The organism is Paenibacillus sp. S33 (genome assembly GCF_053615415.1).
The window spans coordinates 3,490,584-3,605,926 of record NZ_JBSIEZ010000001.1 but is presented as its reverse complement, the minus strand read 5'-3'; the positions used below and the strand labels follow the sequence as shown (position 1 = coordinate 3,605,926).

Genomic DNA, 115,343 nt, shown 5'->3' with positions numbered 1-115,343 from the left:
GCCGTCGGCTGACCCAGCCGCTACAGTTAGCTTGTGCAGGAAGCGTGTTCCGTAATCCTCCAGGTGACTATGCTGCTCGTCTTATTGAGAGCGCAGGTCTCAAGGGCTTGAAGGCGGGAGGCGCTGAGGTATCTGTACAGCATGCCAATTTCATTGTAAATACCGGTCAAGCGACAGCAGAGGACGTGCTTACCCTAATGAAGCATATTCAAAGTACAATATCATCTCAAACCGGCATCAAGCTAGTTCCGGAGGTTTTCGTAGTGGGTGAGCGGTAAACTCGGAGGTGATACATTGGACAAATTGGTGATTGAGGGAGGCCGTCCCCTGTCAGGCACCATACGTATCCATGGGGCAAAAAATGCGGCACTACCTATTCTTGCAGCGAGCTTACTTGCACAAGGTAAGGTAGAAATTCGGAATGTGCCCCATCTTTTAGACATTAAGGTCATGCTGCGCATCCTTGAAAGACTCGGCTGTACATGCCGACATGAAGAGGAAACGGTATACGTGGATACGTCGTCCGTCCGAACGTTCCAAATTCCGGAAGATTTGATGAAGCAAATGCGCTCATCTATCTTTCTGATGGGACCGCTGCTCGCCAGATATGGAGAAGTTTCCATTTACCAGCCCGGAGGCTGCGCCATAGGCGAGCGCAAAATTGATCTTCACCTAGAGGGCTTAAAAGCTCTTGGCGCAGAGATAGAGGAAAAAGACGAGCAAATTACGTTTCGAGCCCACAAGCTAATCGGCTCGGACATCCACATGGATTTCCCGAGTGTAGGTGCAACGGAAAATATTATGATGGCCGCTGCGTTGGCTGAAGGACGAACAACGATCACCAATGCAGCGAGGGAACCGGAGATTCAGGATCTGCAAAACTTCTTGAATGCCATGGGAGCCCGTATTATTGGTGCTGGAACCGACACGATTACAATCACGGGGGTCAGCCGCCTCAATCCGTGTACGTATGAGGTCATTCCTGACCGCATAGTAGCTGGAACGGTTATGATTGCAGCTGCAGCTACACGAGGAAGTGTGTCGCTGACCCACTGCAATCCATCCCACTTGTCTGCTCTGATTCACGTCCTCAGGCGGGCTGGTGTTCAAATCGGCATCTTGAATGATATAATGACCGTAAGTTGTATGAGTCGTCCTAAAGCAGTGGAGAGGATCGTTACCTCCCCTTACCCGTCTTTTCCGACAGATTTGCAATCTCAGGTCATGGTTCTGCTTTCTTTGGCGGACGGATTTAGTGTCATGAAAGAGACCGTCTTCGAAAGCCGATTCAAACATGTGGATGAACTAAATGTAATGGGTGCTGATATTACGGTTGATGCAAATGCTGCTTTTATAAGAGGAGTTTCTCGTCTGTACGGGGCTACGGTAGAGGCTACCGATCTGCGGGCAGGGGCAGCGCTGGTCATAGCGGGTCTAGCGGCTCAAGGACGTACTATTGTCGAGCAGGTTCATCATATTGACAGAGGGTATGACCGGATCGAACGTCTTTTCCAGGGACTGGGTGCCCGAATGAGCCGTCAGTCTCCGGTGCCGGAGCACCTGGATTTCGTAAATTAATGCCTGTAATGTCCCTCCGTTAACGGGGGGACAAAAGGCTTTTGTGGAGAGAAGCTATGCCAAATGCTCAAATACCTGTTCTTAAAAAGAACAGAACGAAAAAAAGAACAAGCCGGAAGATTGCTATTCTTCTCATTTTGTTGTTTATCGTACTGCTCGCTGTTCTCTTTTTCCGTTCTTCGTTGAGTCGGGTTTCTGAAATTCGTTTTGATGGTAATGTATTTTCGACCCGAGATCAGCTTCTTAATCGAAGCGGTCTGGCTGTTGGAGACCAGTATTTCGGAGTCAGTTCATCCGACATCTCTGAGAAGCTGCGGGAAATTCAATCGATACAGCAAGTCACAGTGGACAAGCAGTTTCCGGGTATTATTGCTATTCACATTAAAGAGTTTGCTACGGTCGCTTACGAGTTGCAGAGTGATGGGAGCCTTCGTGCTATTCTAGCGAATGGGACAAGCGTGAGCGTGGGAAGTAGCGGAATAGCTGTTGAGAAGCCTATTTTGACTAAATGGAAATCTGATGATCCGTACAAAGCGAAGCTGTGTGATGCTTTATCGCGCATTCCGGGGGAATGGACAGCCGATATTTCGGAAATCATTCCCGCACCGATTCCTTCTTTTCCGGATCGCATCAAAATGTACACACGTTCCCAGTTTGAGGTTATTACAACTGTTTCTCTACTGAATTCTAAAATCAGCTATTTGAACCAGGTGCTAGAAACAGAAGATCCAGGTTTGATCACCATGTTGGAGGCGGATTCCTACGTTCCGTTCAAACCGGATACGAGTGAAGAGGGCCAAGAAAAAGATACTACTCAGTGATGTGAAAAAATGCTAGAATTGATTTTATGGGTAATAGACTTGCCTCCTTCTTTTTTCTTCAAATTTTTATGTGACTGCAACCATAAATTGGCTTCTAAAAAATTTGTAGAAAAAAGAGGGAAAGCATGGAGTTTGTTGAATATGTACAGAGTGTGTTTAAAGAACGAAATTCATTTTGGAGTCAGGAGGTGCCACAGACTTGAGCAACAATGACATCATTGTTAGTTTGGACATCGGTACATCCAAAGTTCGGGCTATTATTGGGGAAATGAATAATGGAACCTTTAATATTATTGGAGTTGGATCTGCCGACTCGGAAGGGATTCGCAAAGGTGCAATTGTAGACATTGATCAAACCGTGCAATCAATCCGTAACGCCGTGGATCACGCAGAACGCATGGTTGGTATTCAAATAACAGAAGTGTATGTGGGGATTTCAGGCAATCATATTGGCCTGCAAAATAGTCATGGCGTAGTAGCCGTGTCCAACGAGGACCGTGAAATCGGTGAGGAGGACATTGAGCGTGTACTGAAGGCAGCTGAGGTTATTGCCGTACCACCGGAGAGAGAAATTATTGACGTGGTAGCCAAGCAGTATGTCGTGGATGGCCTTGAAGGCATTCAGGACCCTCGCGGTATGATTGGAGTTCGTCTCGAAGTAGAGGCTACGATTGTTACTGGAGGCAAGACCCCGATACATAATCTGTTGCGCTGCGTTGAGAAAGCCGGCTTGAGGATTAAAGATCTGGTCTTGCTGCCTCTTGGAGCCGGACAATTGTCTCTTTCGAAGGATGAAAAGGTGATGGGTTCAGTGCTGGTGGATATTGGTGCAGGATCTACGAATGTTGCCATTTTCCAGGAAGGAACGATTGTTGCCACATCAACACTTCCGATTGGTGGAGAATTTGTAACCAATGATATTGCCTACGGACTGAGAACCCTTACCGATCAAGCCGAAAAAGTAAAGCTTAAATACGGCTGCGCATGGTATGATGATGCGGCAGCCGATGTCGTCTTTAAAGTGACGCGTATCGGCAGTAATGTGGATAAGGAATTCAACCAGCAGGATTTGGCTGCTATTATTGAGCCGAGAGTGCAGGAAATTTTTCAACTCATTCAGGCGGAAGTTAAGCGCTTGGGTTACACAGAGCTTCCGGGAGGTTATATACTTACCGGAGGCACCGTCTCCATGCCTGGTGTACTTCAGGTGGCACAAAGCGAACTGGCCGCTTCCGTAAGGATCGCCGTACCTGATTTTATCGGTGTAAGGGATCCGGGCTACACGAGCGGAGTTGGAATCTTGCATAATGCTATTCGTTACTATCGCGGAAGATCGACTAGCGTTAGCAACAGTGGCGGAAGTACCAAGAAGCCGACTAACCGAACCAAAAGCAGTAGTCCCGCCACGGAAGGCGAGCAAAAGCAGGGGTTGATTGAACGCTTGAAAAATATGTTCAGTGAATTTATATAACGTTCATTGCTAATTATGCCAATCATGGACGGGCCATCCATGCACATTGAGGGGGAGATGGAATAGTATGTTGGAATTTGATTTTGAAATGGAGAGCTTGGCTCAAATTAAAGTGATCGGCGTCGGAGGCGGCGGCAGCAATGCGGTTAACCGAATGATCGAAAATGGTGTTCAGGGTGTGGAGTTCATTACAGTCAATACAGATGCCCAGGCACTTCATTTAGCAAAGTCTGAGCATAAGCTTCAAATTGGGGATAAGCTGACCCGCGGTCTGGGTGCCGGCGCTAACCCCGATGTGGGTAAAAAAGCGGCTGAAGAGTCGCGTGAGCTCATTATGAATACGCTCAAAGGTGCGGATATGGTATTCGTAACGGCGGGAATGGGTGGCGGTACTGGAACCGGAGCGGCTCCTGTCATTGCTGAAATTGCCAAGGAATGCGGCGCGCTGACTGTAGGCGTGGTAACCCGACCATTCACGTTTGAAGGTCGTAAGCGTTCCAATCAAGCTGAACTTGGTATTGAAGGATTAAAAGAAAAAGTAGACACTTTGATTGTAATCCCGAATGACCGTTTGCTTGAAATTGTGGACAAGAAAACCCCAATGTTGGAAGCATTCCGTGAAGCAGACAATGTTCTGCGTCAGGCGGTTCAAGGTATTTCAGATTTGATCGCTGTACCGGGTCTAATCAACCTCGACTTTGCTGACGTTAAGACGATCATGACGGAGCGTGGCTCCGCTTTGATGGGGATTGGCGAAGCAACTGGTGAAAATCGTGCGGCTGAAGCAGCACGCAAGGCTATCATGAGCCCGTTGTTGGAGACATCCATTGAAGGTGCTCGTGGTGTGATTATGAACATCACTGGCGGCAACAACCTGTCTTTGTATGAGGTTAATGAGGCAGCTGAAATTGTAACATCGGCTTCCGATCCGGAAGTAAACATGATTTTCGGTGCTATCATTGACGAAGAGTTGAAAGAAGAGATCAAGGTTACCGTCATTGCCACTGGCTTTGAAGGCAAGCCAAGTCAACCGGCACCGGGACGTAAACCGGCAGCCAACCCGGCTACTTCCGAATCGGCGGAGAAAGGCTCTCCTAACTTGCGTCCATTTGGTAACACTCAAAGCAGTGACCAATTAGACATTCCTACATTCTTACGTAACCGTTCGCGCAATAATAATAACGATAACTAGTTTCAATTCGGATTGCCCGCATTCTCCCTGGAGATGCGGGCTTCTTTCTGTTTTCCGTGTCCTGCAGTTCAGGCGCTTCTCCTCTTTCCGACAAAATTAGTCGGTCACCGTCCCCACCGTTAGACAGACTTTGAACAGCATGACTACTATACTTAATCCTATCCTGCAAACGCTGGGCGGGTGAAGCCTTGGTTGTTTATATCGACTTGATTTTTTTGGCCAATTTGTTCATTGATGCTGTGTTGCTGATGGTCACCGCCTGGATGAGAAAAATCCGTCCAGTGTGGTGGAGGTTGATGACTTCAGCTGGAATCGGCGCAATGTATGTGGTCATGATGTTTGTGCCGGAATTGTCCTTTTTATTTACGTTCCTGATCAAACTGGCATTATCGGTCATAATGCTGCTGGTGGCTTTTGGATTTGGCAGCATGCAAAAGTATCTTCGTACAATGGGTGCTTTTTACATGATCAATTTTGTAGCTGCAGGTGGCATTTTGGGGATGCATTATTTTCTCCAAAATACGGGGGAATTGTTTAACGGCATCTGGTACACCGCTTCGGGTGGAATGTCCTTTGAACTCAAAATCGCATTCTGGTTTATTTTATGCGCATTTGGCGGAGTGATGCTTTTCTTTCGTATTGTGCAGTCCTCAAAGCAGCGCACAGAAAGGATGAGTGGGTTTTTGGGACAAGTGCAGGTATGGATTGGGCAGGATCATATTGAGTGTACAGGCTTGTTGGATACAGGTAATCAGCTCTATGATCCTTTGACCCGAACCCCCGTGATGGTCATGGAGGCGGCCTTGTGGGAATCGCATTTGCCCGCCTCCTGGCTCCGAAAATGTTCTGAGGGTAATGCTGACCAACTGGTGATGGAACTGGGGGACGAATCGTTTAGCTGGCAGGATCGTGTTCGCCTCGTCCCCTATCGTGGAATTAACCGCAATCATTCCTTTATGCTGGCCCTTAAACCAGACCGGGTAGAGGTGGTGATGAATGGGGTTCATTTTGTACATCATCGAGTGTTGATTGGCTTGGATGGGGGAACATTGTCGGCAGAGGGTAAGTATCGCGCCATCATCCACCCGGATGTGACGGCACAAGAAGAGGGCAGTGCTGATACCAACCAGAAACAAGATGCACATATTGGTGAGCATTTTACAGAATCAGGATGACGGAGCATAAACACAAAATGATGTCTGAAGGCGACGAGAAATATCCAATGGTGAAATGGGCGGAGCACAGCTGGAATTGCACTATTTTCAAAAGGGGGAGAATGATATGCGGGAACAGATGAAATTGAAGATGAAAATTAGGTTAGCATTGCAATTGCAATATTATCGTATTTTATTTTTATTTGGGCTAAAAAGTGAAGAAATTTATTATATTGGCGGCAGCGAGGCGCTCCCCCCGCCGCTGACGAGAGACGAAGAAGAATATTTGCTGGGAAAACTTTCTTCTGGAGATGCAGCAGTACGGTCGATGCTAATCGAAAGAAATTTGCGATTAGTCGTATATATTGCCCGTAAATTTGAGAATACGGGCATCAACATTGAGGATCTCGTATCCATCGGTGCTATTGGACTAATCAAAGCGGTTAACACTTTTGATCCGGAGAAGAAAATCAAACTTGCCACATACGCCTCTCGATGCATTGAGAATGAGATTTTGATGTATTTGCGTCGCAATAGTAAAACGAGAACGGAAGTTTCTTTTGATGAGCCTCTGAATATTGACTGGGATGGTAACGAGTTGTTGCTTTCTGATGTGATGGGCACAGAAAATGATACCATTTACCGTAATATTGAGGAGCAGGTGGACCGTAAATTATTGCATAAGGCACTGGATAAATTGACGGATCGAGAGCGTTTGATTATGGAGCTGCGCTTCGGCTTACAAGACGGAGAGGAGAAGACACAGAAGGATGTTGCTGACCTGTTGGGTATCTCGCAATCGTATATTTCGCGTCTGGAAAAGCGAATTATAAAGCGCTTACGAAAAGAATTTAATAAAATGGTATAATGCATGGGTATATCCGGAAGCGATGGAAACGGCGAATAAAAAAATGCCCTCAGGAGATAATGTACATTAATGTTGCTCCTTGGGAGGTAAGACACGATGACCCGAAACAAAGTGGAAATTTGCGGTGTGGATACCGCCAAACTGCCGGTATTAACCAATGCAGAAATGCGCGAGTTGTTCACATCACTTCAGCAAAATAATGAACGATCAGCCAGAGAAAAATTGGTCAACGGCAATCTCCGGCTCGTCCTGAGTGTGATTCAACGATTTAACAATCGGGGAGAGTTTGTGGACGATTTGTTTCAGGTAGGATGTATCGGCCTAATGAAGGCGATTGATAATTTTGACCTTTCGCAAAACGTAAAGTTCTCCACTTATGCGGTGCCGATGATTATCGGAGAGATCCGCCGTTATTTGCGGGATAACAATCCGATCCGTGTGTCTCGTTCGTTACGGGATATTGCATATAAGGCGCTTCAGGTGCGGGACAGTCTGACGAATCTGAACTCGCGAGAACCAACGATTTTTGAAATTTCAGAGGCACTGAATGTGCCTAAAGAAGACGTTGTGTTCGCGTTGGATGCGATTCAGGATCCGGTTTCGCTGTTCGAGCCGATATATCACGACGGGGGCGACCCAATCTATGTGATGGATCAGATCAGTGATGACAGAAATAAAGACGTCTCATGGATTGAGGAAATCGCTCTGCGGGAAGCGATGCATCGCCTGGGCCAGCGTGAAAAGATGATATTGTCTATGCGTTTTTATGAAGGAAAGACGCAAATGGAGGTTGCCGACGAAATCGGTATCTCTCAAGCCCAGGTTTCAAGATTAGAGAAGTCGGCTATACAGCAAATGCAAAAACATGTAAAGTCCTAATGAAATGAATGCTTGAATGATCCAACGATAAAAACGATCCTACTTGGATCGTTTTTGCGTTTACAGGACATTTTTTGGGCTCTTCCGCTCATATAGTGAAATAAAGGATGTGATGCGTGTGAGTGCACCGGAAACGTCAGTAAGAGCAATGAAAATTTCCGAGTTTCAAACCAAGGATGTCATTAACATTGTAGATGGACGACGCCTGGGACAAATCAGTGATTTGGAGATTGACGTGCGGCAGGGGAAAATTGAAGCCATTGTGGTTCCAGGCAGCAGTCGTTTTATGGGCTGGTTTGGAGGCGGAAGCGAGTTGGTCATTCCGTGGCGCAACATTGTGAAAATTGGTTCGGATGTTGTGCTTGTACGACTGGAAGGATTGCAAGAGCCGCCGGGTGAAGGGGAAGAAAAGTTGTATATCGAACGTCAAGAGCGGAGTGACCGAAGGGGCTTCTGAACTTGCAGATCTACGTATTTTAGTGTGTTGTGAAGACACGGCGGCGGCTTTTTGATACACTGGGCAGTAGAGGTGAGAATGAATGGAACCATTTGTAGTGAATACCGAGGCTACGGGGGCAAAGCCAATGCAAGATGGCGGGCGTCCCGTACCAGAGTTGTTATATATTCAATCTTGGGAGCGACAGGTTCAGGGATTAACAGCGGGTTTTACAGGTCGTCATGGCGGTGTCAGTGAGGTGCCCTACGCTAGTCTGAACTGTGCGTTTCATGTAGGGGATGACCCCGAGAAAGTCATTCGTAATCGGCAGCTCATTGCTGAGCAGCTTGGTTTTTCTGCTGAAGCATGGACGTGCGGTGAGCAGGTTCATGGTCATCATGTTGCTGTCGTCAAGGCTGCTGATCGCGGGCGGGGCTTTAGGGATCGTGCATCCGCTTTTCAGGACACAGATGGACTTTTGACGAATGTACCTGGCATTTTGCTGACGTCCTTTTATGCAGACTGTGTACCATTATATTTTTGTGATCCAGTGCGCCGTGTGATTGGGTTGGCGCATGCAGGCTGGAAGGGAACCGTTGCGGAAATTGCATTGAAAATGGTACAGACCATGCAGAACGAATATGGATCTCAGCCGTCTGATATACTAGCAGCTATCGGTCCTTCTATTGGTTCTGAATCCTATGAGGTGGATGAGTACGTGATGAGCCAAATTCAGGTTTTGGAGCATGATTGCCCGGGTAATGATAAATGGGAAGGTTCTGTTTACTTCCCCTTAACCGACGGAAAAACACTACTTGACTTGAAACAATGCAATCGACACATTATGATGAAAGCAGGAATATTGCCGAGCCATATCGAATGTACTACCTTATGCACGAGTAGCCGTAGCGATTTGTTTTTTTCATATCGCAAAGAAGGCGGCGTCACAGGAAGAATGGCGAGTTGGATTGGTCTGGAAGAGAGGTGAGTCCTCCCGTGTCTTTGGAGGAACGAATTAAAGAAGTGAATGCCCGTGTAGAAGCGGCATGTGCCCGAAGCGGGCGTTCGCGTGATGAAGTTAATGTGATCGCTGTCACGAAATATGTTTCGGCAGTGGCAATGACATCAGTATTGGATAGCAACTTGGAGCATGTGGGCGAAAATCGCTGGCAGGATGCTGCTGATAAATGGAGCAAGTTGGGTGACCGGGGAACGTGGCATTTTATTGGTCATCTCCAAACGAATAAGGTTAAAGATGTGATTGGAAAATTTAAATTTATACATTCGCTTGACCGCTTATCGCTCGCTCAGGAATTGGACAAGAAAGCAGCCGCTCTGGGACTGCGAGTTAAAGCTTTTGTGCAAGTCAATATTTCTGGAGAAATGTCCAAATATGGCTTGTCCTCTGAGGCGGTTTCCCCCTTCTTGGAACAAATTCGCGAGTTGGAGCATGTGGACGTGATTGGCTTGATGACGATGGCTCCTCATGAAGAAGACCCGGAAAAAACTCGGCCTGTGTTTCGGGGATTGCGTGAATTACGGGATACGTTAAATGGACAAGCCTTGACCAGAGAACCCATCGTTCACTTGTCAATGGGGATGTCCAATGATTTTGAAGTGGCAGTTGAAGAGGGAGCGACCTGGCTGCGGCTTGGTTCCGTACTGGTCGGACGAGAGGAGGATTTCCATTGGGCGTAATGAATAAGTTCATGAACTTTCTGGGGCTTCAGGAAGAAGAGGAAGTTATAGAGCGAGAGGTTATGAATACGCCGGAAGATCAAGAAATTGAAACCCCAAGCTTTGATAAACGTAAGAACCAGAAGGGCACTAATGTTGTCAGCATCCATTCACAGAAAAATGTGAAAGTTGTCCTGTATGAGCCGCGTTCTTATGATGAAGCACAGGAAATTGCCGACCATATCCGTTCCCATCGTACCGTCGTAGTTAATTTGCAACGAATTCGCAAGGATCAGGCGCTGCGTATTATTGATTTTTTGAGTGGTACTGTGTATGCACTGGGTGGTGGTATTTCCAAGGTCGGGAATAATATTTTTCTGTGTACACCAGATACGGTTGAGATTCAAGGCTCTATTACGGAAATACTGGCTGACACTGAACAAGAACTTAACAGAATGAGGTGAACTTTTCTTGATCGAGGTAATTTACTGGCTATTTCAGATTTATTCGTACATGATCATTGCATATGTTCTGCTATCTTGGCTTCCTAATGCCAGAGAGAGTGTAATTGGTGATTTACTTGCCAAGTTTGTGGAGCCGTATTTGTCTCCTTTTCGCAGATTTATACCGCCAATCTTCGGGATGATTGATATTTCGCCCATCGTTGCGCTGATTGCTCTGCGTTTTGCGTCATACGGCTTGATTTCTTTAATTGGTAATTTCGTCTAGGAGGAGTTATGCGAACTGAGATTTATGAGCATTTTCACCCGGATGAACGGGACTATGTGGATCGCGCTTCCGAATGGATCAGTCATGCGGGAGCTTATCATGAGCAGAAGCTGACTGATTTTTTGGACCCGCGCCAACAGTACATATTGGAGACACTTGCTTCGAAGGAAGACAAGGTCACGATTAGGGTAGATGGCGGATACATGGCTTCGGAACGAAAGCGGGCGCTGATTGCGCCCGATTATTCGTATTTGGACGGTGAGGAGATGGGGATTCAGGTCCTTTCCATCACATCTGACGATCATAAAATAGGTACCCTTGAGCACGGTGATTATCTAGGTGCCCTACTGGGGCTTGGAATCAAACGTGGGAAAATCGGGGACATTCATGTACTGGATGATGGGTGCCATGTATTGGTAGCTTCAGAGATTGGTGATTTTATGACGATGCATTTACAGCAGGTACATCGTGTTCATGTATGGACAGAACTGTTGCCTGTAGCGAGTCTGCGAACGAAGGGAGTTGCATTAGATGCGCTAGATCTGACGGTCGCTTCCTTGCGCCTAGACGGTATTGCCAGCGACGTGTACAAGCTAAGCCGAAGTAAAATATTAACACCGATTCGGGCGGGGCGGTGCCGGGTAAATTGGAAGGTGGAGGAGAATCCATCCACTCCACTTAAAGCGGGGGACGTTATTTCCATGCAGGGTTTTGGGCGTTTCAAAGTGCTTGAAACAGACGGGATGACAAAAAAGGGAAGATTCCGTGTCAAAATTGGTAAGTTTGTATAGCTGTAGGCAGGAATTACGAGCTTTCTGTCGAAAGAATTAAGCTATAGCGAAGAACTGGAACGATTTTGCTCTGTACAGTATTCACAAAACGGGGTATGATGACCGATAGATGATAGTGAGCGTCGTGACGCGGAAAATGTATTTTTTGTCAATCTTATAGGAGGTGGACGGCATGCCATTAACGCCATTGGATATACATAACAAGGAATTTGCCCGCCGGCTTCGCGGTTATGATGAGGATCAGGTTAATGAATTTTTGGATCAGGTGATCAAAGATTACGAGGGCGTTATTCGTGAAAATAAAGAACTGAGCACCGAGTTGTTGAACGTACAGGAGAAGCTCGATCATTTCGCGACGATTGAGGATACGCTGAGTAAGACGATTATCGTAGCGCAGGAAGCGGCTGATGAAGTTCGTAACAACGCCAAGAAAGAATCCCAACTGATCGTGAAGGAAGCGGAAAAAAATGCGGACCGTATTGTGAATGAAGCATTGTCCAAATCCCGCAAGATTGCGTTGGAGGTTGAAGAACTGAAGAAGCAGGCATCGATTTACCGAGCACGGTTTCGTACACTGGTGGAAGCACAGCTTGACTTGTTAAGCCAAGACGGCTGGGAAGCACTTGAAAACCGGGAACGCGAAGTACTGGAGCGCGAGCGTGAGATGAAAGAAATTTACTAATTTCATTTCTGACAAGCTTTTATCAGGCTTAGTTAGGGTTGACTTTTATCTTTAAACAGGCTATAACTGTAAATACTATACTGAATTCAATGATTATCCGTCTGTCGGCTGATGATTGTTATTCAAGGCAACGATGTTGCTGATTTCGATGAATTTAACATGTTTAATTCGTTGATGGGAACGAGTACGTCATGATTTGTCCCTCAGAGAGTTGGCCTTCCGGTGCAAGCCAACGTTCAGAACATGACCGAAGATCCTCCCGGAGAAGTGAGCTGAAGCGCTTAAGATTTATGGCGTGTGTAAGCAATCACCGTTTGCCATGCGTTATAATGGCGCCCTGCTGTAGTTGAGTGGGGCTCAGAGAGCCGTGATGAGACTGTATTTTTAATGGTCTGTTTTTACGGAATCAGGGTGGTAACGCGAGCACAGTCTCGTCCCTTTACAGGGATGGGGCTTTTTTTGTTGCTTTTTTTAGGAATGCTAGAGAAATCAATGATGAGCAGAGAGGGAGTATGACGGTATGAACAGAGTGGATGTTAAAGAAAAAGCACGGTCTCGTGACCTACGCATCCTGAGCAAATGGAAGCAGGAGGACACATTCCGTAAATCCATCACAAATCGTGAAGGAAAGCCAAATTTTGTGTTTTATGAAGGCCCACCAACAGCTAACGGTAAACCGCATATCGGTCACGTGCTGGGCCGTGTAATTAAGGATTTCGTCGGTCGCTATCAGACAATGAAGGGATACCGCGTCGTACGTAAGGCAGGCTGGGACACGCATGGCTTGCCGGTAGAATTGGGTGTACAAAAGCAGCTGGGAATCTCCCACAAACCTGAAATTGAAGAATACGGTGTTGAAAAGTTTATTAAAAAATGTAAGGCGAGCGTGTTTGAGTACGAGCAACAATGGCGTGATCTAACCGAAGCGATCGGATATTGGACAGACCTCGATAACCCGTACATTACATTGGATAATAACTATATCGAGAGTGTATGGAACATTTTGGCGACGATTCATGAAAAAGATCTGCTGTATCGTGGTCATCGTGTGAGTCCGTATTGCCCGGATTGTCAAACGACGCTAAGTTCTCATGAAGTAGCGCAGGGCTACAAAGATGTGAAGGATCTGAGCGCTACGGCTAAATTCAAGCTGCATAGCAGTGGTGAATATGTACTGGCTTGGACGACAACGCCTTGGACCTTGCCGAGTCACGTGGCGCTCGCCGTCAACCCTGAACTGGAATATGCACGTGTGAAGCAGGAAGACGGTGTATACATCGTTGCTAAAAATCTGGTTGAGGACGTAATTAAAGGCGAACATGAAGTGATTGGCACGCTATCCGGTTCAGAACTGGTTGGCCAAACGTATACCCCGCCATTTACGTATTTTCAGGTTGAAAAGGGTAATCAGATTCTGGGTGCGAAGTTCGTAACAGACTCCAGCGGTACAGGTATCGTTCATATGGCTCCGGCGCATGGTGAGGATGATTACCGGGTATGCCGTGAAAATGGTGTTGAATTTATCAACGTGGTGGATCTTCAAGGTAACTATGTAGAGGAAATCACTGATTTTGCAGGCCGTTTTGTGAAAGACTGTGATGTAGATATTGTTAAAATGCTGTCCGAAAAAGGCTTGCTGTACAGCAAGGAAAAATACGAGCATAGCTATCCGTTCTGCTGGCGCTGCGACACTCCATTATTGTACTATGCTATGGACAGCTGGTTTATCAAAACAACTGCGATCAAGGATCAATTGATTGCCAACAACAGCGAAGTCGAATGGTACCCGGGGCATATACGTGAAGGACGTTTTGGCAAGTTTTTGGAGGAACTGGTGGATTGGAACATCAGTCGCGATCGCTATTGGGGTACACCACTAAACATCTGGGTTTGTGAGGAAACTGGAGAACAGTTCGCTCCACATAGTATTGCTGAATTGAGGGAACGTGCGATTGGCGATGTACCAGCGGACATTGAGCTGCACAAACCATATGTAGATGATATTAAGGTTCGTAGTCAATGCGGTAAATACGAAATGACTCGTACACCGGAAGTAATCGACGTATGGTTCGATAGTGGCTCCATGCCGTTTGCACAGCATCATTATCCTTTTGAAAATAATGAAACGTTCGAGCAGCAATTTCCGGCAGATATGATCTGTGAAGGAATTGACCAGACTCGTGGCTGGTTCTATAGCTTGCTTGCGGTTTCGACTATGCTGACTGGCAAAGCTCCTTATAAAGCTGTCATGGCGACAGGCCATGTACTGGATGAGCAAGGGCAGAAAATGTCTAAATCCAAGGGCAATGTTATTGATCCGTGGGAAGTGATTGACGAGTACGGTACAGATGCTTTCCGTTGGGCATTGCTGTCCGATAGTGCACCATGGAATAGCAAACGTTTCTCCAAAGGCATTGTAGGCGAGGCTAAATCGAAGCTGGTCGATACGCTTGTCAATACACACGCTTTTCTGACCTTGTATGCGGATATCGACGGATTTGATCCGGCACAGCATCCGTTCAAACCATCGGCTCATAAGTTGGATCGTTGGATTTTGTCCCGTCTGAACAGCCTCATTTTGGTAGTGGACAAAGCGCTGGCTGTAAATGACTTCCTGAACTCATCTAAAGCAATTGAATCGTTTGTGGATGAGCTGAGCAACTGGTATATCCGTCGTTCACGCGACCGATTCTGGGGCAATGGTCTTACAGAAGATAAGCTGGATGCATACCGTACACTGACCGAAGTGCTGTTAACGACTGCCAAACTGCTTGCGCCGTTTACACCACTGCTTGCAGAGGATATTTACCTCAACCTAAGCAACGGGGAAAGTGTTCATCTGGATGATTATCCGACTGCCAATGAATCCTTGATCGATCCGGAACTGGAACGAGATATGGAAACGGCACGCCGTGTCGTCGAATTGGCGCGTAACGTCCGCAACGAAACGGGTTTGAAAACGCGTCAACCGTTGTCCGAGTTGATTCTGTCCATGGATCAGGATTTTGAACTGAGTGGCTATGAGGAAATCATCAAAGATGAGATTAACGTGAAGCATATTCATGTGGAGACGGACGATAGCGGCTTTGTAGATTTTACACTGAAACTGAATTTGAAAGTAGCAGGCAAGAAATACGGCAAAAATGTCGGTTTCCTACAAAACTTTTTCAAAGGAATGTCTGCTGAGGATACCCGTTCTGTTGTAGAAAAAGGAGTGTTAAACGTCGCTTCTCCAGAAGGTGAAGAACTGCAAGTTACGGCCGAAGAATTGCTGGTGGAGAAAAAAGCGAAAGAAGGCTTCGCTTCTGCTTCCGGTTATGGCTTAACGGTAGCGTTGAACACAGACATTACACCGGAGCTGGAGCAAGAGGGCTGGGTACGTGAAGTGGTTCGTGCGGTACAGGATTATCGTAAAAAACTGGATCTGCCGATTGAAAAGTATGTGGCGTTGACGTTGGATGTAGATAATGAGCTGCGTCTGGCCATCGAAAGCTTCGACTCTGTGTTGCGTGAGAACGTATTGGTTACTACTGTGACATTTGGTCAAGCCGAACCGGCAGAACATGTGGAAGTGAACGGTAAAACCATCGGCGTTCATATTGGGGAATAATTACAAGCCCCCTGTCCCATAATACAATAACAGGCAGCATATAAAAACGAGCCTAAGCATCGGAAACGGGTTTTCTCCGTTACGTGCTTCGGCTCGTTTGCTGCGTTCAGGGCAGCCATGGAAAAGGGGGATTGTGCATATGACGGCACGATCAAGGCGTAGACAGGGGAGGAGTCTCCGAGGGATGAACGGAGAAGGGGCTGCCATAGCCGCAGATAAAAGCAAAACAGGTAATCAGGCTGAACGATTAAGTCGTGTTGAAAAGCTGATACGTGCTGTGTCAGAGCAGATGGAACGGACACGTATTGCAGATTACGCTTTGCTGCTGAACAAGCCTTGGCGATTACTCTGGCTAAATCTAATATCAGGCGTTTCCCGGGGAATCGGCATCGCGCTAGGTTTTACTTTTTTTGCTGCTACCATTATTTATGTGCTGCAAGTGCTCGGAGCGTTGAATTTGCCGATTATCGGTGATTATATCGCTGATATTGTACGGATCGTACAGCGACAATTGGAGCTTACCACCTATTAGGCAGCGATCTCCACTTTGAAGTTCACGATTCGTCTTCGTGCGTATCCGGCTCCAGTAGACCTTCGCCCTCGCCATCTTCGATATAACGCTGATAAATGGAGCTGCGAATAACAGATACATTTTGTCCATAAATGTCAGTAGCAATAAAGCTTTCGTATGGCTCTACGAAGCCCATATTATCATCGCCTGCTTCAATTTCCATATCATCATAACTGTGGATTTCTCCACTTTCGGCCATGGCTGGTGTGTTAGAGGTACCCCAATTTTCGACGATCTGCCAAGCATCTTCACCGTCGAAGCCGTTTTGATCATCACGCTCATCCAGACTCGTTCTGCCGAACGAGGGAGCGAGAAATTCTTCCTCTACTGGGCGGCGGTTAGACACTTCTGTTTCGGGACTGTACTCTTTACAGTAAATGGTATAGGGAACAGCCAGTAGGCGCTCATAGGGAATGGGTTTACCGCTGGCGGCACAAATGCCATACGTCCCCTTTTCCATGGCCATCAGAGCTGATTCGATGCGTTCTAATTGGAATTCGTCGTGTTCTAGTAAGGAAATATCCTTGGCTCGCTCGTAGGTTTCGGTAGCCAGGTCTCCTGGGTGGTTATCAATAGGAGAAAGCTCGCCGGTTTGGTCGCGTTGGGAATCGCCGAGTCCGTAATGGTCGTTGTTTTGCAAACGATGCTCAATTTCTTTTTTGCGTTCCAGCAGTTCGTTACGCAAGCCCTGCAATTGTTGCTCCGTCAATGGGGACATGGAATCCTCTCCTTGTTCTAGGTTTACATGCGCATGCGTTGTGTCGAGTATGCTCCATGTAGTTTGCACCGGGAAGACCTCTTTTACATAGGAAATTCTAATCAAATGCGAAGGAGTTCATTTTATGAATGATCTGTACTTGAAGCTTGCGGGATTCGTGGACGATCTGAGAATGCTTATGCTACAATAAATGGGTTCAACAACGGATATAAGCGGATCGGAGTGACGAAGGACTGTGATTTATTTTGGTATTGCGCTAATTATTTTTTTGATTGATCAGGGAGTCAAATATTTGGTGGCTACGCGGATGGAATTGTACGAACAAATACCAGTCATCGGCAATTTCTTTTTAATCACCTCCCATCGAAATCGTGGAGCCGCTTTTGGGATTTTGGAAGGTCAACGTTGGCTTTTTATCGTGATTACAATTGTAGTGGTGATTGGTATCGTCTGGTACCTGCGAAAAACAGTCAAGGCTGGACAGAAGCTACTTCCTGTTGCGCTAAGTTTGGTGCTGGGGGGAGCAGTCGGTAACTTTTTGGATCGAGCTATTTCAGGGGAAGTAGTTGATTTTGCACAATTTAATTTTGGAAGCTATACGTTCCCCATTTTTAATGTGGCAGATTCGGCAATTGTCATCGGTGTAGCACTGATTATTTTGGATACATTGCTGGAATCGCGTCGGGAAAAAGGAAATGGCAATGATAGCATTGAAGGGAAGTCATAGCATGAGCGAAGTGAATGAAAACGGCGAAGCCGCAGGTCTGTCTTATGAGGACGAACTGGAGGGTGAATCTCTGGAATGGACGGCCGATTCCGGGGATGCCAAAACGCGTATAGACAAATATATCGCCGAAGAAATGAAGGAAGTGTCTCGTTCTCAGATACAGCTGTGGATCGGAAACGGTCGCGTGCTGGTGAACGGTACGGCGATCAAGGCGAACTACAAGCTGGCTGAAGGAGATCGTATTGTATTATCGGTACCGGAGCCAGAAAGTGTAGATATTGTACCGGAAAATATTCCGTTGGATGTCGTTTACGAGGACTCGGACGTTATTGTTATTAACAAGCAACGTGGTCTGGTCGTGCATCCTGCACCGGGACACTCTTCGGGAACATTGGTTAACGCACTGATGTACCACTGTCACGATCTTTCCGGCATCAACGGGGAATTACGTCCTGGTATTGTTCACCGTATTGATAAGGATACATCAGGACTGCTGATGGCGGCTAAAAATGATCAGGCTCACGCATCACTTGCAGCACAGCTTAAGGACCATAGTGTGACTCGGAAATATATCGCCTTAGTTCACGGTCATTTGAGCCACGATCAGGGAACGGTAGATGCTCCGATTGGCCGCGATTCCGGTGATCGTAAATTGTTCACAGTGACGGAACGTAACAGCAAGCATGCAGTCACCCATTTTCTCGTCATTGAACGGTTGGGGGATTATACCCTGCTTGAACTTCAATTGGAAACAGGACGCACACACCAAATTCGTGTTCACATGAAATTTATTGGACACCCATTGGTTGGCGACCCTATGTATGGGCGCAGCAAAGGGGTTCGTATGGATGGTCAGGCGCTGCATGCGGCGGTACTGGGCTTTAAGCATCCATCCACTGGAGAGTACATGGAATTCAACAGACCGATCCCTCCTGATATGGAGGATGTGTTAGCGTCCCTGCGTAGTCGCTAAAACAATGACAATTTGCATTCCTATTCACAAACCTGAATAAATTATTAAGTTAAACCGCCTAAATGGCGGTTTTTTTATTGTGGGATAAGGTATGGGTAAAAACAACTATGGATAATTATACAATGAAGTTGTATAATTATTAGAGTGCTTCCGGTGGTTCCGGTTGAACGGGTGTTGACACACGATTTTCAATCTGTCATACTTCTTGTAGTTGCGATGAACTTTGTCCAAGAGATGGCTAACCATCTCACACTATGAGAAGCAGGACAAAGGAAATCCTGAATAGCACCTTTAAATCAGTCCCGTGAGGCTGGCAAGGTAACGTGAATGGATCACTGATCAGTGCATCCGCTGCGGCGGTATGTCTTCAGTGTGTCCGAGAGATCGGAGAACAGTAGAAGACTGTTCACACGAGACTCCTTGCCAAACTTGGGCAAGGAGTCTTTTTTGTATCCGAACACGGGACCAGGTCTGAAGGGAACATCACCTGAGGAGGCTGGAAGCATGAGTCATGAAACACATGTACTGATGGATGAAATTGCGATTCGTCGGGCATTGACACGGATTGCACATGAAATTTTGGAGAAAAACAAAGGTATTGACGATTGTGTGCTAGTAGGTATTCGAACACGCGGAGTTCATCTGGCGCAACGCCTGGCTGAAAAAATTGCTGAGATTGAAGGCGCACCAATTCCATGGGGAGAGCTGGATGTCACAGCCTACCGGGATGACCGGAGCAGCGTAGCTGAAGCTAAAGGAAATGGAAAAGAGCTTTTGATGAATCCTGCTGACGTATCGGTTCATGATAAGAAAGTCATTCTCTTTGACGATGTGCTGTACACAGGCCGCACCATCCGCGCGGCGATGGATGCATTGATGCACTGCGGACGACCGCAAATGATTCAGCTGGCAGTGCTAGCAGATCGCGGACACCGTGAGCTTCCGATTCGTCCGGATTACATCGGCAAGAACATCCCGACCTCCAAATCTGAGGAAATCGTAGTAGCCCTTCAAGAGACGGACGGTAAGGACGAAGTGACAATCATTCAGAACCGGGGGGAACAGCTATGATCACAACAGCCAGTCAACTTAAAGAACGTAGCCTGCTCGGGTTAAAGGAACTTAGCCGAAATGAAATCGAGTCCATTCTGGATCGTGCTCATTATTGGGAATATCAACCAGAAAAACTGGTTCCAGTACTGCAATCACGCTTTGCGGCCAACATGTTTTTTGAAAACAGCACTCGCACCCGCTTTTCTTTTGAGATGGCAGAGAAGCGGCTGGGCGCTCAGGTTTTGAACTTTTCCGCTGCGGCTTCCAGTGTGGAAAAAGGGGAGTCCATTTACGATACAGTACGTACGCTCGAATCCATGGGCATTGATGCAGGAGTCATCCGGTTAAAGCCAGCCGGGGTGCTGCAAGAGCTTGCTGAGAAGGTCAGTGTTCCACTGGTTAATGCAGGGGACGGCAACAATGAGCATCCGACACAGGCTCTGCTGGACCTGTACACCATGCGCAAAACTTTCGGTGAGCTTAAAGGCTTGAGAGTATCCATCATAGGAGACATTCTGCACAGCCGTGTCGCTCGCTCGAATCTGTGGGCCTTGCAAAAATTCGGAGCCAAGGTTAGCTTCTGCGCTCCTGATAATATGCAAGCACCTGATCTTGCGGCGTACGCGCCTTATGTTCCGATGCAAGAGGCACTACAGGCGGACGTGGTCATGATGCTTCGGGTACAGCTGGAACGGCATGCCGAAGGGATGTTGCGCTCAGCGGATGAGTACCGAGAGCAGTACGGTTTGACAGAGAAAAGAGCAGCGAACCTGAAGCCCGGAACAATTATCATGCATCCAGCTCCAGTGAATCGGAACGTGGAAATTGATAGTGCGGTTGTGGAAAGCGAACAATCACGAATTTTTCCACAAATGGCAAACGGGGTTCCGATCCGCATGGCGGTTATGGAACGGGCAATGAAGCTGTAGAAACTGTCAGTAGGATCGTAGGAAAAGTTGCAGAAAACTGAGCGGAGGAATATTTCAGATGAAACAATTAATTATGAATGCAAGCGTATTGAACGAGCAGGGCGAGGCTGAATTGAAATCCATCCTAATCGCCGACGGAAAGATTTTGGCTATCGCAAATGCGGATGCTGGAGTTAGCCTACTTGTAGAAGAAGGGGCATCTGGACAGGAGCGCGAAGTCGAAAAAATCGACGCCCAGGGCAAGCTGGTCATCCCCGGTTTAATCGACATGCATGTGCATCTGAGAGAACCTGGCTTTGAATATAAAGAAACAATTGAAACGGGCAGCCGTGCGGCGGTGAAAGGCGGATTTACGACGATTGCCTGCATGCCAAACACACGTCCAGTGACGGACAATGTTGACACAGTCCAGCTGGTATTGAAAAAGGGACAGGAAGCCGGGTTTGCCAAGGTTCTTCCTTACGCAGCCATTACGAAAAACGAACTGGGTCGTGAGCTGACAGATTTTGAAGCGCTCAAAGCAGCAGGTGCAATCGGCTTTACTGACGATGGTGTCGGGGTGCAAAGCGCGCAAATGATGAAGGACGCCATGGCGTGGGCCAAGGCACTAGATATGCCGGTTATTGCACACTGTGAAGATAACACGCTTGTTGAAGGAGCGGCTGTGACGGACGGCGAATTTGCCAAGCGCCACGGACTTAAAGGCATTCCGAACGAATCCGAAGCCATTCACGTCGGACGTGACATTTTGTTATCCGAGGCAACCGGGGCACACTATCATGTATGCCATGTCAGCACAGAGCAGTCAGTGCGGTTAATCCGCCACGCGAAATCTTTTGGTATCAAGGTAACGGCTGAGGTATGCCCACACCACTTGGTATTGTCAGATGAGGACATTCCTGGGCTGGATGCGAACTGGAAAATGAATCCTCCGCTACGCTCCCCACGTGATGTGCAGGCATGCATCGAGGGACTGGAAGACGGTACGATTGACATCGTCGTAACCGACCATGCAGCGCACAGTGAGGAAGAGAAGGCAAGAGGGATGGAGCTGGCGCCATTCGGGATCGTTGGATTTGAGACGGCCTTCCCGCTGTTGTACACGAAATTCGTAGCTACCGGACAGTGGACGCTGGACTTTCTGGTGCGTCGTATGACTGCTGATCCAGCGCGTGTCTTCCGCCTTGATACGGGACGCCTGGAAGAAGGAGCTCCAGCTGACCTGACCATGATTGATCTGGAGCAGGAGCAGGCAGTTGATCCGCAAACGTTTGCCAGCAAAGGACGCAACACTCCTTTTACAGGCTGGAAGCTCAAAGGCTGGCCTGTGAAAACTTGGGTAGACGGCAAACTGGTATGGTCTGCTGACGAAGCAAAATAAATAGAAACCACTAAAAAAATAGAACCTTATAGCAGGAAACAATATAGAGGAGTGAGACGGGATGCAGGCAAGATTGTTACTTCAGGACGGCACGCTGTTTACAGGCACATCATTTGGTGCGGAAGGTGATAAAACAGGCGAGGTCGTTTTCAACACAGGGATTACAGGCTATCAAGAGGTGCTGACTGATCCCTCTTACTGCGGACAAATCGTAACGATGACTTACCCGCTGATTGGCAACTATGGAATTACTCGTGATGACTTTGAATCGGTACGGCCTTATGTCCATGGCTTTGCTGTTAGACATTACGAGCCAGCGCCAAGTAACTGGCGTGCTCAATACAGCGTGGGCGATTTGCTGAAGGAATATGGCATCATTGGCATTAGCGACATCGACACCCGCATGCTTACCCGGATTATTCGCCATCACGGCACGATGAAGGGCATTTTGACGACTGGTTCCCAGCCGCTGGAAGAACTGAAAGAAATGATGTCTGACTTGACCATTGAAGAACTGCGCAATCAGGTTCCTATGACTTCCACACCTCATCCGTACAGCAGTCCTGGCAACGGAGAGCGGATCGTATTGATTGACTACGGTGCCAAAAGCGGCATTTTGCGCGAACTGAATAAACGGGACTGCGATGTAGTTGTCGTTCCACATGATACGACGGCTGAGGAAATTCGTCGCTTGGACCCAGACGGTATCCAGCTGTCTAACGGCCCTGGAGATCCAAAAGACGTACCCCATGCCGTTCGTACGGTAGCTGAACTGTTAGGGGAATATCCGATTTTCGGAATTTGCTTGGGACACCAGTTGTTCGCTTTAGCTTCGGGAGCGGATACGGAAAAGCTGAAATTCGGACATCGCGGTGGTAACCATCCGGTGAAAGAACTGGAGAGCGGACGCTGCTTTATCACATCACAAAATCACGGCTACACGGTGAATGAGGATTCGATCCAAGGTACTGAGCTTGAAGTGACGCATATTAATAACAACGATAAAACGATTGAAGGTCTTAAACATACCAAGTATCCCGCGTTTTCGGTGCAATATCATCCAGAGGCTGCACCAGGACCTTACGATAATGGCTACCTGTTTGACCGCTTTCTGGACATGATCCGTGAGCACAAAAGAAATCATCCAAAGCAACCGCGTCAGGCTGCTATCGCCGCCGCAGTGAGAGGAGAGCGCTAATATGCCGAAAAATACAGAACTTAAAAAAATACTTGTGATCGGTTCCGGTCCTATCGTCATTGGTCAGGCAGCAGAATTTGATTACGCTGGTACACAAGCTTGTCAAGCGCTCAAAGAAGAAGGCGTCGAGGTAGTACTGATCAACAGTAATCCGGCAACCATCATGACAGACACCAACATGGCAGACAAAGTATACATCGAGCCGATTACACTTGATTTTGTAACACAGATTATCCGTCAAGAGCGTCCAGATGGGCTGCTTCCTACGCTGGGAGGACAGACAGGTCTGAATATGGCAGTGGAACTGGCTCGCGCCGGAGTGCTGGAGCGTGAAAACGTCAAGCTACTGGGAACTCAACTGAATTCGATAGAAAAAGCCGAAGATCGTGATCTGTTCCGTGATTTGATGCGCGAGTTGGAACAACCTGTACCGGAGAGTGTAATTGTAACAACCTTGGAAGAATCGTTAGAATTTGCCAACGAAATCGGTTATCCAATTATCGTTCGCCCGGCTTATACGCTAGGGGGAACAGGCGGTGGTATCTGTTCCACAGAAGAAGAACTGCGTGAAACCGTCAGCTCTGGCTTAAGATACAGTCCAATCGGACAATGTTTGGTGGAAAAGAGTATCGCAGGTATGAAGGAAGTCGAATATGAGGTCATGCGTGACGGCAATGATAACTGCATCGTTGTCTGTAATATGGAGAACTTTGATCCAGTCGGCGTGCATACTGGCGACAGTATCGTCGTAGCTCCGAGTCAGACGCTGTCAGATCGCGAATACCAGATGCTGCGCTCCGCTTCTCTGAAAATTATCCGCGCCCTCAATATCGAAGGCGGCTGTAATGTACAGTTTGCGCTTGATCCGCACAGCTATCAATACTATGTAATTGAAGTAAACCCGCGCGTAAGTCGCTCCTCGGCACTGGCTTCCAAGGCAACCGGATATCCGATTGCTAAAATGGCTGCCAAAATCGCACTGGGCTACACGTTGGATGAAATTGTGAATCCGGTAACGGGACAAACGTATGCTTGCTTTGAGCCAACACTGGATTACATCGTGAGCAAAATACCACGCTGGCCATTTGACAAATTCATTTCTGCCAACCGCAAGCTGGGCACGCAAATGAAAGCAACGGGTGAAGTCATGGCCATCGGACGCACATTCGAAGAATCCATCCATAAAGCGGTACGGTCGTTGGAAATCGGTGTACACCGTCTGCATCTTAAGGGAGCCGAACAGCTGTCTGATGACGTGCTCCAGGATCGTCTGATTAAAGCAGATGATGAGCGGTTGTTCTTGGTAGCCGAGGCGTTCCGTCGCGGCTGGCAGCAGCAGGAGATTCAAGATTTGACGAAAATTGACTGGTGGTTCCTCGATAAGGTAGAGGGAATCGTCAAGTTCGAAGCCATCATCGCTGGAGAGTCTGAGCTGACCTACGAAACACTCTATCAGGCCAAACGTAAAGGTTTTACCGACCGCTCGATCGCCGAGATTCGCAGTATGGGCCAAAACGAAAGTATGATAACCGAGCGTGAGGTACGTGAATTCCGTCTAGCTCAAAACCTGCGTCCGGTCTACAAAATGGTAGATACGTGCGCAGCCGAGTTTGAAGCCACAACTCCGTACTACTACTCCTCTTACGAGGTGGAAAATGAAGTGATTCCATCTAGCAAAGAGAAAGTTATCGTACTCGGCTCTGGACCGATTCGGATCGGGCAAGGGATTGAATTTGATTACTCCACCGTACACGCGGTATGGGCTATTCAAAAAGCGGGCTACGAAGCAGTGATTATCAATAACAACCCGGAGACGGTATCTACGGACTTTAACACATCTGACCGCCTCTACTTTGAACCGCTCTTCTTCGAAGATGTCATGAATGTCATCGAGCAGGAAAAACCGATTGGGGTTATCGTCCAGTTCGGTGGTCAAACGGCCATTAATCTCGCAGCTCCGCTGAGTGCGGCAGGCGTGAATATTTTGGGTACGAGTCTGGAAAGTATCGATGAAGCGGAAGACCGGAAAAAGTTCGAGCAACTTTTGTCTCGTCTGGCTATCGCACAGCCTAAAGGCAACACGGTCACATCGGTAGATGAAGCAGTAGGAACCGCACAGGCGCTAGGCTATCCGGTCCTGGTACGACCATCCTACGTTTTGGGCGGGCGCGCTATGGAAATCGTGTACTCAGATACGGAATTGCTGCGGTACATGGAAGAAGCGGTTAAAATCAATCCAGAGCATCCGGTGCTCATCGACCGTTATATGCTGGGTAAAGAAGTTGAGGTCGACGCCATCTGCGACGGCGAGACAGTATTGGTACCAGGCATTATGGAGCATGTAGAACGGGCCGGGGTTCACTCAGGTGACTCTATCGCGGTGTATCCACCACAGCACTTGTCTGCCGAGTTGAAACAAAAAATTGTGGAAATTACAATCAGCATCGCTAAGGAATTGAAAACGATCGGTCTGGTAAATATCCAGTTTGTTATTCATCAAGACGAGGTGTACGTGATCGAGGTTAATCCTCGCTCCTCGCGGACAGTTCCTTTCTTGAGTAAAGTAACAAATATCCCAATGGCGAATCTGGCTACACAGGCTATTTTGGGCGGTAAGCTTAAAGATGCAGGTTATTCAGAAGGTCTATGGCCTGAAAGTAATTATGTCTCGGTTAAGGTTCCGGTATTCTCCTTTGCCAAACTGCGCCGTGTAGAGCCGACGCTGGGCCCGGAAATGAAATCGACAGGTGAAGTTATGGGACGCGACATTCAGTATGCCAAAGCCCTGTACAAAGGACTTGTGGGGGCTGGTATGAAAATTCCATCCACTGGGGCGATCATCATTACAGTGGCGGATAAGGACAAGGAAGAAGCTGTCGAGTTGATGCAGGGCTTTTACAGACTGGGCTATAAAATTATTGCAACAGGTGGAACAGCGGCTGCTATGGAGCAAGCCAACATTCCAGTGAACACGATCAATAAGCTGAGCGAAGGGAACCCTAACATCCTGGATATGATCCGTACGGGTGAAGCCAACTTTGTCTTCAATACGCTGACCAAAGGCAAAACGCCAGAGCGTGATGGATTCCGTATCCGCCGCGAAGCAGTTGAGAATGGCATTGTCTGCATGACCTCACTGGATACAGTACGCGCTTTGCTAAGAATGCTGGAAACGATCAATTTCACATCCGAATCCATGCCAGTCCTGAGCAACTAATGCGTTACGAATAGATGTGAGGAAATAAGTAGCACAGGGAAGGACATTCATCAGCTTCGGCTGACGGATGTCCTTTATCACGGGCAAATGTACCCGAATTGACGTGAAAAGGGGATGTAGAACGGTGAATGGAGCATTTCAGCAGATGGCAGGAAGGCTGATGGTTGCGTTAGATTATCCCGATGCACAACAGGCTGAGCAGTTAATTCGGCAGCTAGAGGGGATTCCCTGTTATATAAAAGTAGGCATGCAACTGTTTTATAGTGCAGGACCAGCTTTTGTAGAACAGCTAAAGTCCAGAGGATACTCCGTATTTCTGGATTTGAAAATGCATGATATCCCTAACACGGTGCGGGGAGGGGCAGAGAGCATTACCCGCCTAGGTGTGGATATGTTCAACGTACATGCTGCTGGGGGCGTTAATATGATGTCAGCTGCTAAAGCTGGTGCAGAAGCAGCTATTTCGGCAGACAGCTCGCTTTCCATGCCGCTCATTATTGCAGTCACACAGCTGACCAGCACGGATCAGACGACCATGAATAAGGAGTTAGGTATTCCTGGTACGGTACAGGATGCAGTGGTTCGTTACGCTCAACTGACCCGTGAGGCGGGACTGGATGGTGTGGTAGCTTCCCCTTTAGAAGTGCCTGCCATTCGTGCTGTATGTGGATCAGAATTTAAGACGATAACCCCTGGCATACGCCCGGCAGGTAGTGCTGCAGGCGATCAATCGCGTGTGCTTACACCTGGACAAGCCATTGATCAAGGCAGCAGCTACATTGTCGTTGGACGTCCTATCACCGCAGCAGCAGACCCACGCGCCGCAGCGGAACACATTATTGAGGAGATGATACAAGTATGACTACATTGAATAGTATACCCGAGCAAATTGCATCCCATCTGTTACGTATCCAGGCGGTGGCATTGCGCCCGCAGCAGCCTTTTACATGGACATCCGGCATTAAATCGCCAATTTACTGCGACAATCGCCTGACTATGTCCTACCCGGAGGTGCGCGAGCTGATCGCAGACTCATTTGCTGCCCTCATTCGTGAGCAATATCCCGAAACCGAAGTCATTGCAGGGACAGCTACAGCAGGGATTCCTCATGCGGCCTGGGTGGCGCAAAAGCTAAATCTGCCAATGGCCTATGTAAGGGACAAAGCCAAAGGACATGGGAAAGAGAACCAAATTGAAGGCCGCATCAGCGCAGGACAAAAGGTTATGGTCATCGAGGATCTCATTTCTACAGGAGGCAGCTCCATTAAAGCAGCGCAGGCTGTAGCACAAGCAGGCGCTCAGCCGTTAGCGGTACTAGCTATTTTCAGCTACCAGCTAGACAAAGCGACTCAAGCTTTTGAAGAAGCAGGTGTGGAGCTGCAAAGCTTGTCCAATTATACAGCTCTGATGAATGTTGCCTTGCGTGAAGGAACCATTCAGGAAGAAGAGATGGAACTGCTGCGTTCTTGGCGTCAGGACCCGGCTTCCTTTGGCAAATAAGATGAGCTATAGGGGACAACAGAGCTAATGATTAGAACGATTCGTACTCATTGCTAACTATTGTAGATTGTTATGGCTCAGGCCGTGTAAATCGAATTCGATCCGGTTACACTACTCCTACCATCATGTGAAAAGAGGGAGCTCGGATGTATTGGATTTACTATGGCAGACTGTACACGACTAAATTCCAGGCAGGATGTCTGGCAAAAAGGTTGGAGCACGACGGCTGGATGTATGGCTACAATGATCCCCGCGCAGTGGAGGTGTACCGCTCGCGCAAAGGTCGTTATGGTGTCCGATTTATTCCGTAAGTCCATAAAAATAATTTTATAAAAGAAAATTTTCGAAAGACTATTGACGAAACACAAGAAAATGTTGTATATTAATTAACGTTGCTGTTATGAATGTGTAACGTGAATATACAAATTTTTTTGAGGGCCCTTAGCTCAGTTGGTTAGAGCGGTCGGCTCATAACCGATTGGTCGGGGGTTCGAGTCCCTCAGGGCCCATTTCCTCAAAAACCCTTGCGTAGCAAGGGTTTTTTTGTTGTTTATAGAGGGTGAGAAAATGGAGGGAAATAGCCCCTTTATTAGGGAGCGATTATAATTTGCAGCGAACCTTCTCTTTCTTCACTTTTTCTAAATGTGATTTAATTTTTTTAATCTTTCATTGCCATGAAGAATGCCCCCTTAGAATATATTAAACTACCCAGTGGGGATCAATATCTATTCTAGGGGATGCAATCTATAGGCTAGGAGAAGCTCCCAAAAGACTATTTTTTTGAGATTTTAAACTTGAACGGATTATATTCAATGGAAAAATCCTTCGCAGACCCCTTTGCAATTAAGGTTAAGTCCGTAGAAGAGTCAACTTTTGAGAATGTCAGAATTCCTTCTGTCTTCATACCAGGTAGTATTTCAGACTGTAACGCAGGATAAGTATAACTTACACTATCAGTCGTTGGTTCGTATTGTTTGTTTCCTTGAACCAATTTAGTATAAAAGTCATAATAATTTATCGTGTTTTTAGATTTATTTTCGATTGCCATATAAATCCGTGTTTCCTCTTCAGCAAACTCGACTTTTTGAAGAGTCATGATATAGCCCTTTTGTTTTATTGACTTATTTACTTCTATAGTGCTCAATGTAGGATCAATAAACATAGATTTTTCTATTTTATTTGCCGAGATGGCAGGAGCTGAGGTGTAGGTGCCGTAGGTCGTTCTATAGCGATATTTATCAATGACAGTACCGGTTACGTGGATAAAATCATTCTCTTTTGCATTAGAGAAGCTGGAGAAACTATTGCCGTAGACAAAAGTGTTTTTTTTATTATTTTTCGGATCAGCATTCACTTGAACATAAATCCCATTTCCATTCTCCTTAGGCCCATTAGTGATTTGTCCATAAAAATCAATAGAGCGGTCTTCAAACTGATCAGCATTGACGTACATTTGTTCAAATTCTTCTTTAGATAATAATGAATGATCTTTACTTGATGATACTCCACATGCTGTTAAGCCCATTATAAAAATAATAAAAGCACACAAAAGAGAGAAAAAAGCTTTATTTTTCATGAACCCAATATCCTCCAGCATAAAAATATAGTAGCAATAGTCTATCAGAACTAGATCTATTTTTCTATAAATATTTACAAATAACTAATTTAACTATTTTTTCTCACGTTTTTGCCGAAATTTATTATGCCTGGCTACAATCAAGCCTTCATTTTTTACTTTATGCAGCTGTTTCCATTGTTTGGTTTGCCACAATCATATTATTGTTGAGTTATGTAAGGAAATGGTTAATATCTCCGAGAGTACAAAATGTTATTGATAAAGCTACGGGCCTCGTTTTAATCGGATTCGGTTTAAACATGATCTTTAGAGTTCAAAGAACAGGACATTGAATAGCTATGAGAATGGGTTGACATCAGCCCGTCCATAAAAATAGCACTGCCCCAATAAACGGACAGTGCTATTTTTACCGTTTTTATCTTAAGATACCTTAACAGTGTATACCATTCTCAATTTACCGCACCGCCGTAAATCTCAACTCTTGCATTCGTTGCAGTAGTGGTGGTTACCACCCCGGAAGCGGAGACGGTGACATTTCCGCTCGCCACTTTATAAGTATCCCCTGGGTAATTTGACAACGCATAGGAATAATTACGTGGCAACGTAGCCGTTCTGTAGTATACTCCGTTAACTTCTACGACAGGCGTAATACCGGAGAAGGGCCTACAGATGCGGACGCGCTAGGGACGATAATACTCCCAATAAGTCTTTACTGTACTTTTGAACTATTCTCCTAGCTGTATAGTCTTTGATCCACACGGAATAAAAAACGGACGTCAGAGTGATTAGCTCCAAGTCCGTTTTGTGTTTGTATCTATTTAGTTCTTGATATCAGTTTACAAGTTGGTGTGCAAGCCTCTCATCGCTGTATAAATTCCTTTCTACGATGCGCTGTTTTAATGCAGACAGTTCCGCACACTGTCGAATGGCTTCCGCTACAAGCTGGGCGACCTGTTTGGCTCCTTCGTCAGAAAAATGGGTATTATCTGTTACACCAGCGGGGTAATTAGGATGCGCTTTTTCAGGCAAATGCATAAATAGCTGCTGTGACTCTTTTTCACCCATTGAACGATACAGCTGTTGAGAAGCTTCAAAAATATCGAGCAGGGGTGTCTTGGTTTCCGCGGCTACTTGTCTCATGGCAGCAGGATAGGCTCCTACAGCCAACGGATCAGGTTCACCGTCTGCGGTGAATCGTCGGCGGCTTACAGAGGTCAATAAGACTGGAATTCCACCACGCTCCCGAGCGGACTGAATGTATTGAATTAAGTTTTGACGATACTCTCCATCAGAATCGGTGTAGCGAGTGGGGTCTTCTTGTTTCTCATCGTTGTGTCCAAATTGAATAAACAGATAGTCTCCAGCTTGAATATCTTTTTCAATATCAGCTAATCGGCCTTCTGCTATAAAAGATTTGGTGCTTCGCCCATTGACAGCACGATTGTCCACATGAACAGACGGTGCCAAATAGCTTTGCAAGTGTTCACCCCAGCCTGTCATCGGTTTTTCGGTAGCCCCTTTTTGAGCTGCAGTGGAGTCCCCGGCGATAAACAGTCGAGTTGTCATCTGTTGCCTTGCCTGAGCATATCCATGTTTTTGAAGCCAAGTTTCCGCCAGATTAAGCCATTGATGGCATTCATGGTTGTCCTCTGACAGTCCCAATCCGTGTCTTCCTTCCTCAAATACATGCAGTTCAAACGGAATATGTTCTCTGGATAATGAAAAAGCGAACAACAGACTATTTTCTACGGGTACAGCGCCATCATTAGCTGTAGTCCACATCAAAGTTGGAGGTGTCTGTGAAGTTACTTGCTGATCGGATGAAAAGGCTTGCAGCTGCTCCGGCGTCGGCTGTTCCCCTAAAAAATGTGTACGGCTTCCGATATGTGTATAAGGCTCATGAAATGAAATTACAGGGTATCCCAACAACAGAAGATCTGGCTTTACTGTCCCTATAGTGGAGACAATGGAGGCCAAGTGACCGCCTGCTGAAAAACCGATGAGCCCCACTTGATCAGGAATGACTAGCCAGTCATGCGGTGTTTGGCGAATCCATTGCAGAGCATGTTCTACATCCTCCAACAAAGAGGTAATCTCGAAATCGCCGACTTGATACTCCAGCACACCCGCATGAATACCTAGATCATTCAACCACCGAGCTATAGGCTCTCCTTCATGTGAGGCCAAATGCTCGTAGCCACCGCCAGGTAATACCAATATAAAAGGACGAGCTTCACGAACTGCTACGGGATAGAGGGAGAGAAAGGAAGTGTCTGACGGAAATTCTTCTTTTATAATCGGTTCTTTAGGACTAACCACATGTAACATAAGTAACTCCTCCAAATTTCTTTTTAACTGCCGCAAACCAAACAAAATCGACTTAAATTGGAATGATACGGATGTAAAAAATAATGCACACGTGAAAAAAATGATTTAAACCTTGTTATGAAAGCGCTATAATTTTGATGTGAAGCAAAGAGCCAGAGGGGGAGCGCAATGAAAAAAGGAAGAATGTTCTACACTATTTTTATTACGATTCTGGTTTTGGGAGTAGGATTGGTGGCCAGTTTTGGCAGCTACATCTATTTTACAACAATTAGCTCCGTTGTGGAGAGAGTTTCCAATACCAAGCAAAGCTACATGGCACAGATCAGAAATAGCCTGGAGCAGAAAATCCAAACGATTGAATATGCTTTTAATACGTATAGCACGACCAGTTCCTTTAATGATGTTGTGAAAAATCCCATTACAGAAAAAGATTTTATAGCGTATCGGAATGTGAATACTCAGCTCAATTATATTGCTACGATGGGATTAGAAGGAACGGAATATTCACTAATCAGTCTGGATCAGAATTGGAGAATCTCCAATGGTAGCCTGTCCTATTTGACGAAAACGGAACGAGAAAAGCTGATTAGTACCTATATCGACCACCAAGAGAAGGGGCTATTCTGGGTTAAAACAGATAAAGGAATTCGTTTTGTGAATACCTTGCCTGTATTCTCTAAGAAGAAGCAAGCCATTGCTTTGTCGGATATTTCGCTGCAAACGTTAAATCATACAATTCAAATCGAGGATCATATGGCTGTTTTTATTTTGAATAAACAAGGCGATTTAATGTATGAAACCCAGCCTGCTGAACAATTATTGTCCACTCAGCAGCTTCAGCACATTTCAGAAGCTACAGTGAAGCCGAACAACACAGGTATGTTAACTTTGGAGAAAACGGATCAGCAGCCTGCACGACAAGTCATTTACGCCAAATCTGCCTATAACAATTGGACTTACTTAACGGTATTGGATAAGAAAGAAATTGCGGATGCCTTTCAAACGACCAAATTTGGAATCATCATGATGGGACTTGTATTAACGCTCTTAATGGTGGTAGTGGCGTACTTCATTGCCATTTACTTTACCAAGCCATTTCAGCAAATAAAACGAAGCTTGCCTAAAAATCCTAATTTCGCTTTCAAAAATGAACCTTCTAAAAATGAAATTGAATGGATTATTAATTCCATCGACAACATTGTAACCGAGAAGGAAAGCTTGGAAAGTCTCATTCAGTCCGAAATGCCACAGTTGGAAACCCAATTGATTCTCAACCTGTTCCGCAAACGTATTTCTGCAGAGGAATTGGCACGAAAAATGCCACGCTTGGGTTATCCACAGATCGAGAATCAAATGTATATTACCTTGTTAGTCCAACTGGATAATCTGGGAGATCGAGATCCCTCGGATAAAGACGTTTTGCTGCTGGCTATTAACAAAATCGTAGAAGAAACGATTCCAGAGCAGCAGCGAATGCTTCCCATCATTTTGAACGATAACACTCAGGCCACCATATTAATTTTGACGGGTAAGAGTGAACAGGAAATGAGAAAGCAAGTCCTGGATGATGCGACCCTTTTAGTTCGAAACGTAAAAGAGTATTTGAATGTATCCATCAGCATCGGCATTAGTACGGTGTATGATAACTTATTAGAAAGTAAAGAAGCCTGTGAGATGAGCAAGCAAGCTTTGCATCACCGTTTAAATTTAGGCAAAGAGTCGATTATTTTTTATGAAGATATATCTATGGTCATTTCAGGTCCGGTGCTGCTTCATTATCCTACGGAATTGGAATCAAAACTGTTTGATGCCATCCGAATAGGGGACGAAGAGCAGGTATATCATACCGTGCACTCTTTATTGGAGGAAATGATGATAAAAAATAATCATTCCGTGAACTTTGAAGTGCTGTTGGTACGGTTTGTGAATAACCTCATCCAATTGGAGCAGCTATTAGGGATTGAAGTGCTGCTGACGCAAGACAATCATGCCTTGTATCATCGTTTGCTGGACATCCGTAACCCGGAAGAGATAGAACGTATGCTGATAGAGCAAGTTATTTTCCCCATGGTAAAAAGCATGAAGGAGAAGACCAACCAGCAATTCCGTTGTCTCTCGGAGAAAATTGCTGCTATTATCCGTGCTGAATATGACCAGGAATTATCATTAGAACTCATTGGAGACCGACTTCATTACAATCCGAATTATTTAAGCAGTATTTTCAAAAAAGAATACGGAACGACGTTTAGTGAATATCTGATGGGCTACCGTTTACAAATGGGCAAAAAGTGGCTCGTTGAGACAGATATGACGATTAAAGAAATCGCCGAGCGACTGCAATATCATAATTCACAAAACTTTATCCGCTCTTTTCGGAAAAAGGAACAGGTTACACCGGGAGCTTACCGAAAGATGAAGCAAGCCAATTAGCCTTTTACCGCTCCTAATAAAGCTCCTTTGACAAAGTGCTTTTGTACAAATGGATACACGATTAACATCGGAACGGTCGCAATGACAATGACTGCCATCTTAATGGTCTGGGCAGGCGGGATGACATCTACAGCAGTTCCTTCTGCCTGCATACCACTGGAAACGATTACAATTTGACGTAGCAAGACTTGAATCGGCCATTTGGCAGAATCATTAATATAGAGAATGGCGTGCATATACGTATTCCAGTAGGCAACAGCGTAGAATAGAGAGATGGTTGCAATAGAAGGCAGGGCTAATGGCAACATAATTTTAAAGAAGATACCAAAATCGTTGCACCCGTCCATCTTGGCTGATTCCTCCAGATCATCTGGCAGCGCCTGAAAAAAGTTACGCATGATAATCAGGTTAAACGCATTAATGGCCACGGGAAGAATCAAGGACCAATACGAATTGATAAGCCCCATGCTTTTTACAACCAGGAATGTTGGAATCATCCCCCCACTAAACAACATAGAAAACACGACAATGAAGTTAATCGTATTGCGGCCTAGTAGATATCTTCGGGATAATCCATAAGCCATAAAAGCAGTAAATATCATGCTTACAACTGTACCGACGATCGTTACTCCGACCGAAACCCCGAGACCTCTAAAAATGGTGGGAGTCGACAGAATATAGCGGTAGGCATCCAAGGAAAAAGTAACTGGGAATAAAATGAACTTCTTGGCTATCACTTCTTCGGTTGAGGCAAAAGAGCTGGCGATGATATTCAAAAAAGGTAAGAGACAAGTGAGGGCAATGAGAATCAATAGTGTACTGTTTACAATGTTGAAAATACGGCTGCCCAGCGATTCTTTTTTTCGTAATTTTTGTTTTCGTAATGGTTGTGTCAATGTGGTTGACCTCCTCGTAATCGTTTACATGTCAACTTTATCAAGAGGAAAGAATTCCGTATATAATCAAATCTTGAGGTGTTCTCTAATCATGGAAATAAGCGGATGCTCATTAGGTTGTGTAGTAATCATTAGCTAAGGTGATAAGGTTGAAAAGTAGGCTGCACACCCAGTTTTGTAAACGCTATCATTTGATGATTATATGCGGAATGCCGAAAATCGCATACTCTTGAAAACGTATACAGGAACGTTTGAAGGAGGTCGAACTAATGAAAGTTTCAAGTGTCCCCGCACCAAACATGAAAATGAAAAAGAACAAAAGAACGACGGAAAGCCTTTTACGAATGCAGAAACACAAGTTGCTCTATTTAATGGTTTTACCCGGACTGGTGTACTTCATTATTTTTAAGTACTTTCCTATGGGAGGATTGGTGATTGCATTTCAGGATTATCAAGCTTTTCAGGGAATCACAGGTAGTCCATGGGTAGGAATGAAGCATTTTATTCGTTTATTTACCGAGCCCACGTTTTTTATGCTGCTTCGCAATACGCTGGTTTTGTTTGCGCTGAACATTGTAATCTTTTTTCCATTGCCCATCATTTTGGCACTCATGCTGAACGAGGTTAGGAAGATGTTTTTTAAAAACATTATTCAAACCATTATCTACATCCCGCACTTTATGTCATGGGTTATCATTGTTTCGATTTCTTATGTATTCCTAACCGTAGATGGTGGGGTGCTGAATGAAATGATTGCCGCGCTAGGCGGTGAGAAGATCAGCTTCTTAACTTCTCCCCAATGGCTGCGAACCGTCTACATCGGGCAAGTGATTTGGAAGGAACTCGGCTGGTCTACCATCATTTATTTATCTGCGATTACAGTGGTAGATACGCAATTGTATGAGGCAGCAGAGATGGACGGAGCTGGACGCCTGAGAAAGACATGGCACGTTACCTTGCCTGCGATACGCCCGGTCATTATTACATTGTTAATTTTGAAAATCGGTAGCACGTTGGATTTGGGCTTTGAGCATATGTATCTGTTATTGAACTCATTAAATCGCGAGGTTGCCGAAATCTTTGACACCTACATTTATACTGCGGGTTTAAAGAATGGACAATTAAGTTTCAGTACGACGGTAGGACTTTTTAAAGGTGTGGTAGGTTTAATCCTGATTATGGGCTCCAATCGACTGGCCAAGAAATTTGGTGAAGACGGCGTTTATTAATGACGACGGGAAGGATGCAAAATGGTACGGTTTGTAGAAAACATGAACAAATGGTGCATGCGCCTGCTGCGCCTGGTCTACCTTAATTTGCTTTGGACGGTTGCGACGATTCTAGGCTTGGGTTTTATAGGTGTCGGACCTGCGACCGTTGCTATGCTTAGTATTTTAAGGCAGTGGATTCGGGGCAATGAGGAAGTTGCCATTTTCTCGACGTTTGTACGTTACTTTAGAGAAAGCTTTAAAGAAGCAGCGATCATTGGTGGGCTTTACAGCCTTGTGGGTTACGTGCTCTACGTGGATATAGTCAATGTCTCGTCCTGGTATGTTCGTGTGGTGACGCTTATTGGAGCCTTTTTGTATCTCATCTCATTGGCCTACATTTTCCCGCTACTGGCTCACTATGATTGGAAAGGTATCAGACTGAAGGTCAAAATGTCGATAGTGATTGGATTTTCGTATTTACAATATACGCTTGTTCTTTTTGTAGCCATTGTCGTGCTTTTTGCATTGATTCTAGGCTTGTATCCAGGAATTCTAACTTTTGCCGGAGCAAGTATTATGGGTTATCTCGTGATGTGGATGACGCATCAGGTGTTCAGCAAAATAGAGCGAGAGGTTCTGGTGAAAGAGGAAGATATGGCATAAATATATAAACAGAAAAGGAGCAAACACGATGAAAAAGGGAATCACGACGAAAAAGGGAGTATCGGGCCTTCTTGCTGTACTAATGGTCATGAGTGTTTTTTTAGCTGCTTGTGGTGACAAGGGAGCTGAGGATCAAAGCGGCCAAACCTATGATCCGAAGTCCAAACTGGAATTTACCTGGTTAAACGTATTGCATACCGCTTCTCCGCCTACAGAAACGATCAAAAGCAAAATTGAAGAATACACCAATTCTAAAATCACGTTCAATTGGGTGCCTGACGCTTCCAAAGAAGAGAGAATCACTACCGCGCTTGCGTCCGGCGAATTGGCCGATATGGTGACACTGACGATGATGACAAATTCTTCAGTACGAAGCTCTTTGAAATCAGGGCTATTCTGGGATGTAGGAAAGTATTTGGATGATTATGAAAATTTGAAGAAGATCCCGCCTGAAGTTCGGGAAGCCGCATCCATTGAAGGGGTACTGTATGGCGTTCCGTTCCAGAAGAATCTGGCTCGGGCGGGTCTGGTCATTCGTCAGGATTGGCTGGATCGCTTAGGACTGAAGGTGCCGACGACACTGGATGAGTTGTATGAAGTTGCGAGAGCGTTTACAGAAGATGATCCGGATGGAAATGGAAAAAATGATACGACTGGGTTTGTTGACAGATCGGATCTACGCTACAGCAGCTTCAAAACTTTAAGTTCCTACTTTGGCACACCTAATGGCTGGAAAGTAGATGAAAGCGGAAAGTTTACGCCAGAATTTGATACTCCTCAATATTTGGAGACCTTAAAGTATTCCAATAAATTATACAAAAATGGATATCTCTCTAAAGACTTTGCTGTAACCGCTAAAACGGATCAGCAGCAACAATTTGCACAAGGTAAAGCAGGTATTTATACGGGTATGATCGATATCTCTAACCTCAGAACCTTATCCCAAGGCCTACAAAAGGGACTGAAGCTGGTACCGGTTAACAAGATTTCGAATGGAGATGGCAAATACCACGTATGGTCTGAAGGAAGCGGGGTAGGAGGTTTGCTGGCATTTCCAAAATCCGAAGTGAAAACGGAAGCTGAGTTGAAGAGACTGCTGCAATTTGTAGATGATTTAATTGACAAAGATGTATATATGTATATGACCGGTGGTATTGAAGGCACTCATTATAAAATCGAAAAAGATGGAGCCTTCAAAATTACGAATACAGATTTGTGGCAAGCAGATGTTCAGCCGTTTTCAAGCTCTAGACCAAGTGAAGTGACCTATAACTTAAAAGATGCCAATCCAGAAAAGGAACTGGCTAATGAATTAGTCCGTGAAAATAATGAATTTGCTGTTCTGGACCCGACCGTGCCACTGGATTCAGTCACTGCTAATGAGCAAGGAACAGAACTGGAGAAAATCATTACCGACGCCTCCTTCAAATTTATTATGGGCGAGCTTGACGAAGCCGGATTTAAAGCAGCCGTAGAAAACTGGAAAAACTCCGGTGGATCACGGATTACTGCTGAGTATGAGGAAGCGTATAAAAAAACGAAAAAATAATAGCTGAGCATGGCTGTTGCCCCCAGACTCCTTGAATGATTTCTTGGATGTTGAAACCCGGGGGCAGCTTATGCTTTCCAAATACAAAATGGATCTAACATCCACAAAATATAAAGACAGGAGAGAACGAAATGCAATTGTATAACATTGTAGATTATGGAGCAGTTCAGGATGGTACGACGTTGGCTACGGAAGCGATTGCGGCTGCCATTGAAGCGGCCAGCAATGATGGAGGAGGAACCGTTTATGTTCCGTCTGGGACGTATCTGACAGGAGCTATCTTTCTGAAAAGTAACATTGAGCTGCATGTAAGCCCTGGCGCAACTCTGTCCTTCAGTACGGAACTGGCTGATTACCCTGTAGTAGAATCCAGATGGGAAGGCGTTCAGCGGGAAGTGCATGCGTCATGCATTTATGGACAGAACCTTGAGAATATTTCAGTTACAGGTAACGGAACGCTGGACGGAAATGGCCAACCGTGGTGGGAAAAGCACCGGAATCATCCAGAGGAGTTACAATATCCGAGACCCAAATTAATCAGCTTTGACCGTTGTCAGCGGGTTACCATTAAAGATGTTATGTTAAAAAATTCCCCCAGTTGGACTGTAAACCCCATCGCTTGCTATAACGTTACGATTGATAATTTGTCCATTCTTAACCCCGCGGACTCCCCCAATACGGATGGCATTAATCCTGAATCCTGTTCCAATGTTCGTATTAGCAACTGCAATATAGATGTGGGCGATGATTGTATTGCGATCAAAGCAGGAACCGAAGATACACAAGAGCGAATTCCATGTGAAAATATTACGATTACCAACTGTACGATGGTGCATGGACATGGCGCAGTCGTACTGGGAAGCGAAATGAGTGGTGATATTCGTAATGTTACGATCAGTAATTGCGTGTTCAAGCAAACGGATCGGGGTATACGTCTGAAATCCAGACGAGGACGTGGCGGAACCATCGAGGATATTCGCGTCAGCAACATTGTGATGGAAGATGTAATTTGTCCATTTATTCTGAACCTTTATTATTTCTGCGGCCCTCGGGGCAAAGACAAATATGTGTGGGATAAAAATCCCTATCCGGTTACCAATGAAACCCCGTGCTTTAGACGAATCCATTTTTCCGATATTACGGCACGACAGGTTCATGCGGCTGCTGGATTCTTATACGGACTTGCAGAGCAATATATTGCTGAAATTACATTTTCCAATATTGATATTTCTATGGCTAAAAATGCAATTCCCGGTCGTCCGGCCATGATGACAGGGATTGAAGATATGAACAACCGTGGTTTTTATCTAGGTAATGTGAAGGATATTCGTTTTCAACATGTGACGATTGAGAATCATGAAGGTCCTGCCTTTTATATTGAAAATGGGGAAGACGTTGAAATCAATCGTTGCCATTCGAAGAATACAGCTCAGCCCGAAAAGCTGATAGAACAAGTAACGATACAACCTTCTGAACGAAATAAGATGAATTAGGAGGGGATGAAAGGAGGTACAACGTGGATAAGTTGCAAGCATTGTTGGGCGACCTTCCGGCAGATCGCCCTGTAACGGCAACACTGCTGAATCAAGAAGAGCGCGAGGGATACCGACTGGAGTGTCTCCTGCTCGACTTGAACGGGATCGAGTCTGTACCCGCTTATGTAGCTACACCCTTACAAGGGAACGGTCCGTTCCCATTGGTCGTTTTTAACCATTCGCATGGAGGCAATTATACGAACGGGCGCAAAGAACTGATCCATAGCAGCACTTATTTGCAGCAGCCCTCGTTTGCTACTACCCTGACAGACATGGGGTACTGTGTATGCTGCATTGACATGTGGGGTTTCAATGAACGTGGGGGCAAAACCGAGAGCGAGCTGGTAAAGGAAATGCTCTGGCAGGGCCAAGTGCTGTGGGGCATGATGCTGTATGATAACCGTCGCTTGGTGGATTATATGTGCCAGCGTGAAGATATTGATGCTTCCCGTATCGCAACAATCGGTATGTCGATGGGCGGACTCATGGCATGGTGGATGGCTGCGTTAGATGAACGGATACAGGTGACGGTTGATATTTGTGGACAGGTAGATGCCCATACGCTAATCGCCAAAAGGGGGTTGGATCATCATGGTTTCTATTCCTATGTCCCTGGCTTGTTGAAGCATTTTACCACCTTGGATATTCAAAAGCGGATCGTACCTCGTCCACGGATGAGTATAACAGGTCAAAATGATCGGATGTGTCCTATTGAAGGAGTCGAGCATTTGGCAAAAGGTCTGCTGGAAGCTTACCAGGAAGCAGGTCACCCTGAGCATTGGCAGCCTGTGATTGCGGGCGGTGGACATATGGAGACGTTGGAAATGCGAATGGCGTGGCAGTTATTTTTAGCTGAACACCTGTAAATCAAATGAAAGGATCGGGGTAACCATGCTAGTTGGAAAAGAATCCTTTTGTGATTTCCATACGATTCAGGAGGCGATTGCTGTATTGGAGCAGTCGGATTCCAACGAAATGGAAACGTTAACTATTTTATCAGGTACTTATGAGGAAGAGATACGAATTTACCGTTCATATCTTCATATTATAGGCATCGGACAGGTAGAGATTCGAATGGATCGGTATGCCAAGGAACGGGATGAAGCGGGTGAGGAAATAGGGACCTTTGCGACACCTACTTTATTTTTAGGCGGTAGCCATCTGATCTTGGAAAATCTCACGATTTCCAACACGGCAGGACAGGGAGAAGCCATTGGGCAGGCCGTTGCGGTATACGCACATTGTGATGAAACGGTCTTTAGAAACTGTACCTTTAAAGGGCACCAGGATACTTTATTTACAGGCCCTCTACCTCCTGCACCGAAAGAACGACTCCAGTTTGGTGGAATCCATTTGAAGGAGCATCATAGGCACTATCGGCAGCTCTACCAGCATTGTTATATAGAGGGGACGGTGGACTTTATTTTTGGTGGGGCTACCGCGTATTTTGAAGATTGCGAGATTCGCAGTTTACGCCATCATGACAACCAAACGAGCTACGTCACAGCCGCCTCTACGCCGCAAGGACAAGCGTATGGTTATGTATTCAACCATTGCTACTTAACCGCAGAAGCTGATATTACCCCGGTTTTTTTGGGGCGTCCGTGGCGGGAGTATGCCAAGACCGTATTTGTCGATTGTAAAATGGGTGATCATATTGACCCACGTGGCTGGGACAATTGGAACAATGTCGCGAACGAGAAAACGGTCTGTTATCAGGAATATAACGGACCCGATGAAATTGCTACGTTACGTAAGCAGCGTGTTCCGTGGGCGGATTGTTTTGAAACGGGAACAGAAGTATGGAGCAAGGAACAGGTTTTTGCTGAAGTCACATTTTGGAAGTAAGGAGAAGTGAGGTCTCATGATGATCCAAAATCCCATATTAAAAGGCTTTAATCCCGATCCGTGTATTACACGAGTCGAGGATACTTACTATATTGTGGTGTCATCGTTTGAGTGGCTGCCTGGAGTACGGGTGTACCAGTCCAAAGATTTGGCCAACTGGGAGCATTGCACAGATATTTTGACCGATCAGGTTGATTTAAGAGGAAACCCGAAAAATTGCAGCATTTGGGCACCGCAGCTTAGCTATGCAGATGACCTTTTTTATCTGCTCTATACGGATGTGAAAAGCACCAAGCGTCCGTTCAAGGACGTCCATAATTTTGTAATGACGGCGCCTACGATCCAAGGACCTTGGTCGGAACCCGTCTATCTTAACAGTAGTGGATTTGATCCGTCTTTATTTCACGATGAGGACGGACGCAAATGGCTGTTGAACGCATTGTGGGATTACCGTATGTTGGAAAGCAATAAATCTTCCGGCATAGTCATGCAGGAGTATGACAGCAAGCAACAACAACTCATTGGCGAGCCTGTCAAAATCTTTGATTGTACTCCTTTGAAGAAAACAGAAGCGCCTCACATCTACAAGCAAAACGGTTATTACTATCTTGTTACAGCGGAAGGCGGAACGGGTACGGGGCATGCCGTTACCGTAGCACGGTCGAAGCAGATATCCGGGCCATATGAAGTAGACCCGCACAACCCCATGCTTACGTCACGTGATCGACTGGATTTCCCGTTACAATGCGCAGGACATGGCAGTCTTGTACAAACACCGGACGGCGAATGGTACATGGCTCATTTATGCACACGTCCAGTAGAGGGGAAATATGCCATTTTAGGACGGGAAACAGCCTTGCAGCAAGTGTACTGGAATGATGAAGGCTGGCTGCGATTAACCGCCGGGGGCCATACACCTCAATTGGAGGTGCCCGCACCTCAAGGGAAGTTCTCGGTTAAGCAAGAGCAGCAGGGTTATATTTTCGAGGATTTTTTCGAGGGACCCACATTAGATAAAACGTGGAACACATTGCGTATCCTGGCGGATGATAGCTGGTGTTCATTAAGCCAGCGCCCCGGTTATCTTCGGATTCTAGCTGGAGAATCCATTCAAAGTCTGTTCCAGCATCATGTGCTTGCCATTCGGCAAACGGATCATCATTTCCGGGTGGAAACAGCATTGGAGTATCAGCCAACAAGCTATTTGCAAATGGCGGGGCTTCTACTGTACCTTAATGAAGAAGATTATTTGTACGCCTATATTAGCTATGAGGAGGGACAAGGGAAGGTGCTGCGCATGATGCGATGTGAAGCCAACACATTTACCTTAGTTCCCCAAGCGATTACGCTTCAGGACGATCTTCCTATACATTTAGCTGTGGAAGTCCATGCATCCCACGGGCAATTTTATTATGGAGTCGGAGACAAACCTGCTTGGAAGCGGCTTTTTGAAATGCAGGATATCAGCTTTTTATCCGGTGGTTTTACAGGGAATTTTGTAGGTATTGCTGCTCATGATATGCAACAATTCCAAGGAAGCTACGCTGATTTTTCTCATTTCTTATATCATGGTAAGGATCATCTTTCCTCATAAAAAACATGATAATGAATATGTTGAAAGCACCTTAATGGGTGCTTTTTTTCGTTGTTTCTGCACTTTACCTTTTCACATTATAACTTCGCAAAATCTCCAAAAAGGCGGTGCTTGCTTTCGTTTCAAATGTCGAAGAAGGAGTTAGGAAGGAGAATTTTCGAATGACCGGAAGATTATGAATATCCAGTACTTTTAATGTGCCCAGAGCAAGTTCCTTCTGAATGACCCATTGGGACAGCAAAGAAATCCCCAAGCCTGCTTCTACAGACTCTTTGATGATCTGTGTACTGCCAAAATTCATCATATGAGAAGGGGAGAATCGGAACCGTGCAAACATATTTTCAGCCGCTTCCCGGGTTCCAGAACCTTCTTCCCTCAGAATCCAGATGTCCTCTTGCAGCTCACTTAAATCCACTTGAGATTTACCAGCCAAACGATGATTTTGCGGAACGACGATATACATTCGATCATCAGCAAATGATTCAATGTGTAAATGGTCATGCTGAAATTCTCCTTCGATAATGCCTACATCCAGTTGATTATGGATCATGAGTTTTTCAATTTCCTGAGTGTTGCCGATGGTAATCGAGGGCTGAATGAGTGGATACTGGATTCTCATTTGCGCAATCACATGCGGCAACACATATTCGCCATATGTGTAGCTTGCGCCAATCGACAGGTTTCCTTTTGCCGTATGTATCAGCTCGTCCACCAAATATTGCATCCGTGTATGGAGACGGATAATCTCCTGAGCATGATGATACACAATTTCACCTGCTTTGGTTAAGCGCACATATTTATTACTACGCTCCAGGAGGCGGGTCCCTACGCTACGTTCCAGCGTTTGAATATATTGACTTACCGCAGGTTGGGTCATGTGTAACTCCTCGGCAGCTCGTGTGAAGTTTTGTTTCTCCGCGACCATAACAAATACGATTAAAGATTGGTCCAAAGCCCATTCCTCCAAATTCATCATATCTATTTACTTATTATCATTATTATAATGATTTATTTTTCTTATGACAAAAAACATATTAAGCTGGATGCATGTAGAATTGGAGGGGTTCACCATGAACAGTCATACACAACACACCAAATTATTTTCGAACAGAGGGCGATTATTCCAGCGTATATTTGGCATTATCCTCACGATGTTATTTGCTTTGACAGGCTACGGCCTGAATGAATTGCCAGGTTTTCATTATGTAGGTCCATTGGCCTGTGCTATGTTTCTCGCTATTCTGTACCGACAGTTGTGGGGATACCCTGAAGCTGTGCGCTCGGGGGTTGAGTTTTCAGCAAAGAAAATACTACGTGGAGCGATTGTGTTATTTGGGCTGAAGCTGAACATGGATGTTGTCATTCATCATGGGTTGGGTTTACTTTTGCGTGATGTGGGCACCGTTGTATTTTCCATCTTTTTTACGGTTTGGCTGGCAAAACGTTTCAAGGCAGATGCTTCGCTTTCGCTTCTTCTTGGTATTGGAACAGGAGTTTGCGGTGCAGCAGCGATTGCAGCGGTTTCTCCCTTGTTAAAATCCAAAGATGAGGATACAGCCATAGGAGTAGGACTCATTGCCTTGGTTGGAACGGTATTTGCCATTTTGTTTACTGTGCTTCGGCCCTGGCTTCCTTTGACGGATATGCAATATGGAATCTGGTCGGGCATCAGTTTACATGAAATTGCACATGTGGCCTTAGCTGCAGCGCCTGCCGGACAGGATGCTCTTGCAATGGGCTTATTAGCTAAACTGGGGCGTGTTTTCTTACTCATACCGCTCAGCTTTGTTTTAATAGTTTGGATGAAACGAACTGGAAAAATTCGTACAGACGCTAAAGTGGAGTTTCCCTGGTTCCTCATCGGCTTTATGGCCACAAGTATTGTGGGCAGCTATGTTTTTGGGAAATATATTGTAGTTCCATCTAGTCTGACGAACGGAATTTCTAAAGTTACCACCTTTATGCTAACAATGGCTATGGTAGGCATGGGGCTGAATGTGAGCTTTAAGGCTTTGCGGGAGAAAGCAATGCTTCCCTTACTGGTACTATCTGTTACCTCGATCATTCTTATAGGGTTAACATTTTTAACAGTGTGAACATGAAGTATTCGTTTGGTGATAAGATTGCTAGTAAACTAGATTAATAAAACTGAAAAAAGCTCTGCTTGCTGTATAGCTGGCAGAGCTTTTTAGTACTTTTGTATGATAAGACTGAAATATGTACTGAATCAATCGTAACTTTTACCATATGATTCGCGTCTATCAAAATAGAGGTCCTGAGAATCATAGAGTGCAAGAATTTCATAAGCGAAAATATAGAGATTGGTAGGGTACATAATGAAGAAAATTTGTTTTTTTGTTTTTTTGTTTCTGTTTCTACTAGCATTTCCAAGAGAAAGTCATGCTGCATCTTCGAGTTCACATCTTCAGTTGGATGGTAAAGATATAAGTGTTGGCAAAGGTGTTCAGATTCAAGAAGTAAAGGGGAATGTACTGGTTCCACTCCGTCTCATTGTAGAGGAATTGGGTTATAGCGTGAATTGGGAGTCCAAGACAGGGACCATAACTATACATAAGCAAAATCTTAACCTCAGTCTTCAGGTCAACAATCCCATAGCCTCTGTCAATGATCATCAAATGGGATTGGCTGTAGCTCCTTTGCTTAAAGAGGGGACGACTTATGTTCCGCTTCGCTTTGTATCGGAACAGACAGGAATGAATGTGACCTGGAACAACGAGCTTAAAACCGTGTTCCTGACGACTCCTCCTACTTCAAGCGGCAATAGCGAGTCCAATCATGATCATCCTGCTACTCCAGCTGTAAGTAATCCTAAAGAGAGTGCGCGCACGGCTATAAACCAAATTAGCTTCGATAATCACCAATTAACTATAACTGTTAATGGAAAAGTAACCCCAAAAGTAACCACGTTGACTCATGCAGACCGTATTGTTGTAGACATACCGGATACAAAGTTTGCTGAGGAATTTCCAGCATCGCAATCATTTAACAATGGTGGACAAGGAAGTTTTCCAGTCACAGAAGATCCAGATGTTTCTCAAGTAAGATACTCCATGGCTAGTACAAACCCAGCCTCGGTACGCATCGTGGTCGATCTTAATCAGAGTACATCCTTTCATGTACTCAATGCGGATGATGGTAAGGTGGTTATAGCGTTGGATCAGGAAACAGAGGAGCCATCAACTACCGAGAACGTTATACCTACCATACCTGTAGTACCTGAGATTTCTTCTGATGGACACGCGCAAGGGATTGACGTCTCACACTATAATGGCAATATTGATTGGCAGCAAGTGGCGGCGGCAGGCAAGACATTTGCTTTTATTAAAGCTACAGAGGGCACAAAATATCAAGATAATCAATTTTTAGTAAATGTGCAGGGTGCCAGAGATGCTAACATCCTGGTTGGCGCTTACCACTTTTTGAACGCTACTACTGCGGATGGAGCTCGTCAGGAAGCAGCTAATTTTGCCAGGGCTATAGATTCAGCAGGAGGCAGGCTGGATCTACCCCCTGTGATGGACTATGAAAATAACCCCAAAGGTCTTACTCCTGCACAGATTAGTGAAGTGGCGCATGCTTTTTTGGATGAAATGGAGAGGCTTACCGGGCGTCAGCCGATCGTATATACGGGCAATGTCTTTGCTTCCAAGTTTGATCCTACATTTTCTATGTATAAGCTGTGGGTAGCCCGATACAGCACTACGCAAAAGCCGACCGCAGTCCCAGCTTGGAATAGCTGGTGGGCTTGGCAGTACAGTAGCACAGGCAGTGTTCCGGGTATTCAAGGCCAAGTCGATTTGGATGAATACAACGGAACGATAGATGAACTCCGGGCTTCACTGGCAGGAGAGCTTAATTAGCATAATCAACGTTATAATCTATCCTCGCGAATCCGGAATAGGATCTGCGAGGATTTTTAATGTCTAATTTGTTTAGTTGGGCATGATCCATACGATTTCGCTGATTCGAACAAAGAATTTTTTTCCGTATACATCTAAAATGACATGATCAGGCTTACAATCCACTACACATCCATCAATTCTGCCACGTGTTGTCTCAAGTACAACGTACTTGCCGATCACCGATTTTAATGTTTCTACGACGTACGGATCTACAGGGTGCACCACGACGTGGTGAGAGGTAGGATGATGGGGGAAAGGTTGATTAACGTTGTAATTGAGCATTTGATTTGAATTCAATTGCTTCACTCCTTCAAGATTAGTTGTGTTATCCTATGCTCCTGCCTAGGAAAGGTGTAGACTAATGCCCATCAGCAAAAACATTCATAACATTGCCGAAAAGCCCGGTCCGTAGGAAAGCTCAATACATAAGCTATGTTGTACCTTGAATTGAAGGAGGCAATGACCATGAGTGAATGTGAAAGAGGTTGTGGTGGCGGTTCAGTAGGGGGCTACCCAGGAGTATGGACATCGACAGGAGCTATTCTGGTACTGTTCATTCTGCTCGTTATCATTACGAAGTCTTTATGGGTTTAAAATGAACTGAGTAGCTTAACCCCCCATTGGTATATAATCGATGGGGGGTTAAGTGTTTTAGAGGATGGAACGTATGTAAAACACCTCAAATAACAGCGTACAAGCCCTACACAAACTGTGCCGGGCTGGGCAGCTGTCATTTGAGTTACATTGGCATCTATAGACAGGAACGGACAATGGATCAGGATTAAATTAACGCAATCGCCAGCAGGGTGAATAGGCTCAAAGTTAAGATTTGATTCCCATACCCGTAGCCAGGATAAAAGGCAGACGTTTGTACACGTCCGTTCCGTTCTGTTTTTAAGTACACATTATTACGATCCACATCCATAATGGTTCCTTCGTACTGTTTTCCGTCAATGGTGAGAATACGCACCTTTTTATTCATGCAGTTCAAACAGTTGTAGTAAGCGTCCATTCCATCACCCCCTCTTATACATTGGCATTTTATGAGAGGGACGGTCTTATGGTAACGGCGAACATACAGGGAAAAGGTATTCTCTCCAACTTAAGACCTGACTAAAGTTAGCCTATTCTTGATAGGGATTAAAAGAGAAGCCGGGATATCCGTTAGTATAGGCGTAATCTCTTTGGGGGACGGCTTGATGGTGTGATGAAGCATCAGCAAGCCTTACATGTATCCCTGGTTTTCGGGGGGGCTGCTGCTTGCAGTCATTGGGAGGACCGATGATGACAGGTTTTTTAATAGGGGCGAGCGCTTCCTGAACCTTATTCTCATCCAGGCAGTAAGTATGAGCCAGAATGTTATTTGGCGTTAGGCGCAAAATGTCAGATCCCAGTATAAATTCAGGGGTCGGGGCATCAAACATCGTCAACAAATGAGTGTTATCCATCGTGGCGACCAGATAATGCCACCATCCTTGAGGGACGTTAGCCACTTGGCCAGGTGTGATCGGAAAATGTCGTAATTCGCGGTTAAAGGGGTTAATCAGTGACACGGTTACTGCTCCAGAGATGCAGTAGACCAGTTCTGTGGCATTTTGGTGATAGTGAGGCTCCACAACATTAGCAGTGCTGAGGCGAATATCCAGCAGCGATACATTTGCCAATGTATTCAGCTGCTGGATCGACAGCTCGTTGATCGAATTTTGAGCATCCTTCTGAAACAAAACATTGTCGCTTAAATCATAGGTGAATTGTACAGTAGGAGAGGTGTAATCCATATATGAATTCACGCGTCGTTTCCAGCCTTTCTGTTAATCAAGATTTGATGATCGTACGCTACTCTATGCATACGCCCATATATGTGTGCGCGCAAATGTGATTTGAATTAGTAGAAATCAGGCTCCGATCCCGGGCAAGTTGAAGCGAAAAATAGCGAAAAAAGTCACGTATTCAAGTGTGGTCAGAACATGATCCATTGCTTTTAATACACGTCATCCCTTTAGGGATGGCGTTTTATTTGCTTGGGTAGTCTTAGGACCAGAGCCGGATGATACGTAAATGCGGCTTGTGGTATACTGCAACGGACGTGTGAAAGCATGATTGTCCCATTCCGTATGTAGCCACGCGTCACTTCTGCAGCTAGGCATAAGTTATGTCATAAGAACATCATCGGATAAACGTCCCTGAGTTGTACAGGCCGGAATGGTTGCACCGGACAGAACATGAAAGAGGAGGTTGTCTGGAATATGAAAAAATTATCTATTTTAATCCTGTCCTGCGCATGTATGTTAGGTACTGTATTGTCAGTCGCACCAGGACAAGCACAAGCACAAACACAAACGTCAGCTTTGAAGAAAGGGATTCAAAGCGAACGGGTGCTGGAGCTTCAACAGCAGCTTCATTCGCTCGGTTATTTCAAGGCTGGGTTTACTGGGTACTATGGTTCTCTGACCAGTAAAGCGGTGGCTCGTTTTCAACGAGATAACGGTCTGACACCTGATGGAGTAGCCGGAGCGGCAACACAAGCCAAGCTGAAATCCTTCGGAAAGGTACGCGTAACCGCGCTGGATCAACTGGCTCGTATCATTTATTCTGAGGCGCGCGGAGAATCGTTCGAAGGTCAAGTGGCTGTTGGCGCTGTCGTATTAAACCGTGTGCAGTCCGGCGAGTTTCCAAGCTCGATCCCGGACGTTATTTTGCAGCCTGGCCAATTCACCGCTGTACAGGATGGTCAATACCGCCTGAAACCAAACAAGACGGCATACCGTGCAGCCAGGCAGGCACTTAATGGTGCTGATCCGACTAATGGGTCCTTGTTTTATTACAACCCGGCCATTGCCACAGCCAAATGGAGTAAAAGTCGCCCGGCTGTCATCTCACTCGGTCGCCATACGTTTACGAATTAATTGCACATGAGAATACGCAAATTTCCAGCCGTCAGTTGCTTCTTCTAGGAGCAGTGACGGTTTTTTATATTCATAAATTTGTAATATTTTAGTGGTGATTTATCTGATTTAATATTAAAAATTCTACCTATTATTCCGATACTCTTAATAGACAAAAAAATGAAATCAAAGGAGTTTTTCTAAATGAGTCAACATCCTTATACTATAAAAGTAGATCAAGCCATGAAAACGGTACATATGGCGGTGAATGGAGTTTTTAGCCAGGAGGAGTATGATAGCTTTGTAAAAGATTATGTAGCCAAAACTTCATCCATTCAGGCGTCCAGCTTTACACTCAAGGTAGATTGTACCCAGATGGCACTTTTGGGTCCGGGAGAAGTGGAAAAATTGAAGGGCTCATTTGTACGTTATAAAGAAACTGGATTTGCCAAAGTAATCTTTGGCATCAGCCTTCAACAAACCATTATTAAAATGCAGCTTGGTCGAGTAGCACGCGAAGCAGGATTAAACAACGTAGATATTGTTGTACAATAATGCGCTGACGTATGTGTAAGGGGGAAGCCTGATGAGCCATATCAAAATAAAAGCACTGGGTGTGTACCATCCGCCCCATTCGTTGGATAACGAATACTATGTTCGCCATTTTGACGAGCGGGGCAAAGATATTCGACGCTTCATGGAGCATATGGGTAGAAAACAGCGTTATATCATTGATGATCCGAACGAAAACGGCCTAACCATGGGGATTGCAGCTGCGCAAAAAACTCTGGAACAGGCCGGTATGACAGGCCGTGATGTAGATATGATCGTGTTCTCCACTCAAGTTCCTGAGTCACTGTTTCCGATGAATGCTTTGTTTGTTCACCAGGCGATTGGGGCGAGACATGATGTGGCCGTGATGGATTCCAACGCGAATTGTGCAGGGATGACAGTCGCTGTCGATCAAGCCAGTCGGTCGATGCTATCTAATCCTGACGTGCGGACAGCGCTTATTATCGGTTCAGATTATAATTCACTCATTTCCGGTCCGGAGGATGAGATTACTTATGCGAACTATGGAGATGCTGCATGTGCGGCTATTTTGGAGCGTACAGAAGAAGACACCGGTTTTATAGATTCAATGTATTTTACGGACCCAGTCAATATAGATAAAATTTTGTACCCGGCTCAGGGGTTAGCGGCAACACTCCAAAGGAATGCTCCCGGAAAATATATTCAGTGGCTTCCGTTCGATGCCAATATGGCCTTGCCTCCTACATTTGATCTGCTTGAACGCATTTTAAAAAAGAATGGGCTGACGCCTCAGGATGTACGGGCTTATTGTCTGTCTCAGTTCTCGTTAGCAAATGTATTGAAGATTCAGGATCACTTGGAGCTAGAGGATGCCCAAATGATTTATGTGGGTGATCGATATGGTTACACAGGTACCAGTAGCCCGTTCATTGCGCTATATGAAGGTATTGAATCGGGTCGTATCCGGCGCGGTGATTATGTGCTGTTCTGGACGATTGGAGCTGGATATCAGCTGGTTGCTATGTTGTTTAAATATTAGTTATGCGAAGACCTTGCAGCTGTAAGGTCTTTTTTGTGTGTCACACAATGACAATTGTAATGATTTGGTTGTGCTATGTTTGATTATTTTGTAAAATTTAAACATTGAATTAAAAGGGAGAGCTTATATTGCGGACATCGGATAGCATGACAATTATGACGGAAAACATGGCACACAATTCATAATAGGAGCTGAAGAGTCATTAAGATCGAAAATTTATTTTATGGGGAACGAATAAAATTGGCCGCAGTCAGGGAAGAAGATGCCGAAGTGATGTTCAAATGGGGTGAGGATGCGAAGTATCTGCGAAATGTAGATACGGATTTGGCGCTCCCCTACACGTTGAAACAGATGGAGTCAGAAGGATCTCCCCGCTCTAACGAGGTCTATTTTCGATTAAGAACATTGGCAGATGATGCCTTGATCGGATTTGTTGCTATCCACGGGATTGAGTGGAATAATCGCAGCGGACAGCTGGCAATAGGTATAGGTAATACGGACTACCGCGGCAAGGGCTTTGGGGCAGAAGCGGTACGGCTCATTCTTCGTTATGCGTTTTATGAGCTCAATTTGAATCGGGTCGGCTTGGATGTGATTGAGTACAATACACAAGCGATCCGAACTTATGAGAAGGCGGGGTTCCAGCTTGAGGGTAGAGTTCGTTCCGCTGTTCTTCGTGATGGTAACAGTTATGATCGTATCATGATGGGTATCCTGTATTCTGAATGGAACTCGACTGTTCAAATATAATAGATACACAATTTGTTCATAAAATATTCCATAATAAGCCTTTTAATAATGTGAAAAGAGGTTTATAGTTAAGGGGTCACATGCCCAAATCATTATTAATTTGAGTATGAGTCAAAGCTGAGGAGGAATTTACATGGCAAACGTTGTAAGGTCCGTTACTTCACCCAAGAAATTTATTTCTGGACAAAATCTACTCTCGTCGTTAAATGACTATATTAAGGATTATGGCGATAAAGCCTTTGTCATTTGTGATGAGTTCATACTTGAAAGGGCCCAAAAGGAGGCAGGTGCTTCGATTGAAGCAGCTGGTAACCAGGTGGTCTTCGAGAAATTTCAATATGAATGTACAAAAGAAGAGATTGATCGTAACCGCGAATTGGTGCGTAAACATGGTTCGAACATTATCATAGGGATTGGCGGGGGAAAAACATTGGATACCGCCAAGGCAACGGCTTATTATGAAAAGCTGCCTGTTGTTATTTTCCCAACGATTGCTTCTACAGATGCTCCTTGTACCGCGCTTGCGGTTATATACAAAAAAGATGGCTCTTTTGATGAATATCTGTTCCTGCCTACTAATCCAGACGTTGTACTGGCGGATACAGGCATCCTGGCAGCAGCGCCTGCACGTTTCTTTGCAGCTGGAATCGGTGATGCACTGGCCACTTATTTTGAAGCTCGTGCCTGCTATCAGGCCAATGGGGATAACCTGGTTCTGAACAAGCCTTCCACTACAGGACTGGGACTTGCTCGTCTTTGTTATGATACATTGCTGGAAAATGCTGCGAAGGCCAAACGTGCTGTGGATCGTAAAGTATATACTCGTGCGGTTGAGGATACGATTGAAGCTACTATTTATCTGAGCGGTGTTGGTGCAGAATCAGGTGGATTGGCAGCAGCACATGCCATTCATAATGGCATGACGGCTGTTCCTTCGCTCCATAAAGCACAGCATGGTGAGAAAGTTACATTCGGCTTGTTAACCCAGCTAGTGCTGGAAAATGCACCGAAAGAGGAACTGGAAACCGTGATTAAACTGGTGAAGGATGTAGGCCTTCCGTTGACGCTTCGTGACTTGGGTGTAGAGGAATTTGTTGAGGCTGAATGGCGCCAAGTGGCTGAAGCTGCTTGTGCATCGAATGATACAATGGTCAACATGCCGTTCCCGGTTAGTCCTGCTGACGTGTACAATGCAATCATTGCAGCGAATGCAATAGCAGAATCCTATCAAGAATAGTTTCTTCCTAAATCACGAAAATGGGTTTACAAAAACGGGTCTGTCACATCACTGGCAGACCCGTTTCGTTTACGTGCACTAACATGTGAAACGAAAGAAGGGTACCAGGGACTTATATCCTATCTTGTTCTGACCGATATACATGTAACAGGGAAATTAGGTTGGTTACACAGCAGGAGGAGATTTGATGTTGGTGCATGGTAAAACACGTAGGGGTAACTTGTACATCCATATGTCCAGCGGTTTTCACAAAATTGGAGATTATCGGGAAGAATATTCTGTAGCACCGGGTGATCGGCTGATGTCTAGACTGTCCAAGCGGATCTACACCATTGTATCCGTACATCTTGGTGAAGAGGCGTATGCCGATATTGATCTAGAAGAGGTTATCAGAAATAGTTAGAGAGCTTTATTTGGATTTAGTATAAAAAAGCTTCCACTTTGCTCTTAGAGCGAAGTGAAAGCTTTTTTCTTTCAGCGGAGGGACTCATGAAGAAGGTCTCGTGTGATGATATTATTTTGGTTCATAAAATGTCTGATTGCTGCTTGTGAATTGGTTGCAGACAGCTCCTTTCCCCATGTCATGGCATAGGCCCAGGCTGGCTGGTTTTGCAGCACCTTCGCACTCGGCAGAATATCACTTTCTCCGATTCCCATAGGCTTGCCCTGCGCAAGCTTTAGCAATTCAGTGTAATAGGAGGATTTATAATCATTATTATAGATATCAGCTGCAAGAATATCTACCCGGTTAATACCTGGGAAGGACAGATTATAGGGAGTGCTATATGCGTTTGGGGCATTGGGACTCCATACCCACAATAGGTTATCCAGATGATGGACATGAGTGAACCGATCATACATTAGATTCCACAACTTAGCGTAATTTTGCTTGTTCCCCCACCAAAACCAGTTGCCGTTCATCTCATGATAGGGTCTCCATAAAACAGGTACATCCGCGTCTCGTAAAGTCTTAAGGGACAGAGCCACCTCATCCAGATCGGCGATCAGTTGTTTATATTGCGGGGTACCCGGCGTGATGTAACGATTAAATTCAGCTTGAGTTATTTTTGCTTGTACATTTTTCCACGTTTTGGGTGTGCCCGGTAGCGCCTGATGGAAGGTAATAGCTACGATTCCGCCGTCCTGACTCCATTGGATAGCACTATTCACAACATGCTGACGTTGCTCTTGTAGGGCCGTACGGGACTGATTAGCTAATCCTCCAAACTCATAGCCGTGAAGTCCTGCGTATTGTCCGCTGATTTGTTGTAGCTTGTTATTTTGTTCATCCGGTGCCTCTAAGTAATCATGCTGCCCGGAGATTAGCATATCATCCGGTACATTAGATAGGTAGGCAAGTAATTGCTTGGCTTTGGCAGAGGCCTGAACATTAATTGGCGGGGCGGCATCGGCAACAATGAATGATTGCTGAGAGCCGCTGAAGAGTAAAACAAGCATTAGCAGTAGCACCCTCTGTAACCAAAAGCGTGTTGAGTGAGATTTCATGGCGCTCCTCCTTTGATGCATGGTAATGGGATTAGTATTTTTCTTTTTGCTTTCTAAGCTGTATATAGGCGCTAATAATAATCACCAGCAGACTAATCGTGGCCCATCCATTGAATTCCTGTGAGTGTATCCAGTTGTCCCATACAAGGAAGCCTAAAATTACAACGAGCAAACCCATTGCAAGATACATTTTGGTTTGTGCTGGACGTTGGGTGCGTTTTGAAATCCAATGTATAATGCCGAAAACGATGGCTGCCTGAAATAAAAATATGCCCATTATCATTAAACTTGCTATAAAGATTGGGGACATCGGTATCCTCCTCCTGGGTTTACAAACAGAATATGCAGGTTGTAACCGGGATGTGGATTATTGGATGTAAATTTAATTGCAATTGGAATAAACAGTTGAGCGCTGGTTACGATCTTGAACAAGTTGACTAAATTATACCATAACTACCGTCCTGCAATGAAAGACGTCTAAATACCCACTCTACCTTAATTCGACATCATACTTTATATTCAGCGAAATATTGACATATGGATATGCACTTCACATATATGAAGATGCAATCAGAAATATGTGGTAAGTATATGCATAAAAGCACCGCGAAATCGACGGAAAAGTTTGGTAAGATTAAAGTGGATTGAAAAGGAGGTACTCTTATGAATGAAGAAAACAGACCATTCTCTAGATCAGCAGATGCTGAAGGAGCCAAAGCGAACTTTGATGCCAATCAGCGGAAGCTTCACTCCGAGGGAGTGCCTAGCTTATGGCGTCAGGTCAGCAACCTGCTGATTCTAGTTGGCGTGATTGCATTGATTATCATTTTAGCTCGAGTGCACTAATTGAGATATCCAAAAAAACGAAAAGAATTTGAAAAATTAGGGATGTTAAATGGTGTTAAAGACAGCTTTACTTTTTATATTGGCTGGCATCGCTGAAATTGGAGGAGGATATTTGATTTGGCAGTGGCTGCGTGAAGGGAAGACATGGTATGTCGGACTTTGCGGCGGAGTAATTTTGGCTGTGTATGGAATCATCGCTACCTTTCAGGTTTTTTCCTCCTTTGGACGTGTATATGCAGCATACGGAGGTGTCTTTATCGTTCTTTCCATCGCATGGGGCTGGTGGATTGATAAAAAGACACCCGACTTGTACGATTTCATTGGTGGATTGATTTGTTTGGTCGGTATAGCTGTAATCCTGTTTCCGCGATCAGGGTGATAGGACGAAAAACCCTTTTTTATTTTCGAAAACATGACTATAGGTCTAAAAAAATAAGCTTCATATTCCGAAATAGAACTTAAGGAGGGGGTTCTATGAACTGGAATCAAATGAAGCTTAGATTGAAATTTGGCAGTACTATGCCGAAGAATGAAGGTAATTTCTCTTTTGGTATCATGTGTGGACTCTTAATCAGCATCGTGCTGTGGATATCGATCATTGGCTGGATTATGCTGATCTTTAAGTGATTTTACGAAATCACTGTACATATCAAAATAAATAAAATTAAGGGCTGCTCACAAACCTGTGTCCTATTACCCATGCTTTATTTTGTGAAATCGTTACGTAACTTATCTATCCCGCGACCTATGGCTTCATCAATCATATCGGTAGCAGCAGGTGTATCTGCATCGGTGTCAGGAATGCGATTAAATCCTGGCTCGCGCTTGTCGAGGGATTGTTTATGTTCGATTTGATCGTCAGTACGATTTTTTTCAGAGTTATTATCTCTCATAGCACATCACAGCTCCTTTTATTAGGTACATTCAGCTTCTATACTTTACATAAACGCTTGTGCTCCAGACTAAACGTTGATAAAAATAAAACCGGGAGGAAGTAAATCCCGCCCGGCACTTCCCAAACAACTAGCGATGCTCAATCAGATCAATCGCTCCCAGAACAACATGAGCCAGTCCGAAACCGAGAATGCCTGTAGCTGCAAGTTTGTACTTACTGCTCAGCAACACAGCGCCTGAAGCCGATACTACCGTTCCAAGAACAGCTGGAATCATACCTTCACGCATTCGTAACACCCCTTCTGGTAGTTTGGAAAGACGTTTATTAGTGTGATTCAAATGTGCACAAGTTATACAAAACAGAGAATTTTATTATTTTTTTTAAAAAAACACTTTACAATTCGATAAAATTATCGTATTATATGTTGGTGCCCAATTGAACGACATTTACATAACGAGAACACTTCTTAATCAGATGCATGTTTCTCAGATACTTGTAAGACAAGTAAGTGTAAAGATTAGCGTTCCTAAATTTATGCCGGGGTGGCGGAATTGGCAGACGCACAGGACTTAAAATCCTGCGGTAGGTGACTACCGTACCGGTTCGATCCCGGTCCTCGGCATTCTTGAATTACCATGGACACATCAAAGTTAAATGAACGAAAATAATGAGAGATCTTGTAGCTGCAGTGGAGCATTCAGCAGGTACGCAGGATCAACAAAAAACGTCTCACCGTTAACATACGGAGAGGCGTTTTTTATTTTGGCAAGATTAAGCGATCTTGTAACAGAGAGTCGGAGCCTTTCTATTGCATCAATGGTTATAATCGTAGGTATCACGAAATGGGGGCTTTATAATTGAGTGTAAATTATCTCCAAAAATGAAGAGGTATAAATCCTTCAAACAGAATTTTGTTGTTTTTAATTAATCATTGGGAAGGTGGTTCAGTGAAGCTGATATGAATCTGACTTATCATATGGAACAGTTAAGAGTTTGTTTTATGAATTTCATTAACTATGTATATTTTGTAATGGATGAGAAAACAAGAGACATAGCTATTGTTGACCCATCATGGGATTTATTGAAAGTAGAATCCTATCTTCAACAATTGAATGGCGATCTCAAAGCGATACTATTAACTCACTCACATTGGGATCATATTAATTTGGTAAATCCACTCCTAGAAAAATATAACCCGCAAGTATTCATGTCAATAAACGAAATCGATTTTTATAATTTTAGATGTAGAAATTTACATTCAATTAAAGACAAGGATTCAATCAAGGTTGGTGAAACGGAAATCAAAAGTCTTTTGACCCCCGGACATACCGTGGGAAGTGTATGCTATCTGTTGTCAGATCGCTTATTTACTGGGGATACAATATTCATTGAAGGTTGTGGTTTTTGTGACCCAAATGGAGGAGATCCGGTAGAATTATATAATAGCGTTCAAAAAATAAAGCGAGAAATTGATGACTCTATTCAAATTTATCCTGCTCATTCATTTGGTAAAGCGCCTGGTTTTACACTCAATCACCTCATGGATGAAAATATTTATTTTCAATTTACGAGTAAGGAATCTTTTATTAAATTTAGAATGCGTCCGAACCAAAAGGGCCTGTTCGATTTCAAATGAGTCTGTAATGTGGCCCAGTACTAATGGTGAAAGAAAATATTGAATATATAAAATAGTACATAATGATTTATCGCTTGTATATGCCCCAGGTGCTCAAGTTCACTAGTATAAAACACACGGTTCAGTTCTTTTATGAGCCGCCAGAAACATAAAAGCTGTACTCGAAAGATAATAATGACTTCAAATTGAGCATTTTCAGAAAGGTCTGTGAATCCAATGATGAACTTGGCCGTTCCCAATCAACTGTGAATTGACAGGGTTTGAGTAGAGGATTATAATGGAAAAACATTATTCCAATTATATGATTATATGAAAAATAAAGGAACTTGTCTGTGGTTAATCGCTGGCGGGTCACGTTAACCATTAATGAGGGATATATCGTGAGAGATTGTAGCTTATCAAGTAGGATAAGTGAAAGGGCGAAGCTATGTATATGGGTAGTAGACATTATAGAAGATGATTTGGCAGTACGTTTTTATAGGAGATGAGTTTAGTGAGCTGGTACGTGTTTTTTGTGCGAACGGGTAGGGAAGAACAGGTCAAGCAGCTTATTAATGAGTGGATGGATTCTGAAGTCTACAAACCCTTTATACCTCTCCAAGAGAGACTTTTTAAAGTAGCAGGAATAGTAAAGAAAGAATGGGCTCCTTTGTTCCCAAGCTATGTATTTATTGAATCGAATTTACCTGACTTGCAGTTCGTAACCAGTACAAATTCAATGATTTGCACTTCTAGTGATATCATTCGTTTATTGAGATACTCGAAGTTTGAAGCTTCAATGAGAGATTCGGAGAAACAAATGTTAGAGAGTCTATGCAATGATAGCTATTGTATAGAATCATCAACTGGAATTATTGAAGGAGACAATATACGTATCCTAGATGGCCCACTCAAAGGAAGGGGGAGTATAGTCAAGAAAATAGATAGACATAAACGACAAGCGGTCATTCAGTTGGAATTTATGGGTGATATTAGGTTAGTAAGAGTAGCGTTGGAAATTATAAGTAAGATTTAAAATGGAGAACTTATGACGAGTTCATACTCCATGAGGAAGCTTTCAGAACCCATAAGGGATTTGAAGGCCTTTTTTGATTTGGACTGCTAAGGTAGTAGTTTACTAGGGGGGATATGCGTAGCCTCGTATGCAGAACAACTAATATTGAAGCGGGAAGATGCCGTGATGAAGGCGGCCGTCAGTTTTGTCCATGCAGATTATAACGCAGACGCTCCCCTTGATCGGGAAGTTTTCCATTCGGATGAGTGTAGTTACTTCGAGAGTTTGGTATTCCATCGGCGGAAATCCAACTTTGTGCTTGGCAGGCTAAGTGCGAAACAAGCGGTTTCGGTGCTGTTAAGCGAGCCAAACCTGCGCAACGTAAGTGTGGAGACAGGTGTCTTTGGCCAGCCCATGCTTCGAATCAATGGTGTCCACAGTTACCAGGTGAGCATTGCCCATTGCGACTATATCGGAGCGGCTGTTGTTTTTCCCGAAGCGCATCCCATGGGCATTGATATTGAGAGGATTGATTCTAAGCGAAACAAGACAATTGAAAGCCAACTGACGACGGAAGAAAAGGAAAGAATCTCTGTCGTGCGGGGAGTAGGGGAGTACTCAGCTTTATTGACGGTTTTTTGGACAGTGAAGGAGGCCTTGTCGAAAATATTGCGCACAGGTTTTACAACATCGCTGCATGTACTTGAAATGAATGAGACCAGATTGGTGGATGGATACTTCCAAAGTACATTTTCACATTTTCCACAATATGCTGCCCAGTCTTACCGGTTAGGTGACTATATCTGCACGATTGTAGCACCAAGGAAGACGGAATGGAGTATGAATACTTCTCGGATTTATGAGAAATTCAATACAATTTTTCATCGAAATCCGTTTGTAGGTCATGCTTATTGAATACCGGGTTGTTGAGTTTTAAAACATTTATCTTTTAGGAGGATACCCATGCATAAGGAAGAAGTATTCGATATTGTTAAACGTTGTATTCGTGAAGTGCTTCCTGAATTACAAGATCACACGTTCGAGTATGGCGATCGATTGGTGGATTTGGGTGCAGATTCAGTAGATCGGGCCGAAATTGTAAACAAGACGATGGAAACATTATCTCTTCATATTCCGCGTGTCGAATTGTCTGGCGTGAAAAATATAGGGGAATTGACAGATGCACTTTATGCGAAATTATGAAAAATTATGAAAAGTCTGAATTAGTCGTTACGGGGATTGGCGTGACTTCGGCGATTGGGCAGGGGAAGGCTGCTTTTGCCTCGGCGTTGTTCAAAGGGCAGCATGCATTTGGCGTCATGCAGCGCCCTGGCAGAAGAGGCGAAGCTTCATTTATAGGTGCGGAGCTGCCACCCTTGTCTTATCCGAAGGCATTATCCAAACGAATGTTACGTACAGCATCATTTTCGGGGCAGGTAGCCATGGTAACCCTTCAAGAAGCCTGGGATGATGCCCAATTGGATAACGTTGATCCTAGCCGTATTGGACTGGTGGTTGGAGGCTCCAATTTACAGCAACGGGAGCTATTTCAGACCTATGAGGCCTATCGGGAAAAAATGTGCTTTGTACCGCCGACCTATGGGGTTTCCTTTATGGATACTGATTTGTGCGGACTATGTACCGAACAGTTCGGCATTCAGGGGTTAGCTTATACCGTCGGTGGTGCATCCGCGAGTGGACAAGTCGCAATCATTCAAGCAATTGAGGCCATTCAAGCAGATCGTGTTGATGTTTGTATTGCAATGGGGGCATTGATGGATATTTCGTATATGGAATGCCAGGCATTGCGGTCTTTGGGAGCGATGGGGAGCGACCGATATGCCGATGAACCTGCAATGGCGTGTCGACCATTTGATCAGTCGCGGGACGGGTTCATCTATGGGGAATCTTGCGGGGTTGTAGTCATAGAACGAGCCGATTCTGCCGTGAGGCGTCGGGAGGAACCTTATGCCAAACTTGCAGGATGGGATATGGGGATGGATCGAAACCGGAATCCCAATCCCTCCTACGAAGGCGAAGCCCGAGTGATTAGAAGAGCTTTGGAGAAAGCAAAGCTGCTACCGGAAGAGATTGATTATATTAATCCCCATGGGACAGGCTCGGTCGTTGGAGACGAGATAGAAATAAAGGCATTACAGGATTGTAAATTGTCACATGCCTATATCAATGCAACCAAATCTATTATCGGTCATGGCTTGAGCGCGGCAGGAACGGTTGAAATTGTGGCTACTCTTTTACAAATGAAAGAGTCGAGACTTCACCCTACCCGTAATTTGGAGGAGCCTATCCATTTGGACTGCAATTGGGTGAAGAATGAGTCTGTACCAGCAATTATTCACAATACCATGAATCTGAGCATGGGGTTTGGTGGAATCAATACTGCTATTTGTATGCAAAAATGTGAGTCGCGTATTTGAGAGAGGGGGACGATTATGGTTGTCGTGGGAATTGAGGCAATGAACGTTTTTGGTGGCTCTGCCTATCTGGATGTTATGCAATTAGCCCAACACAGGCAATTGGATCCTGCAAGGTTCGAAAATTTATTAATGAAAGAAAAGGCGGTTGCCCTGCCTTATGAAGATCCAGTTACCTTTGGAGTAAATGCGGCAAAACCGCTGGTGGACGCTCTTTCAGAAGCGGAAAAAAACCGAATCGAAATGCTTATCACCTGTACAGAATCAGGTATTGATTTTGGGAAATCAATCAGTACATATATTCACCACTATTTGGGGTTGAATCGGAATTGCAGATTATTTGAGCTCAAGCAAGCCTGCTATTCCGGTACTGCAGGACTCCAAATGGCGGTGAATTTTATTCTTTCTCAGGTCTCGCCAGGAGCAAAAGCGCTTGTAATTGCCAGTGATATTTCACGATTTATTGCTGCTGAAGGCGGGGATGTCTTGAGTGAGGATTGGTCTTATGCTGAGCCCAGTGGAGGCGCAGGGGCCGTGGCAATGCTCATTAGTGAAAATCCTCATGTTTTTCAAATCGATGCAGGCGCTAATGGATATTATGGCTATGAGGTGATGGATACTTGCCGGCCGATTCCAGATAGCGAGGCTGGGGATGCAGATTTGTCTTTAATGTCCTATCTGGATTGTTGCGAGCAAGCGTTTTTGGAATATCAAAAACGGGTGAAAGGAGTGGATTATAAAGATACCTTTCAGTATCTTGCCTTTCATACTCCTTTTGGCGGAATGGTAAAAGGGGCGCATCGCACGATGATGCGAAGGTTGACTCAATCCAAACCAAATGAGATTGAGGCAGATTATTTACAACGTGTTAAGCCTGGATTAGCGTATTGCCAACGTGTCGGAAATATTATGGGGGCGACTTTGTACCTCTCCTTGGCAGGTACGATTGATCAGGGTACATTCGATGCTCCAAAGCGAATCGGCTGTTTTTCCTACGGGTCAGGCTGCTGCTCTGAATTTTATAGCGGGGTTGTTATGCCGCAAAGCCAGGAACATCTGCGGCGTTTTGAAATCGAGCGTAATTTGAATGATCGCTATCAGTTATCTATGGATGAATATGAATCCCTGCTAAAAGGCAGTGGCGCCGTACGATTTGGAACCCGCAACGCCAAGCTGGATGTTCAATTGATTCCGGGGGTCATAGCTTCCGGGAAAGGGAGACAGCGGTTGTATTTGGAAGAAATCTATGAATTCCACCGTAAATACAGGTGGGAATCATGAGTTATCAAACGATTCAGGTTCGCTTTCAAGAATCGATTTGTTATATTCGGTTTTACCGACCTGAGGCAAACAATACGATTAATAATACCCTCATCGAGGAGTGCTTGCATGTGCTGGCACTGTGTGAAGAGTCGGTTACGATCGTAGTTTTGGAGGGTCTGCCAGAGGTGTTCTGTTTTGGGGCGGATTTTGAGGGAATGCGTGAAAAAGTGGAAAGTGGACAAGAACATGCAATGAGTCCAGAGCCTATGTATGATCTGTGGTTAAAACTAGCAACTGGGCCTTATATCACGATTTCTCATGTGCGAGGAAAAGCAAACGCTGGTGGCGTCGGATTTATTGCTGCCAGCGATATTGTGATAGCTGACGAGACGGCACAGTTCAGCTTGTCAGAATTGCTATTCGGACTTTTCCCTGCTTGCGTTCTACCATTTTTAGTCCGCAGGATTGGATTCCAAAAAGCGCATTATTTAACACTAATGACGCAGCCCGTTTCGGTTCAACAGGCCCATGTATGGGGATTGGTTGATGCGTACGATGTTCAGAGCGAGATGGTGCTACGCAAACATTTATTACGTCTCAGACGATTGACCAAGAAGGGGATCTTACGCTACAAGCGCTTTATGGATGAACTCAACGATTTGCGTCAATGTAAACCACTAGCGTTGGCGTCCAATCAAGAGGTGTTTTCAGATTCTCAAAATCTTAACGGGATTTTCCGGTACGTTGAAACGGGGCAATTTCCGTGGATGGACTGATGGCGTGCGCCACAAGATGGGGATGAAGGGGGGAAGAAGATCATAATGTCACAATCCGTGGTTGAATTACTTGAAATCGAACGAGGCATTATTCAAGTGAAAATGCAAGATAGAGTTCATAAAAATACATTTACGCTTGAAATGACCCATGGACTAAGACAAGCGTTCAAGACGATCCAAGAAGATTCAACCTGCAAAGTCGTAATTCTAACAGGATACGATAATTATTTTGCCACGGGTGGGACGCAAGAGGGACTGTTGGCTTTACATGAAGGAATCTCGAAGTTTACCGATGAAAATATATACTCACTTGCATTGGGCTGCAAAGTTCCAGTGATAGCTGCCATGCAGGGACATGCGGTGGGCGGAGGCTTTGTAATGGGGCTATTCTCTGATTTTGTAGTCCTAAGCAGGGAAAGTGTGTACACGACTAATTTTATGAGATACGGATTCACACCGGGAATGGGTGCCACGTATATTATTCCTAAAAAACTAGGGTTCAGCTTGGGAGAAGAACTATTGTTAAATGGGGGCAATTATCGAGGCGTTGAACTGGAGAAACGGGGAGTTCCGTTTCCGACCCTGCCCCGCAAAGAAGTGATGGGCTATGTAATGGATCTTGCCCGGCAGCTAGCCGAGAAACCCAGATTTTCTTTAATCACGCTAAAGGATCATTTGGTTGCTCCACTCCGGGAACAGCTTCCCAAAATCGTAGAACAAGAGCTTATCATGCATGAGAAGACCTTTCATCAAGCGGAGGTTAAAGAACGAATTATCAACTTGTTTGGAAAATAACCAAATAGAGATTCCTTGAATGCCTTTGCGGTTGTTCATGCGAACCAGCAACGAGTATGAAAGAAGCATAAAGCCTTCCTCATCACTCGTTTTTTCTTTGATATATTTTAGCAGGCAACTCCTGGCAATGCTTCAAACGTGAATAATAGCTCAAAATGGACAGGGTGATAAGCCTTTAGCTCATGTTATATAAACTTTGTGTTCTGAGGAGTTGGTGGAGAATGATGCGAAAACATGACCAAACATGGAACCTTGATATTCCGATCGCTTCTTTTATTGAAACTTGCCGGAAATTTCCTGAAAAAGAGTTATTTACGTTTGAGAAAGAAGGCCAGAGTCCTCAAATTCTTTCCGGAAATACGCTTCTACATCAAATACAGTCTTTGGGCAGTATCCTTTTGAAAGAACTGGCTGAGCAGGAACGGGCACTTCTTGTATTTCCTCAGGGCCTGGAATATATCAGCAGCATGCTGGCATGTTTTTATGCAAATATCGTGGCCATACCTACACCTATTACAGATTCGGAGCCGGATGAAAAAATCTTTGAGAAGATGATGCCTATTTATAAGGATTCCCAAGCCGTATGTATCATAACTAATACGGACTTCAAAGCATTTCTCCAAACACGGGAGGAGTTTAATTCAATCCGTATCCTGAATATTGATGAAATCTTTCAAGAAAACGCCGTTAACGTTGACATAGAAATGAGAATGCCAGTGCCGCAGGATACTGCTCTTTTGATGTATACATCGGGCTCAACATCCTTACCAAAAGGTGTAATCCTTAGTCACAGCTGCTTGATGAATCAGGCCAAGGCTGAGCAATGGAGAATTGACCGGAATAGCCGTGTTGTTTCCTGGACGCCGCAATTTCATGCTTTTGGACTGCATAACAATATTTTAGTCCCACTTTTAAACGGGGCATCGAGCATTATTCTCCCGCCAGAAAGCTTCGCTAAAAATCCGGAAAATTGGATTCATATGATGGACAAGTATCAGGCTACCCATACGGCAGCGCCAAATTTTGCGTTCGATTATTGCTGCTCCACACTGGACATCGCTTCAATTAAGCAATATTCACTTCGCCATCTCCAAGCGATTATATGTGCAGGTGAGCCCATTCGGAAGGAAACTTACGAGAACTTCATCCATAAATTCCGGGCATTAGGGCTACGAGAGGATATATTTTGTCCCCTCCTTGGCTTATCGGAGCTGTGCCCCGTCGCCAGTATAAAACCAGGTCAGTCGATGAGATTCCTTAATTTAGATATCCCTAGCTTGGAGCAACGAAGAGTCCAATACACGGATGAGAAGAACAAATCGAAGTCCGTAGTGAGCTGTGGGGAGATTGAAGATCCGACGCAAATACGAATTGTTCATCCTGAAAGACATACACAATGCTTACCGGAGGAAGTCGGCGAGATTTGGATTAAATCCGCACGGATGGCAGAGGGATATTTAAACAGGAAGGAAGAAACGAATAGCACTTTTGAGGTAGCCCTTTCCGATACAAAAGAAGGCGGCTTTTTTCGTTCCGGGGACCTTGGCTTCATTGCGGATAATCATATCTATGTCATCGGCAGAGAGAAGGAAGTCATCATTATTCGCGGCAAAAATCATCATCCCGTCGATATTGAATGGACCATCCAAAAGAATATGCCAGAGTTGACCTTGCCCATCGCTGTATTTTCCTCTGAAATCAATGGTCAGGAAAAAGTAATCGTCGTACAGGAAATTGAAGCGTCCCTTCATGAGCAGGAATATAAACGGTTGGTCGAAAACATACTGAATGCCGTATCCGATACGCATCAACTTGAAATTTACGATATCTATTTGCTGCTTAAGGGAAGTATACCCAAAACGGGAAGTGGGAAAATCCAAAGAAAGATCTGCCGCAATGCTTATATCAAACAAGAGCTTCAAGCACTTTATCAATATCGGAGTGGGTTTTCACCATCACATTCGAATATGGAAGAAACCGCTGCAGAAAACCATGACGCTACCAAAAATGTCATTTCGTTGGTTCAGTCGAAGATTCAGGAGTATATAGTGCAATTTTTGTGTTGGGAACTGAATCTCAAGCACGAGGAAATGAATTTGAATACAAATCTTCATGGTTATGGCATCGATTCTATTCTTGTCATGAAGCTTATACGCGGCCTTGAGAAGTCCTATCCGATCAAGGTTAAAGCAAGAGAAATTTTAGAGAACCCGACGATTCAACTATTATCGGCATATTTAGCCCAAAAGGTTGAAGAAGATAAATCCACTGTACAGGTCAATACTGAGAAAAATTCGCTCAGTTTCCGAAGGAATCCGCTTTCTGAAGTTCAGAAAGGGTTGTGGCTATTACATAAAATGTCCCCTGAGATGAATGCTTACAATATACCAATATGCCTCCGGTTTAATACGAAGATTGAGATTGAGAGCATTAAACGGGCTTTTCACATCGTTTTAGAACAGTATCCTATTTTAAAAAGTGTGATTGAAGAGGAAAATGGGATACCTTATCAAAAGCTGCAGCCCACGCAGCCGCTTCATGTGCAAGTGGAGGATATTTCAGCCTTGGAAGTAGATAAGATTATTCCATTTATTAGCAATAAAGCAAAGCAACCATTCATGCTGGAACAGGATCCTTTGATGCGTATTTATGTTATGTCCAGATCTGAACAGGAACATTTCATACTGGTTGTCATCCACCATATTATTTTTGATGGAAGTTCTTTCGGCATGTTTATACAAAGCTTTTTAGATGCCTATAAGAACGTGGTACAGGGAAAGACATCGACAGTGTTGCCACCCGCAGCGAGCTACGGCGATTTTGTTAAATGGGAGCAAACGATGTTAGCGAGTGCAGAAGGGGAGAAGTATCGTTCCTACTGGACACAACAGCTGTCAGGTGCTTTACCGACCCTGGAGCTGCCATATGACCGCTCTGGTTTTCCGGCTCAAAGCATGGAAGCACAAACATATTCCAAGCCGCTTCCGCTTAAATGGGTCAAACGAGTAAAGTCTTTTGCCCAAGCGCAATATACGAGCTTGTCTACAGTCTTGTTAGGTATGTATACGGTATTGCTTAACCAGTATTCGGGACAGGAAGATATCATTGTTGGAATGCCAGTTATGGTGCGCCCGGAGCAGCGTTTTGATAATTTAATCGGCTATTTTGTCAATATGCTTCCAATACGGAGTCGGGTATCGGAAACAGAGACATTCCTGGATTTCATGAAAAAATTGCAGCTGACAGTAGTCGATGGAATGGATCATGCCTCGTATCCTTTTCCGGCTCTGGTCCGAGAATTGAATGTGCCGCGGATACAGACGAGCTCACCTGTTTTCCAAGCAGCCTTTTCTTATCAAAACTTCCTTCCAACTTCAAGCTTTCGGCAACTTTGCAAGCCATATAAAGATATCTTTTTCGTCGAATTGGTTGAAGAAATTCACCAGGAAGGCGAATACGAGTTGGTATTGGAAATGCAAGAGCAGGAAGAGGAAATGATATTAAATATCAAATATCGCTCCAATTTGTTCGATCATTCAACCATCATACAGATGGCAGAGCGTTATATAGAATTAGCGGAAGCACTTATGGAGAATCCCACTTGGCCCTTGGAGGAGCATTCATTACTTTTACCAGAGGAAAAGGACATCATCCTTAATGACTGGAATGCTACCGGAACAAGTTATCCTGATAAATGCTTTCCTGAATTATTCACAAAACAGGCAAGAAAAACACCTGAAGCTATTGCAGTTGTATATGAAAAGGAATCGCTTACCTATGGGGAACTAAAAGAAAAGAGCACTTTGCTGGCCTTATATTTGCAGAAACATGGGGTAACTCCTGATACTCTTGTGGGGATTTGCATGGAACGTTCTTTAGATATGGTGATTGGGCTGTTGGGAATCCTGATGGCCGGTGGAGCCTACGTGCCGCTCGATCCGGAATATCCGGAGGACCGATTGGAGTATATGCTACAGGATTCCAAAGTTTCACTGGTCATTACGCAATCGGGGTTGTTGGAGAAAGTGTCACGTTTGGAAGGGAACAACGTTAGCTGTATTGTCCTTGATAAAGATTGGGATCATCTGAAAAGTGATGTGAAGGGTAGAAAGACAATCAAACGGGAAGTACAACCTAACCATTTGGCATATGTGATATATACCTCTGGAAGTACAGGGAAACCCAAGGGGGTCATGATTCCACATAAAGCGTTGACCAACTTCCTTATTTCCATGGGAGAGCAGCCCGGTTTAACAGAGCAGGACAAACTACTTGCAGTGACAACCTATTGCTTTGATATAGCGGGACTGGAATTATATCTGCCTTTGATTAAGGGGGCTCAATGCTATATTTGCAGCTCCAAAAACATAAAGGATACCGAAAGACTTAAGCGGGAAATTCAAAGAATAAAACCGACAATTATGCAAGCCACTCCTGTGACTTGGACCCTGCTCTTTCAAGCCGGCTGGAAGAACGAAGAGAACATGAAAGTTCTCTGCGGAGGGGAAGCCCTTTCGGAAACGTTGAAATCTTATTTTGTTCATAACAGCTGTGACGCATGGAATATGTTCGGTCCGACTGAAACCACAATTTGGTCTACAATTCAAAAGATCGACGCAGATAAGCCTATTTCGATCGGTAAGCCTATCGCAAACACCCAGATTTACATTTTGGACAAACATCTTAGACCTGTGCCTGTCGGTCTTCCGGGAGAGCTTTTTATTTCGGGCAGCGGATTGGCCAGAGGTTATTGGAACCAGCCAGAGCTTACGGCTGAAAAGTTCATAGACAACCCATTCAATCCGGAAACCAAGCTCTACAGAACTGGAGATTTATGCAGGTGGCTTTCGGACGGCTCTATTGAGTATGTGGGGCGGATGGATTATCAAGTGAAAATTCGCGGGTTTCGGATCGAGCTGAGTGAAGTTGAAGGTCAGGTCAGAACATATCCAGGAATCGATGATTGTGTCGTGATTGCCAAGGAACAGGGGGGGAATAAGCAGCTTGTTGCCTACTGTTTGCTGAACAATTCCGAGTCCGGTAAGCCTTCTCTCGATCCGAAGGAAGTGCGAAACTATTTAAAAACTTTCTTGCCCTATTATATGATACCCGCATTTTTTATAGAGCTAGATAAGCTGCCTTTGACCCCTAATGGGAAAATAGATCGAAAAGAATTAATGAATCGCAGGATCGAGTTAGCAACAACAAGAAAGATCCACTTACCACAATCGGATGTTGAACATCAAGTTCTAACGGTATGGAAAAAACTTCTGAATGTTGATGATCTAAGTACAGATGATGCTTTCTTTGACGTAGGTGGGAATTCTTTTTCAGCAGCAGAGATGATCGGAAGGGTCAAGGAATTGTTGGAATGCGATATTTCGGTGACAGCATTGTTCAAGTATCCGACAGTTAAGGAACTCAGTGCCTACATTACAGAAACAAGAAGCGAGAATGTTGATTCTCAAACGGAACAATCACATACACCGGAACAAACAGATACAGCTGAGAATACAGCCTTACCGAAAATGGATTCAGGCGAAGACGACCTCAAGCCACCCTACCCAGATTATTTTGAGGATAGTCTCGCAATTATAGGGATTTCATGTCATTTTCCAGGGGCCAAAAACCATGCCGAGTTTTGGAGCAATTTGAGGGCAGGGGTAGAGAGTGTTCGCTTCTTTTCCGAGGAAGAATTGGTTGGATTAGGGCTGGAAAAAGAAATCGTCGGGAATCGAGGCTATGTTCCCGGACGATGCACAATTGAAGGAAAAGAGTATTTCGACCCTGAGTTTTTCAGCTTATCACAGAAAAATGCAGAGTTTATGGATCCTCAAATGAAATTGCTGTTGCAGCATTCATGGAAAGCGGTTGAGGATGCTGGCTATATTAGCAAAGAAATTCCTGAAACCAGTGTGTATATGTCGGCAAGCAGCAGTTTCTATCAAGCATTTATCCCAAATTTGGCGTCGCAATCACCTAATGTCCTGAAGAACGCGGATGAATATGTAACCTGGATTTTAGCACAGGGTGGGACAATTCCTACCATGATCTCTCACAAATTGGGATTTAAAGGTCCGAGTCTGTTTGTGCACTCGAACTGCTCTTCCTCATTAGTCGGATTGCGTCTGGCTTCGCAAAGCCTGTTATCCGGTGAAGCCAAATACGCTTTAGTCGGAGCATCCACGATCTTTCCTTTTACCAGTTTAGGCTATGTGCATCAACCCGGCTTGAATTTTTCCAGTGACGGACATATTAAAGCCTTTGACGAGTCGGCAGATGGAATGATTGGCGGAGAAGGGGTTGGGGTTGTTCTACTGAAGAAAGCGCCAGATGCCGTTAGAGATGGTGACCATATTTATGCGCTTTTACGGGGAGTAGGTGTGAACAACGATGGAACCGACAAATTAGGGTTTTATGCCCCAAGTGTCAAAGGTCAGGCTGAAGTTATTCAGAAGACGATAGAATCAACCCGAATTCATCCCGAATCTATCAGTTATATCGAGACGCATGGAACCGGAACAAAATTGGGCGATCCTGTTGAATTTGCTGCCTTAAATGAAACGTACAGGCAGTATACGACCAAAAAACAATTTTGCGGTATTGGATCGGTCAAAACCAATATCGGGCATCTGGATACTGCAGCAGGTTTGGCGGGGTGCATTAAAGTTGCTTTAAGCCTATACCATAATGAGATTCCTCCTTCGCTTAATTACGAAAAACCAAACTCTGATATCCATTTGCCCGATTCACCCTTTTATGTTGTTGATCGTCTCCAAAAATGGGAGAAGGCGTCGTCTCCTCACCGGGCGGCGTTAAGCTCCTTTGGAATAGGTGGAACTAACGCTCATGCCATATTTGAACAATTTGTAGCCAATGCTGAATCAGAACGATTTAAAGATCATTCTGTGAAAGAAGATACTATCTATCTAATTCCATTATCTGCAAGGCATCATCATCGGCTTAAAGTGTATGCACAAGAGCTTTCAGATTTTTTGATAGCTTCTGAAGACATTAATTTGTCGGATGTATCCTTTACGCTTCAGACAGGACGAATGGCAATGAAAAACCGGGTAGCTTTTATCGTAAAGAATACGAGCGAGCTGGTACAAAAGCTCCAATCGTTCACGAATGAACAAGAACCTATCGAGAACTGCTGGAGGGGAGAAAACAATCAGTCAAAAGATTCAGTGCAATTATTTGAACAGGAAGAAGTTTTCAAGGAATTAATGAGCAAATGGATTGCAAATCGTGAAATGAACAAGCTGGCAGAGTTGTGGGCTAAAGGCTTCTATATAGATTGGCGATTGCTATATTCCAATGTCATACCGAAAAGAATAAGTCTACCTACGTATCCTTTTGCACAGGAGCGTTGTTGGGCTCCAGAGGTTGAGGCCAGAGCAGTAAGAACAGAAACAGCGAAAGCGCCAGCGGTTACGAGTAGCTGTACACTGCTATTTGAGCCTGTCTGGAAGAAGCAGGACATACCGCTGGAAGTCGAAATCCCTGCCTATGATCGGCGAATGGTCTTACTTTGTGAGCCGGAAGAAGTTTTGCACGAGAAACTCGAAGCGAGCTTGAATGGAGCTACGCAGGTGCTTGCCTTTCAATCCGGAAAAGGCCGGGTCGATGAGCGGTTCCAGGGCTATGCTGTTCAGGCCTTTGAGAGCATCCAAAGTATGCTCAAAGACAAGCCGAAGGGAAGAGTACTGGTCCAGATTGTGGTGCGGAACTCTGGGGAAGGGCGGCTCTTTTCGGGGCTTTCGGGACTGCTGAAGACAGCCCGGCTGGAAAATCCAAAATTCATCGGGCAGCTGATTGAAGTGGAACAGGGAGAACAGGCGGAAGGCATCCTGGCGAAGCTGGAGGATAACAGCCGTAGCCCGATGGATGGCTGGATTCGCTATGAGGAAGGTCAACGGAAAACCGCTTGCTGGAGCAGGCTTGTAACATCTGGGCAAAAAGAGGAGCTTCCATGGAGAGATAGTGGGGTCTATCTGATCACCGGCGGCTCCGGCAGTCTGGGACTGCTGGTTGCAGAAGAGATTACGCGGCAGACGCAAGCAGCGACCTTCATTTTGACGGGGCGGTCGCCGCTGGACCGAGACAAGCAGACGAAGCTGCAGGAGCTGGAAGCTTCAGGGGCCAGCGTGGTGTACAGGCAAGGCGATATCACCGACAGGAAGACGGTTATCGATTTACTGGACAGCATCGAGCAGGAATATGGACGTGTCCATGGGATTATCCACTGTGCAGGGGTGATTCAAGATAACTTCATCATCAAGAAAACAAGGGAAGAATTTATAGAGGTGCTGGGACCGAAGGTGAGCGGACTAGCCCATCTGGATGAGGCGAGCAGCGGTCAGGACCTGGACTTCTTCGTGCTCTTTTCTTCCATATCGGGCAGCCTGGGCAATCCGGGACAGGCTGATTATGCGACTGCCAATGCCTTTATGGACGCATACGCCGGATATCGGAATGCCCTGGTAGGGGCCAAGCAACGGCGGGGGCAGACGTTATCCATCCACTGGCCGCTATGGAAAGAGGGCGGAATGCGGATCGATGCGGATTCGGAACAGATCATGACGCAAAACATGGGCATTACAGCCATGCAGACTCGGTCGGGAATGAGGGCGTTGTACCAAAGCTTGGCCTCCGGCAAGGAGCAGGTAATGGTCTTGGAGGGGGAACCTGAGAATATTGAGGCCTACCTGGCGAAAGCCGTTTCACAAGCCGGTGTCCGTGCCATTCAGGCAGTACCTAACCAAGCAAGCGTACCTATGCTGGATGCAGGCTTGCTCTACGACAAAACCTTGCATAGTCTCAAGGTGCTGTTTGGAGAGGTGACCCGGCTGAGCGTCGGCAGCATTGAAACCAATGAACCGCTGGAAACCTATGGAATCGACTCGATCATGATTACCCAGCTGAATGCCAAGCTGGCGGGCTTCTTTGGTGAACTGTCCCAGACGCTGTTTTATGAGTACCAGACCTTGCGTGCTTTGACGGAATATTTTGTGGCAGAATACCCGCAGGAGTGTATGCAGTGGACCGGGATGAGCCGTGACATGCAGCCTGTAGAGGAAATACTTGCGGCACCGCTGTATGCCGAGGAAGAAGCCATGCCGGCTGAGGCAAAGGCGGAAGCGAAGCCTGTCCGAAGCTTGGCCGGATCTGTCCCTGCGGAAATGCGTGAACCGATAGCGATCATTGGGATGGCTGGAAAGTATCCCTGGTCCAGGGACATGAACGAATATTGGGAAAATCTAAAAGCAGGGAAGGACTGTGTCACCGAAATCCCGCGTGAGCGCTGGACGCTGGAAGGGTTCTTCCATCCTGATCCACAGGAAGCGGTGGTGAATGCAAAAAGCTACAGCAAATGGGGGAGCTTTATCGAAGGATTTGCAGAATTCGATCCGCTGTTTTTCAATATTTCGCCACGGGAAGCACTCGGTATGGACCCGCAGGAAAGGCTGTTCATTGAAGCCTGTTGGGAAGCGTTGGAGGACGCGGGCTACACCCGGGAACAGCTTGCGGTGCGGCATAACCGCCGGATAGGCGTATTTGCCGGAATTACTAAGACGGGCTACGAACTCTATGGGCCGGAATTATGGAAAAAGGGAGCGCAAATATTTCCCCAAATATCCTTTAGTTCGGTAGCGAATAGGATTTCGTACCTCTTTAATTTGCAAGGACCAAGCATGCCGATCGATACGATGTGTTCGTCCTCGTTGACCGCGATTCATGAAGCCTGTGAGCATCTGTACCGCGGAGAATGCGAAATGGCTATTGCAGGCGGAGTAAATCTGTATCTCCATCCGCTCAGTTATGTGGGACTTTGCGCCAACCACATGCTGTCAGCAGACGGGCAGTGCAAGAGCTTCGGCAAAGGAGGCAATGGGTTTGTCCCTGGAGAAGGCGCGGGGGTCGTCCTATTAAAGCCGCTGTCCAAGGCGATCGCTGATGGGGACCTCATCCATGCGGTGATCCGGGGGACAAGCATTAACCATGGAGGCAAGACCAACGGCTATACAGTGCCGAACCCGACAGCCCAAGGGGAACTGATCCGGGCGGCCCTAGAGCGAGCGGGGGTACATGCGCGGACGGTCAGCTATATTGAAGCCCACGGAACAGGCACGGAGCTGGGAGACCCGATTGAAGTGACGGGTCTGACTCAGGCATTCAGGAAGGATACGCCGGATACGGGATTCTGCGCCATAGGCTCTGTGAAGTCCAACATCGGACATCTGGAGGCGGCAGCGGGCATCGCCGGGGTGGGGAAAATCATCTTGCAGATGAAAAACCAGACGCTGGTTCCCAGTCTGCATGCCCAAGAATTGAATCCGAACATCCATTTCGGTCAGACGCCGTTCGTCGTCCAGCAGGAGCTGGGGGAATGGAGACGGCCGGTGGTTGAGATCGATGGAGATACGCGGGAATATCCGAGGATTGCTGGGATTTCATCGTTTGGAGCGGGAGGCTCCAATGCACATGTCATCATCGAAGAGTACATTGCGGAAGAGAAGGTGCCCATGAGCGTTACGGCTCAAAAGCCTGCGATCATCGTATTGTCAGCCAAAAATGAAGAACGACTGAAAAAGCAGGCCGAGAGATTGCTAGCCGTTATGCGGGAAGGACAGCTCAGCGAAAGCAGTCTGGCCGATGTGGCCTACACGCTGCAGGTGGGACGCGAAGCCATGGAAGAACGACTGGCAGTGATTGCAGGGTCTATGCAGGAGCTGGTGGATAAGCTGGAAGGATTCCTGGAAGGACGAGACGGAATCCCTGAGTTGTACCGGGGTCAGGTCAAACGGAATAAGGAGGCGCTGACGGCGCTGGTAGAAGATGAAGACATGGACAAAACGATCGCTGCCTGGATAGGGAAAAGGAAATATTCAAAGGTTGTTGATCTCTGGGTCAAGGGACTGGCAATGGATTGGAACATGCTTTATGGGGATGCCAAGCCGCGGCGAATTAGCCTGCCGGCCTATCCTTTTGCGAGAGAGCGGTACTGGATCACGGATATTAAAACTAAATCGGCTTCCATTGAATCTGCAGATGCTGTAAAGCCAACAGATTCGTTCATTGCCCAAAAGGCACTTGCCAAAACGGCAAATGTTTCGGAAATGAATAAGGAAGACATCGATGCTTCAAATCCCGAAGCTATTCCTTCGTATATCCAAAACATCCAGAGTCATATTTCTGCCAGTGTAAAAATAAAGAAGATGCCGGATCTTTCTTATCTAGCGGCTGCATACGAGACAATGTCCTCGACTACAGTCGACAGCAAAGCTTACTCGGAACAGGATGGAGCGACACGAGGGACTGAACGGGAATGGAGGCTTACAGATGAAGGAAATGAATGATATCTTATGCAGGCTGTTATGGAGTCATTTGCGCTTGATGGGTTTATGTCCATATGCGCAAATGGAAAAGAAAGCTATGATCGCGGATTTTAAAACAAAAAACGGCTTACTGAATTTATACGATCGTTGGCTTGAAGAAAGCATAGAGATTTTGGTACGGAATCAGTATTTGTACTGCAATGGAGAGTCATATAGCGTAGCGGGTACTGCTTCGGTCGATCTGCAGGCTGTATGGAAGGAGTGGGAATGGAAGAAAGGGGCATGGCTGAAAAATCCGAATCTCTCAGCCTGGGTATTTTTGGTAGGATCGACCTTGCGCAAGCTGCCGGAAATTTTAACCGGGAAGATACCAGCCACCGACATCATTTTTCCTAATTCCTCCATGAAACTGGTAGAAGGTATATATAAGAATAGTCCTGCAGCGGATTACTTTAATGAAGTGCTGGGAGATATCGTAGTTTCCTATCTAAATGAGCGGATCAAGCATAACCCGTCGGTACCGATTCGAATCATTGAAGTTGGTGCAGGCACTGGAGGTACTAGCGCTTTGGTCTTCCAGAAGCTCGAACCTTATCGGGAGCATATTCAAGAATATTGCTATACCGACAAATCCAGAGCATTTTTATTACATGCACAAAAAGAGTACGGTCTGCAAAATCCTTACCTGACTTATCAGATTTTTAATGTGGAAGAGTCGGCTCAGGGACAAGATATTGATACAGGTGGATATGATATTGCGATTGCCACCAATGTATTGCACGCCACACGGAACATTCGCCAAACGTTACGCAATGTCAAAGCGGCGCTGCGAGAAAACGGTCTGATTCTTATAAATGAAATCAGCGGTAACTCTCTGTTAAACCATCTATCCTTTGGCCTTTTAGAGGGATGGTGGCTTTATAATGACCCGGAGCTGCGCATTCCAGGCTCTCCCGGGTTATATCCCGAAAGTTGGCAAAAGGTATTGGAAATGGAGGGTTTCCGGTCCGTTTTCTTCCCTGCTCAGGAAGCGCATGATATAGGTCAACAAATTATTGTGGCGGAAAGCGATGGTATGATTCTTAACAAACAGGAGCCTGAACACGACAAATCTCAAATGAAACAGCGTGACGAAGGAATTCGATCAGATATTGATGTAACAAGCGAGATGGCTGAAGAGTATGTCAAGGAGCTTATCGTAGGGAAGCTGGTAGAGGCTTTGAATGTGGACTTTACTATGATTGATATTCATGAGTCATTCGCAGATTATGGGCTGGACTCCATTCTTGGCGTCAACTTTGTGCAGGCTGTCAATCAGGGGCTGGGGATTCATTTGCAAACTACCGACATCTTCGATTACAGTTCGGTAAAACAACTGACGCTATACATTTTAAGCCAATATGGCGATAAAGTTTCACAAGTCTTGGACCAGAGCGCTAATCCAATAGACAACATGGAAGATGCAAGTCGCGACATCCAAAAACTTAAAGACACAGATTATACTCTTCCTCCTGTGGAAACAGCAAGTGTATCCTTTGAGCCGGAGAGACTCAATAAGAAGGATAAAGAGAACGTTTTAACACCTAAGGAGTCCATTGCGATTATTGGAATGAGCGGGCGGTTTGCTGGATCTGATAATGTACATGAGCTTTGGAATCACCTTAAGAACGGTGACGATTTAGTGGAAGAGGTAACCCGGTGGGATCTTTCGAAATATCAGGAAAAACATGCAAGCTACTGCAATCACGGCAGTTTTTTGGGGGATATTGATAAGTTTGATCCACTTTTTTTCAATATCTCAGGATTGGAAGCGACCTATATGGATCCGCAGCAGCGATTGTTCCTGGAGGAAGCGTGGCATGCTCTGGAAGATGCTGGCTATGCGGGGACAGGGATGGAGGGTCGTCGTTGTGGAGTGTATGTGGGCTGTGCCGAGGGAGATTACCAACAATTGCTGGGTGAAGACCTGCCTCCACAAGCGCTTTGGGGTCATATGGGTTCCGTGATACCCGCTAGAATCTCCTACTACTTGAATCTTCACGGACCAGCAATAGCTGTAGATACAGCTTGTTCCAGTTCGTTAGTTGCAGTTCATCTGGCCTGCCAAAGCTTATGGACCGGAGAAACGGATATGGCTTTAGCTGGTGGTGTCTATATTCATACGACTCCTCGCTGCTATTTATATGGTGACCGGGCAGGAATGCTGTCTCGCTCGGGACGCTGCTATACCTTTGATGATAGGGCAGATGGAATGGTTCCGGGAGAAGCGCTGGGCGCGATTGTGCTCAAGCGACTTCATGAAGCTGTTGCTGATGGAGACCACATCTATGGAGTGATTTTAGGCTCAGCAATCAACCAGGACGGCACCACGAATGGACTTACTGCGCCAAGTCAGAAATCTCAGGAGCGACTCGAGCAAAATGTATACGATACATTTCATATCCACCCAGAGCAAATCCAGATGGTGGAAGCACATGGAACTGGCACCAAATTGGGAGATCCCATTGAATATCAGGCACTGACTCGAACCTTTAGAAAGTATACCGACAAGAAGGAATATTGCGCCATAGGGTCCATTAAGACGAATATTGGCCATACGCAAATTGCGGCAGGAATTACGGGAATGATCAAACTATTATTGTCATTAAAGAATAAGCAAATTCCTCCTACACTTCATTTCCGGTCGGGCAATTCAAACATTCAGTTTGCGGATAGTCCTTTTTATGTCAATACGTATCTGCAGGACTGGGAGGTTGAGCCTGGAGTCAGACGCTGTGCAGCGGTCAGCTCCTTTGGTGCCAGCGGTACGAATGCTCATATGGTCATAGAAGAGGCTCCACAGACGGAACGGAGACATTCAGAAAAGCCAGCTTATTTCATTCCGTTATCGGCACGGACTTCAAAACAATTACGCCAGCAGGTAGAGCAACTGCTTGCTTATTGTGAACAGGAGCCTAAGGCGGATTGCGGTAATATGAGCTATACATTATTGCTTGGGAGAAAGCACTGTAATCATCGGCTTGCATGTGTTGCTCGTAATCAAGGCGAGCTTGTCATGTCCCTTAAAAAGTGGCTGGAAAAAGGCAGTGCTTCTCAAGTTTATCATTCTGAACTGCACGAAAAGGATCAACGCATACAAACATCTTTGAAAAGATACGGGGATGAATGTATTTACAATTGTCAAAACGCAAGCGATACCCGCGAGTATTTGGAGCTTTTGACTACGATTGCAGATCTGTATGTTCAGGGATATTCGTTAGACTTTGAGTGCTTGTTTTCAAATGAACAGTACTCTAGGATTCCGTTGCCAACTTATCCTTTTGCAAAAGAGCAGTATTGGGCGCCTAGGAGTGAGGACGAAATTACAGGCGGCAGAGCGGCAGAGCGTGAACCAAAATTTACGGTCGCCAGAGCTGCGGAAGAGCCTGCCGTTACGAGTAGTCGTACACTGCTATTTGAGCCTACATGGAAAAATCAGGATGTACCGCTGGAAGCCGAAGTCCCTGCCTATGATCGGCGAATGGTCTTGCTTTGTGAGCCAGACGAAGCTTTGCACGAGCGACTCGAAGCGAGTTTGAACGGAGCTGTGCAGGTGCTTGCCTTTCGATCCGGGAAGAGCTGGATTGATGAACGGTTCCAGGCCTATGCTATTCAGGCCTTTGAGAGCATCCAAAGCATACTCAAAGACAAGCCTGAGGGGAGGGTGCTGGTCCAAATTGTGGTGCGGAACGCCGGGGAAGGACGGCTCTTTTCGGGACTTTCGGGACTGTTGAAGACAGCCCGGCTGGAAAATCCAAAATTCATCGGGCAGCTGATTGAAGTGGATCAGGGAGAACAGGCGGAAGGCATCCTGGCGAAGCTGGAGGATAACAGCCGTAGCCCGATGGATGGCTGGATTCGTTATGAGAACGGACAACGGACAATCGCTTGCTGGAGCAGGCTTGAAACATCTGGGCAAGAAGAGGGGCTTCCATGGAGAGACGGTGGGGTCTATCTGATTACCGGCGGCTCCGGCAGTCTGGGACTGCTGGTTGCAGAAGAGATTGCCCGGCAGACGCAAGCAGCGACCTTCATTTTGACGGGGCGGTCGCCGCTGGACCGAGACAAGCAGACGAAGCTGCAGGAACTGGAGTCTTCAGGCGCCAGCGTGGTGTACAGACAAGCGGATATCACCCATAGAAACACCGTTATCGGTTTATTGGACAGCATGCAGCAGGAATTTGGACGTGTCCATGGGATCATCCACTGCGCAGGGGTGATTCAAGATAATTTCATCATTAAAAAAACTAGTGAAGAATTTTTGGAGGTGCTGGGACCGAAGGTGAGCGGACTGGTCCATCTGGATGAGGCAAGCAGCGGCCAGAATCTAGACTTCTTTGTGCTCTTTTCTTCCATATCGGGCAGCCTGGGCAATCCTGGACAGGCTGACTATTCGACGGCCAATGCCTTTATGGACGCATACGCCGAATACCGGAATGCCCTGGTAGGGGCCAAGCAACGGCGGGGGCAGACGTTATCCATCCGCTGGCCGCTATGGAAAGAGGGCGGAATGCGGATCGATGCGGACACGGAACAGATCATGACGCAAAACATGGGTATTACAACCATGCAGACCCGGTCGGGAATGAGGGCGTTGTATCAAAGCTTGGCCTCCGGCAAGGAGCAGGTGATGGTCATGGAAGGGGAGTCTGAGAAAATCGAGGCCTACTTGGCGAAAGCCGTCTCACAAGCCGGCGTCCGTGCCATCCAAGTAGCTGTTTCTAATCAGGCAACCCCTAAGCTGGATGCAGGCCAGCTCTACGATAAAACCTTATATCGACTCAAGGTGCTTTTGGGAGAGGTGACTCGGCTGAGCGTCAGCAGCATCGAAGCCCATGAGCCGCTAGAGAGGTATGGAATCGACTCGATCATGATTACCCAGCTGAATGCCAAGCTGGCGGGCTTCTTTGGAGAGCTGTCCCAGACGTTGTTTTATGAGTACCAGACCTTGCACGCCTTGACGGAATATTTTGTGGCGGAATACCCGCAGGAGTGCATGCAGTGGACCGGAATAAGCCATGACATGCAGCCTGTAGAGGAAATACTTGCGGCACCGTTGTGCGCCGAGGAAGAAGCCGTGCCGGCTGTGGCAAAGGAGGAAGCGAAGCCTGTCCGAAGCTTGGCTGGGTCTGCTCCTGCGGAAATGCGAGAACCGATAGCGATCATTGGGATGGCTGGAAAGTATCCCTGGTCCAGGGACATGAACGAATATTGGGAAAATCTAAAAGCAGGGAAGGACTGTGTCACCGAAATCCCAAGTGAGCGTTGGACGCTGGAGGGGTTCTTCCATCCTGATTCACAGGAAGCGGTGGCGAATGGAAAAAGCTACAGCAAGTGGGGTGGCTTTATCGAAGAATTTGCGGATTTCGATCCGCGCTTTTTCAATATTGCGCCACGAGAAGCACTCGGTATGGACCCGCAGGAAAGGCTGTTCATTGAAGCCTGCTGGGAAGCACTGGAGGACGCGGGTTACACCCGAGAACAGCTTGCGATGCGGCATAACCGCCGGGTAGGCGTATTTGCTGGGATTACCAAAACGGGTTTTGATCTATACGGACTGGATTTATGGAGAAAAGGAACGCAAATATACCCTCATACATCCTTTAGTTCAGTGGCCAACAGGATTTCGTATCTCTTTAATTTGCAAGGGCCAAGCATGCCGATCGATACGATGTGTTCGTCCTCGTTGACCGCGATTCATGAAGCCTGTGAGCATCTGTACCGCGGAGAATGCGAAATGGCTATTGCAGGCGGAGTAAATCTGTATCTCCATCCGCTCAGCTATGTGGGACTTTGCGCCAACCACATGCTGTCAGCAGACGGGCAGTGCAAGAGCTTCGGCAAAGGAGGCAATGGGTTTGTCCCTGGAGAAGGCGCGGGGGTCGTCCTATTAAAGCCGCTGTCCAAGGCGATCGCTGATGGGGACCTTATTCATGCGGTGATCCGGGGGACAAGCATTAACCATGGAGGCAAGACCAACGGCTATACGGTGCCGAACCCGACAGCCCAAGGGGAACTGATCCGGGCGGCCCTGGAGCGAGCGGGGGTCCATGCGCGGACGGTCAGCTATATTGAAGCTCACGGGACAGGCACGGAGCTGGGAGACCCGATTGAAGTGACGGGTCTGACCCAGGCATTCAGGAAGGATACGCCGGATACGGGATTCTGCGCCATAGGCTCTGTGAAGTCCAACATCGGACATCTGGAGGCGGCAGCGGGCATCGCTGGGGTGGGGAAAATCATCTTGCAGATGAAAAACCGGACGCTGGTTCCCAGTCTGCATGCCCAAGAATTGAATCCGAACATCCATTTCGGTCAGACGCCGTTCGTCGTCCAGCAGGAGCTGGGGGAATGGAGACGGCCGGTGGTTGAGATCGATGGAGAGACGCGGGAATATCCGAGAATAGCCGGGATTTCATCGTTTGGAGCGGGAGGCTCCAATGCACATGTCATCATCGAAGAGTACATTGCGGAAGAGAAGGTGCCCATGAGCGTTACGGCTCAAAAGCCTGCGATCATCGTATTGTCAGCCAAAAATGAAGAACGACTGAAAAAGCAGGCCGAGAGAATGCTAGCCGTTATGCGGGAAGGACAGCTCAGCGAAAGCAGTCTGGCCGATGTGGCCTACACGCTGCAGGTGGGACGCGAAGCCATGGAAGAGCGCTTGGCAGTGATAGCAGGGTCCATGCAGGAGCTGGTGGACAAACTGGAAGGATTCCTGGAAGGACGGGACAGTATCCCTGAGTTGTACCGGGATCAGGTCAAACGGAATAAGGAGGCGCTGACGGCGCTGGTAGAAGATGAAGACATGGACAAAACGATCGCTGCCTGGATAGGGAAAGGGAAATATTCGAAGGTTGTTGATCTATGGGTCAAGGGACTGGCGATGGATTGGAACCTGCTTTATGGGGATGCCAAGCCGCGGCGAATTAGCCTGCCTGCCTATCCTTTTGCGAGGGAGCGGTACTGGATTACGGATATTATGAGCCCCTCTGTAGAAAGAGTCTCTTCTGTAGAAAGAGCCGTTACGGAAGCTCAGAAAAAGGCAGTTCCCGTCCAGACTCATGCGATGCAGCCAACAGCCCTAATACAATCCGGTTTTTTGAATAGTTCTGAAAAACCAAGCGCCATATCCTTACCGAATTTGTTGGACCGTCAGCCGCATCTAAGCAAGTCTGCCAACCAGGAGGGGACAACGATCATGTTAACTTCACTGGAGGAGACATCGCACACATTAGAGGATGAGAAGAAGACGGAAGCGCTGTCGTCTATTCCTTCTGCAATATCAGCGGAAATATTGCAGGAGGAGCTGACAACAAGCCTGGCGCAGGCTTTATATATAGATCGGAGCGATATCGATTCGGATAAGAACTTTGTTGATCTTGGATTGGATTCCATTATAGGCGTAGAGTGGGTTCGTAGCATTAATAAGCATTACAATACATCCATAACAGCGACAAAAGTCTACGATTATCCAACCATCCGGGATTTTAGCAAATTTGTAGTGAAGGAATTGTTGAGCAAATCAATTGCGCCATTCTCTGCCCAGTCTATTTCGGATCATTCTCCAGCAGAGTATTCACCGTCATCCGTTGCATTAGAGCCGGAGAAATCGGCAGAGGCTTCCATTCAGGTGAATTTGATGCCGATTTCGTTTGAAAAGCAGGCGCAGGCCAGCATGGCTGAGTGCAGCGCCTCTGCAGAGCTGTTGCAGGAAGAACTGATGGTAAGCCTGGCAGAGGCTTTGTACATGGAACGGAGCGAGATCGAGGCGGATAAAAACTTTATAGATACCGGACTAGATTCCATTATAGGCGTAGAGTGGGTTCGAAACATAAATAAACGATTTGGCACATCCATAGCAGCGACCAAGGTCTACGATTATCCGACCATTCGCCAATTCGCTACATTTTTGGCACAAGAAATCAATAAGCGTGGAGGAAGCTCCAATCAACAGTCCTTGAACACAGTCCCGGACACGGACAAGCCTATTGCGAAAGTCCATTCGAAGGAACCTGACACGATGCAATGCTCTCCAAGGCTCTCGCCTAAGGAGGAGCCCGAGCCATTCCACCTGGTAAAGGTAGCAGAGGATTCATCGCCTTTGCCTTCGGAAAATAAAGACGTAATTGCAATTGTCGGGATTTCGGGAAGATATCCTGGTGCGGAAGATGTGCAGCAATATTGGGATAATCTCGCTCTAGGCAAAAATTCCATTATTGAAATCCCGAAGGAGCGTTGGGATGTAAGCCAATATTATGATCCTCGTCCAGCGCAAGAGGGGAAAATCAATTGCAAGTGGCTGGGTGCTTTAGAGGATATGGAATATTTTGATCCGTTATTTTTCAATATTTCTCCTACCGAGGCGGAAGGGATGGATCCCCAGCAGCGCATCTTTATGCAGGAAGCATATAAGGCAATTGAGGATGCAGGCTATAGTGGCTCACAGTTGGGAAATAAAAAATGTGGGGTTTACCTTGGAATTTTAAATAATGAATATAGTATGCTGCGGTACAAGCATCAAGCGCAGTTCACCAATACTACTGGAAACAGTAACGCTATTGCAGCGGCTCGCATCTCTTATTTCCTCAATCTGAAAGGTCCGGCCATATCCGTAGATACGGCATGCTCCTCATCGCTGGTGGCAACCCATCTGGCATGCCAGGCGTTATCTAACGGAGAGATAGAAATGGCGTTGGTTGGCGGGGTGTCGTTATATCTGACTCCTGAATCGTATGTAGGCATGTCTGCATCCGGAATGTTGTCGCCAGATGGTCGGTGTAAAGCGTTTGACAATAGCGCCAACGGCTTTGTTCCAGGGGAAGGAGTAGGGGCGCTGGTTCTGAAGCGGCTGAAGGATGCTGAAGCTGATCGGGATCATATATACGGAGTTATTATCGGGTCCGGAATCAATCAAGATGGGAAAACCAACGGGATTACCGCTCCAAGCACTAACAGCCAAATTGAGCTGGAGCGGGAAATATACAACAAATATCAGATTGAGCCTGAAAGCATTAGCTATGTTGAAATGCATGGGACAGGAACCAAGCTGGGCGACCCTATTGAATTGGAAGCTTTATCAACCGCTTTTAAAGAAAAAACCGATCAGAAGAACTACTGTGCCATAGGTTCGGTAAAAAGCAATATCGGGCATACTTCTGCAGCAGCGGGCATAGCAAGCGTGCAAAAGGTGTTGCTATGCATGAAGCATAGAAAACTAGTGCCGACACTGAATTTCAAGAACCCGAATGAGCATTTTGATTTTGATAATTCTCCTTTTTATGTCAATACAGAATTGAACGCCTGGGAACCTTCCCACGGGGATAAAAGGCGCGCCGCTGTGAGCTCTTTCGGATTTAGCGGTACGAACGCCCATCTTATTATTGAAGAATATCGTCCCGGGACGGGAACATCTACGACATCACCAACAGCCGCCGATATCCATAATCCCGTTCTCTTCGTTTTGTCTGCCAAAGGTGAAAAGCAACTAAAAACGTATGCCGAAAGAATGAGGAGCTTTATTGCATCCCAGGAAAATCTTAACCTCTCGGATATGGGATATACGCTGCAAGTGAGCCGCGAGCCGATGGATTACCGGCTGGCTTTTGTGGCAGATTCAAAAGAGGCAATGCTAAAAGCGTTGGAAGGATTTGTGAATCATGATCCGCTTGCTGGCGTCCTAACGGCTCAGGTGAAAAAGAGCAAAGACGGGATTGTGATGTTTGAGGCGGATGAAGATGCCAAATCGTTGCTTGAAACCTGGATCAAGAAGAGAAAACTAAAAAAAATAGCGGAGTTGTGGGTAAAGGGGCTAACTATTGACTGGAACAAGCTGTACGGGGACATCAAACCTTACCGGATCAGTCTACCGACCTATCCTTTTGCGAGAGAACGCTGTTGGGCGCCTGAGCTTGACAGCAAGGCAGGCAAAGGCATGACTTCTGTCACTGCTGCTTCGCTCCATCCTTTACTGCATCAAAACACCTCCGATTTCTCGGAACAGCGGTTCAGTTCGACTTTTACAGGCCAGGAGTTTTTCTTGAAGGATCATGTGGTGAATGGACGCAAGGTTCTATCCGGGGCTGCTTGCCTTGAAATGATCCGGGCGGCCGTGGATCAGGCAACAGGATCTGATGAGAGCGGGCCAACCGGAATTTGCCTTAAAAACGTGGTTTGGGCACGGCCTATTATCGTAGAGGATGGGCCACTGCAGTTACACATCGGACTTTTCCTGGATGATCATCAAGAGATTTCGTATGAAATATATGGGGAGAGCGAAGAAGCTGATGCAGGGATTGTGATATATAGCTACGGCAGTGCTGCACGAAGATCAGCTGCGGAGGTCCCAGCACTGAATATTAAAGACTTGCAGAATGTATGCAGTCGGAACTTCGATCCCACACAATTGTATAGAGTTTTCAGGGATATGGGAATGGATTATGGCCCTGGACATCAAGGGATTGAGATGGTGTATGCGGGAGAGGGTCAAGTGCTGGCTAAGTTATGCTTGCCGTCTTCCGTTTCTGACAACCAAAGCCAATTTGTCCTGCATCCAACTATGATAGATTCGGCCTTGCAGGCAACCATAGGCTTGACGCTGGGGTCTGGCGAGATCAAACCTTCTCTGCCTTACGCCATTCAAGAAGTTGAAATTATAAAAAATTGCAGCTCCATCATGTGGGCGTTGATTCGTTATAATGCAGACGGCATAGCTGAGGAAAAGGCACAGAAGCTGGATATTGACCTGAGCGACGAAACCGGAGCCATCTGTGTCAGGATAAAAGGATATTCATCAAGAATTCTGAATAGGGACTCGATTTCCTCGGATGTTCAGTCTAATTCTAGTAACTTGATGCTTGAACCCGTATGGAAAGAGCAAGGGATTGCTCTAGAGGCCGAAATGCCTGCATATGATCGCCATGTCGTGTTACTCTGCCAGCCGTCCGGGATTTCCCGTGAACAAGTTGAAGCTCGGATGGACGGCGTGCAATGCATTATACTGCAACCCGACCGAAACGGAATCGCGGAACAGTTCCAGCGTTACGCCGTCCAGGTGGTTGAAGAGATTCAAAGCATTTTCAGGGAAAAAACCAATGGTAAGGTGCTGATCCAGATTGCCATAAGCGGACAGGAGGAGCAGCAGCTTTTCTCGGGACTTTCCGGTCTTTTAAAAACGGCCCGGCTTGAGCATTCAAAACTGGTAGGTCAGTTAATAGAACTGGGACAGGATGAGGACTGGGGAGCAATCATAGGTATCTTAGAAGAAAACAGCCGTAGCCTCGAGAATATCCAGATTCGGTACGAGAAAGGCACACGGTGGGTTTCCAGCTGGAACGAAGTTCACATCTCTCAGGAAGCGGCGGGTAACCCGTGGAAGGATGGCGGAGTGTACCTGATTACCGGCGGTGCCGGTGGATTGGGACTCATTTTTGCCAGAGAGATTACGGATAAAGTCGATAAAGCTGTCTTGATTTTAACGGGGCGTTCCGCGCTGGATGAGAGCAAACGGGCTGAGATAAAGAAATTGGAGGCATTAGGGGCACGAATCATATACAGACAGGTCGATGTGACTCAGGAGCAGGCGGTGACCGATTTAATCCAGGAAATTCAGGAGGAATTCGGAAACATCAATGGCATCATTCACAGTGCAGGTGTCATTCGCGACAACCGCATACTCCAAAAAAATAGCGAGGAGATGCTGGAGGTTCTCGCTCCCAAAGTATTAGGGACAGTGAATCTGGATCAGGCGAGCAAGAACTTGCCGCTTGACTTCTTTATTCTATTTTCGTCTGTAGCCGGAGGATTAGGTAATCAGGGACAGGCAGACTATTCTGCAGCTAATGCGTTTATGGATGCTTATGCCGGATACCGGAACACTCTGATAGCATCTAAGCAGCGACAGGGTCAAACGCTATCCATCAATTGGCCGCTATGGAAAGAGGGTGGGATGCGTATTGATGAGGAGACGGAGAAGCTGGTAAGGCAGCGTACAGGCATGAGCGGCATGTCAACCTCTTCCGGCATTCAGGCCTTGTATCGTGGCATGATCGCGGGCGTTGATCAGGTTATGGTGATGGAAGGCAATCTCGCAAAAATGAAGAAAACCATGGGGTTAATCACGACTCCAGAGACTAGGCAGCCTGAAAAGGTGACAGGAATTTCAGAAGCTTCCTCTGAAAGCAATGTCGTACCAGATCTGCTGGACAAGGTGCAGGCCGCTATGATACAGGCTGTGTCAAGATTGCTGAAAGTCAAACTTGAAGATATTGATGCACATGTAGAAATGAGTGAGTATGGCTTCGATTCCATCCTGCTCACACAATTTACCAACAACATCAATCACTCATACCGGCTTGAGCTGACGCCGGACATATTTTTTGAATACACAACGATTCATGACTTCACCAGATATTTGGTGGACGAATATGATGCCGTGCTTGGCGAGCAGTTTGCCGTGCATGCCCGGACTGAGCCTGCTGTGCAGGCCGTGGAGGATGGTAGGGAAGACAGTACCCGCGGTAGACGGCAGCGTTTCCGGTTTGCAGGCGGGAATGTGTTGTCCAATCCGCAACTGACTCAGGCTGCTCCTGAACCCATTGCCATCGTGGGAATGAGCGGTGTATTTCCCATGGCCCGGGATGTGGATGAGTTTTGGAAAAATCTTGAGGAAGGCAGGGACTGTATCACTGAAATCCCTGAAGATCGCTGGGATTGGAAGACGTATTACGGTGACCCTGAGCAGGAGGCCAATAAAACAAACATCAAGTGGGGCGGGTTTATTGACGGGATCTATGAGTTTGACCCGCTATTCTTTGGAATTTCACCGCGGGAAGCCGCACTCATGGACCCGCAGCAGCGGCTGTTGATGACCTATATCTGGAAGGCGATTGAAGATGCAGGCATTCAGGCTGGGAGTCTGTCGGGAACCCGCACAGGAATCTTTGTAGGTACCGCGAACAGTGGCTACAGCGGTATGATCTATCAGGGAAATGTGGGTGTCGAGGCGTATTCCTCCAGCGGTATGGCACCGTCTGTTGGGCCCAATCGAATGAGCTATTTCCTTAATATTCATGGTCCGAGCGAGCCTGTCGAAACGGCTTGCTCCAGTTCACTGGTGGCCATTCACCGAGCCGTAAGGGCCATAGAGGATGGAAGCTGCGAGATGGCGATTGCGGGCGGTGTTAATGTGATTATTACACCTGAACTCCATATCAGCTTTAACAAAGCAGGGATGCTGTGTGAGGACGGTCGATGCAAAACCTTCTCCAATAAGGCCAATGGCTACGTGCGTGGTGAAGGGGCCGGCATGCTTTTCCTGAAAAAGCTGAAGGATGCAGAGAAGGATGGAGACCATATTTACGGTGTGATTCGGGGTACTGCCGTCAATCACGGAGGCCGGGCCAATTCCCTGACAGCTCCTAATCCGAGGGCTCAGGCGGATGTGTTGGTAAATGCATATATAAAGGCCGGAATCGATCCAAGGACTGTCTCTTACATTGAGGCTCACGGGACAGGCACCGAGCTGGGCGATCCGATTGAAATTAACGGACTGAAAGCAGCTTTCAAAGAGCTTTATGAGAATACAGAAGGGCCCGGGATTACAGAATCCCATTGCGGATTGGGCTCGGTGAAGACCAATATCGGACATCTGGAACTGGCTTCTGGAATCGCGGGCGTCATAAAAGTGCTGCTCCAGTTAAAGCATAAAAAGCTGGTCAAAAGCCTTCATTGCGATGCAATTAATCCTTATATAAAACTTGAAGGCAGTCCGTTCTATATCGTTCAGGAGGCGCAGGAGTGGAAGCCACAGCGGGATACTCGAGGGGAAAATATTCCTCGGAGAGCAGGTGTTAGCTCCTTTGGATTCGGGGGTGCCAATGCCCATTTGGTAATCGAAGAATATATTCCTGGAAAGCAGGAGCAGAATTCTATTACCCTTACCACCCCAAAATCGGCTATTGTGGTGCTGTCAGCCAAGAGTGAAGGACAACTGAAAGAGCAGGCGCAGCTATTACTAGCTGCAATCGGGGAGCATCCGTTCACAGACAGCGGTCTGGTAGATATAGCGTATACCCTTCAGGTAGGGCGCGAAGCGATGGAAGAACGTTTGGCTTTCGTTGCAGGCTCTCTCCGGGAGCTTGAAGAGAAATTGAAAGGATTTGTGGAAGGCCGGGATGGTATCCACGGCTTACACGTGGGACACGCCAAACGCCATAGAGAAGAAAATAGAGCTCGTGAAGACGGAGAGGGTGCGGGCACGGCGATTGATGTGTTAGTTAGCGAAGGCAACTATGGCAAAATCGCTGACCTTTGGGTAAAAGGAGTCGTTATTGACTGGGCCCTGTTGAACGGAGAGGCTAAACCAAACCGTATCAGTCTGCCAACCTATCCCTTTGCCAAAGAACGATATTGCATAACCGATATCAATAAACGGACGGGAGCAAGCGGTGTTGTGCTGGAAAGGGAGACAGCAGTCGGTATTCATCCCCTACTTCAGCGCAATACGTCCAATATTTATGGACTGCAGTTCAGCTCTATTTTTACGGGGAAGGAATTTTTCCTGTCTGACCATGTGATAAGGGGGCAGAAGCTCTTGCCTGGAGTGGCCTACCTTGAAATGGCGCGGGCGGCAGTAGAGCAGGTTGCAGGATCTTCAGAAGACAAGTGGACGTCCATTTGGTTAAAAGATGTGGATTGGATCCGGCCTGTTGTGGTTGGGGAGAAGTCGGTGGATGTCGGTATTGGGCTCTATCCTCAAGATGGCGGGGAGATCGCCTATGAAATTTACAGCAGGTCTGGAGCAACGGACACGGAGCTGGTGGTGCATAGTGAAGGCAGGGCAGTAATTGTTCCGGTGGCAGAGATCCCCGCTATAGATATTGAAACCTTGCTGGAGCAGTGCAATCTGGGCTCCTTCTCATCCCGTCAGTGCTATGAGGCGTTTGCGACGATGCAGGTATCCTATGGGCCGGGACACCAGGGAATTGAAAAAATATATATCGGGGTGGGTCAAGCGCTTGCCAAGTTGTCCTTGCCTTCTTCCGTTTACCATACGATGGAACATTTTGTAATGCACCCCAGTTTGATGGATTCCGCTCTTCAGGCGACGATAGGCTTGATTATGAGTGCGGGTGATCGCAAAGCTTCCATTAAGCCAGCCTTACCATTTGCATTGGAAGAGTTGGTGGTGTTTAACAAATGTACATCAGAGATGTGGGCCTGGATCCGTGATAGTGAAGACAGCATACAAAATGGCTCGCTGCAAAAGTTAGATATCGATTTGTGTGACGAGCAGGGGAATGTTTGTGTGAGAATGAAGGGATTCTCATCACGAGTTGCTGAAGGAGGAACAGGCGGCCCAGATGAATGGACTGCACCTGAGACTTTGATGCTTGAGCCTGTGTGGGAAGAACAAGCGATTGCTCTGGAAGGAACAGCACCTGACTATCAACAGCATCTGGTAATTTTATGCGAACCGGGATATATTTCCGGGGAAATTATTGAATCGCAAATGAACGGGGTGCAGTGCCTCATTCTCCAATCCGAAGAGAAGAGCATTGATGCACGGTTTAGGACTTATGCGACACAGGTGTTTGAGGCAATTCAACATATTCTTAAAACGCAATCCAAAGGCAAAACATTGGTTCAGCTTGTCGTTCCGGTGCAGGAACACCAACAGGTATTCTCGGGACTTTCCGGACTCTTAAAAACAGCATGGCTGGAGAATCCAGTACTGGTTGGCCAGCTGATAGAAATAGATGTGGAGCAGGATTCAGCAGGTATGATAAATATCCTTCAGGAAAACAGTCGCAGTTCGATAGAACCACATATTCGCTATCAACAAGGTAGACGGCATGTTGCCGTATGGACGGAAATTAAAGCCTCCGGGGAAGCAATCAGCATTCCGTGGAAAGACAGGGGAGTATATTTGATTACCGGCGGAACCGGAAGTCTCGGTTTGATTTTTGCCGAAGAAATTACACGACAGGCCAGAGATACTGCTTTAATTCTTGTCGGACGCTCCCCGCTTCGTGGTGACACCAAAGCAAGGATTGAGGAGATAGAAGCTTTAGGTGCAAGAGTAGTATTCCGGCAAGTCGATGTCGCCGATAAAAGGGCGGTTGAAGATTTGATTCGGGATATTCAGGAAGAGTTTGGGAAGCTGGATGGAATTGTGCACAGCGCAGGAATGGTTAGCGATAATTTCATTATTAAAAAAACACGGGAGGAATTGCAAAACGTTTTGGCACCAAAGGTTACGGGATTGGTGAATCTGGATCAGGCTTGTAAGGAAATTCCGCTGGACTTCTTCATCCTTTTTTCATCCGTTGCAGGGAGCCTTGGGAATATAGGACAGGCTGACTATGCTGCTGCCAATGCCTTTATGGACGCCTATGCCAAGTACCGCAGTACGCTGGTAGAGCGAGCACAACGCCATGGGCGGACGATTTCAGTCAATTGGCCGCTCTGGAAAGAGGGCGGAATGCGTATTGATGAGGAAACAGAAAAGATCATGGAAGGGATGGGGATGTTTGCAATGGAGACGGGTGCAGGAATTCGGGCTTTGTATCAGAGCCTGGCTTCCGAAAAGAATCAAGTCATGGTGTTGGAAGGGCATGCCAGTCAGCTAAGAGAAACGCTCCTACAGCAACCGTCCCTGAATCAGACTGGAGATGCCTCCTCTATGATAAGGGAAAGCGAGATGGGTTCGGTCATCGGACAAGACCTGCTTGCCGAAAAAGCGGCAAATTATTTAAAGCAATTGCTCGCTACATCCATCAGGCTACCGGTAAGGCAGATTGAAACCGATGCCCCTATGGAGAAATATGGCATTGATTCCATTATGATTAAACAGCTAACCCGTGAGTTGGAGAAAACGTTTGGAACACTGCCCAAAACTTTATTTTTTGAATACCAGAATATCCGGGAATTGACCCAATATTTCCTCAAAGTCCACCAGAAGCAGCTGATTAAATTACTTGGAATCGAGACAGAGGACGCTACGAAAGATTTCAAGCCTTCGTCGGTGGAAAACGACCCGGTAAGGTCACTTTCTGATAGTCGGAAGCAATCGCGTTTCATGCCAGTTCAGGCAAGTTTCCAACCGCAACCGGAAAGAGCAGGCGGATCGGAGGAAATTGCCATTATCGGTTTGTCGGGCATGTATCCCGATGCAGAAAATATCCGGGAATTCTGGAACAATCTGCGCGATGGGAAGGATTGCATTACGGAAATCCCCAAAGATCGCTGGGATCACAGTATGCACTTTGACGAGGACAGGGACCAGTTCGGAAAAACTTACAGCAAGTGGGGAGGCTTTATTAAAGGTGTGGATCAGTTTGACCCCATGTTTTTCAATATCTCACCTAGAGAAGCACAGATCATCGATCCTCAGGAGCGCCTATTCCTAAAATGCGTCTATGAAACGATAGAGGATGCAGGCTATACCCGGGAAGCACTTGGATTGGAGCGGGGCCTTGGGCAGGATAGGAATGTAGGTGTTTTTGTCGGGGTCATGTATGAAGAATACCAACTTTATGGAGCACAGGAACAAGCTAGGGGCAGAATGATTGCCGTTCCTGGCAATCCGGCTTCCATCGCAAACCGGGTATCTTATTTCTGTAACTTCCACGGTCCGAGCATAGCTGTGGACACCATGTGCTCTTCTTCATTGACGACCATTCATCTGGCCTGCCAAAGCTTGCAACAAGGCGAGTGTGAGCTTGCCGTTGCTGGCGGCGTCAATGTATCCATTCATCCGAACAAATACCTGATGCTTGGGCAAGGCAGGTTTGTATCGAGTAAAGGACGGTGCGAAAGCTTTGGACAAGGCGGAGATGGATATGTGCCGGGAGAAGGCGTAGGAGCTGTATTGCTCAAACCACTGGCCAAAGCTATTGCAGATGGCGACCATATATATGGGGTCGTAAAGGGGACCTCGGTGAATCATGGAGGGAAGACAAACGGATTCTCAGTTCCGAATCCCCATGCGCAGGCCAGTGTCATTGGAAGGGCATTAAAGAAAGCAGGAATTAACCCCAGAACCATCAGTTACATCGAAGCGCATGGCACTGGGACATCCTTAGGTGACCCCATTGAAATCGCCGGATTGCAAAAAGTGTTCCAGGAATATACGGAGGATAAGCAATTTTGCGCAATCGGATCAGCAAAATCAAATATTGGGCATTGTGAGAGCGCGGCAGGGATTGCCGGAGTTACAAAGGTGCTCCTTCAGCTCAAATACGGACAAATCGTGCCTTCATTGCATTCAAAAACACTAAACCCGAATATCGATTTTAGCGATAGTCCTTTTATAGTTCAGCAGGAGCTGGGAGAGTGGAAAAGACCCGTCGTCACAATGAATGGGAAGACGGTTGAATACCCAAGAATCGCAGGTATTTCCTCCTTTGGCGCCGGAGGCTCCAACGCACATGTGCTTATTGAGGAATATATCCCTGAGAAGCAGGAGACTAGACAGGCTACCACTTCACTGCAAAATCCGGTAATGATCGTGCTGTCGGCGAGGAATAAAGAGCGACTGGAAGAACAGGTGCAAAGGTTGCTGGCTGAACTCAAAGAGCCGGAATACTCGCAAATCAGCCTGGAAGATATAGCATTTACTCTGCAGGTGGGACGGGAAGCCATGGAAGAACGGTTAGCAGTTATAGTTAAGTCTACCCGTGAACTTACAGGAAAGCTGGAGAGCTTTTTAGCGGGGGATGAGAATATTGACGGGCTATATTGGGGTCAGGCAAAGAAGAATAAAGACATCCTAGCTGTTCTTGAGGCGGACGAAGATATGGCAAAAATGGTGGATAGTTGGATAAGCAAGGGTAAGTATACAAAGCTGGCGGAGCTTTGGGTTAAGGGGCTGCTCTTCGATTGGACTAGACTTTATGAGAATAGCAGCCCTCGTCGGATTAGTCTGCCAACTTATCCATTTGCCAAGGAGAGCTATTGGATCTTCGCGCGTGGGGGCGAATTCCGGGACGTCGAGGCGGAATCTCCTGTAGCCGATGTGTCGGTACAAGAACTCGTTTCCAACCCTCCTGCAGTTAACCATAGCAACGATAATGTGCAGAGACAGACTTTGGCGAAAGTACCTGAAAAACCGCAGGGCATTTTGCTAAGCTCCGTTTCCAACATCCAGATGGTAGCAGATAAGCCGGAGAAGTCAGCCGCGCTGGCAGAATCCAAGCCTGCCCCGCCGCAACCTGAGGCCAAGCCTTCTTCGTCGCCGCCCGCTGCCAGGGATGAGGCAAAGCGGTCGACATATGCGCCAACGGCTGTACAGATAGAAGCATTGGAGAAGGAACTGGTAGAAAGTCTTGCGAAATCCCTGAGTATGAATGAAAAGGATATTGGCCGGGACGATCAATTTATTGATATGGGGCTGGACTCTATTATAGGTGTAGAGTGGGTGCAGGCTGTGAATAAACGCTTTGGAACAGCTATTCCAGCAACCAGAGTGTACGATTATCCTAACATTAAAGAATTCTCCAAATTTTTGGCAAAGGAATTGAACAAGTCGGCGGGAGATACAAATCAGGCTTCTACAGAGCCGAAGCCTAAGCAGCCCATGCAAGCCTTGATACAGAAAGTACTGCAGGGTGAGTTGGATTTTGAACAGGCAGACCAGTTATTCAACCAATTACACTCGTAGACAGCCAACACGGTATTTGTCCTATTTCATACAGCTAGGAGGACATGTTTATGGATTCAAAAGATATTTTTCGTGCGGTGCAAGCAGGGGAAATAAATTATGAAGATGCTGAAAAACAATTGCTTCAATTTATTGGCGAGCTCCCGGATGAATCATTGGAAGCCAGTCCACAGGAATTATCAGAAGGAGTGGCTTTCACGTTGCAACCATTGGACAGCTTCCACACGCCGGAGGATGGGCAGGAGATAAGCGCCCCCCAAATAAAGGTACAGTCTGTGGTTGAATTGCAGGAATTTAAGCACGGGATTGTCTTGTTGAAAATGAAGGACACGGCGCACAAAAATACATTTTCCGATGAACTGATTATTGGCCTGAATCAGGCGTTTGAGACAGTGCAGGCTAACGAAAATTATAAAGTTGTGATTCTGACGGGATATGACACCTACTTTGCCACAGGAGGCACCCAAGAGGGATTGCTGGCTATCCATGAGGGAAAGGCAAAATATAGCGATACCAATGTTTACAAGATTGCTTTGGATTGCAAGCTGCCCGTCATCGCTGCTATGCAGGGACATGGGATTGGTGCTGGCTGGTGCATGGGGATGTTTTGCGATTTTATCGTGATGAGTCGGGAAAGCATCTATACTACTAACTTTATGAAGTACGGCTTTACCCCCGGAGCGGGTTCAACCCTGATTTTCCCTGAGAAATTCGGGGTTAGTATGGCACAGGAAATTTTATTTACAGGTACTAGATATAGCGGTTCGGAACTGGAAACCAAAGGGGTTCCTTTTCCTGTTGTGCCGAGGAATGAAGTGGTGCCGTACGCCATGCAGCTGGCAAGAAAACTGTCCGAGTCTCCCAGGGAGTCATTAATTGAGCTGAAAAACCATATGGCTCAATCGATAAGAGAAAAGCTGGCGGCTACCATTGAAAAAGAAATAAAAATGCAGGATAAAACGTTTGTAAATCAGCAAGAGGTTAAAGAACGGATTCAATTTGCCTATGGACAGCTGCCGAATAGCAATGATTCCCACAAAACGGTCAAGCATATTGATTCTAAAAAAGCTATGCCAGATGTGCCGCGCGGTCAGGAACATAAGGAGTCTATCGCGATTATTGGTATGGCAGGGCAATTCCCCGAATCCAGGACTTTGGCTGAATTTTGGGACAACCTGGCTCAGGGAAGGGATTGTATATCGGAAATCCCTTCAACGCGATGGTCAATCGATGAATATTACGATACCGATCCCAAGGCTCAGGGAAAAACCTATAGCAAATGGATGGGTGTTTTAGAGGATGTAGATAAATTTGACCCGTTGTTCTTTAATATATCCCCTGCAGAAGCAGAGATGATGGACCCTCAACAGCGCCTGTTTCTTGAAAGCAGCTGGAAATGCATTGAAGATGCCGGATTAAATCCAGCCTCACTGTCGGAGAGCCGCTGCGGTGTTTTTGTAGGTTGTGCAGCCAGTGATTATGGGAGGTCCATGAGTGGGCAGGGGTTAAATGCGCAGGTTCTCATGGGAGGGTCTCCTTCAATTCTATCCGCTCGGATTTCGTATCTGCTAAATTTGAAAGGTCCTTCTTTGGCTATTGATACCGCGTGCTCTTCCTCTCTGGTGGCCATTGCTGAAGCCTGCAACAGTCTCCTTTTAGAAACAAGTGACCTTGCTTTGGCAGGCGGAGTCATGATTATGGCTGGTCCGGGAATGCATGTTATGACTAGCAAGGCAGGAATGCTGTCCAAGGATGGACGGTGCTTTACCTTTGATGCCCGTGCAAACGGGTTTGTCCCCGGAGAAGGAGTTGGGGTCATTTTATTAAAGCGGCTCTCTGATGCAGTCAGAGACAAGGACTCCATATATGGAGTTATTCGGGGATGGGGAATGAATCAGGATGGAAAAACCAACGGAATAACTGCCCCAAGTGTAAATTCACAAATCTCGCTGGAAAAAGACGTATATCGACGGTTTAACATTCATCCCGAAACCATCTCCATGGTCGAGGCTCACGGGACAGGAACAAAGCTGGGTGATCCTATCGAGGTGGAGGGACTTACGGAATCATTCCGATCCTATACAAGCAAGAAGGGCTATTGCGCATTGGGGTCACTGAAAAGCAATATGGGTCATATGATGACTGCGGCCGGGGTGGCCAGTGTGATGAAAGTGCTGCTGGCCATGAAGCACCGCCAATTGCCGCCTACCATCCATTTCGAATCCTTAAATGAGCATATTTCTCTGGAGAATAGCCCGTTCTACATTAACACCGGTCTACAAAGCTGGGAGCCCGAACCGGGAGTACCGCGGCGTGCGGGCGTAAGTTCCTTCGGATTTAGCGGCACTAACGCTCATATGGTTATTGAAGAATATGTTCCTGTAGTCTCTGCGGTGAATCTACCCCCAGTGGGTAAAGACAACCCGGGACTATTTGTGCTGTCCGCTAAAAGTGAACAATCCTTGAAAACCTATGTAGCAGATATGATGAATTTTGTTAAGTTGCACGAAAGCGTTAATCTGACGGACCTGACCTATACCTTGCAAGTGGGAAGAGAGGCTATGGACTGGCGTCTCGCGTTTTTGACGGATTCAAGAGAAAATCTGATAGATGAACTTGAACTTTTTATTAACGGAAGCTCGTCGGAAAAAGTGCTGATCGGCCGTGTGAACTATGCAGGGGACAGAATCGAACTCTTGGATTCGGACGAAGACACCGGAACCCTAGTACGGGCCTGGACTGAGAAGAAAAGACTTGATAAGGTAGCCAAATTGTGGGCCAATGGTGCAAGCATTGAATGGGACGCACTTTATGGAGATATCAAGCCCAGACGAATCAGTCTGCCGACCTATCCTTTTGAAAGGACACGCTATTGGTTATCCGAAACAGACACTGGACAAGGCAGTGTAAATCTGGCTATGACTGCCCAAATTCATCCTTTATTGCATCAGAATATTTCCGACCTCTCCGGACAACGTTATAGCTCTACTTTTACGGGCCGGGAATTTTTCCTGTCAGACCACAGAATCAAGGGTCAACAAACATTACCCGGGGTGGCTTACCTCGAAATGGTGCGAGCAGCTGTAGAAGAGGCAGTGGGGGCTGTAGTAGAAGGCGAGACCCATATTCGGCTAAAAAATATCGTATGGGCCCGGCCTGTGGTTGTAGCAGACGGACCGGTGAGGGTACTCATCAGTCTATATCCCCAGGACAATGGAGAGATTGCGTTTGAAATATGCAGCGGGATGGAAGGAGCCGACGCTGAGGGCATTATACACAGTCAGGGAATCGCTGTGTTGGAGAGGGCGGGCGAGCTACAGTATCTGGACCTGAATGTCTTACGGGCAGAATGTACCCGTACACCACTTTCTTCAAGCCAATGCTATGCAGCTTTCAGAGCCATGGGCATAGACTATGGACCGGCACACCGTGGTATTGAGGCAATCTTCCGAGGAAAGGATTACGTGCTGGCCAAGCTGTCCTTACCATCCTCTGTACTCTATACTCAAACTGAATTTGTTCTGCATCCGTCTTTGATGGATTCAACTTTGCAGGCCACAATCGGCTTGGTAATGGGTTCGGAAGAAAATTTGCCTGTAGGCAAGCCTGCGTTACCCTTTGCTTTGGAGGAACTGAAGATATTCGAAAAATGCACTCCAGTGATGTGGGCCCGGATCTCGCAACATGGGAGTGAAGAGACGTCGAATGGATTAAGCAATGTGGATATTGATCTGTGCGATGAGACCGGAAAGATTTGCGTGCAGTTCAAGGGACTTTTATCCAGAGCGTTGGAAGGAGATGTGGGCCAAGCCAGCATCACTGAGGATATGGGTACACTGATGCTTGAGCCTGTCTGGCAGGAGACGCCTGTCGCCACAGGGGTGAACGCTAACGACGATATCCGGCATGTTGTGATCCTGTGTGAAGTGGATGGTATCACCGGAGAGGATATTGAAGCCCGCATGGATGGTACTCGCTGCCTTGTTTTACAGTCCTCCAGCATGGATATGGACAGTCGGTTTGAAGATTATACCATTCAGATATTTGAAGAATTGCAAAGTATCCTGCTAGACATACCCAAACAGAAAGTTTTGATACAGCTTGCAACCCACGCTCGGAAGGACCAACAGGTTTATTCCGGGCTTTTTGCAATGCTGAAAACCGCTCAAAAAGAAAATCCGAATGTCATGGGTCAGTTGCTTGAGCTTGATGTGGAGGATGATGTCAAAGGAATCATTGAGAAACTACAAGGGAACCGGAGTGGCCGGCATAACGAACGGATACGGTACCAAGGGGACAAACGACAGGCTTTAATATGGCAAGAAATTGAAGCCTTACGTGAAGATGCAGACCTGCCGTGGAGAGATGGTGGGATCTATCTCATTACTGGTGGCTTAGGCGGCCTGGGGCTTATTTTTGCCAGAGACATTGTGCGCAATGTGAAAAACTCCACCGTCGTATTGGTGGGTCGGTCATCACTTTCTGCGGACCAAAAGGCTCTGTTAAACGAACTGAGAGCGCTGGGTGGTCATATAGAGTACCAACAGGCGGATGTGGGCCACAACGAATCGGTTACCGGGCTAATTCATGGCATCGTCGAGCAATTTGGCGGCCTTAACGGTATTTTGCACACAGCCGGAGTGATTCGAGACAACTTCATCATCAAGAAGACTAAAGAAGAGGTTAGAGAAGTGCTGACTCCGAAGGTCTCAGGGGTGATGAATCTGGACCAGGCCAGCAGAGACCTGCCCCTGGATTTCTTTATCTTATTTTCTTCGGGCGCAGGAAGCCTTGGCAATGTAGGACAGGTTGACTACTCCGCTGCTAATGGCTTTATGGATGCTTATGCCTCCTATCGAAATGCTTTGGTGACAGCAAAGCAGCGCCAGGGGCAAACGCTGTCGATAAACTGGCCTCTGTGGAAGGATGGAGGTATGCATGTCGACCTGGAAACGGAAAGGGCGATGCAGGGCCTAGGCATGATTGCCATGCAAACGGAGAGTGGAATCAAAGCTTTGTATCAAAGTCTGTCTTCCGGCAGAAGTCAGGTTATGGTGATCGAAGGATATCCCCAAAGGATTAAAGCGGAAATTTTAGGTCAGCTCTCGGAAACTGATGTCTCAGGCCGATCTGTAATGGAAAGCGGGGGAGCATCGCTTATCGGAGAAGAATGGCTAAGGGAAAAAGCGGAGGGGTATTTGAAAACGGTACTTTCAACCGTGATCAAGCTGCCCGCTGAAAGTATAGATGTAAATGCACCAATGGACAGGTATGGGATTGACTCCATACTGGTTATGCAGCTTACCAATGAATTGGAAAAGACTTTCGGCTCACTACCGAAAACATTATTTTTTGAATACCAGAATCTCCGGTCATTGACGGGTTATTTCCTTGAATCGTATCGCGGTCGGCTGATTGATGCTGTAGAAGCGACAGAGAAGAATACGGCTCCTGATGCAGGCCCGAAAGCACCTATAAAAGCAACCATAGAGCCTTTGACCTCGATATCGGCTAATCGTAGGCGTCCATGGCTTCTCCCGACAGGTATACAGCCACATCAGGAGAAGAAGGCATTAGACATTGCAATTATCGGCGTGTCAGGAAGATATCCGGGAGCACTAGGTATCCGAGAGTTCTGGGAAAACCTAAGGGATGGAAAGGATTGCATTACAGAGATTCCCAAGGGGCGCTGGGATCACAGTCTGTACTTTAATGAAAACAGAGGCAAGCCTGGGAAAACCTACAGCAAGTGGGGAGGGTTCATCGATGGAGTGGACTGGTTTGACCCGTTGTTTTTCAATATTTCTCCAAGGGAAGCGGAAACGATGGACCCGCAGGAGCGCTTATTCCTGGAATGCGTTTATGAAACGATAGAGGATGCAGGTTATACGAGAGAAAGCCTTTGTGCAGAGCGGGAGCTTGGCGGCATAGAAGGCAATGTCGGGGTTTACGTTGGAGTGATGTACCATGAGTATCAACTCTATGGAGCCCAGGAACAAGCCAAGGGAAGGATGATTGGACTTTTCGGTAATGCCTCGGCGGTTGCCAACCGGGTATCGTATTTTTGTAATTTTCAAGGGCCAAGTATCGCTGTAGATACTATGTGCTCCTCGTCACTGACATCCATTCATATGGCCTGTCATGGAGTACAGCATGGAGAATGCGAACTGGCAGTAGCAGGAGGGGTCAACGTCTCCATCCATCCTAACAAATACCTATTGTTGGGACAGGGAAGTTTTGCATCAAGCAATGGGAGATGTGAAAGCTTCGGACAGGGAGACGGATATGTACCGGGAGAAGGAGTCGGAGCTTTGCTGCTCAAGCCATTAGCCAAAGCCATAGCAGACGGAGACCGCATATATGGAGTTATCAAAGGAACTGCAGTGAACCACGGGGGGAAAACCAACGGCTATACCGTACCTAACCCCAACGCACAGGCCAGTGTGATTGGTCAGGCAATTAAGGAGGCAGGAATCAACCCCAGAACCATCAGCTATATAGAAGCCCATGGAACAGGAACTCCACTGGGAGATCCGATTGAAATTGCAGGCTTACAAAAGGCTTTCCGTAAATATACCGGGGATAAGCAGTTCTGTTCAATCGGGTCGGCGAAGTCTAATATCGGGCATTGTGAGAGTGCAGCTGGTATCGCCGCGGTGACAAAGGTGCTTTTGCAGTTGAAATATAAACAAATCGTGCCTTCGCTACATGCAAGTACCTTAAATCCCAATATCGACTTCAGCGATAGTCCCTTTAAAGTTCAGCAGGGATTAGAAGAGTGGAAAAGACCTGTAGTTGCCATCAACGGTGAAACCAGAGAATACCCAAGGGCAGCAGGAGTGTCGGCCTTTGGTGCTGGGGGCTCTAACGCTCATGTGGTCATCGAAGAATATATTCCAGAAGAAGCTAGTCAGCAGCAAGCTGCTCCTACATCCCTGAATCCTGTCATGGTCGTGTTGTCGGCCAAAAATAAGGAAAGGCTGGACGAGCAGGTGCAAAGATTGCTGTCTGCAATCAGAGAACTGAATGACCCGCATACAAGTCTCTCAGATATCGCCTATACGCTGCAAATTGGGCGGGAAGCGATGGACGAACGTCTGGCGATCATTGCAAAATCCATCCAAGAGCTTGATTGGAAATTGGAAGGCTTCCTACAAAAAAAGGAAGGCGTAGAGGAACTGTATAGAGGACAGGTGAAGCGTAATAGAGGAGGGCTTGTCACTCAGGAAGTCGATGAAGATATGGCTAAAATGATTGATGCATGGGTGGACAAAGGGAAGTATGGAAAGCTCGCTGAACTTTGGGTTACGGGACTGATTTTAGATTGGAACAAGCTTTATGAGGATGTGAAGCCTCGCAGGATGAGTCTGCCAACCTATCCTTTTGCCAGGGAGAGCTATTGGATACCCGTACATGAGGGAAAGAGCGCCGCAATAACAGAAGCCGCTTCGTCCCAATCTTCCTTTTTGACACCTTTACTGCATCAGAACACTTCAGACTTTCTGGAGCAGCGGTTCAGTTCAACGTTTACAGGCGAGGAATTTTTCCTCAAGGATCATGTTGTAAAAGGCCAAAAGGTTCTGCCTGGCGTAGCCTATCTTGAGATGGTACGGGCGGCTGTAGAACGTTCCACAGGCGATATGGACAACAGCACAACAGGAATCCGTTTGAAAAATGTAAACTGGATTCGGCCCATTGTGGTGGACAACCAGCCAGTTCCTGTACACACCAGGCTATCCCTGGAAGACACCGGAAAAATAAGCTTTGAAGTGTATAGCGGGCAAGTAGGAAGCGAAAGAGGGCATACCGTGCATAGCCAAGGTGATGCGGTGCAGGTTTGCGTAGAGCAAAAACCGAGACTAAACCTTAAGGCGTTACAGGCAGATTTTGGTCAACACAGGTTTAACGGATCGCAATGTTACGAAATCTTCGAGGAAATGGGAATGGATTATGGCCCGGCATACAGATGTGTGGAGAAGGTATATACACATCCGGGCAGGGTGCTAGCCGAGCTGGCATTGCCTTCCTTCATTTCTAATATGGCGGACAGCTTGGTCCTTCACCCCAGCTTGCTGGATTCGGCCTTGCATGCATCCATCGGGTTAATCATGGGCCAAGAGAACGGAGGGCTACCGGGTAGCGCTGTAGCAGCAACGCCTCATATGCCGTTTGCCCTCCAAGAGATTGAGATTTATGGGGCATGTACCCCGACCATGTGGTCGTTGATTCAATACAGCGAGGGCAGCAAGAAAGAAGACAAGGTACAGAAGCTTAATATTGACTTGTGTGATGAGGAAGGAACTATTTGCGTCAGAATAACAGGATTATCCACCCGGGCGCTGGACGGAGAAGTCGTCATTGAAAATGCACAAGGCGCAGCGGCAGGAGAAAGTGCCGGCGATCCGCTTGAGGGATCTGTAATGCTCATCCCGAAATGGGACCCGGCTGCTATAAAAAAAGATGTCGTTTCCCCCTCACCGACAGACCGATTGGTCATTGTGGGTGGTACTGACAAAGACAGACAGGCCATCCGGGAGTATTATCCTAGGGCGCATTTCTTGGAGCTTCAAGCGCACGATTCCATTGAAACAGTTGCCTCAAAGGTAGAAGAATATGGAGCCGTTGACCATATTCTGTGGATTGCACCCTGTGCTCCCGTCGAATCGGTGATTGCCGAATCCTTGATCAAGGAACAGGAGCAGGGAGTCCTACTCTTCTTTAGAATGGTCAAAGCGATGCTTTTATTGGGATACGGGACGAAAAAGCTAGGCTGGACAACGATAACCAATCAAGCTCAGCCGATGGATCAGAACGATACAGTCAATCCGACTCACGCAAGTCTTCATGGGCTGGTAGGCACCATGGCCAAAGAATATCCGAACTGGAAAATCCGTATCCTTGACCTGCAATCCGATGATGACTGGCCGCTATCCGATATATTTACGCTGCCTTCAGACCGGCAAGGACGGATGTGGGTTTTCAGAAATGGGCAGTGGTATCGGCAGCAATTGATTCCATTCAAACAGACTTCAGGTTTAAAAGGACAGACGCTATACAAAGCCAGAGGCGTCTATGTGGTCATCGGGGGCGCCGGCACTATCGGAGAGGCTTGGAGCAAGTATATGGCCTGTACCTACCAGGCCCAGACGGTGTGGCTAGGCAGAAGGCAAAAGGATGCCTCTATCCAGGCCAAACTGGACGGATTTGAAGGCCTGGGACCTGTTCCATGCTATATCACGGCGGATGTAGCAGACGAAAGGGAGCTGCAGCGGGCATATGAGGAAATAAAACAGCGGTACTCCAACATAAACGGAGTGGTCCACTCAGCCATTTCATTTTTGGAGAAGGGCTTGGAAGATTTGACGGAGGAAGAGCTCCGGTCAGGGCTTTCAGCAAAGGTTGATGTCAGTGTACGCATGGCTCAGGTCTTCCAAAATGAGCCGTTGGATTTCGTATTGTTCTTCTCTTCTATTATTACCTATGTAAAGAATCCGGGACAAAGTAGCTATGCTGCCGGAAGTAGCTTTAAAGACGCGTTTGCGCATCGTCTTTCACAGGAATGGCGTTGTCCGGTGAAGGTCATGAACTGGGGATACTGGGGGAGCGGCGAAAACAATGCCTCCGAAAATGGACGGCAGGAGGTAGAAAACTACTCCAGACTGGCGCAAATAGGTGTTGGGCTCATTGACCCGCAGGAGGGGATGGAGGCGCTTGAGACGCTTCTTGCCTCACCGATCGACCAAATGGGGCTTATGAAAACAACAAGACATCTGGAGATGGAAGGGACTAATCCGACAGAAGAGATTGATCTCTACCCGCCTAATTCGGATCCGAACCTCAGGGATATACAGGAAAATATTGCTACAGCAATACAATCAAGAAGCCATTTTATCGAAAATTATGCCGGGGACGATATGGGCGATCTCCAGGAAAGGGAGATGGAACATCTCCTACGCAGGTTGTTGCGGGAGCAGCTCTTGTCCATGGGGTTATCAGGGACAGATCGTCAGTCTGTCGACGAGTTCAAAAATAAACTCGGACTTCCTGAGCTATATGGCAAATGGCTGAAAGAGAGCATGGAGATTTTGGCACAGATGGATAACGACCTATCAGGTAGAAACTCCAGCTTGACGGATCGAGATGATGTCTGGCAGGAATGGGAAGAGCGCAAGCGTACTTGGCTGCAATATCCGCAGATGAGAGCAAGGGTCAATTTGGTTGAGACAACGCTACGAGCTTTACCGGAAGTGCTTACCGGAAAATCGCCTGCGACCGAAATCATCTTCCCCAATTCCTCAATGGAACTAGTGGAAGGAATTTATAAGAACAATCTGGTTGTGGACTACTTTAATGAGGTACTTGCCGATACTACTGCCGCTTATATCCAGGAGAGGATTATGGCCGACGCCGCTGCGGAAATCAGAATTCTGGAAATCGGCGCGGGCACCGGAGGGACCAGTGCTACGCTATTCCTGAAATTACGCCCATATCGCAAACACATTCAGGAATATTGCTATACCGATATTTCCAAGGCCTTTTTGATGCACGCGGAAAAAGAGTATGGGCCGCATAATCCGTATCTCAGCTATCAGATTTTTAACATTGAAGAACCTATTGCCGGGCAAGGTATTGAGATGGGGAAATATGATATTGTCATTGCCGCTAATGTGCTTCATACCGCAAAAGACATCCGTCAGGCATTACGTAATGCAAAAGCGGTTTTGAAAAGCAACGGCTTGCTCCTGCTCAATGAAATCACAGGTAGTAGCGTGTTTACCCACCTTACCTTCGGATTGCTAGATGGTTGGTGGGCGTATGAGGATCCGGAATGGCGTATTCCTGGATGCCCAGGGCTTCACCCTCAAATATGGGAAACCGTATTGGACAAAGAAGGTTTCCATGCAGTGTTCTTCCCGGCGCAAGAGGCGCATGATTGGGGCCAGCAGATTGTTGTAGCCCAAAGCGATGGCTTGGTTCGGCAAAAGCGACAGCACAAACGAAGATCAATATTGATAGAGAAAAGAACCGTAGAAACGGTATCAGTGAAACAACGAACTCAACCCAAAATAGAGGTAGCACAAGCAGAGGTAGAACATGTGCTGCGTGAAAAAAGTACGGCGTACTTTAAACATTTGCTTGGTGAGACGCTAAAAATGGAACCGGGAAGTATCGACTCAACGGTTGCCCTGGAAGAGTATGGAATTGACTCGATATTGGTAGTGCAAATCACAAATGTTTTGCGTGAAGTCATCGAGGATTTTGCCAGCACGCTGTTTTTTGAGTACAACACCATAGATGATCTAGTAGCATACCTTCTTCAAACGCAAAAGGACTCGTTGAAGAAGCTGGTAGGAATGAAGGAACAGGAGTTGACCGAAGAGACTTCCAGAGTTGAAGAGGGCCCTGCTTCGCAATTACTCGCTACTGTCCCAATGAGGTTTGACCGGGGAGGGCGTTTCCTTAAGCCTTCTGACAGCACAATGGAAAAGCCAACGACACGATCCTCCACTATCAGGGATGTTGCGATTGTTGGGATGTCAGGACGCTATCCGGGAGCTCGTAATATAGAGGAATATTGGAACAATCTAAGAGAAGGTAAAAATTGCATAACTGAAATTCCGAAAGACCGTTGGGATTGGAAGACCTACTTTGAGCAAGAAAAAGGGAAAAGGGGCACAATCTATACGAAATCGGGTGGTTTTATCGAAGGCATTGATTTATTCGATCCGCTATTTTTCAAAATTTCTCCCGCAGAAGCCGAAACAATGGACCCGCAGGAAAGACTGTTCCTGGAAGCAGCATATGCAAGCATAGAGGATGCTGGGTATACCCCTGCTAATCTTTGTGAGAGTAGAAGAGTCGGTGTATTTGCAGGTGTTATGAACGGAAATTACGGTTTGGGACCTCAATATAATTCCATCTCGAACCGGGTTTCCTATCATTTGGATTTCCAAGGTCCGAGTATGTCCTTAGATACCGCTTGCTCTTCCTCATTGACGGCGATCCATTTGGCTTTGGAAAGTCTGTATAGTGGTACAAGTGAGTGTGCCATTGCCGGGGGAGTCAACTTAATTGTAGATCCTATCCACTATATCAAGCTGTCGGCTATGACGATGCTTTCTAAAACAGGTGAATGTAAGTCATTCGGAGACCAGGCAGATGGATTTGTCGACGGAGAGGGTGTCGGCGCGATTGTGTTGAAGCCGCTGGAGAAGGCCATTGCAGATGGCGACCATATTTATGGAGTTATCAAAGGGAGCATGCTTAATGCTTCAGGTAAAACCAGCGGTTATACAGTACCTAGCCCTCAAGCTCAATCCTGGTTGATTGAAGAGGCGCTCCAGCGTGCGGATGTTGATGCAAGGACAGTTAGTTATATTGAAGCCCACGGAACCGGTACAGCTCTGGGAGATCCTATTGAAATTGCAGGATTGACAAGGGCTTTCGAAAAATTCACAAAGGATAAGCAGTTCTGCGCCATAGGGGCGGTCAAATCGAATATAGGCCATTGTGAGAGTGCAGCAGGCATTGCAGGAGTGACTAAAATATTGTTGCAGCTTAAGCACAGCCAGCTAGTACCATCCTTACATTCCGGGAAGTTGAACCCTGAAATTAATTTCAACAATACTCCATTTATCGTTCAGCAAAGCCTGGAGGAATGGAAGAGACCGGTAATTACAAGCGATGGAATCACAAAAGAATATCCAAGACGGGCTGGAATATCGTCTTTTGGTGCAGGCGGGGCAAACGCCCATATCGTGATTGAAGAGTATACTCCCGAGTATCAGGAACAGTCTGGAACAGAATCTGACTCTCAGGGACCTGCTATGATCGTATTGTCAGCCAAGAGCGAGGAGCAGCTTAAGGAAAAGGGACGGCAGCTGCTGAATGCTCTTCAGGGTCAGCTATCCTCCGCAAGCCTATCGGATATTGCTTACACGCTTCAGGTGGGACGCGAGGCGATGGAGGAGCGTTTAGCCGTACTTGTGGAATCTACCGCAGAGCTTGAGGGAAAATTAAAGAGTTTTGTGGATGGACGTCATAACATGCTCAACCTATATAGGGGACAGGCTAAACGCAACAGAGAATCATTGTCTATTTTTTCGGGGGACGAAGACTTGCAACAAATGATCGATCTTTGGATTTCCAAAAAGAAATATACCAAGCTTTTGGAGCTGTGGGCCAAAGGGATAAATTTGGATTGGAAAAAACTTTACACAGGGAAGATGCCTCACCGTATCAGCCTGCCTACCTACCCTTTTGCTAAAGAGCATTACTGGACTTCTGAAAGCAAGGATCAAGTAAAAGCCTATGCATTATTTTCGCAAGGTGAGAGCGATGTAGACTTTGATGATATATTGTGCGGCAGACTCTTGGATGAAATGATAAACGATACCCTGTCTGTTGATGAGGCTGCCAGTGAAATCCTCAATATATGTATACGTAAATGAGAAGTTTCTACGTGCTGGGAGGCAATAGAAGATGAAGGACTTTTTTCAATATATTCTAGGCGAGGTAAAAAGCGGACGGATACAGAAAGAGGATGCCATTGTAAAAATACGCCAATTTCAAGCTCAAATGGCTTCGCATGAGACCCCGCAAAGCGGAACAAGGACTGCGGGGTCCTTGGCGGATACGGGAGTCCTTATGCTTGAGCCTTTCTGGAAAGAGCAAGTTGTTGCTCTTCAGAAAGTGGCACGCCCTGATTTTAGCCAGCATCTAGTGGTGCTTTGCGAACTGGATCATTTCGCAGAGCGCAGCATTGAATCGTTCATGAAAGGAACCCGTTGCATCAAGCTGCATGCCAGCAAAAGCAGCATAGATGAACGCTTTCAGGCGTATGCCCTCCAGCTGCTCACGGAAGTGCAAATGGTTCTCAAAGAGGACTCCAAAGGTAGCGTACTGATACAGATTGCAGTTTCCGCACACAGCGCGCAGCAACCTTTCGCAGGACTATTGGGATTACTGCAGACAGCTGAGAAAGAAAACCCGAAAATCGTAGGGCAGTTCGTAGAATTGGAATCTGTAGGTCTGGAAGAGGTGATTGAGAAATTAAAAGAGAACAGTCAATATCCAAAGGATAAAAGGATACGGTATGAGGATGGCAAACGTCTGGTTCTCGGCTGGAACGAGATGAAACCCACCGAGCCAACGGGAAGAGTGCCCTGGAAGGATCGGGGGACTTATTTGATTACAGGCGGTGCAGGAGGTTTAGGACTTATTTTTGCGGAGGATATCGCCCAGCGAGTCAGGGAAGCCACGCTAGTTCTTGTAGGCCGCTCAAATCTGGACGAAGGCAAGCAGGCCATATTGGAGAAATTGAAGGCGCTGGGGGCCCGCGTTGAGTACAGACAGGTAGATGTAGCACGGAAGGAAGAGGTCTCCAAATTGATCCTTGAGATCAGGGAAGAGTATGGAGGCCTTGATGGTATTCTTCATAGTGCTGGAGTAATACAGGATCATTTTATCATGAATAAATCACAGGAAGAGTTCGCGGGAGTAATCGCACCAAAGGTTGCCGGACTGGTGAACTTAGATCAGGCGACCAAGGGGCTACATCTTGATTTCTTTATTCTCTTCTCCTCAATAGCTGGGATTATGGGCAACCCCGGTCAAGCCGACTATTCTGCCGCAAATGCCTTTATGGATGCCTATGCCGCGTATCGAAACAGCCTTGTATCCTCAAAGGAGCGCAAAGGGCAGACGCTATCTGTCAATTGGCCTCTCTGGAAGGACGGAGGGATGCATGTGGACAATGACACGGAGAGGGCTTGGCAAAGTATTGGCATGGTAGCTATGCAAGCTTCAAACGGTATCCAGGCTCTATATAACGGTCTGGCCGCTGGTCTAAATCAGTTATTGGTCATAGAAGGTGAGCAATCCAGATTGCAAAAGTATTTCTTGGAGTCCCAACCGCAGGAGAAAGAATATGTTGAAGAGTCAGCTTCTTCAGAGGTGAATCTTGAACTGCTTCTGGAAAAAACCTTACATCAGCTAAAACTGTTGTTTGGAGAAGTTACCAAGCTGAGCATTGACAAGATTGATGTCAGCGAGCCTTTAGAGAGCTATGGCATAGACTCCATCATGATTACAAGGCTTAATCAAAAGCTGCAGGGAATTTTTGGAGAAATATCAATGACCTTGTTTTATGAATATCAGACGTTGGAAGCAGTGGCCGAATATTTTATTGCTGATTATCACAAGGAATGCGTACGGTGGACAGGACTCGGAAGCCCGATAAAGACGGAAGAGAAATCCGTCTCCATTTCCGCAACTTTGCATGCTGCCAGCGAGATTTCTTTGTCACCCCTGCCAAAGGAAGAAAACAATCGTATCTGCAACACGGCTAATAACAGAGACCGTGTGAAACACGAGCAAATAGCGATTATTGGTGTAAGCGGACGATATCCGCAGGCCAAAAATATGGAAGAGTACTGGAGTAATCTGGAACAGGGCAAAGACTGTATAACAGAAATTCCTGCGGAACGCTGGAAGAGGGAAGGTTTCTACTGTTCCGACATCAAAGAAGCGGTTGAGAAGGGCAAAAGCTATAGTAAATATGGAGGATTTGTGGAGGATTTTGCAGATTTTGATCCTCTCTTCTTTAATATATCTCCCCGGGAAGCAATGAGTATGGATCCTCAGGAGCGAATATTCCTGGAAGAATGCTGGAAGGTTTTCGAGGATGCAGGATATAGCAGAGAACAGCTCGCTGAACAGTATAATGGCCGGATTGGCGTCTTTGCAGGAATTACCGGAACGGGGTTCAATTTATACGGGCCAAAGCTGTGGGAACAAGGACAACCCGTCTTTCCGCGAACCTCCTTTAGCTCGGTAGCCAACAGAATATCCTATTTCTTGAACTTAAAGGGGCCCAGTATCCCGGTAGATACCATGTGCTCTTCCTCATTAACTGCAATCCACGAGGCCTGTGAGCATATCTTTAACGGTGAATGCGAAATGGCTGTTGCTGGAGGAGTCAACTTATATCTTCATCCTTCAAGCTATATCTTTCTCAGTACGATGAGAATGCTATCGCCTGAGGGACGGTGTAAAAGCTTTGGGGAAGGCGGGAATGGATTTGTCCCTGGCGAAGGTGCAGGGGTCGTGCTGCTCAAACCTTTATCACGAGCCATTGCAGACAAGGACCATATCTATGCGGTTATTCGGGGAACCCGTATCAACCATGGAGGAAAAACAAACGGGTATACCGTGCCTAACCCGGTAGCACAGGGTGAACTGATTAGAGAGGCTTTTGATAAAGCAGGCGTAAATGCCCGGGCAGTCAGTTATATTGAGGCCCACGGTACTGGAACGGAGCTCGGCGATCCTATTGAAATCACCGGGCTTACCCAGGCATTTAAGAAAGATACGCAGGACACGGGGTTTTGCGCTATTGGCTCGGTAAAATCAAACATAGGTCATTTAGAGGCGGCCGCAGGGATTGCAGGCATCGCTAAAATCATCTTGCAAATGAAAAACCGGAAAATTGCCCCTAGCCTGCATTCCCAAAAAGTGAACCCTAATATAAACTTTTCCAAAACGCCATTTGTAGTCCAACAGGGGCTTTCTGAATGGGAGCGTCCGATAGTGGAGGAGGACGGCGAGCAACGGGAATACCCGAGAATCGCCGGGATATCTTCCTTTGGAGCCGGTGGGGCTAATGCCCATATCGTCCTTGAGGAATACCTCCCTGCGGAACAGGATGACTTTCAAAATGCCTTTACTCCTCCAAGACCAGTCCTCGTAGTTCTGTCGGCAAAAAGTGATGGAGCATTGAAGGAGCAGGTAAGCCAATTGGTTGCTGCAATGGATCGGAATGAGTTTTCCGATCACGATCTGGTGAATGTGGCTTATACCTTGCAGACAGGACGTGAGGCGATGGAAGAACGCCTCGCTGTGGTCGTTGATTCAGTGGAGGAACTTAGAAGCAAGTTGCGGGGCTTTATTGGAGGAAGACAGAGTATTGCACAGCTTTACCGGGGACAGGCCAAGCGAGACAAGGAGAGCTTGAACATGGCCTCAGAGGAGAAAACGCTCGATAAAACGATTGATTTACAGATTCTAGCAGAAAAGTATGGCAGAATCTCAGACTTGTGGGTCAAGGGTGTCCGTATTGACTGGAGCAGACTTTACGGTAATGTCCAGCCCCGCCGTATCCCTTTACCCACATATCCTTTTGCCAGAGAACGCTATTGGATACATTTAGATGAAGAAAAGCCTGTCGTCAATGCGGTTGCACATCTACATCCATTACTGCATCAAAACACCTCCGTACTTTCTGAGCAAAGATTTAGTTCAACCTTTAGCGGCCAGGAGTTTTATCTGAAAAACTCCGTAATTGACGGAAAGCTTGTCCTGTCAGAAGCGGCATGCCTTGAAATGGTGCGGGCAGCGGTTGAGCAGTCGTTAACAGTACAGGAGAAGGGACAGGCAAACATCATTATTAAAGATATTGTATGGACACATGCTCCCGCTATAGGAGATCAGCCGTTAGAAATACATATAGGGCTCTTTCCGGGAGATCAAGGAACGATTGGCTTCAAAATCTACAGCAGATTAACAGAAGCCGGGGACCCTGTCTTACACAGCCAGGGTAGTGCCGAATTGGAGATGTTAAATGAAGCGGAAACGTGGGATATGCAAGCTTTGCAGAAGGAATGCTTTCAGCATGTTTCGCCTGGGATAGACGACGAAGCAGTGTGGGACATGGGAGCCGGCGACAGTCTGGGACATCAGGCCAATGAACAAGTGCATATAGGACAGGGGTTAGTGCTGGCCAAGCTATCGTTGCCTTCCGGTATTAGGAATACTGAGGGCTTATTTGTTTTGCATCCCTTTATAATAAACGCTGCTTTGCAAATGCCGCCGGCATACTTGTTTTCGAATGATGAAAATATCATGCGGCCTTCAGGCATTGATCCTCTACAGAAAATACGGCCGACTGCCATTGAGGGACTCGAAATATTTCGGGAATGTCCCTGTGAAATGTGGGCGTTGATCCGGTATAGCAGAGGAAGCGGGGCTGGTCATAATACGCAGAAGTTTGACATTGATTTGTGTGATGAGGCAGGCCAGGTCTGCGTCCGCATAAAAGGATGCTCCTACAAGGTAGTGGGCGCATGTGAGAAAACACCTGGTGCAATGATGCTCCAACCCTTCTGGAAAGAACAGGCGGTTGTTGCGGAGGACACGATGGTTCCCATTTACGAACGACATGTGGTAATGCTTTGCGAAACAGATACCATTGCTGCAGGAGATATCGAGTTCTCCTTGGCAGGAGTGGAATGTATCACTCTGCAATCCGGTATGGAAGAGATCGATCGCCGCTTCGAAATGTATGCTGTCCAGGTTTTTGAAAAAATAAAAAGTATCCTGAATGATAAACCCAAAGGCAAGGTGCTGGTGCAGATTGTAACGATGCCTCAACATGAAAAGCTGCTCTTCGCTGGGCTGTGCGGCATACTCAAAACTGCGCAAAAGGAAAATCCAAAGATCCATGGTCAGTTAATTGAAGTTGAGGGTACAGAAAAAATGGCAGGGCTCATCGAAATACTAAAGACAAGCAGCCGACATCCTGCGGATAGCCGCATCCGGTTTGCAGAAGGCAAACGTTGGGTTCCTGTCTGGAGTAAAGCAGAAATGCCGTCAGAGACACCGGATATTCCATGGAAAGACCGCGGGGTTTATTTGATTACTGGAGGAGCAAAGGGTTTAGGTCTTATTTTTGCTAAAGAGATTGCGCGTCAGGCCAAGGAAGCGATTTTGATTCTTAGTGGACGTTCCCTACTGGACCAGGACAAGCAGACCTCATTGGAGGAATTGAAGGTATTGGGCGCCCGGGTGGAATACAGACAGGTGGATGTCACGCGGAAGGAAGCTGTGGTTGGCTTAATTGAAGATATCAAACAGACATACGGCGGAATCAACGGCATCCTACACAGTGCTGGAATAATCCAGGATAACTACATTATTAAAAAGACTAGCCTGGAATTCAGGA

The 115,343-nt window shown here is 46.3% G+C and carries 72 protein-coding genes, 2 tRNA genes and 1 other annotated feature (2 of these 75 cut by a window edge); of the genes, 62 read left to right on the top strand and 12 right to left on the bottom strand.

From position 1 onward, the window contains the following. From murB to ACWGXJ_RS16330, 17 genes are all read left to right on the top strand, one after another. Positions 1-278 carry the 3' portion of a UDP-N-acetylmuramate dehydrogenase gene (gene murB / locus ACWGXJ_RS16410; RefSeq protein ID WP_061828511.1) on the top strand. Its footprint begins 628 nt before the window's first position, so 278 of the gene's 906 nt are visible here — the last part of the coding sequence; its start codon lies beyond the left edge, outside the window; its stop codon occupies positions 276-278. Beyond that, positions 268-1,578, top strand: a complete 1,311-nt coding sequence (gene murA, locus ACWGXJ_RS16405) for a UDP-N-acetylglucosamine 1-carboxyvinyltransferase (RefSeq protein ID WP_196765425.1) — start codon at positions 268-270, stop codon at positions 1,576-1,578. Before murB ends, murA begins: the two co-directional genes overlap by 11 nt. A gap of 56 nt (positions 1,579-1,634) precedes the next feature. Beyond that, entirely contained in the window at positions 1,635-2,399 is a 765-nt protein-coding gene (locus tag ACWGXJ_RS16400; protein WP_061828510.1) for a cell division protein FtsQ/DivIB, read from the top strand. A gap of 199 nt (positions 2,400-2,598) precedes the next feature. Further along, complete coding sequence (gene ftsA, locus ACWGXJ_RS16395) at positions 2,599-3,870, top strand: cell division protein FtsA (RefSeq protein WP_250268825.1); 1,272 nt, start codon at positions 2,599-2,601, stop codon at positions 3,868-3,870. 67 nt (positions 3,871-3,937) lie between these two features. Beyond that, positions 3,938-5,062, top strand: coding sequence for a cell division protein FtsZ (gene ftsZ / locus ACWGXJ_RS16390; RefSeq protein WP_013311084.1), 1,125 nt, complete (start codon positions 3,938-3,940; stop codon positions 5,060-5,062). Positions 5,063-5,250: 188 nt separating this feature from the next. Next, positions 5,251-6,237, top strand: a complete 987-nt coding sequence (gene spoIIGA, locus ACWGXJ_RS16385) for a sigma-E processing peptidase SpoIIGA (RefSeq protein ID WP_069289984.1) — start codon at positions 5,251-5,253, stop codon at positions 6,235-6,237. Positions 6,238-6,343: 106 nt separating this feature from the next. After that, on the top strand, positions 6,344-7,084 hold the full coding sequence (sigE, locus tag ACWGXJ_RS16380) for an RNA polymerase sporulation sigma factor SigE (RefSeq protein WP_013311082.1): 741 nt from the start codon (positions 6,344-6,346) through the stop codon (positions 7,082-7,084). Positions 7,085-7,180: 96 nt separating this feature from the next. Continuing rightward, on the top strand, positions 7,181-7,963 hold the full coding sequence (gene sigG / locus ACWGXJ_RS16375) for an RNA polymerase sporulation sigma factor SigG (protein WP_007431182.1): 783 nt from the start codon (positions 7,181-7,183) through the stop codon (positions 7,961-7,963). A 112-nt stretch (positions 7,964-8,075) separates the two neighbouring features. After that, positions 8,076-8,420, top strand: a complete 345-nt coding sequence (locus ACWGXJ_RS16370; protein ID WP_172828260.1) for a YlmC/YmxH family sporulation protein — start codon at positions 8,076-8,078, stop codon at positions 8,418-8,420. Between the two features lie 82 nt (positions 8,421-8,502). Further along, entirely contained in the window at positions 8,503-9,387 is an 885-nt protein-coding gene (pgeF, locus tag ACWGXJ_RS16365) for a peptidoglycan editing factor PgeF (RefSeq protein WP_452567169.1), read from the top strand. Positions 9,388-9,395: 8 nt separating this feature from the next. Then, positions 9,396-10,097, top strand: coding sequence for a YggS family pyridoxal phosphate-dependent enzyme (locus ACWGXJ_RS16360; RefSeq protein ID WP_452567168.1), 702 nt, complete (start codon positions 9,396-9,398; stop codon positions 10,095-10,097). Continuing rightward, positions 10,088-10,540, top strand: coding sequence for a cell division protein SepF (locus ACWGXJ_RS16355; RefSeq protein WP_013311078.1), 453 nt, complete (start codon positions 10,088-10,090; stop codon positions 10,538-10,540). The genes ACWGXJ_RS16360 and ACWGXJ_RS16355 overlap by 10 nt, the downstream gene beginning before the upstream one ends. 7 nt (positions 10,541-10,547) lie before the next feature. After that, positions 10,548-10,805, top strand: a complete 258-nt coding sequence (locus ACWGXJ_RS16350; protein WP_023989436.1) for a YggT family protein — start codon at positions 10,548-10,550, stop codon at positions 10,803-10,805. 8 nt (positions 10,806-10,813) lie between these two features. After that, positions 10,814-11,596 (top strand): YlmH family RNA-binding protein, encoded by a 783-nt coding sequence (locus tag ACWGXJ_RS16345; protein ID WP_452567167.1) that lies wholly within the window; start codon positions 10,814-10,816, stop codon positions 11,594-11,596. A 172-nt stretch (positions 11,597-11,768) separates the two neighbouring features. Further along, positions 11,769-12,278, top strand: coding sequence for a DivIVA domain-containing protein (locus tag ACWGXJ_RS16340; RefSeq protein ID WP_023989434.1), 510 nt, complete (start codon positions 11,769-11,771; stop codon positions 12,276-12,278). Between the two features lie 162 nt (positions 12,279-12,440). Beyond that, positions 12,441-12,720: a binding site (T-box leader), on the top strand. Positions 12,721-12,798: 78 nt separating this feature from the next. Further along, entirely contained in the window at positions 12,799-15,888 is a 3,090-nt protein-coding gene (ileS, locus tag ACWGXJ_RS16335; RefSeq protein WP_235309394.1) for an isoleucine--tRNA ligase, read from the top strand. 184 nt (positions 15,889-16,072) lie between these two features. Then, positions 16,073-16,420: a DUF5665 domain-containing protein gene (locus ACWGXJ_RS16330; protein ID WP_069289978.1), complete on the top strand. Its 348-nt coding sequence runs from the start codon at positions 16,073-16,075 to the stop codon at positions 16,418-16,420. Positions 16,421-16,442: 22 nt separating this feature from the next. On the opposite strand, the gene ACWGXJ_RS16325 is transcribed toward ACWGXJ_RS16330, so the two are convergent. Beyond that, positions 16,443-17,177, bottom strand: coding sequence for a TraR/DksA C4-type zinc finger protein (locus ACWGXJ_RS16325; RefSeq protein ID WP_069289977.1), 735 nt, complete (start codon positions 17,175-17,177; stop codon positions 16,443-16,445). A gap of 235 nt (positions 17,178-17,412) precedes the next feature. Between ACWGXJ_RS16325 and lspA the strand changes: the two genes are divergently transcribed. The 11 genes from lspA (at position 17,413) to ACWGXJ_RS16270 (ending at position 28,664) form a co-directional block, all read left to right on the top strand. Continuing rightward, positions 17,413-17,904, top strand: a complete 492-nt coding sequence (gene lspA, locus ACWGXJ_RS16320) for a signal peptidase II (protein WP_023989430.1) — start codon at positions 17,413-17,415, stop codon at positions 17,902-17,904. 1 nt (position 17,905) lies between these two features. Further along, the gene (locus ACWGXJ_RS16315; RefSeq protein WP_069289976.1) at positions 17,906-18,877 is read left to right on the top strand and encodes an RluA family pseudouridine synthase; all 972 of its coding nucleotides are present in this window, start codon (positions 17,906-17,908) and stop codon (positions 18,875-18,877) included. 504 nt (positions 18,878-19,381) lie between these two features. Continuing rightward, positions 19,382-19,948, top strand: coding sequence for a bifunctional pyr operon transcriptional regulator/uracil phosphoribosyltransferase PyrR (gene pyrR, locus ACWGXJ_RS16310; RefSeq protein WP_023989428.1), 567 nt, complete (start codon positions 19,382-19,384; stop codon positions 19,946-19,948). Next, complete coding sequence (locus ACWGXJ_RS16305; RefSeq protein ID WP_069289975.1) at positions 19,945-20,859, top strand: aspartate carbamoyltransferase catalytic subunit; 915 nt, start codon at positions 19,945-19,947, stop codon at positions 20,857-20,859. Before pyrR ends, ACWGXJ_RS16305 begins: the two co-directional genes overlap by 4 nt. Positions 20,860-20,917: 58 nt before the next feature. Further along, entirely contained in the window at positions 20,918-22,240 is a 1,323-nt protein-coding gene (locus tag ACWGXJ_RS16300) for a dihydroorotase (RefSeq protein ID WP_254350108.1), read from the top strand. Between the two features lie 61 nt (positions 22,241-22,301). Beyond that, on the top strand, positions 22,302-23,438 hold the full coding sequence (gene carA, locus ACWGXJ_RS16295) for a glutamine-hydrolyzing carbamoyl-phosphate synthase small subunit (RefSeq protein ID WP_025718621.1): 1,137 nt from the start codon (positions 22,302-22,304) through the stop codon (positions 23,436-23,438). Position 23,439: 1 nt separating this feature from the next. Then, entirely contained in the window at positions 23,440-26,655 is a 3,216-nt protein-coding gene (carB, locus tag ACWGXJ_RS16290) for a carbamoyl-phosphate synthase large subunit (RefSeq protein WP_452567166.1), read from the top strand. Positions 26,656-26,722: 67 nt separating this feature from the next. After that, a complete protein-coding gene (gene pyrF / locus ACWGXJ_RS16285) occupies positions 26,723-27,517 on the top strand; it encodes an orotidine-5'-phosphate decarboxylase (protein WP_452567165.1) in 795 nt (264 codons plus the stop codon). Continuing rightward, entirely contained in the window at positions 27,514-28,155 is a 642-nt protein-coding gene (pyrE, locus tag ACWGXJ_RS16280) for an orotate phosphoribosyltransferase (RefSeq protein ID WP_250260947.1), read from the top strand. Before pyrF ends, pyrE begins: the two co-directional genes overlap by 4 nt. A 146-nt stretch (positions 28,156-28,301) precedes the next feature. Further along, a complete protein-coding gene (locus ACWGXJ_RS16275; RefSeq protein ID WP_014282411.1) occupies positions 28,302-28,466 on the top strand; it encodes a hypothetical protein in 165 nt (54 codons plus the stop codon). Between the two features lie 124 nt (positions 28,467-28,590). Then, positions 28,591-28,664, top strand: a tRNA-Ile gene (locus ACWGXJ_RS16270). A gap of 263 nt (positions 28,665-28,927) precedes the next feature. Here the strand turns inward: ACWGXJ_RS16270 and ACWGXJ_RS16265 are convergent. Next, positions 28,928-29,731, bottom strand: coding sequence for a DUF4352 domain-containing protein (locus tag ACWGXJ_RS16265; protein WP_452567164.1), 804 nt, complete (start codon positions 29,729-29,731; stop codon positions 28,928-28,930). A gap of 80 nt (positions 29,732-29,811) precedes the next feature. On the opposite strand from ACWGXJ_RS16265, the gene ACWGXJ_RS16260 reads away from it, so the two are divergent. Then, positions 29,812-30,063 (top strand): LysE family transporter, encoded by a 252-nt coding sequence (locus ACWGXJ_RS16260; RefSeq protein ID WP_452567916.1) that lies wholly within the window; start codon positions 29,812-29,814, stop codon positions 30,061-30,063. 499 nt (positions 30,064-30,562) lie between these two features. Here ACWGXJ_RS16260 and ACWGXJ_RS16255 read toward each other — a convergent pair whose 3' ends face one another. Further along, on the bottom strand, positions 30,563-32,059 hold the full coding sequence (locus ACWGXJ_RS16255) for a GDSL-type esterase/lipase family protein (RefSeq protein ID WP_452567163.1): 1,497 nt from the start codon (positions 32,057-32,059) through the stop codon (positions 30,563-30,565). Between the two features lie 168 nt (positions 32,060-32,227). Between ACWGXJ_RS16255 and ACWGXJ_RS16250 the strand changes: the two genes are divergently transcribed. Beyond that, positions 32,228-34,489, top strand: coding sequence for a helix-turn-helix domain-containing protein (locus ACWGXJ_RS16250; RefSeq protein ID WP_452567162.1), 2,262 nt, complete (start codon positions 32,228-32,230; stop codon positions 34,487-34,489). On the opposite strand, the gene ACWGXJ_RS16245 is transcribed toward ACWGXJ_RS16250, so the two are convergent. Further along, entirely contained in the window at positions 34,486-35,385 is a 900-nt protein-coding gene (locus ACWGXJ_RS16245; RefSeq protein WP_013311057.1) for a carbohydrate ABC transporter permease, read from the bottom strand. The genes ACWGXJ_RS16250 and ACWGXJ_RS16245 overlap by 4 nt on opposite strands. A 269-nt stretch (positions 35,386-35,654) precedes the next feature. Here ACWGXJ_RS16245 and ACWGXJ_RS16240 point away from each other — a divergent pair, with 269 nt between their 5' ends. The 7 genes from ACWGXJ_RS16240 to ACWGXJ_RS16210 all read left to right on the top strand — a co-directional run bounded on the left by ACWGXJ_RS16240 (position 35,655) and on the right by ACWGXJ_RS16210 (position 43,785). Beyond that, positions 35,655-36,614, top strand: a complete 960-nt coding sequence (locus ACWGXJ_RS16240) for an ABC transporter permease (RefSeq protein WP_023989418.1) — start codon at positions 35,655-35,657, stop codon at positions 36,612-36,614. A gap of 21 nt (positions 36,615-36,635) precedes the next feature. Then, entirely contained in the window at positions 36,636-37,259 is a 624-nt protein-coding gene (locus ACWGXJ_RS16235) for a YesL family protein (RefSeq protein WP_013311055.1), read from the top strand. A 28-nt stretch (positions 37,260-37,287) separates the two neighbouring features. Beyond that, positions 37,288-38,808, top strand: a complete 1,521-nt coding sequence (locus ACWGXJ_RS16230; RefSeq protein ID WP_028540499.1) for an extracellular solute-binding protein — start codon at positions 37,288-37,290, stop codon at positions 38,806-38,808. A gap of 131 nt (positions 38,809-38,939) precedes the next feature. Next, entirely contained in the window at positions 38,940-40,301 is a 1,362-nt protein-coding gene (locus tag ACWGXJ_RS16225; RefSeq protein ID WP_452567161.1) for a glycoside hydrolase family 28 protein, read from the top strand. 23 nt (positions 40,302-40,324) lie between these two features. Continuing rightward, entirely contained in the window at positions 40,325-41,209 is an 885-nt protein-coding gene (locus tag ACWGXJ_RS16220) for a dienelactone hydrolase family protein (RefSeq protein WP_348620078.1), read from the top strand. A 25-nt stretch (positions 41,210-41,234) separates the two neighbouring features. After that, positions 41,235-42,191, top strand: a complete 957-nt coding sequence (locus tag ACWGXJ_RS16215) for a pectinesterase family protein (RefSeq protein WP_452567160.1) — start codon at positions 41,235-41,237, stop codon at positions 42,189-42,191. A gap of 16 nt (positions 42,192-42,207) precedes the next feature. After that, positions 42,208-43,785, top strand: a complete 1,578-nt coding sequence (locus tag ACWGXJ_RS16210; RefSeq protein ID WP_442436309.1) for a family 43 glycosylhydrolase — start codon at positions 42,208-42,210, stop codon at positions 43,783-43,785. Between the two features lie 64 nt (positions 43,786-43,849). On the opposite strand, the gene ACWGXJ_RS16205 is transcribed toward ACWGXJ_RS16210, so the two are convergent. After that, on the bottom strand, positions 43,850-44,737 hold the full coding sequence (locus tag ACWGXJ_RS16205) for a LysR family transcriptional regulator (RefSeq protein WP_452567159.1): 888 nt from the start codon (positions 44,735-44,737) through the stop codon (positions 43,850-43,852). A 118-nt stretch (positions 44,738-44,855) separates the two neighbouring features. On the opposite strand from ACWGXJ_RS16205, the gene ACWGXJ_RS16200 reads away from it, so the two are divergent. Together ACWGXJ_RS16200 and ACWGXJ_RS16195 are read left to right on the top strand one after the other, a co-directional pair. Next, on the top strand, positions 44,856-45,881 hold the full coding sequence (locus ACWGXJ_RS16200) for a YeiH family protein (RefSeq protein WP_452567158.1): 1,026 nt from the start codon (positions 44,856-44,858) through the stop codon (positions 45,879-45,881). 240 nt (positions 45,882-46,121) lie between these two features. After that, positions 46,122-47,666: a GH25 family lysozyme gene (locus ACWGXJ_RS16195; RefSeq protein WP_452567157.1), complete on the top strand. Its 1,545-nt coding sequence runs from the start codon at positions 46,122-46,124 to the stop codon at positions 47,664-47,666. A 72-nt stretch (positions 47,667-47,738) separates the two neighbouring features. Here the strand turns inward: ACWGXJ_RS16195 and ACWGXJ_RS16190 are convergent, their stop codons facing one another. Then, positions 47,739-48,005 (bottom strand): DUF2642 domain-containing protein, encoded by a 267-nt coding sequence (locus ACWGXJ_RS16190; protein ID WP_025719729.1) that lies wholly within the window; start codon positions 48,003-48,005, stop codon positions 47,739-47,741. Positions 48,006-48,173: 168 nt separating this feature from the next. On the opposite strand from ACWGXJ_RS16190, the gene ACWGXJ_RS16185 reads away from it, so the two are divergent. Next, positions 48,174-48,302, top strand: a complete 129-nt coding sequence (locus tag ACWGXJ_RS16185; RefSeq protein ID WP_013371969.1) for a hypothetical protein — start codon at positions 48,174-48,176, stop codon at positions 48,300-48,302. A gap of 187 nt (positions 48,303-48,489) precedes the next feature. Here the strand turns inward: ACWGXJ_RS16185 and ACWGXJ_RS16180 are convergent, their stop codons facing one another. Both ACWGXJ_RS16180 and ACWGXJ_RS16175 read right to left on the bottom strand, forming a co-directional pair. Next, on the bottom strand, positions 48,490-48,720 hold the full coding sequence (locus ACWGXJ_RS16180; RefSeq protein WP_025719727.1) for an LSm family protein: 231 nt from the start codon (positions 48,718-48,720) through the stop codon (positions 48,490-48,492). Positions 48,721-48,832: 112 nt separating this feature from the next. Continuing rightward, positions 48,833-49,498: a cupin domain-containing protein gene (locus tag ACWGXJ_RS16175; protein ID WP_452567156.1), complete on the bottom strand. Its 666-nt coding sequence runs from the start codon at positions 49,496-49,498 to the stop codon at positions 48,833-48,835. Between the two features lie 456 nt (positions 49,499-49,954). On the opposite strand from ACWGXJ_RS16175, the gene ACWGXJ_RS16170 reads away from it, so the two are divergent. From ACWGXJ_RS16170 to ACWGXJ_RS16145, 6 genes are all read left to right on the top strand, one after another. Further along, complete coding sequence (locus ACWGXJ_RS16170) at positions 49,955-50,614, top strand: cell wall hydrolase (RefSeq protein ID WP_069289960.1); 660 nt, start codon at positions 49,955-49,957, stop codon at positions 50,612-50,614. Positions 50,615-50,797: 183 nt separating this feature from the next. Beyond that, positions 50,798-51,148 carry a hypothetical protein gene (locus tag ACWGXJ_RS16165; RefSeq protein WP_342426547.1) on the top strand — a complete coding sequence of 117 codons (351 nt, stop codon included), beginning with the start codon at positions 50,798-50,800 and terminating at the stop codon, positions 51,146-51,148. Positions 51,149-51,179: 31 nt separating this feature from the next. Beyond that, complete coding sequence (locus ACWGXJ_RS16160; protein WP_452567155.1) at positions 51,180-52,166, top strand: ketoacyl-ACP synthase III; 987 nt, start codon at positions 51,180-51,182, stop codon at positions 52,164-52,166. A 201-nt stretch (positions 52,167-52,367) separates the two neighbouring features. Beyond that, positions 52,368-52,916, top strand: coding sequence for a GNAT family N-acetyltransferase (locus tag ACWGXJ_RS16155; RefSeq protein WP_452567915.1), 549 nt, complete (start codon positions 52,368-52,370; stop codon positions 52,914-52,916). Between the two features lie 133 nt (positions 52,917-53,049). Beyond that, complete coding sequence (locus tag ACWGXJ_RS16150; RefSeq protein WP_061828476.1) at positions 53,050-54,153, top strand: glycerol dehydrogenase; 1,104 nt, start codon at positions 53,050-53,052, stop codon at positions 54,151-54,153. Positions 54,154-54,340: 187 nt separating this feature from the next. Further along, positions 54,341-54,556 carry a hypothetical protein gene (locus tag ACWGXJ_RS16145; RefSeq protein ID WP_013311038.1) on the top strand — a complete coding sequence of 72 codons (216 nt, stop codon included), beginning with the start codon at positions 54,341-54,343 and terminating at the stop codon, positions 54,554-54,556. Positions 54,557-54,627: 71 nt separating this feature from the next. On the opposite strand, the gene ACWGXJ_RS16140 is transcribed toward ACWGXJ_RS16145, so the two are convergent. Continuing rightward, positions 54,628-55,659 (bottom strand): glycosyl hydrolase, encoded by a 1,032-nt coding sequence (locus tag ACWGXJ_RS16140; protein WP_348620070.1) that lies wholly within the window; start codon positions 55,657-55,659, stop codon positions 54,628-54,630. A 31-nt stretch (positions 55,660-55,690) separates the two neighbouring features. Next, entirely contained in the window at positions 55,691-55,969 is a 279-nt protein-coding gene (locus tag ACWGXJ_RS16135) for a hypothetical protein (RefSeq protein ID WP_069289956.1), read from the bottom strand. A 353-nt stretch (positions 55,970-56,322) separates the two neighbouring features. Between ACWGXJ_RS16135 and ACWGXJ_RS16130 the strand changes: the two genes are divergently transcribed. The 3 genes from ACWGXJ_RS16130 (at position 56,323) to ACWGXJ_RS16120 (ending at position 57,132) form a co-directional block, all read left to right on the top strand. Further along, positions 56,323-56,505, top strand: coding sequence for a hypothetical protein (locus ACWGXJ_RS16130; RefSeq protein WP_235309438.1), 183 nt, complete (start codon positions 56,323-56,325; stop codon positions 56,503-56,505). A 49-nt stretch (positions 56,506-56,554) separates the two neighbouring features. Continuing rightward, a complete protein-coding gene (locus ACWGXJ_RS16125) occupies positions 56,555-56,884 on the top strand; it encodes a YnfA family protein (protein WP_452567154.1) in 330 nt (109 codons plus the stop codon). A gap of 95 nt (positions 56,885-56,979) precedes the next feature. Next, the gene (locus ACWGXJ_RS16120; RefSeq protein WP_165149143.1) at positions 56,980-57,132 is read left to right on the top strand and encodes a hypothetical protein; all 153 of its coding nucleotides are present in this window, start codon (positions 56,980-56,982) and stop codon (positions 57,130-57,132) included. 77 nt (positions 57,133-57,209) lie between these two features. On the opposite strand, the gene ACWGXJ_RS16115 is transcribed toward ACWGXJ_RS16120, so the two are convergent. Together ACWGXJ_RS16115 and ACWGXJ_RS16110 are read right to left on the bottom strand one after the other, a co-directional pair. After that, positions 57,210-57,398 (bottom strand): hypothetical protein, encoded by a 189-nt coding sequence (locus tag ACWGXJ_RS16115; protein WP_023989396.1) that lies wholly within the window; start codon positions 57,396-57,398, stop codon positions 57,210-57,212. Positions 57,399-57,528: 130 nt separating this feature from the next. Continuing rightward, the gene (locus ACWGXJ_RS16110; protein WP_013311032.1) at positions 57,529-57,687 is read right to left on the bottom strand and encodes a hypothetical protein; all 159 of its coding nucleotides are present in this window, start codon (positions 57,685-57,687) and stop codon (positions 57,529-57,531) included. A 249-nt stretch (positions 57,688-57,936) separates the two neighbouring features. On the opposite strand from ACWGXJ_RS16110, the gene ACWGXJ_RS16105 reads away from it, so the two are divergent. The 13 genes from ACWGXJ_RS16105 to ACWGXJ_RS16045 all read left to right on the top strand — a co-directional run. Then, positions 57,937-58,022, top strand: a tRNA-Leu gene (locus tag ACWGXJ_RS16105). A gap of 336 nt (positions 58,023-58,358) precedes the next feature. Continuing rightward, the gene (locus ACWGXJ_RS16100; protein ID WP_254325301.1) at positions 58,359-59,036 is read left to right on the top strand and encodes an MBL fold metallo-hydrolase; all 678 of its coding nucleotides are present in this window, start codon (positions 58,359-58,361) and stop codon (positions 59,034-59,036) included. A gap of 493 nt (positions 59,037-59,529) precedes the next feature. Further along, entirely contained in the window at positions 59,530-60,051 is a 522-nt protein-coding gene (gene loaP / locus ACWGXJ_RS16095) for an antiterminator LoaP (protein ID WP_452567153.1), read from the top strand. Positions 60,052-60,195: 144 nt separating this feature from the next. Further along, complete coding sequence (locus ACWGXJ_RS16090; RefSeq protein WP_440722576.1) at positions 60,196-60,945, top strand: 4'-phosphopantetheinyl transferase superfamily protein; 750 nt, start codon at positions 60,196-60,198, stop codon at positions 60,943-60,945. Between the two features lie 48 nt (positions 60,946-60,993). After that, complete coding sequence (locus tag ACWGXJ_RS16085) at positions 60,994-61,233, top strand: acyl carrier protein (RefSeq protein ID WP_061828473.1); 240 nt, start codon at positions 60,994-60,996, stop codon at positions 61,231-61,233. Then, positions 61,230-62,468: a beta-ketoacyl synthase N-terminal-like domain-containing protein gene (locus tag ACWGXJ_RS16080; protein WP_452567152.1), complete on the top strand. Its 1,239-nt coding sequence runs from the start codon at positions 61,230-61,232 to the stop codon at positions 62,466-62,468. Before ACWGXJ_RS16085 ends, ACWGXJ_RS16080 begins: the two co-directional genes overlap by 4 nt. Before the next feature lie 15 nt (positions 62,469-62,483). Beyond that, a complete protein-coding gene (locus ACWGXJ_RS16075) occupies positions 62,484-63,746 on the top strand; it encodes a hydroxymethylglutaryl-CoA synthase family protein (protein WP_452567151.1) in 1,263 nt (420 codons plus the stop codon). Next, positions 63,743-64,504, top strand: coding sequence for an enoyl-CoA hydratase/isomerase (locus ACWGXJ_RS16070; protein WP_452567150.1), 762 nt, complete (start codon positions 63,743-63,745; stop codon positions 64,502-64,504). The genes ACWGXJ_RS16075 and ACWGXJ_RS16070 overlap by 4 nt, the downstream gene beginning before the upstream one ends. 45 nt (positions 64,505-64,549) lie before the next feature. Further along, positions 64,550-65,299, top strand: coding sequence for a polyketide synthase (locus ACWGXJ_RS16065; protein WP_023989389.1), 750 nt, complete (start codon positions 64,550-64,552; stop codon positions 65,297-65,299). Positions 65,300-65,520: 221 nt separating this feature from the next. Continuing rightward, positions 65,521-76,662: an amino acid adenylation domain-containing protein gene (locus ACWGXJ_RS16060; protein WP_452567149.1), complete on the top strand. Its 11,142-nt coding sequence runs from the start codon at positions 65,521-65,523 to the stop codon at positions 76,660-76,662. Then, positions 76,646-96,343 (top strand): SDR family NAD(P)-dependent oxidoreductase, encoded by a 19,698-nt coding sequence (locus ACWGXJ_RS16055; protein ID WP_452567148.1) that lies wholly within the window; start codon positions 76,646-76,648, stop codon positions 96,341-96,343. The genes ACWGXJ_RS16060 and ACWGXJ_RS16055 overlap by 17 nt, the downstream gene beginning before the upstream one ends. 50 nt (positions 96,344-96,393) lie before the next feature. Then, entirely contained in the window at positions 96,394-109,794 is a 13,401-nt protein-coding gene (locus ACWGXJ_RS16050) for an SDR family NAD(P)-dependent oxidoreductase (protein ID WP_452567147.1), read from the top strand. Between the two features lie 31 nt (positions 109,795-109,825). Next, on the top strand, positions 109,826-115,343 hold the 5' portion of the coding sequence (locus tag ACWGXJ_RS16045; protein WP_452567146.1) for an SDR family NAD(P)-dependent oxidoreductase. Its footprint extends 3,365 nt past the window's final position; the window shows 5,518 of its 8,883 coding nt (coding positions 1-5,518); its start codon is at positions 109,826-109,828; its stop codon lies beyond the right edge, outside the window.

What these genes read in the sequence shown, in the direction of transcription:
- sigE (WP_013311082.1), top strand. Translation starts at nt 6,344, where the DNA reads ATGCGGGAACAGATGAAATTGAAGATGAAAATTAGGTTAGCATTGCAA.
- ACWGXJ_RS16145 (WP_013311038.1), top strand. Translation starts at nt 54,341, where the DNA reads ATGTTGGTGCATGGTAAAACACGTAGGGGTAACTTGTACATCCATATG.
- ACWGXJ_RS16100 (WP_254325301.1), top strand. Translation starts at nt 58,359, where the DNA reads ATGAATCTGACTTATCATATGGAACAGTTAAGAGTTTGTTTTATGAAT.
- ACWGXJ_RS16115 (WP_023989396.1), bottom strand. Translation starts at nt 57,398, where the DNA reads ATGAGAGATAATAACTCTGAAAAAAATCGTACTGACGATCAAATCGAA.
- ACWGXJ_RS16125 (WP_452567154.1), top strand. Translation starts at nt 56,555, where the DNA reads ATGGTGTTAAAGACAGCTTTACTTTTTATATTGGCTGGCATCGCTGAA.
- ACWGXJ_RS16345 (WP_452567167.1), top strand. Translation starts at nt 10,814, where the DNA reads ATGCGAACTGAGATTTATGAGCATTTTCACCCGGATGAACGGGACTAT.
- ACWGXJ_RS16140 (WP_348620070.1), bottom strand. Translation starts at nt 55,659, where the DNA reads ATGAAATCTCACTCAACACGCTTTTGGTTACAGAGGGTGCTACTGCTA.
- ACWGXJ_RS16225 (WP_452567161.1), top strand. Translation starts at nt 38,940, where the DNA reads ATGCAATTGTATAACATTGTAGATTATGGAGCAGTTCAGGATGGTACG.
- ACWGXJ_RS16240 (WP_023989418.1), top strand. Translation starts at nt 35,655, where the DNA reads ATGAAAGTTTCAAGTGTCCCCGCACCAAACATGAAAATGAAAAAGAAC.
- ACWGXJ_RS16050 (WP_452567147.1), top strand. Translation starts at nt 96,394, where the DNA reads ATGGATTCAAAAGATATTTTTCGTGCGGTGCAAGCAGGGGAAATAAAT.
- ACWGXJ_RS16195 (WP_452567157.1), top strand. Translation starts at nt 46,122, where the DNA reads ATGAAGAAAATTTGTTTTTTTGTTTTTTTGTTTCTGTTTCTACTAGCA.
- ACWGXJ_RS16085 (WP_061828473.1), top strand. Translation starts at nt 60,994, where the DNA reads ATGCATAAGGAAGAAGTATTCGATATTGTTAAACGTTGTATTCGTGAA.
- pyrE (WP_250260947.1), top strand. Translation starts at nt 27,514, where the DNA reads ATGACTACATTGAATAGTATACCCGAGCAAATTGCATCCCATCTGTTA.
- ACWGXJ_RS16110 (WP_013311032.1), bottom strand. Translation starts at nt 57,687, where the DNA reads ATGCGTGAAGGTATGATTCCAGCTGTTCTTGGAACGGTAGTATCGGCT.
- ACWGXJ_RS16330 (WP_069289978.1), top strand. Translation starts at nt 16,073, where the DNA reads ATGAACGGAGAAGGGGCTGCCATAGCCGCAGATAAAAGCAAAACAGGT.
- ACWGXJ_RS16305 (WP_069289975.1), top strand. Translation starts at nt 19,945, where the DNA reads ATGATCACAACAGCCAGTCAACTTAAAGAACGTAGCCTGCTCGGGTTA.
- ACWGXJ_RS16185 (WP_013371969.1), top strand. Translation starts at nt 48,174, where the DNA reads ATGAGTGAATGTGAAAGAGGTTGTGGTGGCGGTTCAGTAGGGGGCTAC.
- ACWGXJ_RS16070 (WP_452567150.1), top strand. Translation starts at nt 63,743, where the DNA reads ATGAGTTATCAAACGATTCAGGTTCGCTTTCAAGAATCGATTTGTTAT.
- ACWGXJ_RS16300 (WP_254350108.1), top strand. Translation starts at nt 20,918, where the DNA reads ATGAAACAATTAATTATGAATGCAAGCGTATTGAACGAGCAGGGCGAG.
- ACWGXJ_RS16275 (WP_014282411.1), top strand. Translation starts at nt 28,302, where the DNA reads ATGTATTGGATTTACTATGGCAGACTGTACACGACTAAATTCCAGGCA.
- ACWGXJ_RS16170 (WP_069289960.1), top strand. Translation starts at nt 49,955, where the DNA reads ATGAAAAAATTATCTATTTTAATCCTGTCCTGCGCATGTATGTTAGGT.
- ACWGXJ_RS16250 (WP_452567162.1), top strand. Translation starts at nt 32,228, where the DNA reads ATGAAAAAAGGAAGAATGTTCTACACTATTTTTATTACGATTCTGGTT.
- ileS (WP_235309394.1), top strand. Translation starts at nt 12,799, where the DNA reads ATGAACAGAGTGGATGTTAAAGAAAAAGCACGGTCTCGTGACCTACGC.
- ACWGXJ_RS16055 (WP_452567148.1), top strand. Translation starts at nt 76,646, where the DNA reads ATGAAGGAAATGAATGATATCTTATGCAGGCTGTTATGGAGTCATTTG.
- ACWGXJ_RS16215 (WP_452567160.1), top strand. Translation starts at nt 41,235, where the DNA reads ATGCTAGTTGGAAAAGAATCCTTTTGTGATTTCCATACGATTCAGGAG.
- ftsZ (WP_013311084.1), top strand. Translation starts at nt 3,938, where the DNA reads ATGTTGGAATTTGATTTTGAAATGGAGAGCTTGGCTCAAATTAAAGTG.
- ACWGXJ_RS16160 (WP_452567155.1), top strand. Translation starts at nt 51,180, where the DNA reads ATGAGCCATATCAAAATAAAAGCACTGGGTGTGTACCATCCGCCCCAT.
- ACWGXJ_RS16165 (WP_342426547.1), top strand. Translation starts at nt 50,798, where the DNA reads ATGAGTCAACATCCTTATACTATAAAAGTAGATCAAGCCATGAAAACG.
- pgeF (WP_452567169.1), top strand. Translation starts at nt 8,503, where the DNA reads ATGGAACCATTTGTAGTGAATACCGAGGCTACGGGGGCAAAGCCAATG.
- ACWGXJ_RS16135 (WP_069289956.1), bottom strand. Translation starts at nt 55,969, where the DNA reads ATGTCCCCAATCTTTATAGCAAGTTTAATGATAATGGGCATATTTTTA.
- carA (WP_025718621.1), top strand. Translation starts at nt 22,302, where the DNA reads ATGCAGGCAAGATTGTTACTTCAGGACGGCACGCTGTTTACAGGCACA.
- ACWGXJ_RS16255 (WP_452567163.1), bottom strand. Translation starts at nt 32,059, where the DNA reads ATGTTACATGTGGTTAGTCCTAAAGAACCGATTATAAAAGAAGAATTT.
- carB (WP_452567166.1), top strand. Translation starts at nt 23,440, where the DNA reads ATGCCGAAAAATACAGAACTTAAAAAAATACTTGTGATCGGTTCCGGT.
- ACWGXJ_RS16400 (WP_061828510.1), top strand. Translation starts at nt 1,635, where the DNA reads ATGCCAAATGCTCAAATACCTGTTCTTAAAAAGAACAGAACGAAAAAA.
- ACWGXJ_RS16180 (WP_025719727.1), bottom strand. Translation starts at nt 48,720, where the DNA reads ATGGACGCTTACTACAACTGTTTGAACTGCATGAATAAAAAGGTGCGT.
- ACWGXJ_RS16340 (WP_023989434.1), top strand. Translation starts at nt 11,769, where the DNA reads ATGCCATTAACGCCATTGGATATACATAACAAGGAATTTGCCCGCCGG.
- ACWGXJ_RS16065 (WP_023989389.1), top strand. Translation starts at nt 64,550, where the DNA reads ATGTCACAATCCGTGGTTGAATTACTTGAAATCGAACGAGGCATTATT.
- ACWGXJ_RS16315 (WP_069289976.1), top strand. Translation starts at nt 17,906, where the DNA reads ATGAGCGAAGTGAATGAAAACGGCGAAGCCGCAGGTCTGTCTTATGAG.
- ACWGXJ_RS16075 (WP_452567151.1), top strand. Translation starts at nt 62,484, where the DNA reads ATGGTTGTCGTGGGAATTGAGGCAATGAACGTTTTTGGTGGCTCTGCC.
- ACWGXJ_RS16265 (WP_452567164.1), bottom strand. Translation starts at nt 29,731, where the DNA reads ATGAAAAATAAAGCTTTTTTCTCTCTTTTGTGTGCTTTTATTATTTTT.
- ACWGXJ_RS16230 (WP_028540499.1), top strand. Translation starts at nt 37,288, where the DNA reads ATGAAAAAGGGAATCACGACGAAAAAGGGAGTATCGGGCCTTCTTGCT.
- ACWGXJ_RS16080 (WP_452567152.1), top strand. Translation starts at nt 61,230, where the DNA reads ATGAAAAATTATGAAAAGTCTGAATTAGTCGTTACGGGGATTGGCGTG.
- sigG (WP_007431182.1), top strand. Translation starts at nt 7,181, where the DNA reads ATGACCCGAAACAAAGTGGAAATTTGCGGTGTGGATACCGCCAAACTG.
- ACWGXJ_RS16325 (WP_069289977.1), bottom strand. Translation starts at nt 17,177, where the DNA reads ATGTCCCCATTGACGGAGCAACAATTGCAGGGCTTGCGTAACGAACTG.
- pyrF (WP_452567165.1), top strand. Translation starts at nt 26,723, where the DNA reads ATGTCCTTTATCACGGGCAAATGTACCCGAATTGACGTGAAAAGGGGA.
- ACWGXJ_RS16060 (WP_452567149.1), top strand. Translation starts at nt 65,521, where the DNA reads ATGATGCGAAAACATGACCAAACATGGAACCTTGATATTCCGATCGCT.
- ACWGXJ_RS16235 (WP_013311055.1), top strand. Translation starts at nt 36,636, where the DNA reads ATGGTACGGTTTGTAGAAAACATGAACAAATGGTGCATGCGCCTGCTG.
- ACWGXJ_RS16370 (WP_172828260.1), top strand. Translation starts at nt 8,076, where the DNA reads ATGCGTGTGAGTGCACCGGAAACGTCAGTAAGAGCAATGAAAATTTCC.
- ACWGXJ_RS16120 (WP_165149143.1), top strand. Translation starts at nt 56,980, where the DNA reads ATGAACTGGAATCAAATGAAGCTTAGATTGAAATTTGGCAGTACTATG.
- ACWGXJ_RS16130 (WP_235309438.1), top strand. Translation starts at nt 56,323, where the DNA reads ATGAATGAAGAAAACAGACCATTCTCTAGATCAGCAGATGCTGAAGGA.
- ACWGXJ_RS16210 (WP_442436309.1), top strand. Translation starts at nt 42,208, where the DNA reads ATGATGATCCAAAATCCCATATTAAAAGGCTTTAATCCCGATCCGTGT.
- ACWGXJ_RS16150 (WP_061828476.1), top strand. Translation starts at nt 53,050, where the DNA reads ATGGCAAACGTTGTAAGGTCCGTTACTTCACCCAAGAAATTTATTTCT.
- pyrR (WP_023989428.1), top strand. Translation starts at nt 19,382, where the DNA reads ATGAGTCATGAAACACATGTACTGATGGATGAAATTGCGATTCGTCGG.
- ACWGXJ_RS16200 (WP_452567158.1), top strand. Translation starts at nt 44,856, where the DNA reads ATGAACAGTCATACACAACACACCAAATTATTTTCGAACAGAGGGCGA.